General features: G+C 36.2%; 81 protein-coding genes and 1 tRNA gene. 23 read left to right on the forward strand and 59 right to left on the reverse strand.

The window, feature by feature from the left end:
* Positions 1-178: 178 nt before the first annotated feature.
* The 4 genes from ACFSAH_RS08860 to ACFSAH_RS08875 all read right to left on the reverse strand — a co-directional run bounded on the left by ACFSAH_RS08860 (position 179) and on the right by ACFSAH_RS08875 (position 4,022).
* Positions 179-1,387 carry a bifunctional 3,4-dihydroxy-2-butanone-4-phosphate synthase/GTP cyclohydrolase II gene (locus ACFSAH_RS08860; protein WP_379662444.1) on the reverse strand — a complete coding sequence of 403 codons (1,209 nt, stop codon included), beginning with the start codon at positions 1,385-1,387 and terminating at the stop codon, positions 179-181.
* Positions 1,388-1,518: 131 nt separating this feature from the next.
* Complete coding sequence (locus ACFSAH_RS08865) at positions 1,519-2,949, reverse strand: LptF/LptG family permease (RefSeq protein WP_379662365.1); 1,431 nt, start codon at positions 2,947-2,949, stop codon at positions 1,519-1,521.
* Between the two features lie 19 nt (positions 2,950-2,968).
* The gene (locus tag ACFSAH_RS08870) at positions 2,969-3,352 is read right to left on the reverse strand and encodes an START-like domain-containing protein (RefSeq protein ID WP_379662366.1); all 384 of its coding nucleotides are present in this window, start codon (positions 3,350-3,352) and stop codon (positions 2,969-2,971) included.
* A 145-nt stretch (positions 3,353-3,497) separates the two neighbouring features.
* Positions 3,498-4,022 carry a DUF421 domain-containing protein gene (locus ACFSAH_RS08875; protein ID WP_379662367.1) on the reverse strand — a complete coding sequence of 175 codons (525 nt, stop codon included), beginning with the start codon at positions 4,020-4,022 and terminating at the stop codon, positions 3,498-3,500.
* Positions 4,023-4,197: 175 nt separating this feature from the next.
* On the opposite strand from ACFSAH_RS08875, the gene ACFSAH_RS08880 reads away from it, so the two are divergent.
* A tRNA-Met gene (locus ACFSAH_RS08880) sits at positions 4,198-4,271 on the forward strand.
* A 176-nt stretch (positions 4,272-4,447) separates the two neighbouring features.
* On the opposite strand, the gene ACFSAH_RS08885 is transcribed toward ACFSAH_RS08880, so the two are convergent.
* The 7 genes from ACFSAH_RS08885 to ACFSAH_RS08915 form a co-directional block, all read right to left on the reverse strand.
* A complete protein-coding gene (locus ACFSAH_RS08885) occupies positions 4,448-4,909 on the reverse strand; it encodes a JAB domain-containing protein (RefSeq protein WP_379662368.1) in 462 nt (153 codons plus the stop codon).
* A gap of 639 nt (positions 4,910-5,548) precedes the next feature.
* Positions 5,549-6,073, reverse strand: coding sequence for a hypothetical protein (locus ACFSAH_RS08890; protein WP_379662369.1), 525 nt, complete (start codon positions 6,071-6,073; stop codon positions 5,549-5,551).
* A gap of 153 nt (positions 6,074-6,226) precedes the next feature.
* Positions 6,227-7,075, reverse strand: coding sequence for a J domain-containing protein (locus ACFSAH_RS08895; protein WP_379662370.1), 849 nt, complete (start codon positions 7,073-7,075; stop codon positions 6,227-6,229).
* Between the two features lie 40 nt (positions 7,076-7,115).
* On the reverse strand, positions 7,116-7,484 hold the full coding sequence (locus ACFSAH_RS08900; RefSeq protein ID WP_379662371.1) for a zinc ribbon domain-containing protein: 369 nt from the start codon (positions 7,482-7,484) through the stop codon (positions 7,116-7,118).
* Positions 7,485-8,285: 801 nt separating this feature from the next.
* Positions 8,286-9,044 (reverse strand): hypothetical protein, encoded by a 759-nt coding sequence (locus ACFSAH_RS08905; protein ID WP_379662372.1) that lies wholly within the window; start codon positions 9,042-9,044, stop codon positions 8,286-8,288.
* A gap of 332 nt (positions 9,045-9,376) precedes the next feature.
* Positions 9,377-9,691: a hypothetical protein gene (locus tag ACFSAH_RS08910; protein ID WP_379662373.1), complete on the reverse strand. Its 315-nt coding sequence runs from the start codon at positions 9,689-9,691 to the stop codon at positions 9,377-9,379.
* Between the two features lie 1,071 nt (positions 9,692-10,762).
* Positions 10,763-11,917, reverse strand: coding sequence for a tyrosine-type recombinase/integrase (locus ACFSAH_RS08915; RefSeq protein ID WP_379662445.1), 1,155 nt, complete (start codon positions 11,915-11,917; stop codon positions 10,763-10,765).
* Positions 11,918-12,118: 201 nt separating this feature from the next.
* Here ACFSAH_RS08915 and ACFSAH_RS08920 point away from each other — a divergent pair, with 201 nt between their 5' ends.
* Positions 12,119-12,898: a Cof-type HAD-IIB family hydrolase gene (locus ACFSAH_RS08920; RefSeq protein ID WP_379662374.1), complete on the forward strand. Its 780-nt coding sequence runs from the start codon at positions 12,119-12,121 to the stop codon at positions 12,896-12,898.
* Between the two features lie 59 nt (positions 12,899-12,957).
* Here ACFSAH_RS08920 and ACFSAH_RS08925 read toward each other — a convergent pair whose 3' ends face one another.
* Positions 12,958-14,256: an ammonium transporter gene (locus ACFSAH_RS08925; RefSeq protein WP_379662375.1), complete on the reverse strand. Its 1,299-nt coding sequence runs from the start codon at positions 14,254-14,256 to the stop codon at positions 12,958-12,960.
* 470 nt (positions 14,257-14,726) lie between these two features.
* On the opposite strand from ACFSAH_RS08925, the gene ACFSAH_RS08930 reads away from it, so the two are divergent.
* Complete coding sequence (locus ACFSAH_RS08930) at positions 14,727-15,785, forward strand: outer membrane beta-barrel protein (protein ID WP_379662376.1); 1,059 nt, start codon at positions 14,727-14,729, stop codon at positions 15,783-15,785.
* A gap of 98 nt (positions 15,786-15,883) precedes the next feature.
* Here the strand turns inward: ACFSAH_RS08930 and bglX are convergent, their stop codons facing one another.
* From bglX to ACFSAH_RS08990, 12 genes are all read right to left on the reverse strand, one after another.
* A complete protein-coding gene (gene bglX / locus ACFSAH_RS08935; protein ID WP_379662377.1) occupies positions 15,884-18,124 on the reverse strand; it encodes a beta-glucosidase BglX in 2,241 nt (746 codons plus the stop codon).
* Between the two features lie 85 nt (positions 18,125-18,209).
* Complete coding sequence (locus ACFSAH_RS08940; RefSeq protein WP_379662378.1) at positions 18,210-19,448, reverse strand: endo-1,4-beta-xylanase; 1,239 nt, start codon at positions 19,446-19,448, stop codon at positions 18,210-18,212.
* Between the two features lie 390 nt (positions 19,449-19,838).
* Positions 19,839-21,449 (reverse strand): hypothetical protein, encoded by a 1,611-nt coding sequence (locus tag ACFSAH_RS08945; RefSeq protein WP_379662379.1) that lies wholly within the window; start codon positions 21,447-21,449, stop codon positions 19,839-19,841.
* An 8-nt stretch (positions 21,450-21,457) separates the two neighbouring features.
* Complete coding sequence (locus ACFSAH_RS08950; protein ID WP_379662380.1) at positions 21,458-22,360, reverse strand: PorP/SprF family type IX secretion system membrane protein; 903 nt, start codon at positions 22,358-22,360, stop codon at positions 21,458-21,460.
* Between the two features lie 23 nt (positions 22,361-22,383).
* Entirely contained in the window at positions 22,384-25,509 is a 3,126-nt protein-coding gene (locus tag ACFSAH_RS08955; RefSeq protein ID WP_379662381.1) for a T9SS type B sorting domain-containing protein, read from the reverse strand.
* Between the two features lie 53 nt (positions 25,510-25,562).
* A complete protein-coding gene (locus ACFSAH_RS08960) occupies positions 25,563-26,642 on the reverse strand; it encodes an endo-1,4-beta-xylanase (protein ID WP_379662382.1) in 1,080 nt (359 codons plus the stop codon).
* 27 nt (positions 26,643-26,669) lie between these two features.
* Entirely contained in the window at positions 26,670-28,496 is a 1,827-nt protein-coding gene (locus ACFSAH_RS08965; RefSeq protein ID WP_379662383.1) for a glycoside hydrolase family 2 protein, read from the reverse strand.
* A gap of 3 nt (positions 28,497-28,499) precedes the next feature.
* A complete protein-coding gene (locus tag ACFSAH_RS08970) occupies positions 28,500-30,242 on the reverse strand; it encodes a RagB/SusD family nutrient uptake outer membrane protein (protein WP_379662384.1) in 1,743 nt (580 codons plus the stop codon).
* Between the two features lie 17 nt (positions 30,243-30,259).
* Positions 30,260-33,298, reverse strand: a complete 3,039-nt coding sequence (locus ACFSAH_RS08975) for a SusC/RagA family TonB-linked outer membrane protein (protein ID WP_379662385.1) — start codon at positions 33,296-33,298, stop codon at positions 30,260-30,262.
* Positions 33,299-33,342: 44 nt separating this feature from the next.
* Complete coding sequence (locus ACFSAH_RS08980) at positions 33,343-35,034, reverse strand: RagB/SusD family nutrient uptake outer membrane protein (protein WP_379662386.1); 1,692 nt, start codon at positions 35,032-35,034, stop codon at positions 33,343-33,345.
* A 7-nt stretch (positions 35,035-35,041) separates the two neighbouring features.
* Positions 35,042-38,500: a TonB-dependent receptor gene (locus ACFSAH_RS08985; RefSeq protein WP_379662387.1), complete on the reverse strand. Its 3,459-nt coding sequence runs from the start codon at positions 38,498-38,500 to the stop codon at positions 35,042-35,044.
* A gap of 200 nt (positions 38,501-38,700) precedes the next feature.
* Positions 38,701-39,711 carry a FecR family protein gene (locus tag ACFSAH_RS08990; protein WP_379662388.1) on the reverse strand — a complete coding sequence of 337 codons (1,011 nt, stop codon included), beginning with the start codon at positions 39,709-39,711 and terminating at the stop codon, positions 38,701-38,703.
* Positions 39,712-40,212: 501 nt separating this feature from the next.
* Between ACFSAH_RS08990 and ACFSAH_RS08995 the strand changes: the two genes are divergently transcribed.
* Positions 40,213-41,199, forward strand: coding sequence for a hypothetical protein (locus tag ACFSAH_RS08995; RefSeq protein WP_379662389.1), 987 nt, complete (start codon positions 40,213-40,215; stop codon positions 41,197-41,199).
* A 309-nt stretch (positions 41,200-41,508) separates the two neighbouring features.
* Here ACFSAH_RS08995 and ACFSAH_RS09000 read toward each other — a convergent pair whose 3' ends face one another.
* From ACFSAH_RS09000 to ACFSAH_RS09020, 5 genes are all read right to left on the reverse strand, one after another.
* Positions 41,509-42,093 (reverse strand): RNA polymerase sigma-70 factor, encoded by a 585-nt coding sequence (locus tag ACFSAH_RS09000; RefSeq protein WP_379662390.1) that lies wholly within the window; start codon positions 42,091-42,093, stop codon positions 41,509-41,511.
* A gap of 85 nt (positions 42,094-42,178) precedes the next feature.
* Positions 42,179-43,753 carry a S8 family peptidase gene (locus ACFSAH_RS09005; RefSeq protein ID WP_379662391.1) on the reverse strand — a complete coding sequence of 525 codons (1,575 nt, stop codon included), beginning with the start codon at positions 43,751-43,753 and terminating at the stop codon, positions 42,179-42,181.
* Positions 43,754-44,024: 271 nt separating this feature from the next.
* Positions 44,025-45,527, reverse strand: coding sequence for an L-arabinose isomerase (gene araA / locus ACFSAH_RS09010; protein ID WP_379662392.1), 1,503 nt, complete (start codon positions 45,525-45,527; stop codon positions 44,025-44,027).
* Between the two features lie 19 nt (positions 45,528-45,546).
* Entirely contained in the window at positions 45,547-46,245 is a 699-nt protein-coding gene (gene araD / locus ACFSAH_RS09015; RefSeq protein ID WP_379662393.1) for an L-ribulose-5-phosphate 4-epimerase AraD, read from the reverse strand.
* 8 nt (positions 46,246-46,253) lie between these two features.
* The gene (locus tag ACFSAH_RS09020; protein WP_379662394.1) at positions 46,254-47,897 is read right to left on the reverse strand and encodes a ribulokinase; all 1,644 of its coding nucleotides are present in this window, start codon (positions 47,895-47,897) and stop codon (positions 46,254-46,256) included.
* 366 nt (positions 47,898-48,263) lie between these two features.
* On the opposite strand from ACFSAH_RS09020, the gene ACFSAH_RS09025 reads away from it, so the two are divergent.
* The 9 genes from ACFSAH_RS09025 to ACFSAH_RS09065 all read left to right on the forward strand — a co-directional run bounded on the left by ACFSAH_RS09025 (position 48,264) and on the right by ACFSAH_RS09065 (position 58,326).
* Entirely contained in the window at positions 48,264-49,133 is an 870-nt protein-coding gene (locus ACFSAH_RS09025) for an outer membrane protein assembly factor BamD (RefSeq protein WP_379662395.1), read from the forward strand.
* Positions 49,117-49,452 carry a DNA-directed RNA polymerase subunit omega gene (locus ACFSAH_RS09030; RefSeq protein WP_379662396.1) on the forward strand — a complete coding sequence of 112 codons (336 nt, stop codon included), beginning with the start codon at positions 49,117-49,119 and terminating at the stop codon, positions 49,450-49,452. The genes ACFSAH_RS09025 and ACFSAH_RS09030 overlap by 17 nt, the downstream gene beginning before the upstream one ends.
* Before the next feature lie 213 nt (positions 49,453-49,665).
* Positions 49,666-50,868 (forward strand): bifunctional phosphopantothenoylcysteine decarboxylase/phosphopantothenate--cysteine ligase CoaBC, encoded by a 1,203-nt coding sequence (coaBC, locus tag ACFSAH_RS09035; RefSeq protein WP_379662397.1) that lies wholly within the window; start codon positions 49,666-49,668, stop codon positions 50,866-50,868.
* 92 nt (positions 50,869-50,960) lie between these two features.
* On the forward strand, positions 50,961-51,857 hold the full coding sequence (gene porD, locus ACFSAH_RS09040; RefSeq protein WP_379662398.1) for a type IX secretion system protein PorD: 897 nt from the start codon (positions 50,961-50,963) through the stop codon (positions 51,855-51,857).
* 32 nt (positions 51,858-51,889) lie between these two features.
* Positions 51,890-53,560 (forward strand): DNA repair protein RecN, encoded by a 1,671-nt coding sequence (gene recN / locus ACFSAH_RS09045; RefSeq protein WP_379662399.1) that lies wholly within the window; start codon positions 51,890-51,892, stop codon positions 53,558-53,560.
* A 95-nt stretch (positions 53,561-53,655) separates the two neighbouring features.
* Positions 53,656-54,624 carry a M23 family metallopeptidase gene (locus tag ACFSAH_RS09050; protein ID WP_379662400.1) on the forward strand — a complete coding sequence of 323 codons (969 nt, stop codon included), beginning with the start codon at positions 53,656-53,658 and terminating at the stop codon, positions 54,622-54,624.
* Positions 54,625-54,665: 41 nt separating this feature from the next.
* Positions 54,666-55,001 carry a MerR family transcriptional regulator gene (locus tag ACFSAH_RS09055; protein WP_379662401.1) on the forward strand — a complete coding sequence of 112 codons (336 nt, stop codon included), beginning with the start codon at positions 54,666-54,668 and terminating at the stop codon, positions 54,999-55,001.
* 676 nt (positions 55,002-55,677) lie between these two features.
* Positions 55,678-56,652 (forward strand): ribonucleotide-diphosphate reductase subunit beta, encoded by a 975-nt coding sequence (locus ACFSAH_RS09060; RefSeq protein WP_379662402.1) that lies wholly within the window; start codon positions 55,678-55,680, stop codon positions 56,650-56,652.
* Positions 56,653-56,679: 27 nt separating this feature from the next.
* Positions 56,680-58,326 carry a ribonucleoside-diphosphate reductase subunit alpha gene (locus ACFSAH_RS09065; protein ID WP_379662403.1) on the forward strand — a complete coding sequence of 549 codons (1,647 nt, stop codon included), beginning with the start codon at positions 56,680-56,682 and terminating at the stop codon, positions 58,324-58,326.
* Positions 58,327-59,127: 801 nt separating this feature from the next.
* Here ACFSAH_RS09065 and lepB read toward each other — a convergent pair.
* Genes lepB through ACFSAH_RS09090 form a run of 5 tightly spaced genes read right to left on the reverse strand, consistent with a single transcriptional unit; the run spans position 59,128 to position 63,359 of the window.
* The gene (gene lepB, locus ACFSAH_RS09070; protein ID WP_379662404.1) at positions 59,128-60,243 is read right to left on the reverse strand and encodes a signal peptidase I; all 1,116 of its coding nucleotides are present in this window, start codon (positions 60,241-60,243) and stop codon (positions 59,128-59,130) included.
* A gap of 13 nt (positions 60,244-60,256) precedes the next feature.
* Positions 60,257-61,006, reverse strand: a complete 750-nt coding sequence (dapB, locus tag ACFSAH_RS09075; protein WP_379662405.1) for a 4-hydroxy-tetrahydrodipicolinate reductase — start codon at positions 61,004-61,006, stop codon at positions 60,257-60,259.
* Positions 61,003-61,629, reverse strand: coding sequence for a DUF5683 domain-containing protein (locus ACFSAH_RS09080; protein ID WP_379662406.1), 627 nt, complete (start codon positions 61,627-61,629; stop codon positions 61,003-61,005). The genes dapB and ACFSAH_RS09080 overlap by 4 nt, the downstream gene beginning before the upstream one ends.
* Positions 61,630-61,634: 5 nt before the next feature.
* Positions 61,635-62,552, reverse strand: coding sequence for a ParB/RepB/Spo0J family partition protein (locus tag ACFSAH_RS09085; RefSeq protein ID WP_379662407.1), 918 nt, complete (start codon positions 62,550-62,552; stop codon positions 61,635-61,637).
* An 18-nt stretch (positions 62,553-62,570) separates the two neighbouring features.
* On the reverse strand, positions 62,571-63,359 hold the full coding sequence (locus ACFSAH_RS09090) for a ParA family protein (protein WP_379662408.1): 789 nt from the start codon (positions 63,357-63,359) through the stop codon (positions 62,571-62,573).
* A gap of 159 nt (positions 63,360-63,518) precedes the next feature.
* Between ACFSAH_RS09090 and ACFSAH_RS09095 the strand changes: the two genes are divergently transcribed.
* Both ACFSAH_RS09095 and ACFSAH_RS09100 read left to right on the forward strand, forming a co-directional pair.
* Positions 63,519-64,040: an NADPH-dependent FMN reductase gene (locus ACFSAH_RS09095; RefSeq protein ID WP_379662409.1), complete on the forward strand. Its 522-nt coding sequence runs from the start codon at positions 63,519-63,521 to the stop codon at positions 64,038-64,040.
* A gap of 3 nt (positions 64,041-64,043) precedes the next feature.
* Positions 64,044-64,574 (forward strand): GNAT family N-acetyltransferase, encoded by a 531-nt coding sequence (locus ACFSAH_RS09100; protein WP_379662410.1) that lies wholly within the window; start codon positions 64,044-64,046, stop codon positions 64,572-64,574.
* Positions 64,575-64,620: 46 nt separating this feature from the next.
* Here the strand turns inward: ACFSAH_RS09100 and ACFSAH_RS09105 are convergent, their stop codons facing one another.
* The 4 genes from ACFSAH_RS09105 to ACFSAH_RS09120 all read right to left on the reverse strand — a co-directional run bounded on the left by ACFSAH_RS09105 (position 64,621) and on the right by ACFSAH_RS09120 (position 71,285).
* Positions 64,621-65,115, reverse strand: coding sequence for an ABC transporter substrate-binding protein (locus tag ACFSAH_RS09105; RefSeq protein ID WP_379662411.1), 495 nt, complete (start codon positions 65,113-65,115; stop codon positions 64,621-64,623).
* Positions 65,116-65,195: 80 nt separating this feature from the next.
* Positions 65,196-67,670 carry a TonB-dependent receptor gene (locus ACFSAH_RS09110; RefSeq protein ID WP_379662412.1) on the reverse strand — a complete coding sequence of 825 codons (2,475 nt, stop codon included), beginning with the start codon at positions 67,668-67,670 and terminating at the stop codon, positions 65,196-65,198.
* 222 nt (positions 67,671-67,892) lie between these two features.
* Entirely contained in the window at positions 67,893-70,676 is a 2,784-nt protein-coding gene (leuS, locus tag ACFSAH_RS09115; RefSeq protein ID WP_379662413.1) for a leucine--tRNA ligase, read from the reverse strand.
* 174 nt (positions 70,677-70,850) lie between these two features.
* Positions 70,851-71,285: a hypothetical protein gene (locus ACFSAH_RS09120; RefSeq protein WP_379662414.1), complete on the reverse strand. Its 435-nt coding sequence runs from the start codon at positions 71,283-71,285 to the stop codon at positions 70,851-70,853.
* Between the two features lie 252 nt (positions 71,286-71,537).
* Between ACFSAH_RS09120 and ACFSAH_RS09125 the strand changes: the two genes are divergently transcribed.
* From ACFSAH_RS09125 to ACFSAH_RS09145, 5 genes are read left to right on the forward strand one after another with little or no spacing between them, the layout of a single operon-like run.
* Positions 71,538-72,416, forward strand: a complete 879-nt coding sequence (locus ACFSAH_RS09125; protein WP_379662415.1) for a cell division protein FtsX — start codon at positions 71,538-71,540, stop codon at positions 72,414-72,416.
* Between the two features lie 6 nt (positions 72,417-72,422).
* The gene (locus ACFSAH_RS09130; RefSeq protein ID WP_379662416.1) at positions 72,423-72,644 is read left to right on the forward strand and encodes a DUF3098 domain-containing protein; all 222 of its coding nucleotides are present in this window, start codon (positions 72,423-72,425) and stop codon (positions 72,642-72,644) included.
* Positions 72,644-73,438, forward strand: a complete 795-nt coding sequence (locus ACFSAH_RS09135) for an undecaprenyl-diphosphate phosphatase (RefSeq protein WP_379662417.1) — start codon at positions 72,644-72,646, stop codon at positions 73,436-73,438. The genes ACFSAH_RS09130 and ACFSAH_RS09135 overlap by 1 nt, the downstream gene beginning before the upstream one ends.
* 5 nt (positions 73,439-73,443) lie before the next feature.
* Positions 73,444-74,172, forward strand: a complete 729-nt coding sequence (truB, locus tag ACFSAH_RS09140) for a tRNA pseudouridine(55) synthase TruB (RefSeq protein WP_379662418.1) — start codon at positions 73,444-73,446, stop codon at positions 74,170-74,172.
* A gap of 19 nt (positions 74,173-74,191) precedes the next feature.
* Positions 74,192-75,184 (forward strand): bifunctional riboflavin kinase/FAD synthetase, encoded by a 993-nt coding sequence (locus ACFSAH_RS09145; protein WP_379662419.1) that lies wholly within the window; start codon positions 74,192-74,194, stop codon positions 75,182-75,184.
* Between the two features lie 328 nt (positions 75,185-75,512).
* Here ACFSAH_RS09145 and ACFSAH_RS09150 read toward each other — a convergent pair whose 3' ends face one another.
* Positions 75,513-76,187 (reverse strand): LysE family transporter, encoded by a 675-nt coding sequence (locus ACFSAH_RS09150; protein ID WP_379662420.1) that lies wholly within the window; start codon positions 76,185-76,187, stop codon positions 75,513-75,515.
* Between the two features lie 53 nt (positions 76,188-76,240).
* Here ACFSAH_RS09150 and ACFSAH_RS09155 point away from each other — a divergent pair, with 53 nt between their 5' ends.
* Positions 76,241-77,179 (forward strand): DMT family transporter, encoded by a 939-nt coding sequence (locus ACFSAH_RS09155; RefSeq protein WP_379662421.1) that lies wholly within the window; start codon positions 76,241-76,243, stop codon positions 77,177-77,179.
* Here the strand turns inward: ACFSAH_RS09155 and ACFSAH_RS09160 are convergent.
* From ACFSAH_RS09160 to uvrA, 10 genes are all read right to left on the reverse strand, one after another.
* Entirely contained in the window at positions 77,176-78,438 is a 1,263-nt protein-coding gene (locus tag ACFSAH_RS09160) for a WG repeat-containing protein (RefSeq protein WP_379662422.1), read from the reverse strand. The two genes, ACFSAH_RS09155 and ACFSAH_RS09160, sit on opposite strands and share 4 nt — an antisense overlap.
* Positions 78,439-78,699: 261 nt before the next feature.
* Positions 78,700-79,947, reverse strand: a complete 1,248-nt coding sequence (locus ACFSAH_RS09165) for a sulfate adenylyltransferase subunit 1 (RefSeq protein ID WP_379662423.1) — start codon at positions 79,945-79,947, stop codon at positions 78,700-78,702.
* A complete protein-coding gene (gene cysD / locus ACFSAH_RS09170) occupies positions 79,947-80,837 on the reverse strand; it encodes a sulfate adenylyltransferase subunit CysD (RefSeq protein ID WP_379662424.1) in 891 nt (296 codons plus the stop codon). Before cysD ends, ACFSAH_RS09165 begins: the two co-directional genes overlap by 1 nt.
* Positions 80,838-80,934: 97 nt before the next feature.
* On the reverse strand, positions 80,935-81,633 hold the full coding sequence (locus tag ACFSAH_RS09175) for a phosphoadenylyl-sulfate reductase (RefSeq protein ID WP_379662425.1): 699 nt from the start codon (positions 81,631-81,633) through the stop codon (positions 80,935-80,937).
* 35 nt (positions 81,634-81,668) lie between these two features.
* Positions 81,669-83,195 carry a TSUP family transporter gene (locus tag ACFSAH_RS09180; RefSeq protein WP_379662426.1) on the reverse strand — a complete coding sequence of 509 codons (1,527 nt, stop codon included), beginning with the start codon at positions 83,193-83,195 and terminating at the stop codon, positions 81,669-81,671.
* Positions 83,196-83,207: 12 nt separating this feature from the next.
* Positions 83,208-85,307, reverse strand: coding sequence for a nitrite reductase (locus ACFSAH_RS09185; RefSeq protein ID WP_379662427.1), 2,100 nt, complete (start codon positions 85,305-85,307; stop codon positions 83,208-83,210).
* Positions 85,308-85,477: 170 nt separating this feature from the next.
* Positions 85,478-85,915, reverse strand: a complete 438-nt coding sequence (locus ACFSAH_RS09190; RefSeq protein WP_379662428.1) for an RrF2 family transcriptional regulator — start codon at positions 85,913-85,915, stop codon at positions 85,478-85,480.
* A gap of 50 nt (positions 85,916-85,965) precedes the next feature.
* Entirely contained in the window at positions 85,966-86,382 is a 417-nt protein-coding gene (locus ACFSAH_RS09195) for an OsmC family protein (RefSeq protein WP_379662429.1), read from the reverse strand.
* Between the two features lie 17 nt (positions 86,383-86,399).
* Positions 86,400-87,569: a trans-sulfuration enzyme family protein gene (locus tag ACFSAH_RS09200; RefSeq protein WP_379662430.1), complete on the reverse strand. Its 1,170-nt coding sequence runs from the start codon at positions 87,567-87,569 to the stop codon at positions 86,400-86,402.
* An 88-nt stretch (positions 87,570-87,657) separates the two neighbouring features.
* Positions 87,658-90,462 carry an excinuclease ABC subunit UvrA gene (gene uvrA, locus ACFSAH_RS09205; protein ID WP_379662431.1) on the reverse strand — a complete coding sequence of 935 codons (2,805 nt, stop codon included), beginning with the start codon at positions 90,460-90,462 and terminating at the stop codon, positions 87,658-87,660.
* Between the two features lie 323 nt (positions 90,463-90,785).
* Between uvrA and ACFSAH_RS09210 the strand changes: the two genes are divergently transcribed.
* Both ACFSAH_RS09210 and ACFSAH_RS09215 read left to right on the forward strand, forming a co-directional pair.
* Positions 90,786-91,370 (forward strand): RNA polymerase sigma factor, encoded by a 585-nt coding sequence (locus ACFSAH_RS09210; protein WP_379662432.1) that lies wholly within the window; start codon positions 90,786-90,788, stop codon positions 91,368-91,370.
* A 74-nt stretch (positions 91,371-91,444) separates the two neighbouring features.
* On the forward strand, positions 91,445-91,633 hold the full coding sequence (locus tag ACFSAH_RS09215; RefSeq protein WP_379662433.1) for a hypothetical protein: 189 nt from the start codon (positions 91,445-91,447) through the stop codon (positions 91,631-91,633).
* A gap of 78 nt (positions 91,634-91,711) precedes the next feature.
* Here ACFSAH_RS09215 and ACFSAH_RS09220 read toward each other — a convergent pair whose 3' ends face one another.
* The 10 genes from ACFSAH_RS09220 to ACFSAH_RS09265 all read right to left on the reverse strand — a co-directional run.
* On the reverse strand, positions 91,712-92,257 hold the full coding sequence (locus ACFSAH_RS09220; protein WP_379662434.1) for a CopD family protein: 546 nt from the start codon (positions 92,255-92,257) through the stop codon (positions 91,712-91,714).
* A 125-nt stretch (positions 92,258-92,382) separates the two neighbouring features.
* Positions 92,383-93,417, reverse strand: coding sequence for a uroporphyrinogen decarboxylase (gene hemE / locus ACFSAH_RS09225; RefSeq protein ID WP_379662435.1), 1,035 nt, complete (start codon positions 93,415-93,417; stop codon positions 92,383-92,385).
* On the reverse strand, positions 93,418-93,930 hold the full coding sequence (locus tag ACFSAH_RS09230) for a tetratricopeptide repeat protein (RefSeq protein WP_379662436.1): 513 nt from the start codon (positions 93,928-93,930) through the stop codon (positions 93,418-93,420). It abuts the gene before it with no gap.
* Positions 93,930-94,634, reverse strand: coding sequence for a response regulator transcription factor (locus tag ACFSAH_RS09235; RefSeq protein ID WP_379662437.1), 705 nt, complete (start codon positions 94,632-94,634; stop codon positions 93,930-93,932). The genes ACFSAH_RS09230 and ACFSAH_RS09235 overlap by 1 nt, the downstream gene beginning before the upstream one ends.
* Positions 94,635-94,646: 12 nt before the next feature.
* Positions 94,647-95,510 (reverse strand): sensor histidine kinase, encoded by an 864-nt coding sequence (locus ACFSAH_RS09240; RefSeq protein ID WP_379662438.1) that lies wholly within the window; start codon positions 95,508-95,510, stop codon positions 94,647-94,649.
* A gap of 1 nt (position 95,511) precedes the next feature.
* Entirely contained in the window at positions 95,512-96,885 is a 1,374-nt protein-coding gene (gene hemL / locus ACFSAH_RS09245; RefSeq protein WP_379662439.1) for a glutamate-1-semialdehyde 2,1-aminomutase, read from the reverse strand.
* Positions 96,886-96,917: 32 nt separating this feature from the next.
* Positions 96,918-97,889, reverse strand: a complete 972-nt coding sequence (hemB, locus tag ACFSAH_RS09250; RefSeq protein ID WP_379662440.1) for a porphobilinogen synthase — start codon at positions 97,887-97,889, stop codon at positions 96,918-96,920.
* A gap of 6 nt (positions 97,890-97,895) precedes the next feature.
* Positions 97,896-99,503, reverse strand: a complete 1,608-nt coding sequence (gene hemC, locus ACFSAH_RS09255; RefSeq protein ID WP_379662441.1) for a hydroxymethylbilane synthase — start codon at positions 99,501-99,503, stop codon at positions 97,896-97,898.
* A 61-nt stretch (positions 99,504-99,564) separates the two neighbouring features.
* A complete protein-coding gene (hemA, locus tag ACFSAH_RS09260) occupies positions 99,565-100,797 on the reverse strand; it encodes a glutamyl-tRNA reductase (RefSeq protein ID WP_379662442.1) in 1,233 nt (410 codons plus the stop codon).
* Between the two features lie 271 nt (positions 100,798-101,068).
* The coding region (locus tag ACFSAH_RS09265; protein ID WP_379662443.1) for a hypothetical protein at positions 101,069-101,403 on the reverse strand (335 nt) is incomplete at its 5' end.

The following is a 101,403-nucleotide window of genomic DNA, read 5'->3' on the forward strand; positions in this document are numbered from 1 at the left end:
GCTTCCTTTTTAAAGGATTCAAAATCAAAATCGTATTGTGTTGCCATATTTATGTCGATAGTTTAAAGTTACACTATTGACACAGTTCGTGAAACACCCTCCCTTGATAACAAAAATCGGTTTAGAAATAATGTATTCCAAACCGATTTTTGTTATTAAAGAATCTTTGTAGCTATAACTATACGCTATCTTTCATAATGGTATGCCCCATTTTATCACGCTTAGCTTTTAGATATTTTTCGTTATGCTGATTTGAGGCTATTTCTATAGGAACATTTTCTACCACTTCTAACCCATAACCAATAAGCCCGGCTCTTTTTGTAGGATTATTAGACATCAATCGCATTTTTCTTACACCCAACTCTCTTAATATTTGGGCTCCCACACCATAATCTCTTTCGTCCATTTTAAAACCCAAAGCAATATTAGCCTCATAAGTATCCATTCCTCTTTCCTGAAGATTATAGCTTTTCAGTTTGTTGATTAAACCAATTCCTCTTCCTTCCTGATTCATATAAACGATAATCCCTTTCCCTTCTTTTTCTATCATTTCCATCGCCTTATGCAATTGCGGCCCACAATCACATTTACAAGATCCAAAGATATCTCCTGTTACACAGGAACTGTGCACTCTCACTAAAACAGGTTCATTAGGCTCCCATTCTCCTTTTTTTATGGCTAAATGATTTTCCCCAGTATTAATCTGTGTAAAGGCTATCATTTCAAAGTCGCCCCATTCCGTAGGTAAGTTAACAGCTACTTCTTTTTTTATCAAAGACTCTCTCTTTAACCGGTACGAAATCAGATCTTGAATAGAAACTACCTTCATATCCCATTTCTTTGCCATTTCCAGCAATTCGGGAAGTCTGGCCATTTCACCTTGTTCGTCCATTACTTCACAAATAACACCCGCAGGCTCAAAACCTGCCAAAACAGCCAGGTCTATCGCCGCTTCTGTATGACCTGCTCTTCTTAAAACGCCTCCATTTTTTGCTATCAATGGAAAAATATGTCCGGGACGACCTAAATCTTCAGGTTTAGTTTCCGGATCTATTAATGACAAAATTGTTTTTGATCTGTCTGAGGCAGAAATCCCTGTTGTACAACCCTTCCCTATTAAATCAACGGTTACGGTAAAATTAGTTTCCAGCGTTGCGGTATTTTTACCAACCATTAAATCCAGCTCCAGTTCTTTTCCCCTTTGTTCTGTTATGGGAGCACAAATCAATCCTCTTCCTTCTTTCGCCATAAAATTAACTACTTCAGGAGTAGCATGACGGGCTGCAGCCAGAAAATCGCCCTCATTTTCACGATCTTCATCATCAACAACAATAATGATTTTTCCGGCTTGTATATCTTTAATTGCTTCTTCTATTGTATTTAGCATTGCTTTATCAACAAGTTCTTCGCTCATATTAAACGTTATCAAAGTTAATTATTTAAACAACAAGAACCCGCTTTATATAGTTTATAAAAAGTCAATTATTTATTAATACGACAATGTTGTTACAAACAGAACTATTTGCGTTCTTTCTTCTTGAAAATTTTCTTGAGAACGTTCTTATAGTAATCAACATCAAATAATACAGAATCTGCCGTTGCTTTATAAGTTAAGAATAAACCTAATGGAGTGAGTATGAATATAGCTATCCACATTCCCATTATTGGAGACAATGTACCATCTCTTGCCATTTTTTCTCCAATAGTACTTACTATATGATAAAAAAGGAAGAAAATAACAGAAACAACTACCGGAAGTCCCAAACCTCCTTTTCTGATAATAGCTCCCAGAGGTGCCCCTATAAAAAACAACACCAAACAGGATACGGAAAGTGTAAATTTTCTATTATATTCTATGATATACCTTGTTATGGTCTTAAATAGATCATCCGCTTCTAAACTTCTGGATTCCAGATAATCTTTTACACTTCTGGCATTTTGCGATGCATTTTCAGCAACCATCTCTCTTCTATCCCGACTAATCCCTGCAAACATCCCATCTTTTTCAAAATTTAACTTGGCAGGCTCAACATCTTTATTCATCTTAAATGATGGTGAAATTAATTTATAATAGGGAGATATCTGCCTATATAGCATATTAGTAACACTATCGTAATGCAAAGAGGTTTCTACTTTTGCCGAGTCCAATTCTTTCAGATTCATCATCTGATAATTATTTTTAAACAAACTTTCGTTCTCTCTTTTGAAATTAAAAGAAGACAGGTCAAACTTTTGCTGGGTTTCTGCAAACTTATATCTTACTAAACGCTCTCTTGGATTGTAGGTATTTCCTGCTGACTCTTCATATCTGACGCCACTTTTTAAAATCAGCACCATATAATTATTGTCTTCGGTCTTATACATCAGACCGGTATCTGCCATTAATACATTGGTATTTCCCGAACCTTTTGTATGATCATAAATCACCACATCTTTAAGCGTTTCTCCATCTTTCTCTTTCTTTTCTACCCGTATAGAATATCCAGGAATGCTATTATTAAAAACGCCTTCTTCGATAAGGAATGCTGCTTTTTGGTTTCTGACATCATACAACAGGGAGCCCATTTTAAGATTTGCCACTGGCAACATATAATCTGAAAATATAAAAGCTGCAATACTTAAACCTGTAATCATGATAAAAAGTGGTGCCATGGCTTTTTGCAACGAAATACCTGCTGACTTAATAGCTACCAGCTCATAATTCTCTCCAAGACTACCAAATGTCATGATCGATGATAGCAAAACAGCCAGAGGCAAGGCCATAGCTACGTTTGTAGCTGCTGCATACATCAACAACTGCAATATAACATACCATTCGAAGCCCTTCCCTATCAGATCATCTATGTATTTAAATAGAAAAAGCATCAACAAGACAAACATGACAATAAAAAATGTCACTATAAATGGTCTTATAAATGCTTTTACTATTAAAAGATGTACTTTTTTCACTTTGCAAAAGTAAAAAAAATTAGGCTCCTAATACACTCAGTAATGTATCTATTTGATTATCCCAAATCAATTGCCTGTCTTTCAAATTCTCTGCTCTGGAAAAATCGTTAATAATAAGGGCTACATCATTGGTAAGCTCGTCTTTACTAATTTCCATCTCAAAATAATAGCCTTCATTTTCTCCTAACCAGGAAAACTTTACCGTCTTGTTTTCTTTCGCAGATGTTAACCTCGCCTTCTGTTCTTCTCCATCATCCCAAATAAAAGTAAAAACTTGATCTCTGTAGTGAACCTCGTCTGCAAACCACTGCGACAGACCATTGGGTTCGCTAATAAAACTGTATAAAATCTTAGGTGAAGATTTTATTTCGTATTCCAAGGTAAACTTAACTTTTTCCGACATGTACTTAGTTTATAAAATTTCGCCAAGGCTTTCTTCCCTCAACTTGCTGTCCCTAAGAAAGCTAATTAAGTTTATATTTCCAACACTTTTTGTAAAAGATAAAATTTCACAACACACTGCACTCGGTTTATCCCTAGTATACAACTTAAGCTCCCCCTATATTGGATAATGTTTTATGGATACGCTTCCTCTTAAACACAGTATGTTTAAGCTCTTCTGATTTTCCCGTAATAATACTGATGTTACCATCTGCCTCCATCATGGCCAACTTTACTTCTTTTACCTGATCTACACCATGTTCACGCATGGCCTCCTCCAATTCATCACTGGTTATACCCAACTTATGCATCGCCGAGAAATCCATTTTCCCATCATGTATCAATATCTCAGGTTTTTCAAGTACAAAGTTTTTTATTCTGGGATTTTTAAGAAATAGTTTTTTAAGTATAAAATTAAGCAAAAACAATACCCCTGCTGCCACCAAACCACCACTTAAACTTGTATTATCTCCAACCATAGCATTTTGTACTGCATTACTAATCAGCAATATCAATATTACATCAATGGTATTCAGTTGCGAAAGTTCTTTCTTCCCTGTTAACCGTATGGCTACAATCATAAAAACATAAACCGACAAACACCTAAAAACTATATTTAAATAAGGCTCCATATATATTTTTACATATATAACGTTTGCTACTTATTTTGGTTGCCTATATTCTATTATTTTTTACTCCTAAAAATGAATAGGTTAGCTAATATTTCAATATTTTTTATTTTTCTATTGTTTATGAAGGTTATTTTAGCTTATATTTGCAACACTTTTTAAAAAAGTAAATGTCCCTGGCGGGGTAGCTCAGATGGTTAGAGCGCAGGATTCATAACCCTGAGGTCACGGGTTCAACTCCCGTCTCCGCTACATCAAAAAGCTCATCGAAAGATGGGCTTTTTTCGTTTTAAAGTGGCTTTAAACTGTATTAATTAAGCTATAGCAGTACTACTTCTGTATTGTTTCTATTCTGTTAATTTCAAGTGTAATTATACTAAAAACTTAGCTATAATCTTATAAACTGACGCATAAGTGACGCACTTATTTTATATCAATCCCATTTCCGCAAAACTGGAAAACCCTTCGGGACTTATAATAAGGTGATCCAGTATAGCAATGCCTAAGCATTTCCCTCCTCTTACAATCTGTTCCGTTAACCGTTTGTCCGGTTCACTGGGCGTTAAGTTACCACTGGGATGATTATGTGCCAATATCAATGAACAAGCTCCAGCTTTCAATGCAATACCAAATACAACCTTTAAATCAACCAGTGTTCCCGTTCTTCCTCCTGTAGAGAGATGGCTTATTCCCAAAACCCTATTACCTGTATTTAACAGGATCATCTTGAACTGTTCTATAATCTCTATGCTATCCATGTCCCAGGATTTCATCAATACTCCATAGGCTTCTTTAGCGTCATTAACACGCATCCTTTCCGATGCTTTTACTTTAGGTCTGTAAACCAATTGAATCTCGCTTACCTCTAATAAGGCATTTTCTTGTTCCATAATTGAAATGATTAAAATATTAAAGAATTAATTATGGAATCGGTATCAGCTTTGGGCTGAACTAAGTAAAGAAGCAACGGAATAAATAGGATTGAGCGTAAATGCCAGGGGAGCGTTTATGCCGGAATTTCTTTAAACGTGTTCTGACCACAAGCTTAAATTGGATGGAATGATTGATGATTTCTTTCCGTGGATAGTAGTAGTGATTTTAACATCAAAAGATGCAAATACGTCGTTTTAGCATAAAATGAAGTAAAAGTGCTGTTTTAGCCTAAAATTAGTCAAAACCTATGTTTTACCATTTTCCTCAAAAAAGTAAATTCTTGATAGTTCCTATATAATGACAAGTTTTGTTAAAAATGAGGAAGGATGATTAGTTAGAATGGATGTTACCTTTTAATCTGTAGGGATAAGATCTGTTTGTAAGAGTGAGTTTGATTCAATCGATTAAAAGGTATATATAAAGATATTTTCAGTCTATATGAGCTTCTTTCAAGATTAAAAGCTAGAGAATTCTTCCAAAAAGAGTACCTCACTTAAAAAGGCTTAAACGAGGTCTTATATTTTAGTTCTTATTTGAAAATCTTAGTTGTGCAACAGTTACCGATGTGTTAGCTGCTGCTTTTATTTCTGTCTTCATTACTCGAATTCTATCCATTTCTTTTCAAAGTAAATAGTTGTCGAGTTGTTTGCCTTGTCAGTTGCTATTGCTTTAACAAATTTTCCAGTTGTCGAGTTATATTTCAAAGTCAATTCGTCCATTCCTCCTGTGTCGTAATAGGCACCAAGCTTACAACCAAAAGGATTATTTTCAACATCATTTGTAAACACTGATAAAAGTAAAATCCGTTCTGATTTGGTGTCAGGTTTTTCGTATCCAAAGATTCTATGGTCTTGTCTAATGTTGGCAGTTAAATGTATTGTACTGTCACCGTCTTTCAGAAAAACAAAAGCTTTAGTGATATTGTCGCCAGAAGTAACAACACTTTCATTATTTACTTTGTCAATACTGTCAAGCTTTGTGATACTCTCTTTTGGTAGTTTATTTAGTGTCTGCTGATTATTTCCCTCTGTTTCGGTCGGCTTGTTGTCAGATGTTGAGTTTGTTTGTCCACAAGCTGAAAAAAGCAAGATTAATGTCAGTATATAAATTGTCGTTTTCATATTTCGTGTTCGTCTAAAGTTGCTGCTAACGTTTTGCAGGTTTAAGTTGAGCCTATTTTACTTGCACCAATTTCCCACAGCACTAATCCTAAATAAATGGCTTCAAATTTTCGTGTTTCCACTTCGCCCGAGGCTTAAATTAAAGTAGTGTTTTTATGAAATTAGATATGCAGTCAGACCAGAAGAACCCATTGCACAAGCAATTAAAAATAAGGCATATAGGTTTGTTTTACAGGAATAATAACCTAAACTATCTACCAACGATTTTGGTAGTTCGTTGAACATTCTTCGCGACAATAATATACCACCAACAAGATTGACTATTGTTCCTATCATTGCCCCCATAAATAAATTGTCAAACGCTTTAAATATTACAGTAATTATAATTCCTACAATACAAAAGAATATACCATTCATTTGATGCTTCGTAGCTACACCAATTGCATTAGTAAATAAATTTTCAATCCTTATGGTATCTGTTTTAGCTTCAATTATACCTCCATCAAAGGCTTTTTTATAGCATTTTCTAGCCCTAACATAGTAGCCGAATGCTTCCTGAACTTTTCCTTCACAATAAGTCAGCAAACTAGATTTAGGAAATTTTTCAAAACCTTTTCCAATCTCTTCTAAAGCGCCGTAATAATCATTTCCCTCAACTCTTTCAAAAGCCCATTCACAATAATTATCTTCAGTTATAGCACTTTGGCTTTTACTTGCTCTGGTTTGACTGTGGTCTGTAGTGGTATGTTGATGTTGCGAATGATGGTTCGAGTTACTTTGTTGTGTTTGATTAAAATTGTGGAAGTCATCGTGTACTTTTCTCTTCTGATAGTCAATTAGATTATCATAAGCTTCTTTTACTTCAATAAATTTGTCAGCAAAGAAAGTATTCCCTTGATGTTTGTCTGGATGGTAATGTTTTGCATACTCTTTGAAAGCAGATTTAATTTCTTCGTTACTGCAAGTTGGGTCAAGACCTAAAGTTTGGTAATAATTTTTCATTTAAAGTTGGTGAGTTCTGTTAATTAAATATGTCGATTTTTCATTCTTTATGATATAGCCAGATAGGTACAACTATTCCGCTAAGAAAACCTAGGAAAAATAATGTCCTAACCAAACCAGACCATTCGTCTAATTCTATAGTCCAAGAAATAAATGAACAAAAAATATAAAAAAATACAATTATCACGACGCCCATAATATAGAAAGGTGTCGTTGGTTGGTCAACGTTATATTTAGTATTTCTTGTGGCGGATTTAGGGTACTGGTTTTTTAAACTCACTTCTGTTACAATTTTTCCATCTCTAATTGCAGTTGAACAATGGCAATGTGGACATTTGACTTTTCCTTGTCCACTACCTGGAACCCTAAGTTTTTTTCTACAGTTCGGGCAACTTATTTCTACTTTCATTCATTAATTCTGTTTTTTTTTGCGAAGGTCGGCAAAACATTACTGGTAACTTCTATATATGCGCAACTTTATGGCACATCCATATCCAATATGGATGATAGATGTTTAAGTTTTGCACCTAAATATATTAAATACTTACAATATTAAAAGAAAATAATTATCACTTCCATTAATACCTATACTGTCTTTGCTCGCCTAACTGCGAGAAGAGAGAAAGTCTTTGTCGGGAAAGTTCGCAGAACGACGACAAAATATGTTTTAACACAAGTGTCTGGCGTGTGTTATTGTTTAAAGGGGAATGAGCGTAAGGATTACAATAACCATGACGGACACGCAGCTTTCTCGAAGACGCAGGCGAGCTGAAAAGTGGGAAGCGGTTAGAATTATTAGAGAATGAACGGAGTGAATATCAATAATTCTAAGGAGAGCTTCCATGGAGCAACTCGTTTGAACCATGCAGATAGGATGACAAATCCTGAACGATAGTGAACAGTGGAGTTGATGTGCTTGAAAAGCTGATCAACGAAACCGGATTTGGCAACCTATATGCGTTCTTAGTCGTTGCGGAATGCCGCTTTACCTATCATGTTTGCAATGGCTGAACCGATTGACACCGAACCCAAACTGAAAGTACCACCTTTTAATCTGTAGGGATTACCCTGCCCATCTCCCTAACCGAAAGACTGATTCTTACCTTATCCCATCGTAAGCAGACAAAAAGTGGGTGAGGTAAGATATCAGGATTGAAATCGATGCTCAATAAAAAAAGCCACACTGCTGTGGCTTCTTGTAAATGGATGGTTAATTGCAGTTATAATCAACACTTGCCTCTTGCCAGCGAGAATAAGATCCTGTATTATAAATTTCCTTATAGCCATTAATTTTTCCCTTGGCATCTTTTTTATAGGTATAAGAACTGCCCCAAGGATAATCACTTTGTATTAGGACAGGTGCATTCTTTGACATTTTACCAAAATATTCAATTAGCCCTCCGTTCCATTTAGATGAAGAATAATAATTGTAAATCTCTTGAGCGATAAGTTTATCCTTAATAACATCATTCCCATACGTAATGGTCTCTGTAACTGATGTTGGGGCTGAAACATTCCAGTTTGTAGTTTCGACAATTTTTACGAGATTTCCGTTTTCCCATGTATATGTCTTGATCGTATAATCACTACCATAAGGTCTTCTTGATTTAATCAGGTATCCCTCATTATTATATTCGAATTCACAAAAATAATCTATTTCTCCCTCCATATTGTAATCTTCAATTTTTACGATCCTTCCTTGAGCATCAAGGGTACATCTCGCAATGTTATCCCCATCTCTTTTAACAATTATCTTATCCGGGAAATATTCATAAGTGGCAGAACCGTCATCCTTGATCCGGCCTTTATCGTCAAATTTAACGACATCGGTAGAGGAATATCCATAACTATCCTCCCATTTAACCATTGCACAAGTCGGAATAGTTTCAGGTTCATCACCACCTTTGTCTTTTTTGCAAGCAACAAGCATCATCGTAGCTGTTAATGCCAACATTAAAATCTTTTTCATCAATAAATCTATTTGTTTTTAATACTGATGCAGACCCAACACCAGTGGTTTATAAATACAATAAGCGCAGGACTGTAACCTTAGATCTGAGAGAGAGGCACCTAGGAGAGCCCTGAACAAACAGATAGATTACGCCCCACGCTTATAGCATGAGACGCCAGTCTAACTGTCCTTGTTTTGTTCATTTGAAAATTTCCTAGGTTTTCTCCTTCTACAAGAACCTTAGCTAACGCTTATATCTTAATAATATGTAGTATTATATTATGTCTGTTTCGTGATTCAATATTTAAACTGCAAAATAAAGAGTTTTATGTAATATTAACTAAAAAAACTTAGTGTTCTTTTAAGGCACATATCATGGTATTGAAACTAAGCCATTCACATGGCCACCATGGGCCAACAGCCGTAAAGACACTAAAATCATTACTGTAGAATTCCTGTCTATGGAAATGGAGTCCCTTTCGGGCGACAAGATCTACAAATTCATTGATGTCCTCCAGTTTCAAAAACCTTGCACTGGCAAGATGGCCATCCTCGACATAAGTCCCATTGGGAATGTCTTTCTTAAAGTATTCCAATCCTCCCGGATATTTTTGTTCCAACACTTTCTTGGATACTATGAACTGATAAAATTCAAATAAAATCATATTTTCTAATGGATTAAACGGTTTTATTGCAGGAAATCATGGTGTAGAACATCTGAAATAACCTACGGATTAAAAGGTGTAAATTCTTGTCTGTTACTCTGGGCTCTATGTCTGTGTTATCATAACAGCTTCTACCTTTTAATCTGTGGGATAAGGTCTCTCAGTTCCCAAGCACTGTCTGTCAAAGAAAATCTCTTACTCAATCGATTTCTCACGAAATACTGAAGGGGGGTAAACTCGGGGGTGGAACTGTGTGGAAGTGACTCATATAAAATTTAAAAAATTGATTACTCAAAAAATAAGAGGGGGTATATACCCTAGGTTAAAAACTGAGTAGACTAAAAAATGAGATGATGATTATCATAATGGGAACGTTATAATCCGTTGGATTATGAAATGGACTTCTGTTTTATTGATTAAAAGGTGGCTCTGTCTGAATATAATCCGAGGTCTGTTTTTAGAGAGGGAATTTTTTTTGATGATGTTGTTACTCTTTCCTTAGGTAGGGCTAAAAGTAGGAGAAAATAATAAAAAAAGTTCCATGACAACTTAACTGATTCTATTGATGCATATATAGTCTTTTTTGTAGAATGTCTTGATGATTGTTTCTTTGCAATTAACCTTATAATCCGTAGGAATTAGAAGTGTATTTGGGTGATTTATGTTTGTTCCTATCGATTAAAAGGTAATGTATTCATAGCTCCATTTGATTATTTTAATCAAACCTTTGTGTTAGGGTACAAATAAGGTAGATAACATAGCTTGATTCTATTCTATTACATTTTCCCGTTATATTAAAGGGGGTATATCCCCCCCTAATCCAAACAATACTATTTTAAATTAAATTTGCTTTTTTCAATCCTATATCCATATATCTTTCTGCTCTCTTTTGTTCCAATATACTTACGTTCTGACACATCATAGTAATCACGGAGAAGTGTCATGCTTGGTTTTGCATTGTTTTTATTCTTGTAGAAACTTTACAATCTGTGCAAGTATCGATTAAAAGGTTATCTCTGGTAATCAACATAAAAAAGCAGGATGTGCGAACACCCTGCTAATATCTATTAATTATAACTCTGGCAGTACATCTCGTAAGTTTTCATCGTTAACCTCTCCCAATCCGCGTAAGTAATTAAGAGTCACAATCATATCTGAATGTCCAAGCAACTTTTGAATAACATGTAAGTCTTTACATTTTTTGTATACATTTACTGCCCCTGTATGCCTGAAAGAATACAATGTTTGTTGAGACCTAATTAATTTCAACTTAATCATTTCCGTTTTAGCTCTAGACCATTGTGTTTTGAAATAATCATCGTTATACGGAACTAATTCCCGAGTAAAAAGGTTACTATCCCTATCAATAACACCATTAAATCTTCTCTTAATCTCGTCAGTTACATAACTAGGCACAAAAACAGTTCTTATCCTGCCACTTTTATTCTCATCACCTGACAGATGAATTTCACTAAAATCATTGTAAAAATGAGCCATCTTTAACATTCTTACCTCTTTATGTGGGCGCAAGAAGCAACCATATGTTAACAAACAACATAGATAAAGATTAGAGTACTTCTCTTTGAGAAATTCAAGAACCTTACTCAATTCGTTGTCGGTAAATGTTTCATGTAGTACTGACTTTGCCTTAGCACGCAATGTTCTTGTTATAAGATTTCTCTCCATTATCTCTTTACGAATCATATCTGAAAAGAAAACGGAAAGACTACTTCTCTTATTCATGTAATGCCTATTTGAACTTTTAAATTGATCAAGGAAAGACTCAATATGCGATAACTTTAAATCCTTCGGTTCCAGACATAAGACTTCTTTAGGGAAGAATTGATTAAACTGATCATAAAGTTTTTGTAAATCTCTCTTGTACGTACTACTATAATTCATCGATAGCTTACTAGATAGTATATCTTTCATAGCCTCTTTTATAGTAAGTACTTTTACTTGAGGCTCCTTAATTGGACACCACCCTGACTTTAACGCCTTATCGAACTCATATTGCAAATTAATCAGCAGCTTATTTCTTTCCTCTAAGCTCTTGGCAGAGTTTGGGCTAATTGATACGCCTAACTTATTCCCATTGTATTCTCGACATCTAATCCCGTTATAATAATATAGGATGTATGACCTTGACGTTAAATCTGTGTTTGTGATAATTTTTGGTTCCGTGTACATGTTGACGCAAATTGCTGACGCAAAAGCGAAGCACATACCATAACCCAATAATATACAATATTTTATACAAAAGCTCACTTCTGTTCATAACCCTGAGGTCACGGGTTCAACTCCCGTCTCCGCTACAAAACCTTGATTACATAAATCAAGGTTTTTTTTGTTTAATCCCCTTTCAAATCGCCTTTAGTTTTATTATTCGACAAATAAAGCCCAAATTTGCAGCAACACCATATAATAATGATTAAAGCTATTTTTTTTGATATTGACGGCACCCTACTTAGTTTCAAAACCCATAAGGTACCTCAATCTACCATAGAAGCGATAAAAACCCTAAAAGCAAAAGGAATTAAAGTAATTGTAGCAACGGGACGAGCAATCAAACAGGTTGTTGGATTAGATGAGCTTGAGTTCGATGGTTATATTACTTTCAATGGAAACCTCTGCCTTTCTAAGGAGAAAGAAGTGTTTTTTAAAAATGCAATTCCAAAAGAAGACATTCAGGCTCTAATTAAATACCAGCAAGAAAGAAAAGCTTTCCCTTGTATTTTAATGGCCGAAGACGAAAACACCATCAATTTCGTAGATAACACGGTTATTGAAGTTTTCAATCTTTTAAACCTTCCTATTTATGAAGCTGTAGGAATGGAGAAAGCCACAGAAAAAGATGTTATCCAAATCAATGCATTCCTAAAACCAGAGGAAGATGCTGACTTAATAGAACATGCCTTAAAATCTTGTGAAACCAGCAGATGGACTCATCTTTTTGCTGATGTAAATGTCAAAGGCTCCAACAAAGGAACAGCCATAGATCAATTCGTCAAATACCTGGGCATTAATATCTCTGAAACCATGGCATTTGGCGATGGCGGGAATGATATAGAGATGCTAAAACATGCAGGCTTAAGTGTTGCTATGGGCAACGCCGGGGACGATGTTAAATCTGCAGCAGACTATGTTACCGATTCGGTTGATGATAACGGAATTTTCAATGCTTTAAAGCATTTTAACGTAATATAAAAAATCCGGGCCTGGCCCGGATCCAAACAAAACATAAACTTAAAGTTCACCTGTAAGATTTAGAGTTCCTCGTCATGCTGAGACCTATCTAAACCAAGTGTTTCCGCTTCCGGAGTCACTCTTATCGGAGAAATCATATCTGTGATTTTCAGTAACAAAAGAGATCCAAAAAATGCAAAAGCAGAAACAGCCACCAAGGCAATCAAATGAACAAAAAACAGCTTTGTTTCACCAAAAAATAAACCCTTCTCTCCCACTGCTTCATTAATAGTAGAGTCAGCAAAAACACCTGTAAGCAACATCCCCACCATACCTCCAACTCCATGACAAGGAAATACATCCAACGTATCATCTATAGAAGTTTTACTTCGCCAAATAACTACCAGATTACTTACCACCGCAGCAACTAAACCTATAACCATAGAATGAGGAATACTTACAAAACCCGCTGCCGGAGTAATAGCCACCAAGCCAACCACTGCACCTATACATGCCCCCATTGCTGATGGCTTTTTTCCTCTTACAATATCAAAAAATATCCAGGCTATAGCCGCTACAGACGAAGCCGTTGTTGTTGTAGCAAAAGCATAGGCCGCCAAACTATTAGCACCTCCTGCTGAACCAGCATTAAAACCAAACCAACCAAACCAAAGAAGCGCTGTCCCTAAAATAACATAGCTTATACGGGCCGGGGCATGCACAGAAGTTATACGGCCTTTAAGATACAAGGCCGAAGCCAAAGCCGCCCAACCTGCAGACATATGCACCACAGTACCTCCGGCAAAATCCAACACACCTGCTTTAGCCAGAATACCTTCCGGATGCCATGTTGCATGAGCTAAGGGAGAGTAAATAATGATAGAAAATAAGGTTATAAAAATAAGGTAAGAATTAAACTTTACACGCTCTGCAAAAGCCCCTGTAATTAATGCAGGTGTAATAATGGCAAACTTAAGCTGAAACATAGCAAACAATACCAGAGGAATAGAAGGTAAAGCCGGCCATGCCTGATGAGTCAATACATTTTTAAGCATATAAAAAGTAGAAGGATTACCTATTATACCGCCAATATCATCACCAAATGCGAGACTAAAACCAAAAAACACCCATATTACAGTTATCAGACACATACATATAAAACTCTGTAACATAGTTGAAATCACATTTTTCTTACTCACCATCCCTCCATAGAAAAATGCCAAACCAGGGGTCATGATAAGCACCAGAGCCGACGAAGTTAACAACCAGGCTGTATCACCCGAATCCAGTTCATACCCGGAAGTTGGCGATGTTGTAGCAGTAAATAAACCAATTAGGCTTATAGCTACAAGTACTGTAAATGGAAAATACTTTTTCATAATTTAATTTCTTTCTTTAACACTGTTTTTTTTCAATTGATCCTCGCAAGCCTTAATTACAAATAAATCAACAAAAAATTATTTTAAATAAATTTTTAACAAATATAAACCACTTTTATTGAAATAAAATTAATAAAAGTCATTTTTTATTAGAAAACAGTGAATTTTTAGTAAAATAACATTATTAAAAACATATTTTTCAAACACATTTAAAAAAACATCTAAAAAAAATACAGTTTTTACAATTTTATCAACACAAAAAACAAATAACACATAAAAAACAATCAAATAATAAAACATAAAAACACTAAAATTTTGATTTCATTAAAAATAATTTGATTTTTAATGAAAAATCAGACTAAAAACTGATTAAAGAGAAAGCCTTAATTTAAAAAACACCTAAATCAACCTCAAAAACTGATCTTCATCTCTTTTTAACTTATTTTTTAAACCATAAAATCTTAAAAAAGATGAAAAAATCAATTTCAACCATTCTCTTAGCAGGTTTATCTTTGTTTTATTCAAAAAACTATGCACAGGATACTACTCTCGGAACCACAGGTCTGAAAATTAATGGCAGTGCCGATGTTTATTGGAAATACGACTTTGCAAAACATAGTAATATCAATACTTTTTTCACGGAAGACCAAAATTCTATTTCTTTGGGAATGCTAGATCTGGCCATTAGCAAAAATACTGGTAAGGCCTTCTTTGTAGGAGAATTATCTTTTGGTCCGCGTGGACAATACCGTTCTTTGCTTAATGGCGACCAAAACCCAACTAATGCCGATAACAGTTTCCACCTGCAAAACTTATACATTGACTATGCATTTACAGATAAACTAAATCTAACTGCTGGATTTATGGGCACATTTGTTGGCTACGAAGTTATTTCACCAACCGCCAACTTCCATTACTCTACCTCTTATCTTTTTGGAGCGGGTCCTTTTCAAAATGCGGGAATAAAAGCGACTTATTCTTTTTCCGATAAAATAAGCGGTATGATAGGCCTATTCAATGACTGGAATACCTATCAGGATTTTAACGGAATTTCTCATATTGGTTCTCAAATCAGCATAACACCTAACGAAAAGACTAATGTATACCTTAACTTTTTAACAGGATCTTCTGAAGGAGGAAACAGCAATTATTCATCCGGTACACTTTTAGACTTAGTGGCAAATTATTCTTTCAACAACAAATTTTCATTAGGGATTAATGCTACAGACTATTCTTTTAAATCTGATGGTGGTTATTACGGTGCTGCGCTTTATCCTAAATTTAGTATTCAAGATAATATTGGAATAGGATTAAGAGGTGAATATTTCAAAGTAAAAGACGAAGGAGGTTTAAGTGGCGATGCCAAAACTGCACTTACATTAACCGGAAACTTTAAACATGGAGGACTTGTTTTTATTCCTGAACTAAGATGGGACAACAGCAAGTTAAAAGAATTCACCAAGTCAGACCTGATTACAGCTACCCCAAATGCCATACAGTTCTCTGCAGCTTTGGTGTATAGTTTCTGATAACAGATATACTTATAACAAGGTTTTATTTCTGCATTTATAAACAAAATAGCAGAAATAAAACCTTATTACCTTATACTTATTTTATATTTAGAAAATCACCTATCAGATACATTTCCCTCCAATAAAGTAAACCTGCTTTGCAGTTTTATATCATCAGAAGCTGTACCAATCATAACTAAAAAATCACCTGGCTCTGCTCCCCACTCCAACTGGTTATTATAAAAAGAAAGCTTTTCTTTGTTAATCACAAAATTTATTTTTTTACTTTCTCCAGATTGAAGATAAACTTTTGTAAAATCTTTCAGTTCTTTCATCGGTCTTACTACAGACGCCACCTCATCTTTCAAATAAAGTTGCACTACTTCTTCGCCGGCATATTTACCATTATTTACTAATGTAAATTCAACTTTTACAGATTCCCCTGAATTCAATTTATCTTTACTTAACACCAGATCTTTATACTCAAAATTAGTAAAGCTTAATCCATGGCCAAAAGCAAAAGCCGGAGTATTTGGAGAGTCTATATAAGCTGATTTATAAGTTATATATTTAGGATTTTTTATAGGTCTCCCTGTATTATAATAATTATAAGATAAAGGAATTTGTCCTTCATGACGAGGGAATGTTACAGGTAGTTTTCCTGATGGATTATAATCCCCAAACAACACATCAGCTATGGCATTGCCTGCTTCATCACCCAACCACCAGGCATAAAGAATAGCATCTGCCTTTGCTGCAATGTCATTAAATATTAATGGACGTCCCGCCATTAAAATCACCACAACTGGCTTCCCTGTAGCTTTTACTGCATTAAAAAGAGCTTCCTGCTCACCATTTAGGTGGATATTTGTTTTAGACTTGGCCTCTCCACTCATATCCCAGCTTTCTCCCAAAGCCATAATAACCACATCTGATTGTTTCGCGTAATTGACAGCTTCTTCAAATCCTTCCTGACTATTTCCTGTAATACTGCAACCTTGTGCGTATTTTATCTCTGCTTTTTTACCTAATTTATTACTAATACCTTCATAAAGACTTACCACCTGAACCGTATCTGTATTTACTATCCAGCTTCCCTTATGATCTCTTTTACTTTTCACCAATGGGCCAATTAATGCCAACTTTGTTTTCCCTTTTGCCAACGGCAATAAAGCAGATTCATTTTTCAGCAAAACAATAGACTTCTTTGCAACATCTCTGGCTATATTTTTATGACTAACATCACTCAATACTTTCGCTTCTCTTTTTAAATCAGAAAACTTATAGGGATTATCAAACAATCCCAACTCGAATTTTTTATACAGAATTCTCCTGACTGCATCATCCACTACAGATTCACTTACTTTATTTTCCTTAATTAGACGATGCAGATAGTTTTTATATGCCCTGCTTTCCATATCCATATCACTACCTGCATTAATGGCTTTTTCTGCTGCCTCTGCATTATCCCTGGCATAACCCCACGTAACCATCTCTCCAATAGACCCCCAATCACTTACAACAAATCCTTTGTAATTCCATTTCCCTTTCAGGATATCTCTTTGCAGATATTGATTTCCTGTAGCCGGGATACCATTTAGCGTGTTAAAAGAATTCATAAAAGTGGCTACTCCAGCATCAACAGCTGCTTTAAAAGGAGGCAGGTATGTCTCCCACAATTGATGATCACTTAAATCTACGGCATTGTAATCACGCCCGGCGATGGAAGCACCGTAAGCTGCAAAATGTTTAGCACATGCCATAACCGCATCGGTATTTCCTAATTTTTCTCCCTGAAAGCCTTTCACTCTTGCCGAAGCAATCAAAGAACCTAAGTAAGTATCTTCTCCTGCACCTTCCATTACTCTTCCCCATCTTGGATCACGACTGATATCTACCATAGGCGCAAATGTCCAGTGAATTCCCGCTGCCGCTGACTCTTTAGCCGCTATGTGCGCAGAAAGTCGGATAGCCTCCAAATCCCAGCTTGCCGCTTCTGCCAATGGAATCGGGAAGGTAGTTTGATAGCCATGAATAACATCCAGGCTGAATAGCAACGGAATCTTCAATCTCGATTCCATTGCCAGCTCCTGAATTTCACGTGTATCTTTTACCCCTTTAACATTAAGCATAGAGCCTACCCAACCGTTTTTAATATCGCTGCGCAGATCTGTTTTCACTTTGCTTTCGGGACCGGTAACCTGTCTGCCTGAATATTGGTTTAACTGTCCTATTTTTTCTTGCAGGGTCATTAGTTTTAATAAACTATCTACCCGCTGCTCTATACTTTTTTGTTGCGCGATTGCGTTTACACTTATTCCGAGGAATAGAATTAACATACTGAATTGCCTGTTCATCTTCTTGTTTATATTTCCTTATTAGTTTCTTGCCTTATATATGTTTTGATTAAACGGGCTAATTCTCATTTTCTCCATCGTTTCACTATGGTACAATATTGAGATCAAGCCCATCTCTGAAATTATAGTAGTTTTGTTTTACTCCGTAGCTTGTGTTAAATAGAGTTGCTTCTGCATTTACTCCCCAGGCAGAATCTGCGTCGCCTATATTCCATAAAGTAATGCCCCAGCGCTGGCTTACCGGTACAATTTCCTGATATGCCTTTGCGACATTATAATATAAAGACTTTTGCAGGTTGCGGCGGTTAGTCAGTTCTGACGAAGGCACAGTAGTTTCTCCTGGCGAAAGCAGCGAAATATCCAGCTCGGCAATATGTATCAATAAACCGGTATCTTTCATTTTCTGAATAGCTGCCTTTATATTAGCTAAAGGTGTACTCCATCTGATGTGCATTTGTAAACCAACACCATTAATAATCGGGTCACCTCCTTCACGTAAGGGTTTCAATGCCATTACTTTATTATAAATGGCATTTAATTTTGTGGTAGAATATTCATGACCGTAATCGTTATAAAAAAGTTTTAGTTTCCAGTTTGAATTTGCTCTTGCTGCTTGTCGGGCATATCTGAAAGCTTTTTCAATATACGGCTCGCCCATATATCTTTTCCAAAGGCTGCCAATATCTTCTCCGGCGACTATATTTTCATTACCTCTTAATGTCCCATCGTCATAATAGGCTTCATTTACAACATCCCATGATGTTAACAAAGGCAAAGAAGGATTACCTGCTTTGTAATTATTGCTATAAAAAGCAACCGTTTTATAAATATGCCGCTTCATAATAGCATCAAGCGTATCAGCCCGCTGTGCTACCGGCGTATTGTTGACTTCTGTACTAACCCAATTGGGCAATGCCCGGTGCCATACCAAAGCATGCCCATGTATTCTTTTTGAACCATGGTCTTTTGCCAGATTAGGAATTTTTTCATTTTTTTCTTCTATTCCATTCCCCAGTATTCCAAAATCCCATACAAATTTTTGTAGATTGAGACTGTTCATTTTCATGTCGTTCTCCGCAGTAATACTGTTATAATGCAATTTTGCCAAATCTTTATAAGCAGTATTGGTAAATCTGTTAGAATTAACTGCTGCTCCTATAATCACATCTGTATTTACTCCCTGCAATATGTTGCTTACTGCTGTTGTTGCACTTTCCTGTTTATTGCTTTCTTTTACAGAAAGTGTCAATTCATTTGCTTTTTCTGCCTGACATGCTCCTAACATGAAGCACACAAGCGATGTGTAAATCGTTAAATTTTTCATCGGGTTTATAATTTAATTTATTGGTTGATAAACGCTTTTTAAGTACCAATACTCTCTCCCCAAAGTATCGGTATTTTTTTGGAGTGTAACATCTACTCCCCGGTCTGTATCCTCACGAAACAATATTCAATATTGCGGCTGACCCAAAAGTCTTTTGTCATTTCGACCAACGGGAGACTTGCAAAGCAATCATGAGCACCTTTAAAAATATAATAGCTCACGAATAAATCTCTATCAGAACGTTTTATAAAGAGATTCCTCTCCCGAAAACCGGGATCGGAATGACAAAACGTGACGATTTAGGCCATTTTGGTCACCCCCCGGAGGGAGAAGCCTATAAACATTGGCATCTTCACCCCAGAAATGCCGGTGTTTTACATTAAATTATTATTATTGCCACACAAATTTTTTAGTGATAACTTCTGCCTGAGCATTTAATATTGCAATTTGCACTCCTGCTTTTGCTCTGTTTACCGGCAGGCTTATTTTGTTATATCCTTTTTCGAGGTTTAAGGATTCCTCCAACAAAACCTGTCCGTTTATGTCAAGTATGCGTATTTTTCCCTGCTGTTTCGTGGCGGAATAAACAGACACCTCTGCAATAGCTTTTAATGCCGAAGCATAAATGTTAAAATCTGTTTTTTCGATTGTTGTTGTCACCTGCACAGGACCATAGAACTCAGATTTGCCGTCTTTATCAAATTGTTGCAGCTTGTAATAATTTACGCCCGGAAATGGATTGTTATCGTTAAAAGTATAATTTGTATTGCTATCGGCATTTCCTGTGGCTTTTACCTCTCCTATTTTTTGAAAATCTATTCCGTTAAATGATTTTAAGATATCAAAATGCGAACTGTTTTTTTCTGCTGCCGTTAACCAGTTTAATTTGATAATATTTCCTTCATTTTTAGCTTCAAATGAAGTTAATGTTACCGGCAGCACACCTGTTCCGGGTGCTAAAGTTACTCCTCTGAATGTAGTATTCGCGGATGCTGTTGCTATTAATTCCGGCATTCCAGCAAAATTTGTATCACCGTCGCTGGCATCTGTAAATATATCGTCTACAGTATAAAGCCGTGAGTCATTGCTGCCTGGTGTTCCCCATGTTGTAAAGAATATTTTAACACCGGTAGAAGTTTTAACAGCCGTTAAACTTCTGGTTCCCGCAGGTACACTAATATCCCCCTTAGCTAACCAGCTTGTTCCTCCTAAATTTGATCTGTATTTTCTTATAACAGGGCCATTATCGTCAATCACATAAAGTAAAGTTCTAGCAGGACTACCCGGAGATTTTACTACTGCAACCTGATGTGCATTAGAAGGAGCTGTTGTACCCCCAAAATCATTAGTCTTAAATGATGTAGAGGTTGTAATCAAATCAGCAAACGGAATATTGTTCTGATTATCCGGTGCAAATATCTTTGCAAGGGTTACGCCATTTAGCACTGTTTCTGCTATAGTTAACACCCTTGGTGCATTTTGTGCCGAAGAAACTCTTACCGAAGCATCTGTTGTACCCACAGTTTTGTATCTTACTCCACCGTCATAACCATTAAAATATACAGATGTTCCTTCTACTACAGCCGAACGCGGAGCACCTATAGCATCTACTACCAAAGTATTAGCACCAACAGCTCCGGCGGCATTAATAGTTGCTACAACAAACTGTCCTGCCTGGTCGGGATTGTGCCCTATGATGGAAAGCGTTGAACCATCTTTTGATAATACGGGATAACCTTCTGATTCGTAGGCTCCGCCAGAGGTTAGCGCCAAACCTTCCAACCCATAATTAGCACCGTTTGCTGTACGCGATATGGGAATAGTTTTCACATAACTACCCGATGCTGTATACTCATCAATAAACACAGGTACACGCTGTCCGTTTGACATTGGAAATTCGCCATCTCCATAGCGATAAACCGCTAAATTCCCCGGAGTAAATTGCGCATAGGCAGAAATCCCTGCTATCATGCACATGGTTAAAAGTAGATTTTTTTTCATCTTATTTATCAATTATTATTGGTTTTCTTTTTACTGAATCTGTAATTTATGCCTAATTCAAAATCACCATTCGTATAACCTTTCATAGCTGCCGTATTGGTAGTGTACATTCCTGTAAATGTTAAGGCATTATTATAGCCTACGCCAAAACCAAATGTGGCACTTTCTGTAGTGTGATATAAGCCAAATACATTGAATTTATTCTGATAATTGAAATTTGCTCCAACATCCAGTATGTTATCAAATTCTTTAATTCCCCGGTATCCTATTTTCGGTTCGGCAGTAAACTGATTATTTAGTTCTATTTTGTATGCTACAGCGGTAAAGAAAGTGGCATAGTTTACGCCATTTGCAAAATTGGGGTCTGTTTCCAGATAATTCCCCAAATTAAGAACAGAGGCCTGCAATGTTAACTTTTTATCGGTATACGCTACACCAAAATCTCCATCTAGTTTGCCTCCTCTGTCGTTAAATCTGTTTGTTACCGGGTCATGGCTATCTCCTGTAATGTCTCTGTTATTAATATACTCTCTTGCTACTCCAAGAGACAAGCCAAAATGTACTTGTTTATCTTCGGCTATTGGTAAATGATAGGCATAAGTTGCCATAAATCTGGTGTGGTTAATCAATCCGCTTTTTTCAAAACTAAGATTCAAGCCTACTGCTGTCCGGTTAGCAAAGCCATAATCTCCAGTAATAGATTGGGTAACCGGTGTACCGGGAATCTGGTTGAACTGTTTACGATAAACCAGATTGGCATTTAATCCTTTTTCTGCTCCTGCAAAGGCAGGATTCCCTAAATACTGATTCTGGAAATACATATTCCCCAAAGGATTAAGCTGTGCAGATACTTCGTGGATAGTTGCTATCCCAATAAAAAGTCCTGCGAGATATTTATATAGTTGTTTCATCTTTTTACTGATAAAATCCTGAATTAATTGTTTAACATGGTGATAAATCCTTTTTTCTTGGGCTGTCCCGGACCAAAATCTATCAGGTAATAATAGGTGTCTTCATTCAGCGAAGAACCTGCAATCCTGCCATCCCAGTCATTGTTATATCCCTTTTTACTGAAGATAATTCTACCGCTTTTATCAAATACCTTTACTTCACTATCAGGATATAAATCTATATTTTCAACTTTCCAGTAATCATTTAAACCATCGCCATTAGGAGATAAAAGATTAGCCGCAACCACCAAATCATAGTTATTGTTCACGGTCAATGTAAATTCCTGCGTAACACTACAACCTCCGCTATTGGTAACGAGTACTTTATAAGTAGTAGTTTGTACAGGTCTTACCGTAATTTCGGCAGTATTGGTATTGCCAATTATCCCTTCTGCATTTTCCCACTGATAGCTTGTACCTCCACCTGCTGTTAACCTTACAAGAACTCCTTTATCTACTGTTGTTCCTTTATCGGAAGTGATATTTGCCACAGGAAATTCGTTGATATTCAATGTAAATGTTTCTGTATGTCTGTCAACTCCCCCATTAGTTGTACCCCCATCATCCTGAATTATAAGCGATAATTCTACACTTCCCGAATTGTTATTATTGAATTTATACTTTATTTCTCCATTACCGTTACCTGTAAGACTCACCGTTAGCAATTCAAAAAGTTGCGGATTATCAGAAATGATGCTGGCTGTTACTATTTGTCCGCTTTCAGGTCCGGCAGTTATTCCAGTGATAGAAATTGTTTTCTCTTCTATACCGACACAGGTATTCCGGTCTCCAATTGCTGTAATTGTTGGCGCTTCATTAACATTGTTAATACTGATGGTGAAAGAATTTTCAAACGTAAAGTTCGATTGTGATGTTGCTTTTACCCTTATATTGTAGGTTTCCTGTGTTTCAAAATCTAACACAGAATTGGTTTGCAACTGGTTACCCGATATTTTAAATTTCGCATTATCTGCAGAACCCGTACCGCTAACTAATGTATAAGTTACATTTACGGATGCATCCGGAGATACTACAAAGAAATTTCCGGCAATGGTACTTACCGGCTGGTTTTCATAAAGTGTTACTGGCGTAAAATTTAATTGTGTGATGATTCCCGCTCCGGCTATCAGGTTTTCTACATTTGAATAGTAAGTAAAACCCGTATGAGTTACTGCTCTTACTCTATAGTAATATATTGTACCTGACGTTACGGTATTATCTGTATAGGCCACAATATTCTGCGCTGTTGTAGTAAGCAATGTAAAATTCACTCCATCAGTTGAGCGTTCCACCTCAAATCCGCTTTCATTTGTAGTATTATCTGCCCAGCTTAATCTGATTTCATTTAAAGACACTACTTCTGCAAGAAGCGGAGATGGTGATAAAACTGTTTGTCTGAGCAGGTCTATATATTCTATATTATTTTGCCCAAAGCCTACTCCCCACCCTAAATCTGTTCCTGCTGCAGTTTGCGAGATTGCGTTTGCCCCTTTATAATCTGATATGTCTTTATCGGGATTTGAAGGGTATTGAAAGAAATTTGTACCTGTTGCACCTGATGCGTACAGAACAGGAACACCTGCTGCCTGCAATGCTGCATACTCTGCCGTTGTATTACTATTTCCTATAGCAAATGCATGTATGGCATCTTGCAAACCTTTTCCGTTAGGTGTACCGTCATCTTTTTTAATAATAATAATTTCATTGGCAGTTATATTTAAAAACTGTCCTCCGGGATTTTCCTGCAATACCGTAAAATATGTACTGCCAGAAGTTGTATTGGGCAACAATAAATCAAGCGTAAAATCAGAAGCATCTGTATCTAATGTATGACTCTGCCCCGCAGAATTTGGTCTTCTTAAAACAATGGTAGTTCCGGAACGCATATCTTTCCAGAAATCTATATTGTTAAATTTATACCTTCCTCCGCCATCCTTATTCGCATCTGGCAGAGAAATATCTTTTACAATTAATCCCCTCATATCCAGATGATCTTTTACCACCAGTAATTCTACCGCATCCAGATATCCCTGAAAATCTGATGTAGCATTAAATATTTTATTAACAACCACCGGAGCTGTTGTAATTGCCGATGTACTAAATACATTGCTATACGCTGAATTTCCGTCCGGGTTTAATGCTCTTACTCTGTAATAGGTTGTTTGCGACTGCGAAATTCCTGTTTCAGTAAATGTACTGACATTGCTACCTACGGTTGCCAATGATGTGAAAGATACTCCGTCTGTTGATTTTTCTATCTCAAAACCTGTTTCGTTATGGGAGTTATCTGCCCAGCTTAGTGTTATACTGTTAGCATTAGAATAAAATCCTGTTAATGATGACGGTGCATCTATATAAAACAGTACCCTTAATGATGCAATGTAATCTATATTGTTTTGTCCTAGACCTGTTCCCCACCCTAAGTTATTACCAACGTTACTTGATGTAGCTTTTGTACCATTATAGTCTGCTATCGCTTTATCCGGATTTAACGGATATTGATAGTATCCTGTTCCTGTTGTTCCGGAAGCATATAAAATTGGTACTCCGGCATTTTGCATTGCTGTAAATTGTGCCGAAGTATTACTGTTTCCTATGGAAAAAGCATGTATAGCCTGATTTATGCCTTTTCCATTAGCTGTTCCATCGTCTCTTTTAATGATAACGATATCATTTTGGGTGATATTAAAAAACTGTCCTCCGGGGTCTTCCTGCAAAGGCGTAAAGTAGGTATTACCCGCCGAACCTCCTGGAAGCATTAGATTAAGTCTATAATCAGAAGCCTCTGTGTCTTCTGTATAAGCGGCATTTAATGCCGTGGGTCTTCCTAATACGATAGTAGTTCCCGAGCGCATATCGCTCCAGAAATCTATACTGTTAAATTTGTATCTGCCACCGGCATCTGTATTGCTGCTATTATTCAGAGATAGATCTTTGATGATCAACCCCCTCATATCCAAATGGTCTTCTATTACCAGTAATTCAATCGCGTCCGAATATCCTTCAAAAATATCGGTAGCATTATAAATTTTATTGATGACTACACTTTGTGCAAAACTACCAGCGCCAGACAGGAACACTAAGACAAAAGCCAGATATGTTTTTTTCATTTTACTGATTATTGAGTTTTTTCTGTACGATTTAAAATTGATGTTGTAATATTTTATTTTACGCCATCTAAAATTCCCTGATACGCTGGTTTGCGTTGATAATTATCATCAAAAGGCAAAGGCCAATCAGGTCTATTATATTCGCCTCTAATCCAGGTATCTGCATCTCCAACATTCCATGTGGTAATACCAAACTGCTGGTCTTTTGGAATAGCGTTATATGTTTTTACTATAAATTCGTATTTAGCTTTTTGCTGTGCTGCCAAACCCGCAGAAAATACCAGATCCTGAACATTATCGGGGTTCATCTGTATATCTAACTCTGCTATATGTACTTTTAGACCTGTTGCTGTCGCTGTATTTATTGCTGCTGCAAGGTTGGCGTCTGATTGCGTATAACGGGTATGCATTTGCATTCCTATTCCATGGATAGGTACCCCTTTAGATTTTAAATCGTTTACCAGATTAATAATTGCTGTTCTTTTGGTTGGTCCAAATTCATGACCATAATCATTATAAAACAGCAAGGCATCAGGATCTGCTTCATGAGCATAGATAAAAGCTTTCTCTATAAACTGAGGCCCTAATTTTTGATACCAGATGCTTTCCGTCCGCAATGTTCCATTCTCCGCCATTACTTCGTTAACAACATCCCACGATGCTACCTTTCCCTTATAATGCCCTACTACGGTTTGTATATGGTTTTTCAAGAGTTGATCCCATGCAACCGCATCGCCCTGATAATTAAGTACCCATGCCGGTGGATTTTTGTGCCATATCAACGTATGCCCGTGTACACGCATACCATTTTGCTGAGCAAAATTCACCAGATAATCTGCTTCTGTCCAATTATATACATTTTCTGAAGGATGCAACTGCGAGAATTTCATCGCATTTTCTGCCGTTACACTGTTACATTCTTTGATGACGGTTTCGCGATAAGCTGCCCGGTTCTTCAGCAGATTATTATTCACCGCAGCTCCAAAAGGAAATGGCAGTTCTCCTTTTAATGTTACTCCTTCTTCTATTGGAATAGTTAAATCCGGAGATGGAAAAACCGGCTCTTCCTGCCCTTTTATACAGCTTAAAACTGTACATATACTCATCGTCATTACAAACAAAAACTTTCTCATATCTATCATTTTTATGACTGTTTCTTATTATTTATACTTTTGTGCTGTTTTATCATAGAAGTCTTTAAGCACAAAGAATGCTTTCTTTTTCTTTCCGGTTTCTGTGATAAGACCTTTTCTGTTCCAGAAATCCTGATAATACGGGTGCTGTCTTCTTGGAGAACGGAAATCGGTTAAAATCCAGGGAGTCATTCCTCTCAACCCGCTCATGGTATTCATAAAAGGAATCTGGTGCTTATATAAAGATTCCTGAAACTCTTCTGACCAACGGGTATCTTCATCGGCGTGGAATCCCCCCAATGCATCTCCTCCTACTTCTGTTATTACAACCGGTTTGTTGTATTTAATCTGAAACTTGTATTTGGACAGATTCTTTGGCAAATCCCAATACCATCCACCATACTGGTTAAAACTTACCAGATCCAGTTTTTCACCCAAAGGGTCGTCTACAATGACATTAAAATCTTTGCGATGCACTTCTAAAGCCGCAGCTACCAATCTTGTATTATCTAATGAACGGGCTTTATCTGCCAGGTTGCTCATAAATTTAAAACGGGGTTCGCTCAACGGCGTTTCGTTCCCGATAGACCAGATAATGACACTTGACCGGTTTTTATCCCGTTCTATCAGATCGGTAAGCTGTTTTTCTGCATTTTTGTAAGTTTCGGCATTCTCCCATGATATAGTCCAATAGACAGGAACTTCTGCCCATACCAGCAATCCCATTTCATCTGCCAGTTTTACCATTTCTTCGCTATGTGGATAATGGGCAAGGCGAACGTAGTTACAGCTGAGTTCTTTCGCCCAGTTCAACATCATTCTCATATCTCCTTCCGAACGCAGTCTACCCGGTATTAAAGGGTTTTCATCATGCAGGGAAATTCCTCTCAGAAACACAGATTTACCGTTTAGCAAAATATCCTGTCCTTTGGTTTCTATAGTTCTGAAACCTATTTTATCGGATATTTTATCTGTTGCAGAAGCTATTTCTACCTGATATAGTTTAGGATTTTCCGGCGACCATAAGCTCAGTTTTTTTACCGGGATATTTACCACCGCTTTTCCCTCAGCATCTGTTTTTACGGTCATTTTTATTCCGGCTTCGGGAATATTGATAGTAATATCCTGGTTTTTCTGCTCACCTTCCAGTTTTACAAAACCTTCTATCCGGTTGCTGCTGCCTTTTGCCAGTTGTATTTTGTAATCGGCGATGTAAGTTTGGGGAAGTTCCGCAAGCAATACATCTCTGGTGATTCCTCCGTAATTCCACCAATCGGTATTTACGGTTGGTATTTCATCTTGTTTACGGGTGTTATCTGCTTTAACAACTACAAAGTTCTCTCCGGCTTTCAGTTTTCCAGTTACATCAAACTGAAACGGTGTAAAACCTCCTTTATGTGTTCCCAGCTTTTTACCATTGAGGTAAACATGTGCTTCGTAATTTACGGCGCCAAAGTATAGGATATATTTTTTATCCTGTGCAGGGGAAACATTAAATTTCTGGCGAAACCATACCGTTCCTTCATAAAATTCGAGTTTTTCTGCCTGTGAATTCCAGTCGCCCGGAATTTTCATGGTAGGAGAAAGGTCGAAGTTATATTCTATCAGTTCAGATTTATCAACCTGCTTACGGTCGTCATAAAAACCGCCCTTTCCAGATTTTGTCTGGTCGAAAGGTTCGTGTCGATAATCATAATAGCCCATTTCATAAGGGTCTATAATATAATTCCATCTCCCGTTAAGGCTGATGTGTTTTCTGGTATAAATATTCTGTATGGTATTTTGCTGTGCCACTGCAATAGCTACAGTAAAAAATAAAGCTAAAAATGTAAAGGCTCTGGATATATTCATCATTAATCAATTTTGGTAACCCGGATTTTGTATTAATGCAGGTTGTCTGTTTATGGTATTCTGTGAAAACGGGTACAGGTAGTTTTTTTCTTCAAAAACTCTGTTTTCTACTGTAAATCGGTTATATGTCAGATTTGCATTTGCATCTCTAACGATACGCATACCTGTAACGGGTTTGTTCAGATAAAGCTCTCCCAATTTCCATCTGCGTATATCGTAAAAACGATGTCCTTCGAAACATAACTCAATACGTCTTTCGTTATAAATTCTTTCGCGGATAGCTTCTTTTATTGGTTGCACATATCCGTCTCCATTAGGATTTGTTGTTTGCAAAGGCGGCATGCCTACACCCGAACGCTGGCGCACCAGATTTACGCTGCTCAACACCTCTGTCATTGCAGCAGTTCCCTGCGCTTCGTTTAATGCTTCTGCGTAATTGAGTAAAATCTCTGCATACCTGAATACTACCCAGGGACGTCTTGCCAATGTATTTGAGTTTTGATTCCAGTTTGCCGCCTCGCTCAGGAATTTACGCATGTAATAACCCGTTTTGGTGGCGTTTATATTTTTATTTAAACCATCATTACCTCCAACAAATGTTTCTATCTGCTTTCCTTTAAAAGTTCTGCTGTTATAATTTATGGTTAAATCAAAACGGGGATCCCGGTTGAGGTAAGGAGTAGATTCATTATATAATGTATTGGCGGGGTCGTTTATCAATCTGCCATTTTTGGTTTCGAAAGCATCTACCAATTCCTGCGTGGGATTAGTTCGACCACGAGCTCCATCATAACTTATAGGCGCATTATCCTGTTCTATATCATTACGGTTTTGTGCTCTTGTGGCAAAAATCACTTCATTATTATAAGGTGCAGCACCATAATTGAATATATTAGTGTAATTACTATATATGGTATGTGCTTTTAAATCTATTATTTCCTTTGCTGCATTTGCGGCTTGTTGCCAGGTTATACCACTCTCTGCTGCATACAACGGACTTGCCGCATATAGCAACAATCTGGATTTTAGTGCCATTGCTGCTGTTTGTGTTGCTCTTCCTTTATCTCCGCTTCTCCAATAATATCTTCCTGTACTTTCTCCGGTCCATAATGGCAGGTTTGAGTTGACTGCACTATCGCAATCCAGCAGTATCTGCTCTAAACATTCCTGATAGGTATTTTTAGGTAAGTTAAGGTTCTCTCCTCTGTTAAAAACGCGGGTAGCAAGGGTTACAGCTCCGTATCTTTTCACCAACTCGAAATGGAATAACGCCCGCAGAAAAAATGCCTGCCCTTTTAACCTGCTTTTATCTTCTGCAACAGTTAATCCATCTGTGGCAATAATAGCAGCGCCATCCAGATTTTGCATAAACAGATTTACTTTGCGCAAACCTTCATATAAACTATTATACTGATCATCAACAACACGCAAAGGCCCCCATGTACCATTATTAAAAATGCTGATGGTGGCATTTACCCCTGAATTTACAGCCTCGTCTGTTCCGGATGCCAGCATACCGCCATTACCGTCTATGTTAAATCCTTCTGGTATAGAGAAGTAGGCATTATTAAGTACGCCTCTCGCATAAGCATCATTTCCCCAGACCTCTTCTTCTTTTATTGCCCCATCTGTAATAGAGCCATCCTGCAAATAATCATCGCTACATGCCCCAAAGAACAACAGGGTTACAAATGACAGACTGGTTATTGCTTTTGAAAAACAGAACCGTATATTTTTATATAATTTCATAATCATCATCTGCTTTATTAAAATTTAAGGTTCATTCCTAATGCAAAAGTTGAGAGATAAGGATAGGACGAATTAAATCCTGCTTCCGGTATTTCAGGATCTATCGGCAAATTGCCCAGCTTATCGAAAGTCAACAGGTTAAATCCGCTCACATAAAATCTGCAACTTGTAAGTTTTAATCTTTTTGTGGTGCTTTCTGGCAGAGTATAGCCCAGTTCCACATGCTTAAGTTTCAGAAAATCTCCCGAACGCAACCAATAGTCTGAATTAGCGGTATTATTTGTTCGGTCATTAATCGTTAACCTTGGATAAAGGGCTTCTTCTGCCGTTGCAGGTGTCCAGCGATAGGCGCTGAACTGATTTATATAACCTGAATTTGATGTTCCTGAGTTTACCAGAGAATTTATCTGTATAGTACGTCCTGTAACTCCCTGAAAAAGAAAAGACACATCAAATCCTGCATATTTTGCAGAACCGCCAAAACCAAAATAAGCTGTCGGAATATCTGAATAATTAGTAGAAACAAAATCTAAATTATCTATAACTCCATCATTGTTAATGTCTTTATAGCGTATATCTCCGGGTTTTACAGCCCCCGAAAAACGTTGTACAGGAGCTTCTGCTATTTCTTCTTCGCTTTGGAACAACCCTTCTGCTATTAAAAATCTTCTTACAGTACCATCGCCATGTACTACACCGCCAATAGGGAAACCTACCTGACGTTGATAATCAGGTAATCCGCCTTCTTCGTTTAACGAAAGTATCTTGCTCTTTACATAGGTATAGTTACCATGCAATCCAAAGGTTACTTTATTAATCGTTTTGGTAAAACTCAGGTTTCCTTCAACTCCCTGATATTGCGCTTTTCCTGCATTGATCTGAACCAGTTGCTCACCTATAATTCCCGAAGAAAGGTCTGTTGTCAATAAATCACTGCGGGTTTCATGAAAATAGTCTGCACTTAAAGTAAAGGCTTGTTTAAGAAAACGAGTATCGAAACCTAAACTTGCTTTTTTTGCTTTTTCCCAGGTTAGATCAGGATTTGCCAATTCAAGTTGTGCTGTATTGGGTACATTGCTGTAGCCTGTTCCAAAAAAATACTGTGTTCCTCCCCGAGTGAAATAATTATTGAAAGCAAAACGGCGAGCCGCTCCTATCGCATCATTCCCCACCAGTCCATAAGAACCTCTTAACTTAAAATAATCCAGAAATTTTGATGATTTCAGGAAGTTTTCTTCCGATACAATCCATCCGGCAGAAATTGCAGGAAACCATCCAAACCTGTTTCCTTTTATAAAATTCTGTGAACCAGAGTATGAAGCTATTAAATCTGCAAAATAACGCTGGTTATAACTGTACGATAACCTGTTTGAAATTCCTTCGCGTTTATCATCTAACCTTCCTGACGATGCCGAAACCGCTCTTTGTACGCGAGTAGAGAATTTAAATCCATGTTTATTAAAATTTCTGTCGTAATCGAAACCCGCCCAGAACTCATTGTTCCTCAAATTTCCGCTAAAAGTGCTTGATGCATAGTCTAAAGGTGATTGGTTTCCAAAACGGGTATAATTTCCCGGACTGGCCAACTCGTAAACCTCATAGTTTTGTGTAAACCCTGAAGTATAAAGTCCTGTCATATCATAAGTATAAAACAGGTTTAAAGACAATCCTTTAAGCCAGCTATCTAATTTCTGTCTTACATTTGCGGTTGCCAGTAAAGTACGGTAAACGTCGGTTATATTTCCCCTTGCTTCTAACATAGCCAAAGGGTTATTTCTGAACAACGAGCTTCCTCCGTAACTTTCATCGGCATTTAAAACTGCAAAAGCATTGGATGGCGTAGTAAAAATAGTATTCAGAAAGCTTGTGTTACCGTCTCTCGGATACCTTAAATTAGCGACTCTTCCGCCTACATCTAATGAAACATCCAGATTCTTGTTAATATGAAGGTCAAGATTTGTACGAAAATTGTACCTCCTGAAATTGGTATTGGAATTATAATTCGCATTATTTCCTCCTTTATACAAGCCATCCTGATCATAAAAGCTCAACAGCGTAAAATATCTCGCAAACGCGTTTCCTCCGCTTACTGTCGCCACATAACGCTGTACAGGAGAAACTTTTTTCAGAAACTGAGAAGGAAAATCATTATCCGGATAAGTATATGGATCTTCGCCGGTATAATAACCTACTAAATCTTGCTGACTATATTGTGAAGATAATCCGTCGTTTTGCCTTGCTTCATTGTAAAGAAACGCATAAGCATAAGACTTCAGAGGATTTGTTAAAGTTACCGGCGTTTGTACTCCGCCCTGTGCATCAAAAGTTATTTTGGTTGAGCTTGCGCTGCCTCTTTTGGTTGTGACATAAATTATACCATTAGCACCGTTCATGCCATACCATGAAAGCGTTCCGGCATCTTTTAACACACTGATGCTTTCTATTTCATTAACATCCATATCTACGAAATCACGGGCGACTCCGTCAACCAAAACAAGTGGCGACTGACCACTGTTGTAAGACGACCTGCCTCTGATAAGAAAAGTGGCATCATCTGTCCCCGGCCTGTTTCCTGTTTGCTGTATATGCAAACCAGACAATCTCCCTGTAAGTGCATTGTTTAGTGTAGATAGCGGCAACTGTGGCAAATCTGCATCTGTTACAGTACTTATTGTTGCAGTAACTTCTCTTTTCTTTCTTAAACCAAAGGGGATGTAAACGTTGTCATCGTCTCCAGCTTCAATCAGGCTTTCATTAAGTATTATCGGTTTTTCTGGTTTTATCTCATAAGCGGCTATGTATACAGTGTTAAAACCGGCTTTTTTTAACACCAATCTATCATTACCGGAACAGGTAATGTTAAATTTACCTTCTTTATCTGTAAATATACCCTGTGTTTTTTCCTGAACTAAAACAGATACTCCTTCTACCGGTTGTCCGGTTGAATTTTTGACGATACCGTTAACCATTATATCTTCTGACTGGGCAATTACCCCTGCTGATGATAAAAGGCACAGCAATAAGCTGATGATATATCGGATATTAATTAATTTCATCTTTAGACTTTTGAAAATTTTCAATAATTTCATTTACCTGCGATTTACCACTCGGGATTTTGAATTAAAATGCCCTGACTCTTAAATACTTCATTTCTTGGTATAGGATACAAGTACATATGATCTTCAAATTTTTTCTGATATATAATCGGCAGTGTTACCACATTGTAGGTGAAACTTCCGTCGAGTTTTTTTACCACATCCATCCCTTTCATTGGTTGTGTTAATATTTCTTTAGCTTGTTTCCAACGGATGAGGTCGTACCAACGGTGATCTTCAAACGCAAGTTCTACTGCCCGTTCATGCCTGATAACTTCCCCCATCTGTTCTTTGGTGAGATTACTCGGAATATCAGGCATATTTGCCCTGCCACGAATCTCATTGATATAATCTCTTATCCTACTGTCAGCCTGCGGGCTGTTATGGTATTCGTTACTGGCTTCTGCATAGTTCAAAAGTATTTCTGCGTACCTGAAAAATACATAGTTAAGCAATGCCCTTTGCGTCGTGTTCCTTACATACACTTCTGGCCACATTTTCCGGCAGTAATATCTGGTTGCAGAATAGATAATGTTATTTGGTCTGAAATCAGCTCCGTAAGTTACTGTTCCGTTTGTAGCGGTTTGCGACCACATGCCCATTTTTCTACCCTGCCAATCAGCATCATTGTATAATATATTGGCTTTTAACCTCGGATCTCTTCCTTCATACGGATTCTGAGGATCATAACCAGACGCCGGGTCGGTAATAGGTAATCCGGTTGCCTGCATTTCATACATATCCACATGGTTCTGTGTTGGGTTCATCGAACCCTGCGCACCTCCGGAACCCGGCGACATCACAAAGTCAAGCAGAAAACCATCTATAACTCTGGGAGGTCTTATTTTAATCATAATATATTCCGGAGACTGAGATACATTAAGTATATCGGCATAAGTTCCCTGTAGACTATAAGGGTTTTCAGGCATTTTTATCACCGAATCTGCAGCGTCTACAGCCAATTTCCACTTGGCAAGGTCATGCTCAGGATTATTTAGTGTACTGGCTGCATAAAGCAGCATTCTGGAACGCAATGAACGGGCTGCGCCTTTTGTTGCTCTGCCATAATTTGAAGCATTATGGCTCACCGGCAACAGGTTATCTGCCTGAGCAAGATCTGCAAGAATAAAATCTACACATTCCTGATAGGTGTTTCTTGGAATATCTACATCGTCAAAAATTGTTGCTGGTTTATCTGCTATCGGTACTCCTCCAAATCTTTTAATCAGTTCGAAATAAAGGAATGCCCTGATAAAGTACATTTCTCCCTTTATCCTGTCTACAGGCTGGTTAGTCCAGGGTACATCATTTATTCTCGCCAGCATAACATTGGTAATCCTGATACCTGCATAAGCCCGTTCCCATACATCTCCAATATCATTAAGAGACGCACCTCCTCTTTCATAATGATCATGGAATAATCCCTGATTTAAGGTTCTTACAGATACATCTGTGTTGCCCGAAACGGCTTCGTCAGATGCTTGTGAGGTAGTACCCCGATGTGCATTAAAACGGGCATATTCATCTATTAAATGATTGTAGGCGTTATCAGCATAATTCATCGCCAGATTAGGGTCGCTAAAGATTTTTTCTTCGGAAAGATCTGCTCCGGGTGTTCTGTCGAGGAAATCTTTTTTACAGGAAGCAATCGCTGCAAAAACCACTAAAAAGGATATATAATAAGTTACTTTTTTCATGTGAGTATTACAATTGAAGGTTTACGCCCAGATTATAAATACGGGATGTAGGGTAAATAGACTGCTTAGAAAAATCTGTATTGGTTACGTTAATATTTTCCGGATCGAGATACATCTTAAACTTCGTCCATGTAATTAAATTCTGTCCGGTAAGAAATATTCTCAGAGAAGATATTTTCAATGGCTGTAGCATTCTCGCCGGCAAGCTCCATGATATTTCGGCATTTCTGAGTTTTACATAAGAAGCATCCTGCAAAATAAAATCGTTTAACTGATAACTGATATACGGGTTTCCTCTTGAATGCAGCGCGGGCCATGTTGCTGTCGCAGCAGTTTCCGGTGTCCAGCGGTTCAGCATAAACTCGTACATTTGCTGTCCGTTATTCTGTTCTGTGAGTATCACATCAGAACTTACATTAGCTACACCCTGAAACATCAGCGAAAACGAAAAACCTTTATAGGCAAGCCTTGGCGTTATACTAAAAATATATTCCGGCGTACGGGAAAAACCTATAGGAGCTCTGTCATCACTGTTAATTCTTCCATCACCGTTATAATCCACATATTTTAAATCTCCGGGAATAGGTGTCCCTAATTCATTGGGAATGTAATTATTTATATCTTCCTGAGATTGATAAAAACCATTGGTAATGTAACCAAAAAACTGACCTACTCTTTTTCCTTCCTGTTTTTGATAATCAGGACGACCAATTGGCTCATCCCTGCTTATTATCCGGTTACGGGCAAAAGAAAGCTGGGAGTTTAATCCGTAACTTAGTTCTCCTGCCTGTTTGTTAAAATCGAGCTCAATTTCATATCCTTTGTTATATACTTCGCCTACATTTAACGAGGGATAAGGCTGACCTAAAATTTCCAGTCCCGATTGTCTGGGTGTAAGGATATCTTTTCTTGTTTCGTCAAACAGGTCTATATTTAAAGTGATAACATTATTGAAAAATTTACTTTCTATACCTACGTTTCTTTTAGTTCCTGTTTCCCAGGTAATTTGTGGATTACCTATAGAATTTTCCGGCAGATGTACTACCGGGTAAGTTGTTACGCTGTTAGGGTCTCCAAATCTCACTGCATTGCCCGGAATAGAATACGCAGGCGAACCTACCAGATTAACAGAGGTAACTCTCGAATAATTGGTAAGGTATAAAAACCTTCTTCCTATATCGTCATTCCCTACTATACCATAACTCCCACGTAATTTAAGGTGATCAATCCATTTGCTCTCTTTAAGAAAATCTTCATTACTAATAGTCCATCCGGCAGATATGGCAGGGAAGAAACCATATTTTAGACCTGCCGGAAAGTTTTCTGAACCATTATAGGCAGCATTAAACTCGGCAAAATATTTTTCGGCATAATTATACGTCAGACGATTAACTACACCCTGCGATGCTTTTGGAGGAGCTGTAGTTGCAGATGAGCCCTGTACATTAATCAACTGACGGGTAAACAACACTAATCCTGATAAATTATGGTGTCCGAAACTCCGGTCATAATTAAATCCGGTTTGCAGATTAGAATGTATAGTTCCACCAAAATTATTGATAAGTCCGCTTAAAGGCTCATCCCTGGGACGATCTCCTGTTAAAGTAATTTCCTTAGAATCGCGGTCTATAACATAAGCTGCCCAACTTGCATTACGTCTGGTTGTACTTTCAAAATAAGAATCATAAGCATAGGTGGTCTTAAAAGACAGACCTTTAGTAATTGCATCTAATTTATAATTGAGTACAAAAGTACTTTGTACACTGTTATTATCGTCATTACGCGTTCCCCAACGAGTTAATACTCCCAAAGGATTCCAGATGTTTGTGCCTACACTTGGATTTTGTGCCAAACGACCATCTGGCAACATAACCGGATAAGCAAATGCAGGTACTTGTAAGATTCTGGAAATCATTGCTTCTACATTGTCATAAGAGAATGAATTACCCTGCAAACCAGAAGGCTGATAACGTTTTTGCAACCTTCCGCCCAGTTTTACACCCACATCAAGATTCTTGCTGAGCTTGATATCAATATTAGACCTGAAATTATAACGATTATAGTCTGGCGTGGATTTGATCTGATAAGGAGAATCGAACTTTTTAAAAATACCATCTTCAAATAAATACCCTACCGATGCAAAGTATTTAATCACTTTTGTTCCTCCGCTTACGTTTACGTTGTGCTGTGTTTGCGGATAAAATTTACGTGTTACGTAATTGAACCAGTTGATATTGGGATAACCTATAGGATCTGAGCCGTCTTTAAATTTTTGCAAAGCAGTTTCGCTCCATGTGGGACTAAGACCATCATTTCTATTGGCTTCATTTATAAGATAAGCATTGGAATAAGCGTCCAGCGATTTGGGTATTCCAGTATAAGTCTGCAGGCTTATATTTCCACTATAACTTACTCTGGGCTTATCTTCTTTACCAGATTTTGTAGTTACCACAATAACTCCATTTGCTCCCCTTATACCAAATATGGCTGTAGAAGAAGCATCTTTAAGGACAGAAATAGACTCAATTTCGTTAGGATCTATATCCCCAAAATCTGGCCTTTCCACACCATCAACAATAACAATGGCACTTGAATTATTATATGTGGCAACACCCCTTATATTGATTTGCGCACTATTGGATCCGGGCTGGCCACTTCGCTGTACTGCTCCTAACCCCGGAGTACGGCCAATAAGACTGTTGGTTACATTAGAAGTTGGCGATTTAAGTATTTCTTTACCGCTTATTGTGGTTATAGCACCGGTTAACGTAGCTTTTCTCTGCGTACCATAACCTACGACAATTACTTCCTGTAAGTTTTGTGCATCTTCTACCAGAGTAATATTTATTATGGTTTCTGTACCAACAGACTTTTCCTGACTTACAAAACCTAAATAAGAAAAAGTAAGAACGGTCTTTCTATCAGGAATCCTGATGGTATACTTACCATCAACGTCTGTTAAAGTACCAGATTGTAAACCTTTTATCCTAACCGTTACACCCGGCAAAAGTTCTCCGGTAGACGATTTAACAACTCCAGTTATGGTAACTTGTTGCTGTTTTATTTGCTGAGAGATGTCTTCATACCTTACTACATTAGCATCTTCTCTGTATTTCTTTAAAATTATTCTGTCGTTGATGATCTCGTAGGATATATCATGTTGCAGCAATAAATCATCTAAAATAGCTTTGAGCTTTATTCCTTGAGCCGTAATAGATACCTTATCGCTGGTACTAACAAAATCCTTACTGTATACGAATTTCACGTCTGCTGACATTTCCAGCTTCTTAAGTGCTTCATCTAAATAAACGTTCTTTAACGATAGGTTAATGGTCCTATCTAAAACGCCCTGAGCACTAACATTTGAAGCTAAAGAAACACCCGTAAATATTGCAAACAACATCATTTGCATAAACGTTATCCTCATAATTTTTACAAAATCAGGGTATTGTAAACTACATTTCATTATATTTGAATTGTTTCTTTTGGTTAAAAATTGAGACAAAAAAAGACCTGTACCTTAAAATTACAAGGTATTATCAACAAGGTTTTAGTAAGACTAAGGGAGCCTCTACTCACCCTTAGTCTTCTTTTTAATTAAATTCTAAGTTTTATTTATCTAGTATTTCATATCATTTCATTACAGGTTTATCATTTGGTTATATCTTAATTACATCCTTTGCCGGTGATTACAATCTGTCCGTCTTTAATTTCATAAGAAGCATCCACAGATTTACATATCATCTCTAAGATGGATGGTAGGTTCTGATCGGAGAAATCTGCTTTAAGTACACAATCTCCAACTGTTTTGTTTATAGCTATATCTACATTAAAATTAGATTCGAGTACCTCAACTACATCTTTGATAGCGTTGTTATCGAATGAAAGCTTAGATTTTTTCCAGATTTGCACTTCTGACTTCTCTGGTATACCTGCTTTTTTCAACGATTGTTCTGTAACAGAAAAAACCGCTTTTTGTTTAGGCATTAACAAAACCTGCTGATCTTCCTTTTCCGAAACATTTACAGCAACCTTACCCGTTACCACAGACACCTCTGTGTCTTTACCTGCCTCTGCATTAATCAAAAAGCTTGTACCCAATACTTTTGTTGTTAGCCCGCCGCCGTATATGTAAAATGGACGTTCCGGATTTTTTGCAACTTCAAAAAACACCTTCCCTGTCATTTTAACTTCTCGCTTATCTATCGCAAACCTTTCCGGAATTTCAACCTTTGCTCCCGGGCTTAACCATATCACCGTTCCATCTTCCAGCTCTCGTTGATACAGCCTATTCCCCTGATTTTCCAACACCAAAAACTTCACCTCTTTAATCTGCGATACATTACTACCTGCTATTGTATTTTTTGTATGATCCTGATAAAACATGAAACCCAGAACAAGTAAAACAATAGCAGCTGCACTGCTTATCCAATAATAAAGAGGTTTAACCCTACGCTTATCTGACATCGTCTCGTTATTATCTATCCTTAGATTTATACGATTCAGCATCAGATTTCGAAGCCTATGTTTTTCTTCACTCGTCAGTTTTTCTAAAACATCTTGCTCCTTATCAAAAGAATTGTACCAAACAATTACAGTAGCCTTCTCTTCTAAGGTACATTCACCATTCAGATATTTCTTTATCAATTCCGCAGTAATTCTATTATTTACGGGCATCTATCAATATATTATTTAGGTTTTATATAGATATGTCAGATAAGTGAAGCCTTACACCTACTCTAACATTAAAAAATTTTATTTTTTTTATTAAGAGTCCGTTTATATATTAAATACTGTTTTTTACTCCCGTTTTATATAACAACTTTAATAACCTCGTTTTTTATTCTTCCTCAGAAGCTTTAGATCAGTACAAGTATTAAAAACACCCGCTATTAACTAACATATAGTCTACACCCCCCATCCCGGCCACTATTATCTTGCCTACTGATTACCCATTCCCCTTAACCTTACCTCTATTATCATCAATACTTTAACTGTACTATTATGAATTTAATTTTTCTCCATTATTTCTCTAAGTTGAGTCCATGTTTTTAATCAAAAACATGGACTTTATATGGTATTATATTAGATAAACATCTGTTACTAAGACAAGTAAATAGAGTTAATTACAGGATAATTTGGTATATTAGTTATTGTTAACCAATTATACACTAAACTATGGCAGTAATAGACAGCAGAGGGAGACTTCATGGGAAAATAGGAAATGTAGTTTACCGTACCGTAGGTGACATGAAAATAGTACAGGCCAGGCCAGCGAGAGTACGACAGACGCTTTCGACCAAAGAAAGTGCATTGGAATTTGGCCTGATAAGTAATTGTGGACGTATTCTGAGAAACCTGTATTCCTCTTTTTCATCTTACAGTGATGGCAGGTTACTTAACCGTATGAATGTAAGTCTGCTGAAAAGCCTGAAGGATACCGAAAAAAAACGTGGTGAACGAGACCTGCATGACGGTAACCCTAAACATTTGCAGGGGTTGCAGTTCAACATAAATTCACCACTGACAGAGGTACTTGCTGTTCGGCCGCAATGTTCCCTTACAGATGGAGGGATGAGGGTGCAGGTACCTTCTTTTAATGTATCTGAAGACCTGCAACTACCAAAACATACAAAGAACGCTGTCCTTCGCCTGATGGTGGCTGCCATCAGTTTCAGAGAAGGCTACTATGAATACCTGGACTATATGGATATCCCCTTGCAGTATGGAAAGGTTATACCGGAGCAGGAATGGCTTTCTGAAATTGTACTCCCAAAAGGTTGCATCGTTTTAGTAAGTGCCTCTATCCATTGCTTTGGAATAAAAGGTATTGACGGAGAACCTTTAAGTCTGAATGGTAAGGAGTTCTGCCCAGCGGAGATTATCGGGGCCTACAATATAAAGGAGGACGAGGCCGGAGCTACGGGCGAGATGGAGGACGATATAACCGATGAACCCCTTCAGAAAAAAACATTTTATACACGCCACCGCCTGATTAATTACCGTGGGGAAGAAATACTGAAAGAGATTGCCCGCAAACGAAAACGTGACAAAAAGTACCAGGCACAACTTGCCCGCAAAAAAACAGAAAAAACGGGAGGAGAATTCAGTACTGACGGGATGACAATACCTATAGCGGAAAAAGTATTTTACAAGAGGGAATAAGACTAAATGCTTAACATCCTTCATCTCTTTCAGATCATTGATTGACGAGGTACAATTCGGGACAACTAAGAATTATATTTTAAAACCACTCTATTTGGTGTTTTTATAGATTTATGGCTCTTGCTCTAACGGATTTAAAAGGTAAAGAATGCCTCATCATATTGAGCTACTTTTGTGGATGACTCTTTTTGTTAAAAAAGAATCAAATATAAGCACACTGTGTCAGAACGAGCATATTTTCACAAAGAATAAAAATACAGGCAGTTTAATGGAGTGGTCTCTTCATTTTCAAAATATATCGGGAACAAGCTATTTATTGTTCAAATAAATAAAAAGTGCAGCGGTAATATATTCTTTTAGGTTTATTCTTAAAATTTTCAATGCTTTTGTTAAATGGTTCTCTACCGTTTTGGTAGATATACCTAATTTCTCTGCAATTTCTTTAGTGTTGAGATTCTCTTGTCGGCTTAGCCTAAACACATACTGGCATTTATCTGGTAATTGACTAATTTCATCTTCTATAACCTTATTTAATTCATTAAGATAAATCTGATTTAAAGTATAATCGTTGTATTGTTCTTCTGGCGGCAGGCTTAATCTATAATTACTCCGGGTAATTTCTTTTTGCAGGTAATTTAAGACCAAATAGCGTACGGAGGTAAAAATATAAGCTTCAAAGGAGGTATGTATTTTAATTACCGATCTTTTTTCCCAAAGAGAAACAAAAAAATCCTGTACAATTTCTTCTGCAATAACTCCGCTTTTTACCCTTTTATAAACCGATGAATAAAGTTTATCCCAATACTTTAAATAGACAGTTTCAAATGCACTGCGGTCTCCTTTTTTTAGCTGTTCTAAAAGACCCTCTTCATCAATCTCACGAATTTTAGTCATTAACAGAGTTGGTAATTAAATTACAATTATTTTGAGGTTTATCAATTATTTCAAAGATAAAAATTAAAAGAAATCTACAAAATAATCAATAACTTTCCGCTAACAATAATGCATTATATGCATTTACAACCCCTCCCGAGATGCTTAAGCTGGAGAATGGAACTTTCTGCTCTTCGCCACCTACTTCTACTAGAACTTCTTTTTCAAAGGGAATAACACTTTTCAGTATAATATCTTTGACCTGCGGAGCGGTTAATTTGGGATAATACGACCTGATAAGTGCTGCTAGACCAGACACTACCGGCGCGGCCATACTGGTTCCGCTTTCTATCTGGTAAGCAGACCCTGGGACTGTACTATAAATGGATTCGCCCGGTGCAAAAACATCTACTATTGTTTGTCCGTAATTAGAAAACGATGCTTTTAAAGTACTGTCGGCTTTGTAAGTAGATGCACCTACTTCTATCCAGGCACTTGCTAATTCACCGTTTAAGAATTTTTTACTGGGATAAGCTGTTTCTTTTTCTAAGTCTAAATTCTCATTACCCGCAGCATGTACTAATAATACGTCTTTAGAGAGTGCATATCTTACCGCCTCGTCTACCACTTTTTTATCTGGTGAAAATGATTTCCCAAAACTCATGTTAATCACTTTAGCTCCCATATCCGTAGCATAGCGAATGGCATTTGCTACATCTTTATCTCGCTCATCTCCATTGGGCACACATCTTACGGGTATAATTTCTACCTGATCGGCTATTCCGTCTATTCCTTTTTTGTTATCCCTTACTGCTCCAATTATTCCGGCTACATGGGTTCCATGTAATGCATCTGGTCCTATAACGTTATTATTTCCATAATGCTTTTCATGGGGATTATTTTCATCATCTCCTAAAATTTTTCTGGTATTGTATCCTGGGTTTAATCTGTATCCTATTTCTTCAAGGTAATAATCTATGGTTTTATTAAAGAGTTTATCATAAACTTGTTTCAAACTTTGAGTTTTTAGTTCTTCAGCTATTACGCTAATAAAATAATCCTCTCCATCGTTCTGACCTTTAAGTGCTTTAAAATCTCTTGATTTTGGATTATTCTTTCCTGTTACGGTTACCAATGAATCAACCAAATTCTTAACATGAGAAATACCGGCTAATTCTTTTATGGCTTCTTTTTGTTTTTCTTCAAGATTTGCTTTTAGTTTTTGATATTCTCTGAAATCTTCTTTTGATTTAGTTACTCGCCTGGCCGAATCTGGTCCACTAAAAAACTGCTCATACTTTCTCACCAACCGGGTTAGTTCTATATTTTCCTGATCTATGTCTCCCAGAAAATTCCATCCGTTCAGATCATCTATATAACCATTATGGTCATCATCTATACCATTGGGCTGCTCTATAGGATTACGCCATATAATTGCAGATAAATCTTCATGTTGAGTATCAATTCCACTATCTAAAACTGCAACTTTAATTTTTGTTGCTGTTTTTCCTTTTAATAATTCTTTATATGCTTTGTCTGTACTTATACCAAAGACTCCGTCTTTATGCAAATCTAAATGCTGCCAGTTTAATGGTTGCGCATATGTGGCAGACATTACCACAAAACAGAGTAGAGCTAAAACAACACTAGCTTTTAGTAATTTATTTTGTATCTTAACCATATAAGATGGATATCCTTCCTTTTCCTCTTAACGTTATTTATCCTATAAAAGATTCCAAATATCTCATTTTACATGGGTTTCACGCTATCCTAATATTATTTTAACTATATTTTAACTTTTATTCTATCGAAAACAACTATGTTATCAATAAAATCTATACAAAAAACAAAACCACTACCTGTTCTTATTTACCAAACAGAAAGATATACAAAAGCTGTATAGCTGTTTCGGTAAAATAAACAAGCAGTGGTTATAAACCTTAAAGTTTTTTTTATTTATTTAAAATGGAATAATAAACATCATTCCATCTTAGCTCATTTTCAAATTGCTCCAGATTAGTATTCGCCCCTATCACTACATACTCTATACCCGCAATATCTGCAAAATCTTTAAAGTATTGAATTGAAAGATTTTGACTAAATACAGTGTGATGTGCTCCTCCTGCATAAATCCAGGCTGTACAAGCGGTCCTCATATCTGGTAACGGTTTCCAAAGTACCCTTGCTACCGGAAGTTCAGGTAATACCTCTGTTGTTTCTACGGCTTCAACTTCGTTAACTACTAACCTGAACCTATCCCCCATATCTACCAGAGATGCATTTAACGCAGGGCCTTTTGCTACATTAAACACCAAACGGGCGGGATCTTCTTTACCTCCAATACCTAACGGATGTACTTCTAATGATGGCTTCTCTTTTGCCAGAGAGGAATCTACTTCCAACATGTGCGACCCTAAAACCATTGAATTTTCGGGATCAAAATGATAAGTATAATCTTCCATAAATGCATTTCCGCCAGGCAAGCCCGCCCCCATCACTTTTGCTGCTCTTACTAGAGCAGCTGTCTTCCAATCACCTTCTCCGGCATAACCAAAGCCTTGTTGCATTAACCTTTGCGAAGCGATTCCAGGCAATTGTACCATCCCATGTAAATCTTCGAAAGTATTGGAATAGCCTTTAAATCCACCATCAACCAAAAACTTTTTCAGTCCCAGCTCTATCTTTGCAGCATCTCTTAAACTTGATCTTCTGCTTCCCCCTTCTTTAAGCTCTTCGGTTAATGTATAACTATTTTCATATTCTACTAATAGCGTATCAATCGCGCTTTCCTCGATTTTATCGATAACTTCTACCAAGTCACCCACAGCATAAGTATTTACAGCATATCCAAATTTTAATTCGGCCTCTACTTTATCTCCATCTGTCACAGCAACAAAACGCATATTATCTCCAAAACGGGCAAATTTGGCTCCCTGCCAATCGTACCAAGCCGCAGCAGCTCTGGACCAAATAGCGATGTCTTTTATTACATTGGTTTCCTGCCAAAAACCTGTTACTACTTTTCTTTTTTTCCGCATTCTGGAAACCATAAAACCGAACTCTCTATCGCCATGAGCGCTTTGGTTTAAGTTCATGAAATCCATATCTATTGTCTGCCATGGAATATCTCTGTTAAATTGGGTATGGAGATGCAAAAGTGGCTTTTTTAAAATATCTAATCCTCTAATCCACATTTTCGCAGGCGAAAAAGTATGCATCCAGGTAATTACGCCTATACAGTTTTTGGCAACATTGGCCTCACTTAAAGTTTCGTATATTTCTTCTGATGTTTTGACTATTGGCTTGTAAACAACTTTAACGGGGATTTCCTCGTTCTGATTGTAAAAACCAGCTATTTGTTGCGCATGTTCCGCTACTTGTTTTAATGTTTCGGGACCATATAAATGTTGGCTTCCTGTGATAAACCAAACTTCAAAATTATTTAGATTAATCATATTATGATACTTAAAATTATTATTGTCCGTAATAAGAATTTGCTCCGTGTTTTCTTTGCCAGTGCTTATCTATCAAAGATTTTTTTAATCGCCCGACTTCTGGACTAATTTGCTCGGTTATAAATGCCAGTTCGGCTACATATTCCAGTAAAGCACTATTGAATACTGCTTTCTCTCCTGTTTTCCCCCATGAAAACGGACCATGACTACCTACCAATATCATTTCTACTTCCTCGTACTTAAGGCGATGTTCTTTAAAATGATTTAATACCTGAAAGCCTGTTTCGTACTCGTAATTACCGGTAATTTTATCATCTGCCATTGGTGATGCACAAGGAATATCCGTAGTCAGATAGTCGGCATGGGTTGTTCCATAAATAGGGATGTCTCTTAGTGTTTGTGCCCATGAAGTGGCAAATTTAGAATGGGTATGCACTACTGCTCCTATATTTTCCCAATACTTGTATAATACTGCATGGGTTTTAGTATCTGAAGATGGTCTTAAATCTCCTTCTATAACATTAGCTTCAAAATCAACAATTACCATATTCTCTGGCGAAAGTTTATCATAAGCCAAACCACTTGGTTTTATTGCAAAAACACCTTTATCTCTATCCGCTACACTTACATTCCCAAAGGTGGAGAATACCAGCCCCAACGCAGGCAGTTGCATATTGCTTTCATAAGCCTGCTCTCTTATAGTTTTATATTTATTCATTTGGATAATTATTTAAGATTGCTTTCCACAAACGCGCCTATTTTCAGATAGTGCTGGTAACGATTATTATAAATAGCTACCCTTTCCGGATTAGGAAAATACTCGGCATCGAAGCCTTGCCCCATTGCCTCCATAGCTGTTTCTACATTAGGATATAATCCGGCTACAGTTGCCGCAAACATGGCCGCTCCTATAGCACAGGTTTGTTCTGATTTATGAATTTTAATGGGCATATTGATTACATCTGCCATCATCTGCATAATAAAAGGTGATTTTTTGGCAACACCGCCTAAACCTATAAGGCCTTTTACCTGAATGCCTTCCTGGACAAAACGTTCGACAATAGTACGCGCTCCAAAACAGGTGGATTCTACTATTGCTCTAAAAATATTTACAGCATCGGTACCAAGACTTAATCCAAAGAATGCTCCGGTAAGTGCCTGATTGGCATCAGGTGTTCTTCGTCCGTTAAACCATTCCACAGCATATTCTGCTTCGTGTTCTGGATTTATTTTTGCGGCTTGTTTTGATAATTCAGAAATAATCTGATTTTCTATTTCGCTCAATGCTTCTTCATTTATCTGTTCTGTCTTTAAGTTTTTTAAAGGCCACAACAACAGATTTTTAAACCAGGCATAAGCATCTCCAAAAGCGGACTGTCCGGCCTCCATTCCAATCATACCCGGAATAATAGAACCATTAACCTGTCCACATATTCCTCTTACCAAAATGTTTTCAACTTCATCTATGGGTGCAACCAACATATCACAGGTAGATGTCCCCATTACTTTACTTAAATAATAAGGCTCTATCTGCCCGCCTACTGCTCCCATGTGACAGTCAAAAGCCCCTACACCAATTTTTACATCTGCCGGAATTCCTAAACGCTGAGCCCACTCAGGACTAATAGTACCCGCAGCTTCTGCGGATGTGTAAGCTGTACCAAATAACCTTGAAACAAATTCGTCTAATAATGGATCAAGTTGAGAGAAAAACTTCTGTGGCGGCAAACCATCAAACTCTGGAGCATACAATGCTTTATGTCCCGCAGCACACACACTTCTTTTAATATTATCGGCGCTGTTACCTCCTGTTAATAGAAAAGGTATCCAATCGCAATGCTCTATAAAAGAATATATCTCTTTTTGTATGTTAGCATCTTCTCTTAATACATGAAGCAATTTTGCCCAATACCACTCTGAGGAATAAATTCCTCCTACATATTTCAGGTAATTAATATCGAATTTTTCTGCATGCGCATTTATTTCCTCTGCCTCTTTTATAGAGGTATGATCTTTCCATAAAATAAACATCGCATTTGGATTCTCTTCAAAACCTGGCTTAAGAGCCAGCGGAGTTCCATTTTCATCTACTGCTACCGGGGTTGAACCAGTAGTATCCACAGATATTGCCTTTATCTGTGATGCAATATTAGCTCCTGCTTTTGCTATACAATCTTTTATGGTTGCTTCCAATCCTTCAACATAGTCCAGGGGATGTTGCCGAAATCTACTTTCGGACGGATTGCAATACAGCCCTTGTTTCCATCGAGGATAATAAAATACAGAAGAGACAACCTCTTGTCCATTAGCTGCATTTACAAGAACAGAACGCACAGAGTCTGTTCCATAATCAATACCTATTACAAACATGTCAAATTAACACTTAATTTATAATGTCAAATTAACACTTAATTTTATTGGATAAAAAATTTTGAGCTATATTTTTTGTTTTGAAAAAAACAAAAGTGGGTTGATAATCATCAGAAGGACTTCTAAAAAGCTTGAATTAGAAACTAGAAAAATAAAGGTGTATTCAGTATGTAAACAAATAAAAAAATTACATAACCCATGTTTTTATAATAAATTACATTTACAGCTGTACATAGCGCATAAAACGTGTTAAAGTATGTTAAATATAGCTTTTAAAAAAAATCGGCTTCTTAGCTTAGATACTTTATTGGAAGAATGAGAAAAATAGAAATTGACTTATATTATATATTAAATTATCTTTGCAAGATGTTAAAGAGTAAAGTTTTAAGATTTCTAGGCTTTGTACTGCTAATTGCCCTGACTACAACGGGCTGTAAAAGCAAGTTTGAAAAGCTCAGAGAAAGTTCTGACGTTGCCAGAAAGTACCAGGAAGCCATTAAGCTTTACAATAAGAAAGACTACTCTAAGGCTCTTACATTATTTGATGACCTTGTGCAACGTTACAGGGGAAGATCGGAAGCAGAAGATCTTTACTACTATTACGCTTATACAAACTATAAATTAAAGGACTATATTTCTGCAAGATATCACTTTAAAAGCTTTGCAGATACTTACCCTAGCAGTCCTAAAGCAGAGGAATGCAGATTTATGACAGCGTATTGTCTTTATTTAGATTCTCCTAATTACTCATTAGATCAGGACAACACTTATAAAGCCATTGAAGCTTTTCAATTATTTATTAACCTTTATCCTCAAAGTGAGCGTGTTGCCGAGTCTAGTAAGCTAATAGAGTCTTTAAGAGATAAGTTAGAAACAAAGTCTTATGCTAATGCCAAGTTATTTTTAGACATAGGAGATTATCAGGCGGCAGTAATAGCATTCAGGAATTCTATGAAAGATTTTCCAGATACTAAGTATGCTGAAGAGATGGAATATCTGATTATTGAGGCGCAGTATTTATACGCAAAAAACAGTAGAGAGATTAAACAAGAAGATAGATATACTGAGGCAATCGAAGAATATGAAAGATTTGCTGAGAAATACCCCACTAGCAAATATCTGAAAGACGCAACTAAGCTTAAAGAAAACAGCGTAGCGGGTATAGAGTTATCTAAAAAAATATTGGCAAGTTATACAGAAAGTAAAAAGGCAGCAAAAAATGAGCAACAACAATAAACCTACAGGAGCAAATACTACTGTAACCAGAGATTTAAGACAATTAGATGCTAACACAGACAACATCTATGAGTCTTTAGTTATTATCAGTAAAAGAGCAAATCAGATTGCTTCTAACCTGAAAGAAGAACTTCATGCTAAATTAGCAGAGTTTGCCAGCAGCAACGATAATTTAGAGGAAGTATTCGAGAACAGAGAGCAAATTGAAATCTCTAAGCATTACGAAAGAATGCCTAAAGCGAGCTTAATTGCTATTGACGAATTTATCCACGATAAAGTATATCACAGAAATCCGTCTAAAGAGAAGAAAAACTTCTAATAACAGTACATATTAGCCATATTAAATATTTAAAAGGGCTGTATCAAAAGTAATTTGTCATTCCGAGCGAAGTCGAGGAATCTCTTTCAGCAGTACTTAGGAAAGAGATTCCTCCTCCTGAAGTCGTTGAAATGACATTTTTTTATTAATGATACAGCCCCTATATTTTTTATAGGAATTAGATTTTTCATACTTTTAAACTTTAATCACAAAATGCTTAAAGGAAAGAACATTCTATTGGGAGTTTGTGGCAGTATTGCCAGTTACAAATCGGCAGAACTGGTTAGACTACTGGTAAAATCGGGGGCTAACGTGAAAGTTGTACTTACAGAAGATGCTTCTTCCTTTATTACTCCGCTCACATTCTCTACCCTATCTAAAAATCCGGTTTATAGCTCTTATTATAAAAAAGATACTGGCGAATGGAATAATCATGTGGAATTGGCTTTATGGGCAGATCTTTTTGTTATTGCTCCCATAACGGCTAATACTATAGCCAAACTGGCTAATGGTCTTTGCGACAATCTTCTCTCTGCTATTTACCTTTCTGCCAAATGTCCGGTATATTTTGCTCCGGCTATGGATTTAGATATGTGGAAACATCCATCTACACAGGCCAATATTAAAAAACTACAACAGTTTGGAAATCTCATGATATCTCCGGGAAAAGGTGAGTTGGCCAGTGGGTTGTTTGGTGAAGGTAGAATGGCCGAACCGGAAGAAATTACTGAAGTATTGATCAAATATTTTTTCAGGAACTTATCTTTGGCCGGAAAGAAAGTAATGGTTACTGCCGGGCCTACTTATGAGGCTATAGATCCTGTCAGATTTATTGGAAATCATTCTTCCGGAAAAATGGGATTATCCATTGCTTATGAGTGCGCTACCAGAGGCGCTCAGGTTATATTAATTTGTGGCCCCACCAATCTGCAAAAAGAGCATCCCAGTATTAAACGGATAAACATTGTATCGGCCAAACAGATGTTTGAGACTGTGAATGAGTATTTTGATGAAACCGACATCTGTATTTTAAGTGCTGCCGTAGCAGATTATACACCTGATACTGTGGCTGAAAATAAAATTAAAAAACAGGACAGCACATTTAACCTGTCTCTCCAAAAAACAAAAGATATTGCTGCAGATTTAGGAGCGCGTAAAGACAATAAGATTTTAATTGGTTTTGCTTTAGAAACGGAAAACGAAATATCAAATGCAATCAGTAAATTAGAAAGAAAAAATCTCGATTTTATTGTACTCAATTCTTTAAATGATGATGGTGCTGGTTTTAAAACAGACAGTAATAAAATCACCATTATCAAACGAAATAAAGAACAAATAGATTATACACTAAAATCAAAAGAGGAAGTTGCCGAGGATATTGTAAACGAAATAGAAAAATTAACAGGGAGCCGTTAGTGATTAAAATTTTATTTTTATCAGACCAATAAATGTAAATTTTAATCATGATAAATGCCATCTGGCCGGTGGAAAACAAAAATTATTTACAAATGAAATATTATATTGCTTTTGCTATCAGCCTTTTCATTATTAATGCAACCTATGCGCAGGATCTGAATGCGCGGGTACAAGTTCTGGCTCCGCAAATACAAACCACCAATAAAAGACCACTTGAAGCATTAGAACGTTCAATGACCGAGTTTCTGAACAACAGAAAATGGTCTAATGATCAGATTAAACCAAATGAACGTATAGATTGCTCATTTGTACTGAACATTAAGGAATGGGACGGTTCAAGTTCTTTTAAAGCAGAGGTACAGATTATAAGTACCAGACCTGTATTCAACTCTTCCTATAATTCGACTTCACTAAGCATCAGTGACAAAAACTTTGATTTTAATTTTTCTGAAGGGCAACCTTTTGATTATTCAGATCAAAGCTATATCAACAATATTACCTCTTTACTGGCTTTTTATGCCTATATTATTGTAGGTCTGGACTATGACAGTTTTAGCAAAATGGGCGGTTCTGCATACTATGCCAAGGCGCAGACTGCACTTAACAATGCACAAAGTGCGGGTTTTAGCGGCTGGCAGGCTCACGAAAATCTCAAAAACAGATATTGGCTTATAGAAAACCTGCAAAGTAAAAGCTTTGCTCCTCTTCGTGAGTTTATTTACGGCTACCACAGAGATGGTTTGGATATTATGGCCGAAAATCAGAGCAAAGCAAGAAAAAACATACTGGCCATACTACCTAAACTTTCTGAAATTGACAGACAGAAGCAAGGTGCTATTTTAAACCAAACATTCTTTACGGCTAAAGCCGATGAATTAACCAACGTATTTGCTAAAGCAGACCCGACGGACAGAATGAAGGTATACAATTTACTAACAGAAATTGACCCTTCGAATATTAGAAAATACGAAGCACTAAAATCAAAATAAATTCTTTTTTATATTGAACCAACTTTTCTGAGATGCTAAACAGACTCTATATCAAAAATTATGCTTTAATAGATTCTTTAGATATTTCTTTTGACAGCGGACTAAATATTCTGACTGGTGAAACGGGAGCCGGAAAATCTATCATACTAGGTGCATTAGGACTTATTTTAGGACAGAGAGCTGAAAGTAAATATTTTTTCAATCAACAGAAAAAATGCATTATAGAGGGCTTTTTCAAAATAGAAGGATATCAACTGGATTATTTTTTTGCCGAAAATGATCTGGACATAGAACCTGAAACTGTACTCAGAAGAGAGATAGCTTCCGATGGCAGATCCAGAGCTTTTATTAATGATACACCGGTTAATTTAGCTACGTTAAAACAGCTGGGTGAACAGCTTATTGACATCCACTCGCAACACGCTACTTTAGCTATAGGCAACCAAAACTTCCAGCTGTTAGTTGCTGATGTGGTTGCAGAGAATGAAACTTTACTGAAAGGATATAAATCAAAGTTCAGGGACATTAGAAAAAAACAGGCTGAACTGAAAACCCTGATAGAAAACAGCGACCGTTTAAAAGCTGACCTTGATTATTTCCAGTTTCAGTTTGATGAACTGGAACAGGCCCAACTGCTAGAAGATGAACAGGAAAAACTGGAAAACGAATTAAACGCACTTACTCACGCCGAGGAAATAAAAACCAACCTGATTTATGCGCTGCAACTTATTGCCGAACAGGAAGGTAATGCCATAGCAATACTGAAAGATGCATCCAACAAATTGCAGGTACTGGAACAATACCAGCCCGAAATTGAGGAATTAAATAATCGTCTAAAAAGTACATGGATAGAAATTAAAGATATATCTTCTGAAATTGGTCATCTGGAACAGTCTACCACTTTCAATGAAGAAAGGGCTCTGGAAATTAACGATAGACTTGCCCTGATATACAACCTGCAAAAGAAACACCGGGTACAGAACAATTCAGAACTGTTAACCATACAAAAAGAGTTAGCACAGAAACTCCAAAATGCACTATTTACCGATGAAGATATAGAGCAATTACAGCAACAGATTTCAGTAGAGAAAACAGAGATATTGAAGCTGGCATCCGAAATTTCGGAAAGGCGCCGACAAGCAATCCCGCAAATAGAAAATCACGTAGTAGATGTACTTGCTGAGATAGGTATGCCTAACTCTCAGTTAAAGATAGAACAGCATTCAAAATCAGATGGTTCGTTTGACAGCGATGGTATAGATAGTATTAAATTTATGTTCACAGCCAACAAAGGCCATCAACTAAATGAGTTAAACAAAGTAGCCTCTGGCGGTGAGCTTTCACGTCTTATGCTTAGCATTAAATCATTAATTGCAGCAAAAACTTCGTTACCTACTATTATTTTTGATGAGATTGACACAGGTGTTTCCGGTGAAGTAGCCCACAAAGTAGGAACGATAATGGAAAAACTGGCTAAAAACATGCAGGTTATTACCATTACGCACCTTCCGCAAATGGCTAGTAAGGGCGAATCGCATTTCTACGTTTATAAAGAGGTTGATAACGATCTAACTTATTCTAAAATCAAAAAATTAACAGCAGAAGAGCGTGTTATAGAAATAGCCAAGATGCTGAGTGGCGATTCGTTAAAAGACTCGGCCATTAGCAATGCCCGGGAACTGCTTAAAAACCAGGCATTGTAACATTTAAATACAAAGAGTACTTTTAATACTTTAACTTCGTTTATGAACCATAAGGAAACTGTCTAAACAACACCCTGAACGTAAAGTAAACAATAATGGCAAAAACAAAATATTATTTTAACTCTCAAACTTTAAAATACGAAAAGGTAAAACTGAGTTTGAAAGTTAAAATCCTAAAAGCCATCGGCTTTATTTCCACAGCAATGGTATTCTCTTTTGTTATCATTGCTATGGCTTACGCTTTTCTGGATTCTCCAAAAGAAAAACAACTTAAAAGAGAAATTGATCAATTGAGCCTTCAATATGATATTTTACAAGGTCGTATGAAGAAAATAGACCAGGTTGTTCAAACACTGGAAGACCGGGACGATAATATTTACAGGGTTATTTTTGAAGCAGAACCTATCTCTAAAGATATTAGAAATGCTGGTTTTGGTGGAATAAACAGATACAAAAATCTTGAAAATTACGACTATGGAAATCTGATGATAGAAACCACAAAAAAGATGGATATACTATCTAAACAGTTGTACGTACAATCTAAATCTTACGACGAACTTTCTAAACTGGTAAAATCTAAAGAGAAAATGATGGCTTCTATCCCTGCCATACAGCCTATCGACAGTCGGAAACTTAAAAGCGCAATCTCTGGATTCGGCTATCGCATACATCCTATTTATAAAATAAAGAAAATGCATGCCGGGATAGATCTTTCGGCTCCTATTGGAACTCCTATTTATGCTACAGGAGATGGCGTGGTGGTTTCACAAGGTACAGAACGGGGTTACGGAAACCAAATAATCATTAATCACGGCTACGGATATTCTACCAAATATGCTCACATGAGCCGTTTCAAGGCGCGGCGAGGTCAAAAAGTTAACCGGGGAGACATTATTGGCTATGTAGGTAACACAGGTGCCTCTACAGGTCCTCACCTGCATTATGAAGTATATAAAAACGGGAAAGTAGTAAATCCGATGAACTTCTTCTTTAACGACCTTAGCCCTGTAGAATATCAGGAAATGCTTGAATTAGCTTCTACAGAAAATCAGTCTTTCGACTAAAACATCTTTTTTTTCGTAAATTTGGCTTTTAAATCTATAAAATGGCCTACAAAGAAAAAGAAATTAATAAGCTGTACTACTCTATTGGCGAGGTTGCATCTATGTTTGAAGTGAATACTTCTATGATTAGATTTTATGAAAAAGAATTTGACATTTTGCAACCGAAAAAAAACGCTAAAGGAAACAGATTATTCAGGCCGGAAGATATCGAAAACCTAAAGATTATTTTCCATTTGATTAAAGATAAAGGCTTTACGCTTCAGGGGGCCAAAGACTATATGAAAAGCAATAAAGACGATGTTGCCGATAATCAAAAAGTAATTGATTCTTTGGAAAAACTGAAAGCCTTTATGGTTAAACTGGGGGGCGAGTTATAATTTTAAGTAAACAATAACTGAACTCTTTTTTTACTGTTATCCTATAACAGATTTAATTGAACATATCATTCATATCAATATTAAAAATATAAAGTCTGGTAAGTTATTGTCATTCTCTCCTATTTATAAGAATAGCTGTCCGCCCCTATTTTAAAACATACAGCCCAATGCAATCAAAGTCTTCAGAAGATATTCTTTAACCGGGGAAGCTTTCGACACCATTATCATTTCTTTATAAAAAAACCATTTTTCTCTTTGATTATTCAACCTTCATGACAACCAATCACTTACTCTTACACTCCATAATCCAACAAAATAAACACCTAAAAAACAGCGACTGTTTTATCAAAACTTGTTCACAATAAAAGCGGCTCAATATAGCAACAAAGCCCATTGTGAATAATTTTTACGTAAATGTGTATAACATGTAAACCTCAACTGGTCCTTTACTATATTTTATTGGGTACTTTTGTAAAAGCACATCGTAAGGACATAAGTTCATCTTTCATTCTTGCAATAAGAAGGAGAAAGTTGAATCTTAAAGCTAAACGACTTTATGCAATAGTCTTACGATAAAATAAAATACTTTCTTACACAAAACAGATAACCATCTTGAATTCGGTTATTGTTTGTGTTGCAAATTAGGTTGGAAATAAATATAGAAAACATTAATACTATGAGCATTTTTGATAAACGAATTAACTACAAACCGTTCGAATACCCAGAAGTACTGGAATTTACTAATGCTATAAACAAGTCTTTTTGGGTTCACTCCGAAATCGATTTCACAGCAGATATTCAGGATTTCCATTCTCACCTTTCTGCCAACGAAAAAGAAAGTATCAAAAGAAGTTTATTGGCTATTGCACAAATAGAAGTAAACGTAAAATCATTCTGGGGAAATCTGTACAACCACTTACCAAAACCTGAGTTAAATGGTTTAGGAAGTACTTTTGCCGAATGCGAGTTCAGACATTCTGAAGCCTATTCCAGATTATTGGAAGTATTAGGATACAATAATGAATTCGAAAAAGTTGTAGAAATACCAGTTATCAAAAAAAGAATTGGTTATTTATCTTCTGCTTTAAAAGACACCAAGTCTGATGACAGAAAAGCATACATCAAATCACTGATATTATTTACTATTCTAATAGAGAACGTATCTCTATTTAGCCAATTTGCTATTATACTTTCATTTACACGCTTTCAGGGTGTAATGAAAAACGTTAGTAATATTATTGCCTGGACCTCTGTTGATGAGCAAATCCATGCTAATGCAGGTATTTTTCTGGTAAATAAAATCAAAGAAGAATTTCCGGAATACCTAGATGCCGAAACAGAGCAGGAAATTTACGATATCGTTAAAGACTCTATCAATATTGAAGATGAGATATTGGGATGGATATTCGAAAATGGTGAATTAGACCACATTAAACGGAATGACTTGCTTAACTTTATGAAGTACCGTATAGATGTAAGCTTGCAACAAATAGGTTTCAAAAAGTTATACAACGTAACCGAAGCGGAATACAGCCCGATGGTGTGGTTTGAAGAAGAAATATTTGCCAATAGTTTGGATGATTTCTTTGCAAAACGTCCGGTAGAATATACCAAACACGATAAGAGTATAAGTGCAGACGATTTATTTTAATATGTAACCCTATAATTTAGTACAATTATGCAAAACCTTTGGTGGCTTAACGAAGAAAGTGAACAAATATTAAACAGAGGGTACTTATTAAAAGGAGAAACACCTCTAAAAGCAATAGAACGTATTGCTAATGCTGCCGCAAAAAGATTATATAAGCCTGAACTTGCAGAACCATTTATAGAAATGATTAGCAAGGGATGGATGAGTTTAAGCTCGCCTATCTGGGCAAATATGGGCACCGAAAGAGGTTTGCCAATATCTTGCTTTAACGTACACGTACCAGACCATATTGAAGGCATTACCCATAAACTGGGTGAGGTAATCATGCAAACAAAAACCGGTGGCGGTACATCTGGTTATTTTGGCGAATTAAGAGCCAGAGGAACTGCTGTTACTGATAATGGTAAAAGTAGCGGTGCGGTAAGCTTTATGAAGCTTTTTGATACTGCAATGGATACAATTTCGCAAGGTGGAGTAAGACGCGGTGCTTTTGCTGCTTATCTGGACATAGACCATGCAGATATTAAAGAGTTTTTAGAAATCAAAAACATAGGTAACCCTATTCAGAATCTGTTTTACGGAGTTTGTGTACCAGATTACTGGATGCAGGATATGATTGATGGAGACAGAGAAAAGAGAGATGTATGGGCTAAGGTTTTAGAATCAAGACAACAAAAAGGATTACCTTACATTTTTTTCTCTGACAACGTAAACCGTTTCAAGCCAGAAGTATACAAAGATAAGGAGATGCCTATTTACGCCAGTAACCTGTGTTCTGAAATAGCTTTACCATCTTCAAAAGAAGAATCTTTTGTATGCTGTTTATCTTCTATGAATTTAGAACTTTACGATGAATGGAAAAATACCGGAGCTATAAGACTGGCTACTTTTTTCCTGGATGCGGTAATGAGTGAGTTTATAGAAAAAACAGAAGATAATCATTATCTAAAAGCAGCTAATACTTTTGCTAAAAACCATAGAGCATTAGGATTGGGTGTTATGGGCTGGCATTCTTACCTTCAAAAGAACATGATTGCTTTTGAAAGTTTAGAAGCCAAACAACTAACAAATACTATTTTTAAAGATTTACAGGAAAAGTCTTTAAAAGCATCGGAAGAGCTGGCTAATATCTATGGAGAACCTAGCTTATTAAAAGGTTATGGACGTAGAAACACCACATTGTTAGCTGTAGCACCTACAACCTCTTCTTCTGCTATTTTAGGCCAAACCTCTCCTGGTATAGAGCCTTACAGCAGTAACTATTATAAAGCTGGTTTGGCTAAAGGTAACTTTATCAGAAAAAACAAATACCTGAGAGCATTACTGGAAGATAAAGGTATAGATAACGAAGAAACCTGGAGAACTATTATGCTAAACCATGGTAGCGTTCAACACCTTTCTGAACTAACCCAGGATGAGAAAGATATATTTAAAACGTTTAAAGAATTGAGTCAGTACGAGATTATCCTACAGGCATCAATCAGACAAAAATATATTGATCAGGCGCAAAGTCTTAATATAAATATCCCATCTAACCTACCTATAAAAGATGTAAACAATCTGATTATAGAGGCATGGAAACTGGGCGTAAAAACACTTTATTACCAAAGAAGTCAAAGCGTTTCTAAAGAATTTGTTTCTAATCTGGTAACTTGTACCAGCTGCGAGGCCTAATTAATGTTTCTTTAAATAAAAATATAAGGAGAGACTTTCTCCAATAAAAACACCCCATAAAGTCAGCTACTTTTTTGGGGTGTTTTTATTTTATAAAGAAAAATACAAATTCAAAAACTACAGGTTGCGATTATTATATATGCATGTTGATAGGTAAGTTTTCTTACCTGAAACCTTGGAGCATCTCTAAAGCTTCTCTAAAGCATCTCTTAACGAAGGATGGAGCTTCTTTAGTTTTTAGATTACCACTGGTTTTAAAAGTTAACCATGAGACAAGACAACTATCTCTGAGCAGGTCTAAGGAATCATTAATATAATACCGGAGTTCGATTAATAACAAGCTAAAAATGAGTAATTTTTATCCTTGCCTTATAGAGATTTCTTCGCAGGCTTGTAATGCACAAAAAACAAGAGTGTCATCGTATAAGGAGAACCGACGAAGCAATCTCACTCAAGACCATTCAAACAACACAATAATAACCCAATTGAGGTTATTAACAGATTTCTCCACTTCGGTCGAAATAAACTGTGTATTTTTAAAAAAATTCATGAATGATGACTAATAAATCCTATCTCAAAAAAACAGATAATATTACTTCATCACCTATGACTACTATTTATAAAATCTAAAAATAATTTGTAGTTTGTGTTTTTTGACGTGGGCTATACTCTTAACAGGTACAGATTTTAAGGAAGGTATGATAAACATTTATGAAAGGATATGTAGGAAACCAATCCTTCCATAAATGCACTTATTTGTTTTGTAACTTAGTTTCTTTCTCCCAGACTAAGTTTTGATAATTAATGAATTCCTCTAAATAAACGGCTCCATCTTATTTTCGAGAAGAAAGAACCTTCTTCATTCCAACTCATCCATATAAACAGCGCTTTACCTACAATATGGTCTTCCGGAACAAATCCCCAATAGCGGGAGTCTGCCGAATTATGACGGTTATCCCCCATCATCCAATAATAGTTTTGTTTAAAGGTATAAGAGTCTGTTTGCTGACCATTGATATAAAAAACGCCGTCTTTTATTTCCAGTTTATTATTCTCGTACACAGAAATAGCCCGTTCATAAATAGAAATATTTACAGAGTCTAATTTAACTGTCCATCCTTCTTTAGGGATAATAACAGGACCGTAATTATCCTGATTCCATGGTAATTTAGGATTGTGCGGAAAAATCTCATCTCTGTACTCTCCTTTTTCTGAATTGATTTCCATAATACTTTCTACATTCGAGAAAGCTTTTAGTTTTTCAACTTCAGATTTGGGCATAATTCCTACAAAAACATCTCTGCTAGGTGTCTGCATTAAAGTAACAGGCATGTTCTGCAAAGCAACGGGATTAAACTCCTCGCCATTTGTTTTGATATAATATTCTGTCTGGCTCATTTCCGGAGCATCAACAACCTTTCCGTTAACAGACACCACACCGTCATTAATAGCCAGTGTGTCTCCACCAATAGCTAAACACCTTTTAATATAGTTTTCTCTTTTATCAATAGGCCTGTTAAATGGTGCATCGGCTTCCATAGGATAATTGAAAACAACTACATCATTCCGCTTAATTTTTTGTAAGCCGGGAAGTCTGTAATACGGCAATTGCCATCCATCCCAATAAGCTTTTGTTCCTATAACAGGCATAGTATGGTGCGCAAAAGGGAAAGCTATGGGTGTAATAGGCGTACGCGCTCCATAATTTACTTTACTTACAAACAGGAAATCGCCTACTAACAAAGATCTTTCCATAGACCCCGTTGGAATAGTGTAAGCTTCTATAAATAATCCCCTAATAATTGTAGCAGCAATAACGGCAAAAACAATAGCGTCTACCCACTCTCTGGTAGCACTTTTTTTCTTTTTATTGGCCGTATCCTTTTTGGATTTCTTTTGCCAAAACTTCCAGTTCATTTATTATGGTGTTTTAAATTTTAAAATCATACATTTCTTTCACAGAGTAAAATCCCTGTTTACCAGGAAGCCACTCTGCCGCTAAAACAGCACCTAATGCAAATCCCTGACGTCCGTGTGCAATATGTTTAAGTTCAATCCTATCTACTTCAGAATCGTAAAGCACAACGTGTGTTCCCGGTACTTCGCCTTCTCTAAAAGAGTTTATAATTAGATTCTCTGGTTTATGTAATGTTACATCATCTGAATTGTCTGCATTTACATCAACCCATTGTTTTTTATCTTTAAATTCTCCCAAAATATCTTCTGCAATAGTAATTGCTGTACCGCTTGGAGAATCTAATTTATGAATATGATGAATTTCTTCCATACAAACATCATACTGATCTGAAAAATTATCCATCATCTTTGCTGCTATTTTACTAATCTGGAAGAAGATGTTTACCCCTACACTAAAATTGGAACCGTACATTATTGGCGTATTAGCAGCCACACATGCATCTTTAACAGCCTGTAATTGCCCATACCAACCTGTGGTACCTACCACCAAGGGAACTTTAGCTTCTATACATTTGTATATATTGTCTAATACCGTGTGGGGGGTACTAAACTCTATGGCAACATCAGCTTTCTGAAGGTTTTCAACCGTAAGTTCGCTGATATTATTTTCATCTATTTTAAGTACTATTTCATGGTTACGATCCAGAGCTATACCTTCGATCATTTTTCCCATTTTTCCGTAGCCTAATAATGCTATTTTCATAATTTGATACTTAGTTTAAGCATAGGCACAGGAGCCTGAAGTCCCGAACCCGCATACATTGGTGTATAAACTGATGGTTGTATTTTTATTGATAAATTATCACTCACATCAAATGTCGCCATTTTAGCGTCAATATAAGCGTCTATCATCTGCAAAGAATGGAAAGCTATAAAGCCAAGAATTGCCAAATCTCTGTTTCTTCTGTAAAAGTCTTTGGTATTATAAATCTGCTCATCACTGGCAAATTTATAATCGGGGTTCTGAGCAGCCTCATTACCACTTTTTCTAACCTGGCTTTCTTTTAAGAATATTTTATAGTAACGCTGATTAAACTCATAATAAAGCCCAACTCCTACATATCCTCCATAAACCAAAGGCACTTTCCACCATTTTCCGTTACGCCATTGCCCCCATCCGGGAATAATAGCTGAACGCATAACAGCTTTCTGCGGCGACTGCAATTTACTGGAATCTCTAAATAAGGTATTTCCTCTTTCCTTAATTGCAGGCCCCAAATCGCTCTTTTCACGCATCACTTTATTAGACAAAGAGTCTAACTCCTGCGCCCTGACCTGGATGACAAGAAACAGCAATAACAGCGCCGATATAACATATTTGGACATAAGTTTTACCAGTCGAGCAGCTCTAGAATCCTATTTAGGTCATCATCTGAAAGGAAAGGAATTTCTATAGCTCCTTTTCCATTTGCTCCGACTTTCATTTTTATTTTTGTAGCAAATTTAGAAGACAAATCGTCCTGAATTTTTTGGTATTGAAAAGAAACAGCATCAGCTTTTTTACCTTTTTCTAATTTCCCACCTTCACTTTGCTTCAGGTTTCTAACCAGTTCTTCTACTTTTCTTACTGATAAATCTTTATCAATAATTTCTTTAAATATAAACAATTGATTTGCCGGATCTTCTACACTAATAAGTGCGCGGGCATGCCCCATTGATAACTGGTTATCACGTATTGCTGCTTGTATAACCGGCGGCAATTTTAATAACCTCAGATAGTTAGTTACAGTAGACCTGTTTTTAGACACTCTATCTCCCAGTTCTTCCTGTTTTAGATTACACTCATCTATCATTCTCTGAAAACTCAAAGCAACCTCTATAGAATTCAGGTTTTCTCTTTGAATGTTCTCTATCAATGCCATTTCCAGCATTTGCTGGTCATTAGCAGTACGCACATAAGCCGGAATATCTTCTATTCCCGCCATTCTAGTGGCTCTTAATCTTCTTTCTCCGGAAATTAACTGATACCTGTTATCTCCTACTTTTCTAACAGTAATAGGCTGAATAAGCCCTTGTAGTTTTATAGATTCAGAAAGTTCCTGTAACGCATCTTCATCAAACTCAAAACGAGGCTGAAAAGGGTTTACTTCTATCTGATTGATCTTGATTTTATTTACGGATCCAACTGCTGCCGATGATGCACCTTCGTTCCCCGAAATTTCTGAATAACCTCCTCTGGGTACTTCTGGTGTATCGTTTAATAAAGCACCTAAACCTTTTCCTAATCCAAATTTTCTATCTTTACTCATTATATTTTTCTTCCTGTTTTAAGAACCTGAATTTTCTACTGATAATCCATTTTTACGGATTATTTCACGGGCTAAATTCAGATAATTAATAGCTCCCTTTGAATTTGCATCATGCATAATTACAGATACCCCAAAGCTAGGTGCTTCACTTAAACGGGTATTTCTGGCAATAATAGTATCAAATACCAAATCTTCGAAATGTGAACGAACTTCTTCAACCACCTGATTGGACAATCTTAAACGTACATCGTACATGGTTAATAAAATTCCTTCTATCTGCAATTCAGGGTTCAGTCTGGTTTGTACAATCTTGATGGTATTTAATAGTTTCCCTAAACCTTCTAAGGCAAAATACTCACATTGTACCGGAATAATTACCGAGTCTGCTGCTGTTAAAGCGTTAATGGTAATTAAACCTAGAGATGGTGAACAGTCTATGATAATAAAATCGTATTCGTCTTTTACCTTATCTAACACTGCTTTCATCTTGTATTCACGCTCATGCAGATTGATCATCTCAATCTCGGCACCTACCAAATCAATATGTGCAGGAAGTAAATCCAAATTGGGCGTATCTGTATTTTTGATGGCCTCTTTAGGATCTACATCATTAATAATACATTCGTAAATACTTGTTTTTATGGTGCGAGGGTCAAAACCTATTCCCGAGGTTGAATTAGCCTGCGGATCGGCATCAACAATCAAGGTTTTATACTCTAAAACAGCTAAACTGGCTGCTAAATTTATTGAGGAGGTAGTTTTACCTACTCCACCTTTTTGGTTGGCAATTGCTATTATCTTACTCATCTAACTTATAAGAGCTATATTTCCGGTTCGTGTTTTGATCTCTATTTTCTAATAATTTCGTAATTTCGGGACTGTTTCTTCCCGTTTCACATATGGGCACAAGATACAAATTTATACAATATCAATTTCAACAGGTTTATACGATTTATACACATAATTATGACTTTAATAGTCGCAGCTACTAACAGACTTAACAGCAATACGTTAAAAGTTTCTAAATATTATCAGAAAATATTAAAAGAAAAGGGACATGATGCCGAGATCTTTTCTTTAACAGATTTACCTCACGATTTTCAGTCTACAGATCTTTACGGAAAAAGAAGCGAGGCTTTTGCACAATTATTGAAAAAGGTAAACGAAGTACAGAAGTTTATTTTTGTAATCCCTGAATACAACGGTAGCTTTCCGGGTATACTAAAACTTTTTATAGATGCTTGTGATTTCCCTGATTCTTTTTACGAAAAAAAAGCAGCTCTGGTTGGTCTTTCTTCTGGTAAGTACGGAAATATCAGAGGAATAGATCATTTCACCGGGGTTTGTAATTATATTCATTTAAATGTGATGCCCTTAAAAATTCACCTTACTTATATTAACAAGGATTTGAATGATCTGGGTAATTTCATTACTGAAGACAGTATTAAGTTTATCAGCCAACAGGTTGATAAATTTTTAAAATTTTAACTCATGGATATTGTAAGATTGACTGATATTACACATCCTTTGTTTAGTGCTTTCTGGGAAATTTACAATGACAATTTTCCAAAAACTGAAAAAAGAAACTTAAAACAACAGGAAGAAACCTTTATAAAAAAAGAGTATGCGCTGGATATTTACAGGGAAAACGATGTGATAAAGGGTTTCTTAGCATATTGGTCTTTTCCAGAATTTATTTTCGTAGAACATCTGGCAATTTCTAAAGAAGGACAGGGAAAAGGTTTAGGAAAAACTATATTACAGAATTTTATTAAAAATAATACTCTTCCGATTATATTGGAAATTGAGCATCCGGTGGATGAAACTTCTATCAGAAGATTAAATTTTTATGAGCGGCTGGGGTTTGTAAAAAATCATCACCTGCATTTCCAACCTCCTTTTATAAAAGGAGATGCTCCTCTGGGTTTAACCGTATTAAGTTTGGAAAAACCTTTTTCGGCTATGCTTTATGCAAGTTTTGCCCGTAAACAAAAAGAAGTTATTATGAATCATCAGTATTAAATAGCTAATACCAGGTTAATTGTATCAGCTATTTAATATCATTGATTTATATCCCTAATTTTATCCATACCTGCCCATCTAAGCCAAAGCTGAAATACTTAGGTGTAATTATCTCGGCAAGTGCTTCTAAAACATCTACTTTTTCCTGAGCTACTGAGGTATGCAAAAACCGATTATCAAAAATAAACACCTTATTTTCTTTAACGGCTTTCAGATTGCTAAAATCTTCTTTTTGAAAAATACCCGAAGCTTTCCCTAACGAGCTTTCTAAAGACTCTTCTGGAAAAGAAAGTATGATAACGTCCGGATCCAGATCTAACACTTCATCCCAAATCTGTACATCATAATAACTTCCACCGGCTTTGGTCATCATATCTTTCAGCGTTTCGTTTACGGCTGATTTCACCGGATTTAAATTTTCTAAAATGATCATTTTAAGTTTATCGGGAAAAAACTTCAGTTTGTGCACTACCAGATCTACACGCTCTTGCAGCTCTTCTGCCAATTCCTCATTCTGTTCCAATATTCCTAAAATTTCCATCTTTCAATTCTATTTTGCCACAAAGGTATAAAAACATTTACCGTTAGATAAGCCTGAAATCTTGTTCTTTTATGGATTTTTTAATTTCCACCCATTCCTCCCTGACCTTCTCCTTGTTTCAGATCATCGTTTTTAACTCCTTTTTTAGGATTTTGGTTTACTTTCAGATTACCAAATCTCCAGCTAAAATTCACTCCTACAGATCTAAACGGTATAGAAAAATTACTGTATTGAGTAAAACCATCGCCAATAATTTCGCTTTTAAAGTTTTTACGGTTATTAAACGGATCTATTACATTAATTCCCACGCTTCCTTTCTTATTAAACAACTCTTTTTTAACACCAAGATTCCACATATTGAAAGAAGGATTTTTTCCCTGGAAAGTTCGTCTCGGAGAATTCGCAATTAAAAAGGTTTCAAAGGTAATTCCTTTTGGAAACTGGTAAGTTCCGCTAACAAAGGCATTGTACATTAAATAAGTTTTATTTTCTGCATTGGACAGATTTATACTATTACTGCCTAACGTGATATCATAAGTATAAATATTAAAGTTACCCCTTAAAGTTAACGGCTTTATAGGATTTACCGAGCCAAAGAAGTTAAAGCCGAAAGAATTGTTTTTACCAACATTTTCAAAAGTGGTTAAAGCAATATCTTTACCATCCATTTCTACTTGTTTAATTACATTTTCGATAATATTCTGTGTATTTCTGTAATATACAGAGGCATTAATTACAGTAGTTTTTATAAACCGGGAATAGTTGATTTCATAATTATCTGCTATTTCTGGAGATAAATAAGGATTTCCTTGTGATTGATTATAAAAATCTGCTGCGTTTCTGAAAGGGTTCAGGTAAAAAACACTGGGACGTTGAATTCTTTTATTGTAGCTCAACTTAACCGTTTGCATATTACTGAACGTTCTGGACAATACTATGCTCGGCACAAAATTCCCATAATTATTTTTAAACGGATCAAAAGTACCGCTTCCGGCATCATTACCATCAATTTCTGTTCTTTCGTATCTGGCACCGGCTTTTATCCCATATTTTTTTGCCAGTGTAAAGCCAAATGTGGCGTAACCTGAATAAACATTCTGGTTATAATCGTAAATAAAATTCCTATTGGGCACAGGAAATCCATTTCCACCATTCAAATCAGTGCTATCTACTTTGGATTCATTATCTATATTTCTTACAATGGCCTTAAGTCCGGTTTCTAAAGTAACTCCTTTAAACGGATGTGTGTAATCTAACTGAAATGTCGATTCTTTATTAATAGCATCGCTGGCTCCTATTTCTTTTCTGAACTTTTGGTCCATATACGAATTATAGTCGTTATTCAATTCGCTCTTGCTTAACTGCCATGCTAATGAAATTTCCTGACCATCTTTCTTAAACTTATGCGTATAGTCGTTATTCCAGTCGTAACTGATTACCTTATTTTTATTATCGGTAATTCTTCTAAAAAGCTGATCTACTCCTCCAAACTGGTTAAAATTATCATTAAAACCATCCACACCAAACTGGAACCAGTTAACCTTGAGATTGGTATTTATTGAATTGTATTTATTAAAATCGTAATCGGCACCAACAGATCCGTTTGTAGCTAAACGATCAGTTGTACTTTCGCCATGTTGTTTATTAAAATCTCCATTATCACTTATCCTGTTCATATCTATAATAGAGGTTTGTGGCCACGAATAATAACCTCCTGCATTACCAAATACCGTTAATCTTCCTTTTTTAGCATTCAGGTTTAGATTTCCACTATTCTGCCTGGTTCCTACGCCTGCATTTACAGAGCCACTTATACCTTCCAGGTTATTTTTCTTAGTGATGATATTGATAATACCCGAAGTACCTTCTGCATCGTATTTTGCAGATGGCGAAGTAATCACTTCCACATTTTTAATCTGATCTGCCGGTATTGCTTTCAAAGCATCTGCAATACTTCCTGCCATTGTTCCAGATGGCTTTCCATTAATCAGTACTTTTATATTAGAACTTCCTCTCAAAGAAACATTCCCTTCATAATCTACAGAAAGTAAGGGTACTTTTCGTAATACATCTACCGCTGTACCTCCTGATATAGCGACGTCTTTTTCTGCATTATAAACCAGCTTATCTATTTTATTTTCTATAATATTAGCTTGCCCTTCTACTACAACTTCCTGTAACACTTTGCTGTTAGGTGATAGAATAATTGTACCTAAGTTTAGGTCCGGTTTGCTGTTTGTGGTAGTTACGGGTTCTATAATTTTAGTTTTGTAACCTATAAAAGAAATGGTAAGCCTGTATTTTCCCGGTGTCACTTTTTCCAGTTTAAAAGCGCCTTTCTCATCCGCCAAAGCTCCGTTAACAGATTTTGTCTGACCTACTGAAGATAATGAAACCGCAGCATAATCTACCGGTGCTTTGGTTAAAGAATCGATAATTACACCCGAAACTTTACCTACGATAGCATTTTGTTGAGGGCCTGCTCCCGGATATTGCTGCGCTTGCGTATTAATGATGGAAAATAAAAGAACGGATAAAATATAAAAAAGTCTCATGAAGTATTTTTTATGTTTGATTGGATTTTCTTGCTTTTGTTACAAAAAGATCTATTTTTTTTACTGGAACAAAGTTAACTCCTCATAAATAAATGAAAAGCCAAATTTTGTTAAATGATAATTCAATAAAAACAGATTAGTTAGGTCGTTTACTAAAAAAGGCCTGTACAATTTGATTTATACAGGCCTTTTTATTCAGCACTAATTTTTAAGACAGCAGCTTTATACCACTACATTAATAATTCTACCTTTAACTATAATAACCTTTTTAGGCGTTTTTCCTTCTAAATATTTTTGAACCTGTTCGCTCTGCAAAATTTGTTTTTCTATTTCTGCGTTATCCAAATCTAAAGCAAAACTGATATTTGCTCTCGTTTTTCCGTTTATTGATACCGGATAATTGAATTCGCTTTCAACCAGATACTCAGGATTAAATTTAGGGAATAGTGCTTTAGATAATGTACCTGCCTCGTTTCCTAAAAGTGCCCAAATTTCTTCGGTGATATGCGGAGCGTAGGATGAAAGCAATAAAGTAAGATCCTGAAGGATTGATTTTTTATTGCATTTCAAATCTGTAAGCTCATTTACAGTAATCATAAAGCTGGATACCGATGTATTGAAAGAGAAACGTTCAATATCTTCTTCTACTTTTTTGATTAATTTATGTAACGATTTTAATTCTTGTTTGGTAGGCTCTTCATCAGAAACTACAAATTCAAAAGCATCATTATGAAACAACTTCCAGTATTTTCTTAAGAATTTAAACACACCTTCTATACCATTGGTATTCCAGGGTTTACTTTGCTCTAAAGGTCCCAAAAACATTTCGTACATACGTAATGTATCTGCTCCATATCTTTCTATCAAATCGTCAGGGTTAACGACATTGAACTTAGATTTAGACATTTTCTCGACCTCTACACCACAAAGGTACTTGCCTTCTTCTAAAATAAATTCGGCATTTTTAAACTCTTCTCTCCAATTTCTGAATTTATCTAAATTCAACACATCATTTTCAACAATATTTACATCTACATGTAATGCTGTAGTTTGATAATCGTTTTTTAGACCGCAAGAAACAAACTTATTGGTAGCTCTGCCATCTTCTCCAATAATGCGATAAACAAAATTAGAACGCCCCTGAATCATTCCCTGATTAATCAGTTTTTTGAATGGCTCTTCTTCTTTGGCTAAACCAATATCTTTTAAAAATTTATTCCAAAAACGGCTGTATAATAAGTGTCCGGTAGCGTGTTCTGAACCACCAATGTACAAATCAACATCTTGCCAGTAATTGATAGCTTTTGACGATACAAATTCTTTATTGTTATTTGCATCCATATACCTGAACCAATACCAACTGCTTCCTGCCCAACCCGGCATAGTACTCAATTCATATTCGTACTGGTCTTTATATTTCCAGTTTTTGGCTCTTCCTAATGGGGGTTCACCTGTTTCTGTAGGCAAATACTTATCTACTTCTGGCAACAACAAAGGCAACTCGCTTTCGTCTATCAGGTATGGTAGTCCATTTTTAAAGTACACAGGAACAGGCTCTCCCCAATAACGTTGACGACCAAAAATGGCGTCGCGCATGCGGTAATTGATTTTTGCATAGCCTTGTCCATTTTCTTCTAAATGGGTAATAAGCTTAGTTACAGCTTCCTGATATCCTAAACCATTTATAATTCCGGAGTTTATATATTTCCCTTCTTTTGTTGGATCTGCCTGCCCATCTAAAACCTGAGCATCTAAAATAGGAACGATAGGCAAATTAAAATGGGAGGCAAAAAGATAATCTCTCTGATCGCCAGAAGGAACCGCCATTACTGCTCCGGTCCCATAACCCGCTAACACATAATCTGCAATCCATACCGGAACCTGCTCTCCGTTCATAGGATTAACTGCATAGGCTCCTGTAAAAGCTCCCGATACGGTTTTAGTATCAGACATCCTGTCCAGTTCTGATTTCTTTTTGGTTTGCTGGATATACAGCTCTATCTCTTCTTTACGGTCTGGCGTGGTAATTTTTGATACCAATTCATGTTCAGGTGCTATTACTAAAAAACTAACTCCATAAATTGTATCTACACGGGTGGTAAAAACTTGTATTTTGTCATTAGCGTTAGCAAGCTGAAAATCTACCATTGCCCCTACACTCTTACCAATCCAATTACGCTGCATTTCTTTCAACGGTTCTGGCCAGTCAATAGTATCTAATCCCTGCAATAGCCTTTCCGCATAAGCTGTTATACGCATGCTCCATTGCATCATTTTCTTTTGTTCTACCGGATGTCCGCCTCTTTCCGAGAAACCACCAATCACTTCATCATTAGCCAAAACAGTACCTAATGCTGCACACCAATTTACTGTACTTTCTTTTAGGAAAGCCAAACGGTACTTCAATAATTCTTGTTGTTTTTCTTCTTCTGTAAGCGACGACCAATCTGAAGGTAACATTTTCCGAGTATCATCATCACACACTGCTTTTACTCCTTCTGTCCCTACGGTTTCGAATTTATGAATCAACGTAGAAATATGCTCTGCTTTGTCTGATTCTGTATTATACCACGAATTAAACAATTGCATAAAAATCCACTGCGTCCATTTATAATAATCAGGAGAACTGGTACGAACTTCTTTACTCCAATCAAAAGAAAAGCCTATGTTATCTAATTGTTCTCTATATCTATTGATATTTGTTTCTGTAGTTATAGCCGGATGCTGTCCGGTTTGAATGGCATATTGCTCCGCTGGTAAACCAAACGAATCATAACCCATGGGGTGCAGTACATTAAAACCTTTGAGTCTTTTATATCTGGAAAAAATATCTGAAGCTATATAACCCAACGGATGTCCCACATGTAAACCTGCTCCTGAAGGATAGGGAAACATATCTAAAACATAATATTTAGGTTTCGATTCATCTACACCCACTTTATACGTTTCGTTATCAGCCCAAAATTGCTGCCACTTTTTCTCGATATTCTTAAATTGATAATCCATATTCACTGTTAGATACAAAGACCTATATAATACGCTTTATTTATATGAATTGCGAAAATAAAAAAATTAATACGAACGAGTCCTCCTTTTAATGAATAAAAGTATTTAAACAAAAGAAGCCGCTCTGAAAATACAGAACGGCTTTTATTGCCCACTTGCTTTTATCCCAAAGAATTATTGTCTCACATAATGTGTTTCAGTTATATAAACTGTTTTAATACCATCGTCCTCATAAACATCTTCGTCTATAATAATCAGGGTTTTGCCATCTAATTTCACTTTAACAACGTCTTTTCCATCAGCAATCAACTGATTATTAGAATAAGTATATCTTCCTTTTATAGCTTCATTTTCTTGTTGTCCATCTACATACCTTATAAAAGTATAATTACCTCCATTAAAAGTAAATATCTCATAGTTATTAGCATCATACTCTTCTATTTGACTATCTCCCTCTTGAACCCCATTTACGGTATAATAGGCTATATCTTTAGTAGATTTCCATGTTCCTTCTATAGACAAAGCGTCATCATTTTTATCTTTTTTACATGCTGTAAAAACTGTTGCAGTCAACGCAAACATCATCAAAATAAATAGTTTCTTTTTCATAGTTTCTTAAATTTTTAATTGTTTTTTAATGCAGCAAATAAACATCTCCTTCTCTATAAAAAAAATACCCAATACTAGGTATTTATTACCTTATCATACTTTTAACTGCTTTAATGACCCTAAAAAATCAAATTTCAACTCTTGTTTTTTTATACAGTAAACATAAATGCAGGCTTTATTCGTTAAATGCTTGTTAAACTTGCTCTTTTTACGCCAAGGTTTATTATTTTCGCATTATAATCATCATTATTTATGGAAGAATTCGAAGACAGCAGGGCATCAAAAAAAACGAAAACCATCTATATATCTACTGTTATTAGTATTTCGTTGGTTTTGCTTATGGTAGGTTTACTGGGATTGATTATTGTCCATGGCCGAAATCTTTCTAATTATGTTAAGGAAAACATTGTGCTCAACGTGATTATTAATGAAGGCACTAAGGAGGCGGATATTTTGGCATTGCAAAAGCAAATCGAGGGAAATGAATATGTAAAATCTACGCAATACATTAGTAAAGAACTTGCTGCCAGAAACTTAACACAGGATTTAGGTGAAGATTTTATCAAATTCCTGGGTTATAACCCATTATTATCTTCTATAGATGTTTATATGAAGGCTGATTTTGCCAATAATGAAAGTATTGGCATTTTAAGCAAGCAGCTGCAAAGTAACCCCATGATTAATGAGGTAAGATACCAAAAATCTTTAGTAGATATGATTAACCAAAATATCAGAACTATATCTTTAGTAATTTTCGGTTTCGCAGCTGTATTACTATTTATTGCTGTCGGATTAATCAATAACACCATTAGACTAGCCATTTACTCACAAAGATTTCTTATCAAGAGTATGCAATTGGTGGGCGCTACTAAAAGTTTCATACGTCAGCCTTTTATTACATACGGCATATTGCATGGTTTAATAGCCGGTTTAATTTCTATTATTCTGCTTATACTTACCTTATACCTGGCACAACAGCAAATACCTGAACTGGTTATATTAAGAAACTACTATGAGTTTGGTTTAGTATTCCTGATTGTTATTGGTGTAGGTATACTTATTTCCTCTTTAAGCACTTATTTTGCGGTAAGCAAATACTTAAAACTAAAAATTTACGACTTATACAGATAGTACGTCATGTTAGAAAAAAATAAAAACAAAGTCACCTTTGTGTTTGACAAAAGCAATTATCAATTCCTTATCATCAGCATTATAACGGTAATAATTGGTTTTTTATTGATGATGGGTCAAACAGACATCTATAGTTTCAGAAAAATCGTTCTTTCTCCCATTATTATTTTAATTGGTTTCGGAATTGGTTTTTATGCCATCCTAAAAAAGAATTCATTAAGTAAATAATGAATATTATAGAAGCTATTATTCTGGCAATTATTGAAGGATTGACAGAGTTTCTCCCTGTATCATCTACAGGCCATATGATTATTGCTTCGTCACTGATGGGCATACAATCTGATGATTTTGTAAAACTTTTTACCGTAGCCATACAGTTAGGCACTATCCTTTCTGTGGTTGTACTTTACTTTAAACGCTTCTTTCAGTCATTTGATTTTTACCTCAAACTATTGGTAGCCTTCATTCCGGCTGTAGTTTTCGGTTTACTTTTCAGCAAAAAAATAGACGATTTACTGGAAAGCCCTCTCGCTGTAGCATTATCGTTAGTTATTGGAGGTATTATCCTTCTTTTTGTGGATAAATGGTTTAAAGACGGAAAGGTAGATAACACAAAGGATATGAGCTATGCCACAGCCCTAAAAGTAGGTTTTTTTCAATGTATTGCCATGATTCCGGGAGTTTCCAGATCTGGAGCATCCATTGTAGGAGGTATGTCTCAAAAATTGACTAGAAAAGCTGCTGCAGAATTTTCTTTTTTTCTAGCGGTACCTACCATGTTTGGAGCAACAGCAAAAAAATTATATGATTTTTTCAAAGATGGTCACTCTTTATCCGGGCAGGAAATTAACCTCTTGATTATAGGTAATATTATTGGTTTTATAGTAGCTATTATAGCTATCAGAAGCTTTATAGGCTATGTAAGTAAACATGGTTTTAAAGCATTTGGAATTTATAGAATTATTGTGGGGGGGATTATTTTAGCTTTATTATTAAGCGGAAATAATTTACAGGTGATGTAAAAGTAATGGTTAAAGAAATAGTAGAAAAAAAGTTTCCTGAATTTAATTTCACACAAGGCGAAGTCCTTTTACTTAATAAACCTTATAAATGGACATCTTTTGATGTAGTAGGCAAGTTAAGAAATTCGTTTAAGCCCTTAAAACTCAAAGTAGGACATGCGGGCACCCTTGATCCTCTGGCTACCGGCCTTTTGATTATTTGTACCGGAAAGTTAACTAAACAAATAGATACGTTTCAGGCAGAAGAAAAAGAATATACAGGCACCATCACACTGGGCTGTACCACGCCTTCTTATGATCTGGAGACCGAACCTAATGAGTTTTTTGATATTTCGGCTATTACAGAACAACAGATCATTGATAATACCAAAATATTTTTGGGAGAAATAGACCAGTTTCCGCCTATCCATTCGGCCATTAAAAAAGATGGAGAGCGACTATATCTTAAAGCCAGACGTGGCGAAGAGGTAGAAACTAAAGCAAGAAAAGTCACTATCTCTGAATTCGAGATTACCAGAGTAGAGTTTCCTGAAGTAGATTTCAGAGTAGTTTGTTCTAAGGGAACTTATATTCGTTCTCTGGCACACGATTTTGGAAAAAGCTTGAATGCCGGAGCGCATCTCTCCAGATTAAGAAGAACACGAAGTGGCAATTTCAGGATTGAGGATTCTTTTGAGATTATGGAACTGGTAAACCATATCAAAGAAATAAAAAGTCTTCCCGATTTCCAATAATTACTTTAATGTAAGAGACATGAAGATCTATAACCATATTGATGAATTTGTTAAACTCGAGAATGCAGCGGTCACAATAGGTACTTTTGATGGTGTTCATATCGGTCATAAAAAAATAATTGCCAAGCTAAAAGAAGAGGCAGCTAAAATAAATGGAGAAACTGTAATACTTACTTTTTTTCCTCATCCAAGGATGATCTTACATCCTGAAGACCAAAACTTAAAGTTAATTACCACCATTTCCGAAAAGGCAAAACTGCTTCAGGATTTGGGTGTAGACCATCTGATTATTACTCCTTTTACTAGAGATTTTTCTAACCTTCTACCAGAAGAGTATATTAAAAATATTCTGGTTGATAAAATTGGCACCAAAAAAATGGTAATTGGCTACGACCATCGTTTTGGTAAAGATCGGTCGGGTGGTTTACCCGAATTACAGAAGTACGCCCCCGTGTATGGCTATAATGTTACCGAAATTCCTGAACAAGATATCAATGCCATTACAATATCCTCTACCGAAATAAGAAAAGCTCTTAAAGAAGGAAACATAGAAAAAGCCAACAAGTTCCTAGGTTATGCTTTTCCGTTAAATGGCAAGGTTATAAAAGGAGATCAAATTGGTCGTACTTTAGGGTATCCGACAGCAAATTTGTATATAGAAGAAAGTTATAAGCTTATCCCTTCTGATGGGATTTATGCAGTAGAGGTTATTACTCATAGCTCCGATAAAAATAAAAACCAGGAAATTAAACAGGGTTATACAGTTGAAAATGCTACCGAAAACAATCGTTTTCGGGGTATGGCGTATATTGGACACCGTCCTACCATAAACGGATTAAGCCAAAATATTGAAGTCAATATCTTTGATTTTGACGAAGATATTTACCACACCACCATAGAAATGCTTTTCCTCCATTTCATCAGACATGATATTAAATTTAATTCTTTACAAGAGTTAACAGACAAACTCGCCGAAGATAAAATAAAGGTTCTGGAGAAATTCGGATCTTAAAAATTAGGCTGTACGCTTTACAAATACAGCCTAAAGATAGTTAGTTAGTGTAAAAATTCTTTTATTATTTCTATTACGAAATAAACCCCTTATAGGATTCAAAAATTTCACACAAAATTAATCAGATTATCTTTTATACAGTTGACCTCTCCGAATTGTTACAGTAAAAATCAATGTCAGTTAGGAATAACAAATATTGATTTTCAGACAGATCTCCCCCTTCAAACTCATTATATAATTCTTCAGTTCAATCTTTAATATAGTTTATTCAAATTGAGCAATTTGAACATATAACTATTTCAAAATTGACTTAGAAATTTCAAGTCTACTACCTGTAAAAGTAGATTTTACAAATCTGTACAACTATAAGTACAAAGAATATAATGGATACACTTTTGTTAATAGCCTTACTGCTGAGCGAAAATTTTTCTTTTATATACAAAGCAAATCTGGCAAATAAATATAAGGCTAAAAATGCTCCAATAGCAGCTCCTACGGCAAATACCTCTAATTCCAATGTTCCTGTCCCTATCCAACCATTAGAAATCAAATAAGTACCTCCAATCATCCAATATGGGATTTGCATAGGATTAAATATCCCCAGTAATATTCCTAACTTTACGCTATCACGTTTTCTATAATTGGTATTTTCCTTTAATTCTCCTTGCTTTGCATTCTTCCATGAACTGATACCTAAAATCAAAAACACAACAATCAGAATCCAATCCAGCCATTTCATTAAATCCTGCTTAGAAGAAAACCACTCCGCAAAATGCATTAATAAATAGGTAAACCAGGCTTCAAAAATGGCAAATGTGGTAACAAAAACTAAAGCTTGCTTCATTCCCCTATTGGCAGACAACTGAACTGCCGTTAAGTTAATATTCCCAAAAGGTAAATAACCAAAAAAGTTAACTACGATTGCAACTATTAGATTTTGAAAAAGCATGGCTGCAAATATACTCTCCTTTACCCAATTATCAAGAAAAATAACCAGTTCCAAAAAGCTTTAATTTTTGATCTTACTATTAAGAATATATTGCCAAATTTGCAGCAATGCAACAATCAAGAAAAGCTATCCTATTAGGCCTGTTAGCTGCTGTTTTTTTCAGCGCCACTTATATTTTCAATAAAAGCATGGCTAATTCAGGTGGCGATTTTCTCTGGTCTGCCAGCTTACGATATCTTATTACACTACCTATTATCCTGTTCATTGTATTTATCAATAAAGGGCTAAAAAAACTGATTGTTACTTTAATGAATGATCCGATGCCCTGGTTAATTTGGGGAACCGTAGGTTTTGGTTTTTTTTATTTGTTTCTGACTGCCGCAGCCAGTATAAGCCCTGCATGGTTAGTTGCGGGTACATTTCAGCTCACTATCCTTTCAGGATTATTGATATCTCCTTTTATTTATAAAGATCATCGAAAAATTATCCCCAAAAAAGCATTACAGGCAACTTCCATTATTCTATTTGGAGTTATACTTTCTCAAATTGGAGAAATAAAAAATGATTCTCCCTGGAGAATATTATTGGGAGGAATATTGATTTTTATATCGGCTACTCTTTTCCCTCTAGGTAACCGGATGATTATGCTGTACCAGGAAAAACAAACCATAAAACTGGATGCTTTCCAACGTGTTGCCGGAATGACTTTAGGATCTATACCTTTGTGGATAATAGTTTCTTTGCTTGCCTATTACAGAAGTGGCTTCCCTCCCGAGAGTCAAATTATACAATCCGGAATAATTGCCATCTGTTCAACAGTTATTGCAACCGCTATATTTTTTAAAGCGACAGCTATGGCCGGTAATAATCCTGAAATACTGGGTGCAGTTGAGGCAACCCAATCTATAGAAATTATTGTCACATTAATTGCTGAGGTTATATTTCTGAATGGAAATTCCCCTTCTATCATAGGATATCTGGGAATTTTACTTATCTCTTTTGGAATGCTTTTTTATTCAAAAATATCTATAGACAAAAAAAGTTAATATGCTGTTTCGGTCTTTTTTCCATTTACATCAATAAAAAAGATTTTCTTACCCGATTTAACAATAGCTTCTCCTGCCTGAAAAGCATAAGCTTCATCAAATTTACAAGGGATAACTATTTTCCCCTGTTCATTAACATAGCCATATTTTTTATTCTTTAATACATAAGAAAGCCCTTCGGAAAATGCCGACACATCATCAAACACATATCCGGTTAAAAATTTTTGATGCTCAACATCATACAAAGCATATTTTTTGTCTTTAGTGAGCCAGGTACACTTTTCTGATGCAGCAAACACATGAGTATATTCTATAGGTACAACTTCTTTTGCATCTTTGTTAATCATACCAAACATACCATTCACAGAAACCACAGCTAAACCATGTTCAAATGCATAAGTATCATCATACTTTGGCTCCCTAATAGTATTACCCTCAATATCTTTAATTCCCCAAAGTCCATCTTTTTCTTCCCAAATTAATCCTTTAGAGAGTTCAAAGTCTTCCTTTTCTGTAACCGACAGAGAGTCTTCTACTGTCATATAATCCTCCATTCTATAACCTTCAGGCACTTTAAACAAGCTATCCGAGAGTTCTTTTTCTTCAATAAGTGTAGCGATAATACCTATATCTGTTCCAAATTGCTTTGTCGATATTTGTAAGGCTGTTCCCGGTATCTTCTCCAGATAATCATAAGTTCCCCAAAATAATTTAGGTTTCCCTTTAGCATACCAAACATCTAAAGTATCTTTATCATTCTGATTATCAAACACCAAAACTACCCTGTAACATTTCACCCCTGCTATCATTTTGGATTCGTCTTTAAAAATTGTTTCGTCGTAGGTTGGAGCTGTATTTACAATACTATCGCCCACAACATCCATATTTACATTAGGGCTTGTAATGGGCGACCGTTGTGCTAGCTGCTGGTCTGCAAAAAGTAAATAAGACACGCTATCTTTTAAATTGCTGATTTGTACATGCGATATCAATCCTTTCTGTTCTATCCGCAGGTTGTTATCATTTACATAAGCTTTAATAATAGGTTCTTTATCTCCACCCAATAAAGTTTTACCCAATTTCAGAAACTCACCCATAACATCGTCAGACTCTCCGGTACTTCCTGTATAAATATCATAGTGGATTTCCCAAACCTTTACTTTATGGTTTTCTTGTTGTGCTTTTACGTAGCTGAAGGGGATAGTCAGCAATATCAAAACCGGTAAAATTATTCGTCCCGCCTTCTTCATGTTTTTCATTTTTTGGCAAAAGTATAATTTACACTTTTAATGAGGCACTATTACACCATATATTTACTCACTCTATCAACTTATTTACAATTAAGCAATATGACGCCCTAATATATTTACACCTAAAAACAGACCTAGCTTCTTTCTAATTTTAACAATAGAATATATGAGTAATAAAATCTTTTAAATAGGCATAGGTTTTACCTAGAGGGCTTAAATCAAAAAAGCCAGAATAAATTCTGGCTTTTTCAATATTGTATATTACTATAACTACAACGCAGCTCTTAAAAACAATGCGCCCACAGTTACATTCGTTCTGCTATCTATAATAATAGCTCCGCCATTACGCTTATTCAATTCGTATGAATCAAAAGCCAATTCATCTGCAGTTTTAATTTCTACTCTTCCTATATCATTCAATCCAAAGAAATCTGCATTTACCTTCTCCAAAGTATTGATGTTTACTTTATACAGGATTTCCTGAATTTTACATCTTGTTACCTTGCTGTTATGTTGAATAAAATAAGTTGCTGATAAATCTAACTCTCGGGTATCCATCCAGCAAATATCTGCTTCTATCTGATTACTCAACAAAGGCAATCTTTCTACTTCAGAAATAATGTCTCCACGAGAAATATCAATATCATCCGACAAATGTATTGTGACAGATTTCCCCTCTTCGGCTACTTCTAAATCTCCATCATAAGTCTCTATTCTTTCTATCTTAGAACGCATTCCGTTTGGAAGCACTTTAATGCTATCTCCTACTTTAAAAGATCCGCTAGCTACTCTGCCGGCATACCCTCTATAATCAGGCAATTCTGCAGTTTGTGGTCTAACAATCCATTGTACCGGAAATCTGGCTGGTAATTTAAATTCTTCCTGTCTAACTGGAACAGTCTCCAAATAATCCAGTAAAGAAAGTCCATCATACCAAGCCATATTCAGGGATTTATCGACTATATTATCTCCTTTTAATGCGCTTACCGGCAAATAGTGAACGTGTTTAACATTTACTTTAGAAATTAAAGCTTCGTAGCTCGATTTGATATTTTGGAAAGCCTCTTCACTATAATCAACCATATCCATTTTGTTTACACAAACAACAATATGCTCTAATCCCAATAAAGAGACTAAATAAGTGTGTCTTATGGTTTGTTCTATCACTCCTTTTCTGGCATCAACCAAAATAATAGCCAAATCCGCATTTGATGCTCCGGTAACCATATTTCTGGTGTATTGAATATGTCCCGGTGTATCTGCTATAATAAATTTCCTCTTTTCGGTCTGAAAATATTTATAGGCAACATCTATAGTAATTCCCTGTTCGCGTTCTGCTTTTAAGCCATCTGTTAAGATCGCTAGGTCTACTGTTCCATCGTCATTTTTTCTGCTCGATTTTTGGATAGCTTCTAACTGATCTTGTAATACAGAACCTGTATCATATAACAATCTGCCTATAAGCGTACTTTTTCCATCGTCAACGCTACCTGCTGTTATAAACTTTAATATATCCATTAGAAATATCCTCCTTTTTTACGATCTTCCATTGCTGCTTCCGAAACTTTGTCGTCCATACGAGCACCTCTTTCAGATATTTTTGATTTCGCAATCTCTTCAATAATATCGTCAATATCTGTTTTATCAGATTCAACTGCTGCTGTACAAGTCATATCGCCTACCGTTCTAAATCTGACATTTTTACGTACTACCACATCTTCTTCATCCATATTCATATATTCCGATGCTGCCATCCACTGTCCGTTTCTCAGAATACAATCTCTTTCATGCGCAAAGTACACAGAAGGTAAGTCTATATTTTCTCTTTTAATATAATTCCAAACATCCAGCTCTGTCCAGTTACTGATAGGGAATACACGCACATTTTCTCCTTTATGGATTTTACCGTTGTAAATATTCCATAACTCTGGTCTTTGGCGTTTAGAATCCCACTGCCCAAATTCGTCTCTCACAGAAAAAATACGCTCTTTAGCTCTGGCTTTTTCTTCATCTCTTCTTGCTCCACCAATACAAGCATCGTATCCACCGGCAGCAATGGTATCTAATAAAGTAACGGTTTGTAATGCATTTCTACTTGCATTTTTACCTGTTTGCTCTATTACTTTTCCCTGGTCAATTGAATCTTGTACATATCCTACAACCAATTTTTCGCCTAAACGAGCAACCAGTTTATCTCTAAACTCTATGGTCTCCGGAAAATTATGTCCCGTATCTATATGCACTAAAGGAAAGGGGAATTTCCCCGGACGGAAAGCTTTCTCTGCTAAACGAACCAATGTTATTGAATCTTTTCCTCCTGAAAATAGAAGCGCAGGTTTTTCGAACTGACCGGCTACTTCTCTTAAAATAGCTATTGCCTCTGCTTCTAACTGATCTAAATAATCCATATCTTACTTAGTATTGGAATTTCTAATGTTAAACACTAAAATTCCCTGTTTAATTTTCTTTATTCTTTGATTGCCTGATGGTAAAAACTACTGTATACTACTTACTGTGCAATCCGCATTCTTTTTTACTTTGGTCTTCCCACCACCATCTTCCTGCTCTAAAATCTTCGCCTTCTGCCACCGCTCTTGTACAAGGCGCACAGCCTATACTTGGAAATCCTTTATCATGTAAAGGGTTGTATGGTATATGCTCTGTTTTTACGTAGTTTTTTACTTCGTCCAATGTCCAGTTAAATATAGGATGAACTTTTACGAGCTGATGACCTTCGTCCCACTCTACCCAATCCATATCATGTCTGTTTGTTGATTGTTCTGACCTTATTCCGGTAATCCAGATTGCTTTATCTTTTAAAGCTCTGTTAAGAGGCTCTACTTTTCTGATGCCACAACAGCCTTTTCGGTTTTCTACACTTTCGTAAAAGCTGTTAGGTCCTTTTTCTGTTACAAAGTCCTGTAGCAGTTTAGCGTCTGGATAATAAGTATGAATAGGTTTGTTATAGGTTTCCAAAGTCCTGTTCCATACATAATACGTTTCAGTAAATAATCGTCCTGTATCTAATGTAAATACATCTATAGGTAGATTATTTTTAAAAATAAGATGAGAAATCACCTGATCTTCCCATCCAAAACTTGTAGAAAAAACAATATTGCCTGCATACTTCTTTGCTAACACACTTAATGCTTCTTCTGCAGACAAACCTTCTATTAATTCTTTTACTTCTCTAGCTCTTTCCATTTCAGACCGCAAAATTACGATTATCTTATTGCTTTTTATAGGCTAAATATCTTCGTTATAAAACCTATAATATTTTTAGAACTTGCTATTATTACAATAATCCCCACAGCAACCATTATAGACTTCGCAGAAATCTTATTAGACACCTTTGCTGCTATAGGCGAAGCAATAGCACTTCCTAACACTAAACCCGAAACCACATACCAATGAAGATTATCCAGCATGGTTATAAACGTTAGTGAACTCATTAACGCTATAAAAAAACGACTTAGCTTAACCGTTCCTAAAGAATATCGGGCATTTCTTCCTCCGGCTATTAATGATGATAATACAATGGTTCCCCATCCACCTCCACCAACGGCATCTATAAAACCACCCGCAAATCCCAGTGGCTTTATCTTAGTTATTTTTTTCTCCTTTACCTTCGTTTTTGACTTGGCTCTTTTATTTGCCAAAAAAGCTTTACGTAAAATCAAAATGCCTAAACAAAAAGTATAGATAGAGATAACGGGTTTGGTATAATGACTGTAATGCTCTAACGACGACAAAATGTAAGCACCGGCTACTGCTCCAATCACTCCAGATACCACTAAAAGTTTAAACAGCTTTTTATTAACATTTCCCATCTTAAAGTGCATCCAACCCGCAATACCATTGCTCAATATCTCTGAAATATGTACTCCTGTACTGGCTGATGCCGGTGGAATCCCCATAGATAATGAAAATGTAGTAGTGGTTACACCATAAGACATCCCAATGGCTCCATCTATCATGGCGAAAACAAATCCTGCTGCTAAAAACTTATAAAACTCTGGATTTATCCCTTCTATAAACGACTGAAAGTGTGGGTCCTGATTAAATAGCGTTACAAATAACACGCCACAAAAGGCTACAACAATTAACCAGATAATCCATCCTAATTTCTTAGGTGATATTTTTGGTTCTTCTACTTTTGCAACTAAACCTGCGGTGACCTCATTTAAGCGCTTTACCTTTTCAGAAAAACCTCCCGGAATAATCTCCCTCAACTTATTGATACTTTCTAAAGTGTCATCTATTTCTTGCGGAATATTCTCATTTAATACTTCTTTAATCCTTTTTGCTATTGTAGGAGACTTCCCATTGGTAGAAATAGCTATTTTCAGATTTCCTTTTTTAACAATGGAACCCAAGTAAAAATCACAAAGTTCCGGAGTATCAGCCACATTCACTAAAATTCCTTTTTCCTTACATAACGCTACTATTTGCTGATGCAATTCGTAATCATCTGTAGCCAGTATAACCAGTTCTTTGGTTATAAGGTCTTCCTCATGAAAACTACGTTGATGAATGGATATTTGTGGATGATGAGCTTTTAATGTCCAAATTTGATCGAGTACCCTATCTGCTACTACCGTTACATGTGCATCGGGACTGTTATGCAGCATGGCTTCCAGTTTTTCTAATCCCACATTTCCAGCGCCCACCAAAAGCGTCTTGAAATTTTGTAGCTTTAGAAAAACAGGAAACAACTGATTCTCCTCTTTGTCTTTTAAAACATCATTTATCCCGGGTTGACTCATCTATATTTATGTTTAGGATCCCAACACGGGTTGGTTCCTATAATTTTTTACTTTTTCTAAAAAGTCTCTGGCTTGTGCTAAATAGGCTTCTGCAAATTGTTCAGAAGGTTCATGCTTATTAATCTGCAAAACCATTTCTTCAAAACCATTTACATCAAATTCAGCTGCAAAACCTTCATCAAAAGACTTAATAACCCCTATCTGAGTACTTTGACTAATGCCTTTATCTAATAGTACAGCTTTTGCCCCACTTATTAAGGTATTATATCCATGATAAATAGCATCTGCCCATAGTTTTTGATCATAAGCTTCTAAAGCCCATCCGTATTTTTCTTCGGTCTCAAAAATCAGGGTTGCTACCAGATCTATAACCACACCCGCACATTCTCCAACACCTATCGCACGTACAAATTCTTCATTTTGTCCCCAATCTACATAATCATCATCTGTTACCGTATCCTGATCTGCGATGGGCTTTAACAGCTGGTAAAAATAATCTTTTCCCAGCGTATCATAGTAATCTAAAAAGCTTTTATAGCTATCAGCCTTTAAGCTGTAATCATCTAGAACTGCCCTTAAAACATGTGGCGCTCTTTTAGATGGAACTTTAATAACCTTATCTGCTGCTCTTCCTTCCCCATCACCAACAGCTCCACCGCCCAACAATACCTGAACTGTAGGCATAATCCTTCCGTTAACTTTCATAGAACTACCGTGGAAACCAATATGGGCCACCCCATGCTGTCCACAACTGTTCATACAACCGCTAATCTTTATTTTTATCTCCTTATTGTAAACAAAATCTGCATATTCTTCATAAACCACAGATTCCAATACTCGTGATAACTCCATCGAATTGGAGATTCCCAGATTACAAGTATCTGTACCTGGACAAGTGGTAACATCTGCGACACTGTTATATCCCGGTTCTGACAGCCCAAGTTCATCTAAAACCAGAAACAACTCTGGTAAAGCTTCTTTTCTTACATATTTCAGCAATAAGCCCTGATTAATGGTTACCCTCATTTCATCAGCAATCAGGTGTTGTACCCCTGCCACAAACTTTCTTGCGGTAGAAGTAGACATATCTCCCGTTTTTACCTTTACGTAAACTCCGTAAAAACCTGCTTGTTTTTGCTCAAACGTATTGGTAGCAGCCCAAATCTCATACGCCAATTGTTTATTTGTCGGTATTTCTGCTGTGCTTTTTACAGGCGCCGGAATATTCGGCGTATCTATTACTGTTCTGTCTATTTTATAAGTTTTCACTTTTGTAGACAAACGCTCCTCTTCTACCAATCTCAAAAATTCCTCAAAACCAACTTTATTTAATAAGAACTTCAATCTGGCTTTATTTCTGTTGGTACGCTCACCATATCTATCGAATACCCGTAAAACTGCTTCAGAAAAAGGAATAATCAGATCTTCATGCATAAAGTCCGTTACCTGTTGTCCTATGTAAGGCTGGGCTCCTAAACTTCCTCCTAATAAAACTTTGAACCCTCTTATTTCCTCTCCGTTTTCATACTTAACTTTTGGAATAAACCCAATATCATTGATAAAAGAGAGTGCTGTATCTTCTTCACTTGCCGAAAAACCAAACTTAAACTTACGTCCAAGTTCCATACTCACGGGGTTTCCCAAAAAATATTTAAAAAATCCCTGAGCATAAGGCGCTACATCAAATGGTTCTGCCGGATCTATACCTGCTGTACATGATGCTGTTACATTTCTAACAGTATTACCACATGCTTCACGTATAGTTACATCATCTTCAGCCAGTTTAGCCCATAATTCAGGAGTTCTATCTAAGCTTACATAATGAATTTGAATATCTTGTCGTGTTGTAAAGTGCAGATTTTTAGATGCATATTCATCAGACACATCTGCTATTTTAAGTATTTGCTTAAAAGTGATCTTTCCAAATGGAATTTTAATACGGACCATTTGTACGCCGGGTTGGCGCTGACCGTAAATACCCCTAGCTAACCGTAAACTCCTAAACTTTTCGTCATGAATTTTACCTTCACGAAAAGCGCGTATCTTACGCTCAAGATCAATAATTTCCTTCGCTACTAAAGGACTTTCTAATTCACTTCTAAAACTTAACATAATTTTTTTATAAAAAACCTCACCGATATAATTATATAGATGAGGTTAAAATCAACACGTTTTGAATAGAAATAAGTGTTTCGGTCAACAACAGACCTATCTACATTAATTATTCCGATACAAATATATACAATGTATACCGATTTAGTAGACTTTATTTTTAATTTTTTTTACTTCAGAAAATCTGATCCTTTTTCTTTAGCAATCAAATCCGCAATTGTAGTCTCTGAAAGGATTTTCAAAGTGGCATCTCTCACATCTCTAAACGTATCTCTTATCCCACAGGTCTCCTCATCTTTACATTCTTCGCATCTTTGATAAAAATTAAGACTAACACAAGGCAATTGAGCTATAGGCCCACCGGTTATTCGCATAACTTGCACCAAATTTATCTCCTGCGGATTCTTTAATAAAGAATAACCGCCCCCTGCTCCCTTTTTACTATACAAAAAACCTGCATTTCTAAGCTCCAGTAAAATCTGCTCCAGAAATTTCTTAGGAATGTTCTCAGTTTCTGCAATATAAGAGATATTCACCGGCTCTTTTTCGTAATGTTCTCCCAATGCAATAAGTGCTCTAATTCCGTATTTTGTCTTCTTAGAAAGCATGTAAGTATATCTGTAATGTAGTTGCTTATCTTTAACGTATTATTTCAAATTTATACAATTTCTACAGAATAGGTAATTTCTACTCCCCCTGCAACCAACATATCATGTACCGAACAATATTTCTTAACAGCCAGTTCTGCTGCTTTATTTACTTTTACCGGATCCAAATCTCCTTTCAAGATAAAATTGATATGGATAGAAGTAAATATGGATGGAATTTCGTCTCTTCTTTGTCCATCTACCTCAATTTTCACATCCTCTATAACTTGTCTTTGTTTTTTCAATATAGCAATCAAGTCTAATGAGCTACAAGAACCTAAAGCCATTAATACCAACTCCATAGGTCTAACTCCTAAACCTTGTCCACCAATTTCCGGAGAACCGTCTATAGAAACTTTTACATCTGTTGCGTTACCTTTAGCTTCAAAGTGTACCGCATCATTCAAACGATTTAATTCTACCTTCATGTCTTAATTTTTTTTGATTACTTTGATTTTTCTATCGCATTTTTAACATCTGCCAACAAATCATCAATATGCTCTAAACCTACGGATAAACGAATTGTTCCCGGATAAATACCTATCCGTTGACGCTCTGCCTCTGTTAACTTAGAATGTGTAGTAGATGCAGGATGCGTGGCTATGCTTCTTGAATCTCCTAAATTCGAAGATATCAAAATCATTTGTAAAGCATCCAAAAATCTTTTAGCCCGTTCTAATCCGCCTTTAACAACAAACGTAACAATACCACCTCCCTGTTTCATTTGTTTTTTCGCCAATTGATATTGGGGATGCGATGGCAAATGCGGATACCTTACTTCTTCTATTTCCAGGTTAGATTCAAGAAACTCTGCTATTTGCAATGCGTTCTGACAATGTCTATCCATTCTAACCGGTAATGTCTCCAGACTTTTAGAAAGGATCCAGGCATTAAATGCAGACATTGCCGGACCTGTGTGCCTGATAAAGAACATCATTTCTTTCATCAGATCTGCCCGTCCAACCACTACTCCACCCAATACTCTACCCTGCCCATCCATGTACTTTGTTGCCGAATGGCTGACAATATCTACACCGTAAGATATTGGTTTTTGTAAATACGGAGTGGAAAAACAGTTATCTACATTGATGATAATGTTAGGGTATTTTTTCTTTAAGCTGCAAATCCACTCTAAATCTACAAGCTCCAGCCCCGGATTAGAAGGAGTTTCAAAGAAAATCATCTTTGTATTTTCCTGTATCAGGCTTTCAATTTCTTCCGGTCTGTCAATATCCACATAACTTGAAGTTATTCCCCACCTGGGCAATAAAGTAGTTAATAACTGGTGCGTTGAGCCAAAAACTGACCTAAAGGCCACAATATGGTCTCCACTTTTAAGCAACCCTGCAAATGATGCAAATACGGCAGCCATACCCGATGAAAAAGCCAAACCTGCTTCTGCACCTTCCAGTTCGCAAATTTTCGAAATAAACTCAGTGGTATTGGGATTCGAATATCTTGAATACACGTTTCCCGATATCTCTTCTGCAAAAATAGCTCTACCTTGCTCTGCATCATCAAAAATAAAGCTCGATGTCAGGTAAAGCGGAACAGAGTGTTCCCTGTGCGAAGATCTGTCTGCCTGAGTTCTTATTAATCTGGACTCTTCTTTCATATATAATGGTTCATTTAGTATTTGAAATTCATTAGTCAATAGTTTATTAGTTTTTATTATTAATGATGAACCATTTCAACCAATATATTTATAAACTATTTACTTTATCTTTTAGATACTCTGCAGTATACGAATCTTTTTGTTTTGCCAAATCTTCCGGTGTTCCTTCAAAGACCAGTTTTCCTCCATTTTCTCCTCCCTCCGGACCTATATCTATCACCCAATCAGCACATTTCACAACATCTATGTTATGCTCTATAACAATGATTGAATTCCCCTGTTCTATTAATGCTTCAAAGGACTTCAATAATTTTTTGATATCATGAAAGTGCAACCCTGTGGTGGGTTCGTCAAAAATGAATAAATTTTTCTGACTATTATTACCTTTTATAAGAAAAGATGCCAATTTTATACGTTGCGCCTCTCCTCCAGACAGGGTATTACTGGATTGTCCTAATTTCACATAACCCAAACCTACATCTGATAAAGGCTGTAACTTACTCGCAATTTTTGCTTCTTTTGCAAAAAATGTTAGGGCTTCATCTATGGTAAGTTCCAGTACATCAGACACGTTCTTATCCTGATAAGTTACATCCAGTACATGTTGTTTAAATCGTTTCCCTCCACAAGATTCGCAGGGCAAATAAATATCTGCCATAAACTGCATTTCTATCTTCACTTCCCCTTCTCCCTGACAGGTTTCACAACGACCTCCTTCTACATTAAAAGAAAATGCTGCAGGTTTTAGTCCGGCAGCTTTAGCGGCTGACTGACTTGCGTACAAAGCGCGTATATCATCCCAGGCTTTGACATAAGTCACAGGATTAGATCTTGATGACCTACCTATAGGATTTTGATCAACAAGCTCCACTTGAGTAAGCAAATCAAAAGCGCCCTCTATTCCATCATAAGCTCCTGTTTGTTCTCCTGAATAATTACCCAGAACCTTTTGTAAAGCAGGGTAAAGCACCCTTTTCACCAATGATGTCTTGCCTGAACCAGATACTCCTGTAACTGCAGTGAGCACTCCTAATGGAAATTTAACATCTATATTTTTCAGGTTATTTTCCCTTGCTCCCTTTATGGTAATATAATCTATAGCTTTCCTACGTCTGGCGGGAACAACAATACTCATTTCACCACTCAGATATTTACCTGTTAAACTCTCCTTATCTTTAAGAATCTGCTTAAAGTCGCCTTCAAAAATTAACTCTCCGCCATTACTTCCTGCTGCTGGCCCAATATCTATAATATGATCGGCAGCCCGCATTACTTCTTCCTCATGTTCTACTACTAAAACGGTATTGCCAACGTCACGTAACGACTTAAGTACACCAATAAGTCTGTTAGTATCCCGCGGATGCAATCCAATGCTAGGTTCGTCTAAAACATAAACAGATCCTACTAAAGAGCTTCCTAAAGAAGTTGCCAGATTAATACGCTGAGATTCTCCTCCCGATAATGTATTAGACAAACGGTTTAAAGTCAAATAACCTAAACCTACTTCATTTAGGAAACTAATCCGGTTGGTAATCTCCATTAATAACCGTTTAGCTATTTTCTGCTGTTGCTCATCCAGTTTAAGTGTCCTGAAAAATTCCAGCAACCTGTTTAATGGCATCAATACCAGATCTATAATAGAATGTTCCTGTATCTGAACATAAGAAGCATCTTTCCTTAATCTGGATCCCTTGCAATCCGGGCAATTGGTTTTCCCACGATATCTGGAAAGCATTACCCGATATTGTATTTTATAAGTTTGTTCTTCTAAATATTTAAAGAATTCGTTTAAACCCGCAAAATACTTATTTCCGGTCCACAATAATTCTTTTTGTTTTGCTGTAAGCTCGCTAATTGGACGGTGAATGGGAAAATCAAACTTCGAAGCATTTTTAATCAGCTTATCTCCCCATTCTTTCATTTTCTCACCTCTCCAGGGCACTATCGCACCATCATAAACAGATTTTGACTTATCGGGCATAACCAGATCTTCATCAATACCTATCACTTTTCCATAACCTTCGCAGGTTGGACACGCTCCATAAGGATTATTAAAACTAAAGAAGTTAGGCGTTGGCTCTTCAAATTTAATCCCATCCAGCTCAAATCTATCTGAAAAATGTTTCCTCGTTTCTTCATATTCTACAAAGCAATCTCCCTTGCCTTCAAAAAATGCTGTCTGAACCGAATCTGCAATTCTGCTTAAGGTCTCATCTTCAATATTGGTAACTACACGGTCAATAATAATAAATACCCGTTCAGATCCTTCTTCCAGTGCTACATTTTCTACTTCGCTATCTCCCAGTACATCCTCTACTTTTCTGATACCCCCATCCAGCATTACTCTTACAAAACCTTTCTGAAGTAAAACAGCCAGCTCTTCTTTCAGCGTTCTGTTATTCTGAGGATGTAAAGGACAAATAATAGTTACTGTAGACTCTACTGGTAAAGAATTAATGTAATTTACCACATCGGTTACAGTATCTTTTTTGACAATTTCTCCGGATACAGGCGAAACTGTCTTTCCTATCCGGCTAAACAACAGTTTCAGATAATCGTAAATTTCTGTTGAGGTACCTACCGTAGATCTGGGGTTAGAAGTAATAACCTTTTGCTCTATGGCTATTGCCGGAGCTATCCCTTTAATATAATCTACCTCAGGCTTATTCATTCGCCCCATAAACTGCCTTGCATACGAAGACAGACTTTCTACATATCTCCTTTGCCCCTCGGCATATAAGGTATCGAAAGCGAGCGATGATTTACCGGAACCCGACATTCCGGTAACCACTACTAATTGATTTTTGGGTATAGCTACATCTATATTTTTTAGATTATGAACTTTAGCGCCTTTTATCAGTATGTTTCTTGCTGGATCTTTTTCTTCTATCATTTGTTTGCTTCACAAATTTAAACCTTTTGCAAAGATTTGTATCTTACAAAAGTAAGGCATATAAATTTGTTTTTTTAGAATTGCTGTTTTTTTGACTAACATTTGAATGAATGATTACAACTGACAACAAGCTTAATTTCATTGCCTTGCAACTAACGAGAGAGATTTAATAATAATTAACATTTTAAATTTTGTTTTTTCTGAATTTATTATTTCATTTGGTCAAATCAAGATTAATAAATATAAAGTTTTGCCTATAGGATATACTCTTACTTAAAATTGAACATAAAAACGAAAAAGATTTTTTAAGGAGGAGATATATCATGAGCTTTAATCTAAAAACCGACCAGGAGTTAATACGACTTTATATCAAAGGTAATGAAACTGCTCTTACCGAGTTGGTTAACAGACACAAATCTAAAATATACACTTCTATATATTTATTGGTTAAAGACGAATATTTAGCCGAAGATATATTTCAGGATGCTTTCATTAAAGTGATCAATACTTTAAAGGCAGGAAAGTATAATGAAGAAGGTAAATTCTTACCTTGGGTATTACGTATAGGGCATAACCTGGTTATTGACCATTTTAGAAAACAAAAAAGATCGCCCGTTATTACCAACAGCGAAGGGTTCGATATATTTGATGTACTGGGTATTTATGACGAGAGTACCGAAGAAAAGATGATTAAAGAACAAACTTATAAAGACATCAAATCTTTAATCCACCATTTACCTTCGGACCAGAAAGAAGTACTGATTATGCGACATTTTGGCGAGCTCTCATTTAAAGAAATTGCCGATTTAACCAACGTGAGCATTAATACTGCTTTGGGCAGGATGAGATATGCTTTAAATAATCTAAGAAAAATGATAGCAGAAAAAGAGCTTTCATTAAAAGTTTAGATTTATTTGTAGCTCTTAATAATAATTTTCATCATATCTTCGTTTGTATTCTTAAACAGATCAAACAATCAGATATGATGAAAACTTCTACTATTGATAATTACGAATTACTGAACGGCGACTTTAAATGCGATGAGATGAAAGCCCTGACAGAGTACGAAAAAGAATTTTATGCTGACATTACACCGGCTTTAAATTCACTGGTAAAAAGCCCTTCGGAAGAAGCAATTTCAAGAATTTTAGATTATTCAAAGTCTTTATAAAATAAAGAGGAGAAGCCTTACACTTCTCCTCTTTATTTTATACACTTAAAGTTCTTTGTTTAAAAAACATTTGTGCTCTTAGTGTTCTTTGCGGTTCTTTAACCTATAATATTTATAAATTTTAACAGCACTCATAATTACTACGGCAAAAATAACCAAACCTATTAACCCGTACAACCAATCTATGGCACTTTTCAAAATCACGGTAAAAACTATAGCTACTAAAAAAATAGTTGCCAGTTCATTCCAAAACCGTAACTGAGTACTGGTCATTTTAAATACACCGTTTTTAAGCTGCTTAATAATAGATTGACATCTGAAATGATATAACAATAATCCAAATACAAACGTAAGTTTCACATGCATCCAGCCTACAGAAAGCAATCCCGGATTTAGGTACAGCATGGTAATACCTGCCAATACAGTTAATGCCATAGCCGGTACCGTTATAATATTCCATAGCTTAGATTCCATCATCTGAAACTGCCGCTGTAAAATCAAACGTTCATGTTCAGGTTTTTCATTAGCTTCTGTATGATAAATGAACAAGCGCACAATATAAAATAGTCCGGCCATCCAACTGACCATAAAAATAATATGAATGGCTAAAACATATCTATACATTTCTCAGTTTTTCATCTATTTAAGGCACATTTGCCTGTTTCTATAATCTTTAATAAACTGCAAAAATTTATTATTGCTGTACCAAAAAGTCCCTCTCTTTGGGAGAAGGATTTAGGGTGAGGCCTTTAATATCTAAATTCTTTAATTAACTCTACTGCGTATTTCACATTATCAAAAGGAATATCCGGCATAATACCATGTCCCAGGTTAAATATAAACCCTTTCTCGCCTCTCATACGCTCTATTATCCTCAACACTTTCTCCTTAATAACTTTTTTATCAGCATATAAAACAAATGGGTCCAGATTTCCCTGTATAGCCATTCCCTGAGGTAAACTTTGTTTTACATTTCTGATATCAGCATTCCAATCTATAGAAACCACATCAGGTTTTGCCTCAGCCATTAGAGGTGCAAATACAGAGCTTCCTTTACAGAAAGAAATCACAGGAACTACTCTATTCAATCTTGAGATAATATTTTTGATATAATAATGAGAAAAATCCTTATAATCATCCCAACTTAAAGCCAAAGCCCAGCTATCAAAAATTTGTATAGCATTTACTCCAGCCGCAATCTGCATATTTAGATAATCTACAGTAACATCTGCAATTTTCTCTAATAACTTATGCGCAACCGCTGGTTGGTTGTTCATAAACAATTTAGTTTTCTTAAAATCTTTTGATGAACCTCCCTCTACCAAATAACTCATTACTGTAAACGGAGCACCTGCAAATCCTATTAACGGGATCTGTTTATCGCCCAGTTTTGCTAAACGTTCTTGAATAACTTTGATGGCATCTGCTACATATCGCAGGTTATCCAAACAATTTACTTCCAAAGCATCTACATCCCTGCTATTCTCTATCGGATTAGAAAATTTAGGACCAACACCTTGCTCAAAACTCAACTTTCCGCCCATGGCTTCACCGGTAACCAGGATATCTGAAAATAAAATAGCTGCATCTATCCCCAATAAGTCTACAGGTAACATAGTTACATCTGCGGCTATTTCCGGAGTTTTACACATTTCAAGAAAAGAATACTTATTCTTGATTTCCCAATACTCGGGCATAAATCGTCCTGCCTGACGCATCATCCAAACTGGTGGACGTTCTGTTTCCTCTGATAAAGTGGCTTTGATAAATAATGAATTCTTCATTTAAATTTTCTTTAACTCCTTCTCTATATTTTCAACAATATGTTTTTGCCTTGGCGTTAAAGGCAGATTTTCTGTTTCTGCCAACCAGGCCAATCCTTTTTCTTTATTTCTTGATTTAAGGGAAATATTTGCCAGGTGCAGCAAACAAGCTATAATATCTCCTTTTCGTAACCCTAAAAAAGCAGCCCGGCTAAAATGCTCTTCTGCTTCTTCATAATCCATCTCTTTTAAAGCAATATTACCCAATATAAACTCATAATACGGCAATCTTCTCTTGCTCAGTGAAGATGGATTTTTAATAGAATACAAAAGCTCTTTAGACTTTTGATAATCGCCATTCTTATAACAACGGGCAGCAAGTACTACCGTTCCCTCTTTGTAATACCCCCAAATAACATAGCCTATGAAAAAAGCTGCCAGGAGCGATATTTCATAGACTTGATAATAAAAAGCCAGAATTCCGGCTAATGCTAATAAAAAACAGACTAATCCCCTTGCCTTATTGGTAAACATTAACTAGCGTCTGTAAATTTATAACCCACACCTCTGATTGAATGGAAATAGATTGGATTTTTTTGATCAGGCTCAAAATATTTCCTAAAAGTAAGGATAAAGTTATCTATAGTTCTTGTAGATGGGTAAACATCATAATTCCAAACAGTTTCCAAAATTTGCTCTCTGGAAACAGCCTCATTTTTACGCTCTATCAACAACTTCAATAGCATAGTTTCCTTTTTTGTCAAAGGCGTAATAGTTCCATCTTCGTTTTTAAGCTCAAAAGAATTAAAGTAAATGGTTTTCTCTCCAATCTTGTATGAATTCAGTTCCTTTAATTCTTCACCTTTCATACTTCTTTTAATCAGGTTATTAACCCTCAAAATAAGTTCTTCCAGATTAAAAGGTTTAGTCAGATAGTCGTCTGCTCCCTTTTTCAGTCCGGTAATTCTGTCTTCCGATGTATTTTTTGCCGTTAAAAACATAATAGGAACCTCAGTATTTTCCAATCTGATAGTTTCTGCCACCTGAAAACCATCTATCTCCGGAACCATTACATCCAGAATTACCAGATTAAACTTCTCTTCCTTAAAAACCTTAAGTGCTTTTTTACCGTCTGTAACAGCTCTTACAAAAAAACCTTCCATTTCAAGGTTCAGTTTAATGGCTTCAAGAAGATGCTCTTCATCTTCCATCAATAAAATTCTTTGTTTATTTATCATGGCAATTAGTTTTTAGCCTAAAAGAACCTCAAAAATAGTTCCCTTTGGTTTATTGTCCTTAACTTTTATTTGTGCCTGGTGATAGTCTAACACCTGCTTCACAATAAACAACCCCAAACCAGTGCCTTTAGTTTTGCGAGTTTCCTCGCTTCCTACTCTATAAAATCTATTAAATACTTTTGGTTTCTCTTCATCCGGAATCCCCATACCTAAATCAGCTACCTTAAAGCTCACCTTTCCACTTTCTATTTTTTCTACACTTACGTGAATAGGATCGCAACCAGAAGAATATTTTACCGCATTTTCTATCAGATTAGTAACTACCGCTCCTAAAGAGAACTTATCTCCCGTCACATATATATCTGGTTGTATATGCGTTACCAAAGCATCTTTACTACAAACATGGATTTGCAAACGTCCTACAACTTTCTCTACCAGATCAGAAAAATTAAAACTTTCCTTTGGGAAAGAATAAGAATTGTTCTCTATTTTAGACGCCAACAGCATATTCTCAACCATATCATCCAGCCGCTCTATATCTAATAAAGACTTTCTGATAAAATTACGTTGAGTTTCAACATCTAAATCACGCTTAATAATAGTCTGTAAATACAATTTTATGGATGCCAACGGAGATTTCAATTCATGTGTAACAGACAAAAGAAAATTCTTTTTCTGATCATTCATTTTCTTTTCTCTGTTAAATGCTTTATGTAGTGTATACGCTCCAAAAGCCATCAAAGATAAAAACACAACACCCTCTCCTACAATCATCCATTTTCTTATCGGATTAAAAGCAATCAGTAAAGTTGCCCACCAGAATAGTTGAGCTATAACGTAAAAAACAATGATGTAGAATATAGTAAGCGGTCTCATTTTAAGCTTTTTTAAAAACGATATCTAAGGCCTCAAATATTGATCTTTTAACTTTTTCCAGCTCAGTTTTATTGTGTTCCGAAGAAATAAAACCAACCTCATAGCCCGAAGGACCAAAATAAATTCCTCTGTTCAATAGTTCACGATGCAATACCTTAAACTTTTCCATTCCAGCAGCATCAACATCATCCGCAGACTGTATTTTATCTTTATCTGTAAATGAAATCCAGAAGATAGACCCAATTTGAAATACCTTCAGTTTATAATTTTTTGCACTTGCATAACGTTGAATAGACTCCGCAAACTCAGCTGTTTTAGCGTTCAACTCTTTATAAAAGCCCGATTTCAGTAACTCTGTTAACTGAGCAATACCTGCAGCCATGGCTACCGGATTTCCGGACAAAGTCCCTGCCTGATAAACACCTCCTTCCGGAGAAATATGTGACATGATTTCTCCCGAAGAAGCATAAGCTCCAACAGGCAATCCGCCACCTATAATTTTTCCGTAAGTAATAATATCTGGCTGAATTCCATAATATCCCGAAGCTCCTTCAAAACCTACTCTAAAACCAGAAATAACCTCATCAAAAATAAGAAGGGCACTGTTTGATCTTGTTATTTCTCTTAAAAATTCAAGATATTCCTTATCCTGCAACAACAAACCATTATTGGCCGGAATAGGCTCAATAATAACGGCAGCTATTTCATTTTTAAATTGTTCAAACGCCTTTGTTACAGCATCCCTGTCATTTAAAGGAACCACAATAGTTTCAGCAGCAAAAGATTTAGGAATACCTGCAGATGAAGTTTCACCAAAAGTAACCAATCCAGAGCCTGCCTTTACCAGTAAAGAGTCCGAATGCCCGTGATAACATCCTTCAAATTTAATAATCTTATCGCGCCCGGTAACACCCCTGGCTAAACGCAAAGCAGACATTACCGCTTCTGTTCCAGAACTGGTAAATCTAATCTTTTGGATATATTGATTATTGCTGATAATAAGTTCTGCCAATTCATTCTCTAATGCCGTTGGGGCACCAAAAGACATTCCATTTTGCATCACCTCTACTACTTTTTCTCTTACTTTAGGATGATTATGTCCTAATATCAAAGGCCCCCAGGATGCACAAAAATCCACAAATTTATTTCCGTCAGCATCCCATAGATAACAACCATCTCCTTTTTCGATAAACAACGGAGTTCCATAAACAGACTTAAAAGCCCTTACCGGAGAATTTACCCCTCCAGGAAAATAGCTTTTTGCTTTTTCATACAATGCAGCAGATTTTTCTCTGATAATATCAGGTTTCTCTCCATATTGCGTAGCGTTATCTTCTTCACTTCCCGCCAGAATTTTTTTAATCGAATCAAACATGGTATCTAAATTGAAACTGTTCTAAAATATTTTTATATCCAACCTTTTTGCAATACTTCCTTAGCGTGGTAAGTCAGTATAACATCTGCTCCGGCACGTTTTATCCCCATCAAAACCTCTGTAATAGCCTTTTGTTCATCTAGCCAACCATTCTGGATGGCTGCTTTTACCATGGCATATTCTCCGCTAACATTATAAGCGGCAATAGGTAAGTCAAAATTATCTTTTAAGGTTTTAATAACATCCAGATAAGGTAAAGCTGGTTTCACCATTAAAAAATCCGCACCTTCTTCAACGTCCAATGCCCCCTCTATTAATGCCTCCTTTTGGTTAGCAGGATTCATCTGATACGTTTTTTTATCTCCAAATTTTGGGGCCGATTCCAACGCATCTCTAAATGGCCCGTAAAAAGCGCTGGCATATTTTGCCGTATAGGACATAATAGAAACATGGGTAAAACCTTCTCTATCCAAAGCTTCTCTGATATAACCTACCCTTCCATCCATCATATCAGACGGAGCAATAATATCAGCACCAGCCTCAGCTTGCGCTAAAGACATTCTCGCCAAAATCTCCAACGTTTCATCATTCAATATTTCACCATCTTTCACCAGACCATCATGCCCATCAGAACTGTAAGGGTCCATAGCAACGTCCGTAATAACACAAGCTTCTGGAAAATACTTTTTAACCTCCCTGATTGCTTTTAAATAAAGTCCGTTTTTATTTAAGCTCTCAGAGGCTGTTTTATCTTTAAGCGATTCTTCAATATTTGGAAATAAATCAAAAGCTTTAAGTCCCAGATTCATACAATCTTCAACCTCTTTTAACAGAAGATCTATAGAATATCTATATATACCAGGCATAGAAGAAACCTCTGTTTTCTTACTTTGCCCATCTATAATAAATAAAGGAAAAATTAAATCCGATGCTCTCAGATGGTTTTCCTGTATCATATCCCTAATCACTTGAGATTTTCTATTTCTCCTTGGTCTGCTTAACATATCACTCTAGTTTAAAGATTCTTCTATATCTATCCCAAATACAGCTTCCGCCAAGCCTATTTCATCCGGCGAGGCAGGCAGTATATAGGATGTAACGCCAATATCTTCTAATTTTTTCCCCGTAGAAGCCCCTATAGCAACTATTTTTTGCTCAGGTTCCAATAAATTATTATTAAAATAAGCTTCTACATTAGATGGACTTGTAAATACCAGAACATCAGCAAAGCTCTTATCTACATCATCCAGCAAAATAGTTTCGTAAATAATAAGTTCGCTAATTACAGTATCCGGAGAAAGTCCCTTCATAATGCTTCTCAATGAATCTTTCGCTAACGGAAAAAGCACATTGGTTCCATTAGCCACCGCTGCAAACTCTTCAGCCACATCAGCTGTATCACTACTTTCGCCTACAAAATCCACAGTCTTTCCTAAGCTTCTTAAAGCATCCTCAGATCCACGACCAACTACTCCAAATTTCACATGTTTAGGCAGTATCGGATCCAATTGAAAAAAATAGTCTATACCATTTTTACTACTGAAAAAAATCCAGTCAACATGTTTAAATATATAAGAATCTATTTTATGTATAGTAGCCACGGTTTTAATAAGCGATCGAGCATCTATTTCTATTTCATGTTTACCCAACGCTCTGGAAAAATAACTATGTTCAGTCAGCTCTCTCGAGATGAAAACCTTTTTAGGAAATTTTCTCTTCTCCATATCAAACTTCTCAACAATATACTCCGCTAACCCTTCAGTTTTCTCAGATTCCACATAAAGTCTATCCACAAACTCCTCCGCTGTAGCAGCCTTTCCCGTCCACACCTTAAAAAGACCATCTTCTTTTTTACAGTAACTACCTAAAGGCATATGACATCCACCCTGAAAAAGATTAAGTACTTTCCGCTCTACCCCTATACACTCGGCTACATCTTCATCATTCACAACCTTTTTTAAAATAGCATCCAGTTCTTCATCGTTTTCCCGAATCTGAACAGCCAGTACACCTTGAGCAGGAGCAGGAATCATCTCAGCAAGGGGCTCAATAGTCTCTATATGAAATTCAGACAAATCGAGGTTTAACCTGCTTATTCCCGCTTTAGCCAGAACAATCGCATCATAATTTTCATCTCTCAACTTTTGGATACGGGTAATCACATTTCCTCTTAAATCTTCAAACTCCAGATCAGGTCGTACAGATAGTATCTGAGATTGTCTTCTATTAGAAGAAGTTCCCACCAACCCATTATGCTTTACCGAAAGTTTTTTAGAAGTATCAGTACAGTCTTTTAAAATTAATAAAACCTCTGATGGATCCTCTCTTTCCGAAACAGCAGATATAATTAACCCAGGAGGATTTTCTGTAGGTAAATCTTTATGTGAGTGTACAGCCAGATCAATATCACCAGCCAACAAATGTTCTTCTAATTCTTTAGTAAAAAAACCTTTTCCTTCCAACTTGTCCAGTCTCAGGTTTAGGATGTTGTCTCCTTGGGTTTTGATAACTTTGATTTCGGTTTTATAACCAGCTTCTTCTAGCCGAGCAGCAATGTGGTTTGCCTGCCATAATGCGAGGTCGCTGCCTCTTGTCCCAATTATAAATGTTCTATCCAATGACTTAAAGTGTTTCCAGTAAATTTAATCAATAGGAAGGTTAAAAAAAAGATATTCAAGATTAAGAGTTCTGCACCAATATATCTTTCGCCATTACCATGGGAACACTAATATATTTTTTCTCCATATAGGTCATTACCTTCTCCAGCAAATCACGAGAATTAGGATCCAGAGAACTAATTTCCTCAGCAAAAACCTGATTCAAGGCTCTTTCCCTTATTTCTTTTATTTTTTCAGGAACCTCTCTCATTGCAATTTCCACCCTACGTTGCTTTAATACAGACCTGAACTCTCTGATATTCTGCTCTATAATAGCTTCCCCATTAATTAATTCCTGATAGCGTTCCTTCATGTTTTGATCCGCAATATCCTGCAAAGTCTTAACATCAATATACTCAACATTAAAAGTACGTACTACCTCCTCACTGATATCATTTGGGATTGCTAAATCCACAATAACCTTCTTATCAGTATCCCCATTTAAAAGTGATTCGTAAAGCTCTCGCTCTACAATACTTGTATTAGCACCCGTACAAGTGATAATAACATCAAACCCTTCTTTATAATTAGCTAACTCTTCAAGCTTATAAGCCTTCCCTCCTAAATCTTTAGCAAGAGATTCCGCTTTACTTAAAGTCCTGTTAAAAACAGAAAAATTATGATATTTATGTTTCTTTAGATATTTAGCAAAATTCTGATTAGTTTCTCCCGCCCCTATAATAAGAATACGGCTATTAGGATTAATCTTACAGCTTTTTAATTTCCGGTAAGCTATAGAAACAACAGAAATAGGGTTTCTGCTAATATTAGTATAGGTGTAAATCTCCTTTGCAGTCTTTACTACCCTATCCATAATAACCCTTAAAAAATCTCCGGTATACCCTCTCTTTTTAGAGTCCTCATAAGCTTTTCTAACCTGAGCTAGAATTTCCTTTTCACCAACAACCAAGCTTTCTAAAGAGCTTGACACTCGCATCAAATGGTTCAATGCGTCTTCTTCTTCATAAATATTACAATGCTCCACCATAGAATGCACATGTTGAGGAGGAACTTTATGAGTGTGAAAAGACTGGATAAAATCAGAAACAAATTCCTTTGTTATGCTATCCTTTTCAGAAGTAAATACAAACTCTACACGGTTACAAGTCGAAAGATAAAATATCTCAGGGATATCAAACTTATTTTTTATAAAAGTAAGGACACCATCAATAGCCTCATTACACAAAACCAAACAGCCCAATTTATCCAGTTCAATGTGTTTATGTGTAAATGCTATAACTTTTAAGGTCTTCAATTAGATAATATTTAAATCACTACAAAAGTACTCCAGTAATATCAATCATGTGTCAATCCTTTGTCAATTTGGAAGTATTAAAAACATCCAAAAATCTGCTTTAAAATAAAATTAAAGCAGATTTGTCAGTTATAAAATGACACAAATCATATAATAAAAAAACAATCGCTACAAGGTTTACGCACTTATAATTTTTAATAACATTAAAAATAAGATTTTATATAGTAATATAATACAAACCTTGGACACATATCGTTCATACAAATTCTTTCTATATATTTATAAAAGACAAAAGTCTAGTCTCCTTTATATAACAAAGTAATTTTAGAATTCCGGGTTGAGGAATAGTTTTATTCATTATTAATCCCAGTATCTCCTCTTTGCTCTTATAAAGTCTCCTAAGAGAGCCCTTTATCTTCGTATGATACATTATCAAACCATGCGATCCTTTAATAAGTCGTGGTATTATTCTTTCAAATTTCGGGGGATCGCTGCAATAGCTTTCAAACAAATAAGGGCCGGTAAGCATGAAGCTTCCGGCCCTCTTTAAGGTTCGGCACCGACCTACTCTCCCACGTGTTACCGCAGTACCATCGGCTCTGGCGG

Origin of the sequence: Pseudopedobacter beijingensis (genome assembly GCF_042678145.1) — a bacterium.
GTDB lineage: Bacteria > Bacteroidota > Bacteroidia > Sphingobacteriales > Sphingobacteriaceae > Pseudopedobacter > Pseudopedobacter beijingensis.

Excerpts from the sequence above, each read along its gene's own strand:
- ACFSAH_RS09080 (WP_379662406.1), bottom strand. The coding sequence starts at position 61,629 with ATGTCCAAATATGTTATATCGGCGCTGTTATTGCTGTTTCTTGTCATC.
- ACFSAH_RS09085 (WP_379662407.1), bottom strand. The coding sequence starts at position 62,552 with ATGAGTAAAGATAGAAAATTTGGATTAGGAAAAGGTTTAGGTGCTTTA.
- ACFSAH_RS08915 (WP_379662445.1), bottom strand. The coding sequence starts at position 11,917 with ATGTGCTTCGCTTTTGCGTCAGCAATTTGCGTCAACATGTACACGGAA.
- ACFSAH_RS09190 (WP_379662428.1), bottom strand. The coding sequence starts at position 85,915 with ATGCTTTCTAAGAAGACAAAATACGGAATTAGAGCACTTATTGCATTG.
- ACFSAH_RS08895 (WP_379662370.1), bottom strand. The coding sequence starts at position 7,075 with ATGAAAAATTATTACCAAACTTTAGGTCTTGACCCAACTTGCAGTAAC.
- ACFSAH_RS09165 (WP_379662423.1), bottom strand. The coding sequence starts at position 79,947 with ATGGATATATTAAAGTTTATAACAGCAGGTAGCGTTGACGATGGAAAA.
- ACFSAH_RS08930 (WP_379662376.1), top strand. The coding sequence starts at position 14,727 with ATGAAAAAATCAATTTCAACCATTCTCTTAGCAGGTTTATCTTTGTTT.
- ACFSAH_RS09155 (WP_379662421.1), top strand. The coding sequence starts at position 76,241 with ATGCAACAATCAAGAAAAGCTATCCTATTAGGCCTGTTAGCTGCTGTT.
- hemB (WP_379662440.1), bottom strand. The coding sequence starts at position 97,889 with ATGTTAAGCAGACCAAGGAGAAATAGAAAATCTCAAGTGATTAGGGAT.
- ACFSAH_RS09185 (WP_379662427.1), bottom strand. The coding sequence starts at position 85,307 with ATGTTAAGTTTTAGAAGTGAATTAGAAAGTCCTTTAGTAGCGAAGGAA.
- ACFSAH_RS09020 (WP_379662394.1), bottom strand. The coding sequence starts at position 47,897 with ATGTTTGTAATAGGTATTGATTATGGAACAGACTCTGTGCGTTCTGTT.
- ACFSAH_RS09230 (WP_379662436.1), bottom strand. The coding sequence starts at position 93,930 with ATGTTTACCAATAAGGCAAGGGGATTAGTCTGTTTTTTATTAGCATTA.
- uvrA (WP_379662431.1), bottom strand. The coding sequence starts at position 90,462 with ATGATAGAAGAAAAAGATCCAGCAAGAAACATACTGATAAAAGGCGCT.
- ACFSAH_RS09220 (WP_379662434.1), bottom strand. The coding sequence starts at position 92,257 with ATGTATAGATATGTTTTAGCCATTCATATTATTTTTATGGTCAGTTGG.
- ACFSAH_RS09065 (WP_379662403.1), top strand. The coding sequence starts at position 56,680 with ATGCAAAACCTTTGGTGGCTTAACGAAGAAAGTGAACAAATATTAAAC.
- ACFSAH_RS09125 (WP_379662415.1), top strand. The coding sequence starts at position 71,538 with ATGGAAGAATTCGAAGACAGCAGGGCATCAAAAAAAACGAAAACCATC.
- ACFSAH_RS09210 (WP_379662432.1), top strand. The coding sequence starts at position 90,786 with ATGAGCTTTAATCTAAAAACCGACCAGGAGTTAATACGACTTTATATC.
- ACFSAH_RS08950 (WP_379662380.1), bottom strand. The coding sequence starts at position 22,360 with ATGAAACAACTATATAAATATCTCGCAGGACTTTTTATTGGGATAGCA.
- ACFSAH_RS09060 (WP_379662402.1), top strand. The coding sequence starts at position 55,678 with ATGAGCATTTTTGATAAACGAATTAACTACAAACCGTTCGAATACCCA.
- ACFSAH_RS08870 (WP_379662366.1), bottom strand. The coding sequence starts at position 3,352 with ATGTCGGAAAAAGTTAAGTTTACCTTGGAATACGAAATAAAATCTTCA.
- ACFSAH_RS08940 (WP_379662378.1), bottom strand. The coding sequence starts at position 19,448 with ATGAAAAATTTAACGATTTACACATCGCTTGTGTGCTTCATGTTAGGA.
- ACFSAH_RS09090 (WP_379662408.1), bottom strand. The coding sequence starts at position 63,359 with ATGAGTAAGATAATAGCAATTGCCAACCAAAAAGGTGGAGTAGGTAAA.
- ACFSAH_RS08970 (WP_379662384.1), bottom strand. The coding sequence starts at position 30,242 with ATGAAATTATATAAAAATATACGGTTCTGTTTTTCAAAAGCAATAACC.
- ACFSAH_RS08905 (WP_379662372.1), bottom strand. The coding sequence starts at position 9,044 with ATGAAAAAGATTTTAATGTTGGCATTAACAGCTACGATGATGCTTGTT.
- leuS (WP_379662413.1), bottom strand. The coding sequence starts at position 70,676 with ATGGATTATCAATTTAAGAATATCGAGAAAAAGTGGCAGCAATTTTGG.
- ACFSAH_RS08955 (WP_379662381.1), bottom strand. The coding sequence starts at position 25,509 with ATGAAAAAAACATATCTGGCTTTTGTCTTAGTGTTCCTGTCTGGCGCT.
- ACFSAH_RS08965 (WP_379662383.1), bottom strand. The coding sequence starts at position 28,496 with ATGATGAATATATCCAGAGCCTTTACATTTTTAGCTTTATTTTTTACT.
- ACFSAH_RS08885 (WP_379662368.1), bottom strand. The coding sequence starts at position 4,909 with ATGGAACAAGAAAATGCCTTATTAGAGGTAAGCGAGATTCAATTGGTT.
- ACFSAH_RS08960 (WP_379662382.1), bottom strand. The coding sequence starts at position 26,642 with ATGAGAAAGTTTTTGTTTGTAATGACGATGAGTATATGTACAGTTTTA.
- ACFSAH_RS08945 (WP_379662379.1), bottom strand. The coding sequence starts at position 21,449 with ATGAAAAAAAATCTACTTTTAACCATGTGCATGATAGCAGGGATTTCT.
- ACFSAH_RS09240 (WP_379662438.1), bottom strand. The coding sequence starts at position 95,510 with ATGAGACCGCTTACTATATTCTACATCATTGTTTTTTACGTTATAGCT.
- ACFSAH_RS08920 (WP_379662374.1), top strand. The coding sequence starts at position 12,119 with ATGATTAAAGCTATTTTTTTTGATATTGACGGCACCCTACTTAGTTTC.
- ACFSAH_RS09135 (WP_379662417.1), top strand. The coding sequence starts at position 72,644 with ATGAATATTATAGAAGCTATTATTCTGGCAATTATTGAAGGATTGACA.
- ACFSAH_RS08995 (WP_379662389.1), top strand. The coding sequence starts at position 40,213 with ATGGCAGTAATAGACAGCAGAGGGAGACTTCATGGGAAAATAGGAAAT.
- truB (WP_379662418.1), top strand. The coding sequence starts at position 73,444 with ATGGTTAAAGAAATAGTAGAAAAAAAGTTTCCTGAATTTAATTTCACA.
- ACFSAH_RS09030 (WP_379662396.1), top strand. The coding sequence starts at position 49,117 with ATGAGCAACAACAATAAACCTACAGGAGCAAATACTACTGTAACCAGA.
- ACFSAH_RS09160 (WP_379662422.1), bottom strand. The coding sequence starts at position 78,438 with ATGAAAAACATGAAGAAGGCGGGACGAATAATTTTACCGGTTTTGATA.
- araA (WP_379662392.1), bottom strand. The coding sequence starts at position 45,527 with ATGATTAATCTAAATAATTTTGAAGTTTGGTTTATCACAGGAAGCCAA.
- ACFSAH_RS09145 (WP_379662419.1), top strand. The coding sequence starts at position 74,192 with ATGAAGATCTATAACCATATTGATGAATTTGTTAAACTCGAGAATGCA.
- ACFSAH_RS08980 (WP_379662386.1), bottom strand. The coding sequence starts at position 35,034 with ATGAAAAAAGTAACTTATTATATATCCTTTTTAGTGGTTTTTGCAGCG.
- ACFSAH_RS08985 (WP_379662387.1), bottom strand. The coding sequence starts at position 38,500 with ATGAAATGTAGTTTACAATACCCTGATTTTGTAAAAATTATGAGGATA.
- ACFSAH_RS09095 (WP_379662409.1), top strand. The coding sequence starts at position 63,519 with ATGACTTTAATAGTCGCAGCTACTAACAGACTTAACAGCAATACGTTA.
- ACFSAH_RS08890 (WP_379662369.1), bottom strand. The coding sequence starts at position 6,073 with ATGAAAACGACAATTTATATACTGACATTAATCTTGCTTTTTTCAGCT.
- dapB (WP_379662405.1), bottom strand. The coding sequence starts at position 61,006 with ATGAAAATAGCATTATTAGGCTACGGAAAAATGGGAAAAATGATCGAA.
- ACFSAH_RS09055 (WP_379662401.1), top strand. The coding sequence starts at position 54,666 with ATGGCCTACAAAGAAAAAGAAATTAATAAGCTGTACTACTCTATTGGC.
- porD (WP_379662398.1), top strand. The coding sequence starts at position 50,961 with ATGAAATATTATATTGCTTTTGCTATCAGCCTTTTCATTATTAATGCA.
- ACFSAH_RS09130 (WP_379662416.1), top strand. The coding sequence starts at position 72,423 with ATGTTAGAAAAAAATAAAAACAAAGTCACCTTTGTGTTTGACAAAAGC.
- lepB (WP_379662404.1), bottom strand. The coding sequence starts at position 60,243 with ATGAACTGGAAGTTTTGGCAAAAGAAATCCAAAAAGGATACGGCCAAT.
- ACFSAH_RS09180 (WP_379662426.1), bottom strand. The coding sequence starts at position 83,195 with ATGAGTCAACCCGGGATAAATGATGTTTTAAAAGACAAAGAGGAGAAT.
- ACFSAH_RS09025 (WP_379662395.1), top strand. The coding sequence starts at position 48,264 with ATGTTAAAGAGTAAAGTTTTAAGATTTCTAGGCTTTGTACTGCTAATT.
- bglX (WP_379662377.1), bottom strand. The coding sequence starts at position 18,124 with ATGAACAGGCAATTCAGTATGTTAATTCTATTCCTCGGAATAAGTGTA.
- ACFSAH_RS09000 (WP_379662390.1), bottom strand. The coding sequence starts at position 42,093 with ATGACTAAAATTCGTGAGATTGATGAAGAGGGTCTTTTAGAACAGCTA.
- ACFSAH_RS09120 (WP_379662414.1), bottom strand. The coding sequence starts at position 71,285 with ATGAAAAAGAAACTATTTATTTTGATGATGTTTGCGTTGACTGCAACA.
- ACFSAH_RS09050 (WP_379662400.1), top strand. The coding sequence starts at position 53,656 with ATGGCAAAAACAAAATATTATTTTAACTCTCAAACTTTAAAATACGAA.
- cysD (WP_379662424.1), bottom strand. The coding sequence starts at position 80,837 with ATGGATTATTTAGATCAGTTAGAAGCAGAGGCAATAGCTATTTTAAGA.
- ACFSAH_RS09195 (WP_379662429.1), bottom strand. The coding sequence starts at position 86,382 with ATGAAGGTAGAATTAAATCGTTTGAATGATGCGGTACACTTTGAAGCT.
- ACFSAH_RS08860 (WP_379662444.1), bottom strand. The coding sequence starts at position 1,387 with ATGCTAAATACAATAGAAGAAGCAATTAAAGATATACAAGCCGGAAAA.
- ACFSAH_RS09215 (WP_379662433.1), top strand. The coding sequence starts at position 91,445 with ATGATGAAAACTTCTACTATTGATAATTACGAATTACTGAACGGCGAC.
- ACFSAH_RS08910 (WP_379662373.1), bottom strand. The coding sequence starts at position 9,691 with ATGATTTTATTTGAATTTTATCAGTTCATAGTATCCAAGAAAGTGTTG.
- ACFSAH_RS09235 (WP_379662437.1), bottom strand. The coding sequence starts at position 94,634 with ATGATAAATAAACAAAGAATTTTATTGATGGAAGATGAAGAGCATCTT.
- ACFSAH_RS08990 (WP_379662388.1), bottom strand. The coding sequence starts at position 39,711 with ATGCCCGTAAATAATAGAATTACTGCGGAATTGATAAAGAAATATCTG.
- recN (WP_379662399.1), top strand. The coding sequence starts at position 51,890 with ATGCTAAACAGACTCTATATCAAAAATTATGCTTTAATAGATTCTTTA.
- ACFSAH_RS08975 (WP_379662385.1), bottom strand. The coding sequence starts at position 33,298 with ATGAAATTAATTAATATCCGATATATCATCAGCTTATTGCTGTGCCTT.
- ACFSAH_RS09105 (WP_379662411.1), bottom strand. The coding sequence starts at position 65,115 with ATGGAAATTTTAGGAATATTGGAACAGAATGAGGAATTGGCAGAAGAG.
- ACFSAH_RS09110 (WP_379662412.1), bottom strand. The coding sequence starts at position 67,670 with ATGAGACTTTTTTATATTTTATCCGTTCTTTTATTTTCCATCATTAAT.
- ACFSAH_RS08875 (WP_379662367.1), bottom strand. The coding sequence starts at position 4,022 with ATGGAGCCTTATTTAAATATAGTTTTTAGGTGTTTGTCGGTTTATGTT.
- coaBC (WP_379662397.1), top strand. The coding sequence starts at position 49,666 with ATGCTTAAAGGAAAGAACATTCTATTGGGAGTTTGTGGCAGTATTGCC.
- ACFSAH_RS09100 (WP_379662410.1), top strand. The coding sequence starts at position 64,044 with ATGGATATTGTAAGATTGACTGATATTACACATCCTTTGTTTAGTGCT.
- ACFSAH_RS09200 (WP_379662430.1), bottom strand. The coding sequence starts at position 87,569 with ATGAAAGAAGAGTCCAGATTAATAAGAACTCAGGCAGACAGATCTTCG.
- araD (WP_379662393.1), bottom strand. The coding sequence starts at position 46,245 with ATGAATAAATATAAAACTATAAGAGAGCAGGCTTATGAAAGCAATATG.
- ACFSAH_RS09175 (WP_379662425.1), bottom strand. The coding sequence starts at position 81,633 with ATGGAAAGAGCTAGAGAAGTAAAAGAATTAATAGAAGGTTTGTCTGCA.
- hemE (WP_379662435.1), bottom strand. The coding sequence starts at position 93,417 with ATGAAGAATTCATTATTTATCAAAGCCACTTTATCAGAGGAAACAGAA.
- ACFSAH_RS08900 (WP_379662371.1), bottom strand. The coding sequence starts at position 7,484 with ATGAAAGTAGAAATAAGTTGCCCGAACTGTAGAAAAAAACTTAGGGTT.
- ACFSAH_RS08925 (WP_379662375.1), bottom strand. The coding sequence starts at position 14,256 with ATGAAAAAGTATTTTCCATTTACAGTACTTGTAGCTATAAGCCTAATT.
- hemL (WP_379662439.1), bottom strand. The coding sequence starts at position 96,885 with ATGTTTGATTCGATTAAAAAAATTCTGGCGGGAAGTGAAGAAGATAAC.
- ACFSAH_RS09005 (WP_379662391.1), bottom strand. The coding sequence starts at position 43,753 with ATGGTTAAGATACAAAATAAATTACTAAAAGCTAGTGTTGTTTTAGCT.